This window comes from Kitasatospora sp. NPDC023118 (genome assembly GCF_055560875.1).
Genome location: NZ_JBVHHW010000001.1, coordinates 171908 through 285892, shown reverse-complemented (window position 1 = coordinate 285892; position 113985 = coordinate 171908). Strand labels below are relative to the sequence as shown.

Annotated in this window: 108 protein-coding genes, 1 tRNA gene and 1 pseudogene (2 of these 110 only partly in view); 52 read left to right on the top strand and 58 right to left on the bottom strand. The window is 71.5% G+C overall.

The window, feature by feature from the left end:
- Positions 1–456: the beginning of an MMPL family transporter gene (locus ACZ3UD_RS01270; protein ID WP_465580932.1), read on the bottom strand. Its footprint begins 1746 nt before the window's first position; 456 of the gene's 2202 nt are visible here — the first part of the coding sequence; its start codon is at positions 454–456; its stop codon lies beyond the left edge, outside the window.
- Positions 457–725: 269 nt separating this feature from the next.
- Positions 726–2216: a 30S ribosomal protein S1 gene (gene rpsA, locus ACZ3UD_RS01265; protein WP_218202410.1), complete on the bottom strand. Its 1491-nt coding sequence runs from the start codon at positions 2214–2216 to the stop codon at positions 726–728.
- A 414-nt stretch (positions 2217–2630) separates the two neighbouring features.
- Here rpsA and ACZ3UD_RS01260 point away from each other — a divergent pair, with 414 nt between their 5' ends.
- Entirely contained in the window at positions 2631–3509 is an 879-nt protein-coding gene (locus ACZ3UD_RS01260; protein ID WP_465580929.1) for a class I SAM-dependent methyltransferase, read from the top strand.
- Between the two features lie 5 nt (positions 3510–3514).
- Positions 3515–6028: an ATP-dependent helicase HrpB gene (gene hrpB, locus ACZ3UD_RS01255; RefSeq protein ID WP_465580927.1), complete on the top strand. Its 2514-nt coding sequence runs from the start codon at positions 3515–3517 to the stop codon at positions 6026–6028.
- A gap of 57 nt (positions 6029–6085) precedes the next feature.
- Here hrpB and ACZ3UD_RS01250 read toward each other — a convergent pair whose 3' ends face one another.
- Positions 6086–6220, bottom strand: a complete 135-nt coding sequence (locus ACZ3UD_RS01250; protein ID WP_465580925.1) for a DUF397 domain-containing protein — start codon at positions 6218–6220, stop codon at positions 6086–6088.
- Positions 6183–7133: a helix-turn-helix domain-containing protein gene (locus tag ACZ3UD_RS01245; RefSeq protein WP_465580923.1), complete on the bottom strand. Its 951-nt coding sequence runs from the start codon at positions 7131–7133 to the stop codon at positions 6183–6185. The genes ACZ3UD_RS01250 and ACZ3UD_RS01245 overlap by 38 nt, the downstream gene beginning before the upstream one ends.
- A 157-nt stretch (positions 7134–7290) precedes the next feature.
- On the opposite strand from ACZ3UD_RS01245, the gene ACZ3UD_RS01240 reads away from it, so the two are divergent.
- Together ACZ3UD_RS01240 and ACZ3UD_RS01235 are read left to right on the top strand one after the other, a co-directional pair.
- The gene (locus ACZ3UD_RS01240; protein WP_465580921.1) at positions 7291–7725 is read left to right on the top strand and encodes an ATP-binding protein; all 435 of its coding nucleotides are present in this window, start codon (positions 7291–7293) and stop codon (positions 7723–7725) included.
- Between the two features lie 11 nt (positions 7726–7736).
- Positions 7737–8300, top strand: a complete 564-nt coding sequence (locus ACZ3UD_RS01235) for a hypothetical protein (RefSeq protein ID WP_465580919.1) — start codon at positions 7737–7739, stop codon at positions 8298–8300.
- Between the two features lie 38 nt (positions 8301–8338).
- Here ACZ3UD_RS01235 and ACZ3UD_RS01230 read toward each other — a convergent pair whose 3' ends face one another.
- On the bottom strand, positions 8339–8896 hold the full coding sequence (locus tag ACZ3UD_RS01230) for a hypothetical protein (RefSeq protein ID WP_465580917.1): 558 nt from the start codon (positions 8894–8896) through the stop codon (positions 8339–8341).
- A gap of 298 nt (positions 8897–9194) precedes the next feature.
- Between ACZ3UD_RS01230 and ACZ3UD_RS01225 the strand changes: the two genes are divergently transcribed.
- The 5 genes and pseudogenes from ACZ3UD_RS01225 to ACZ3UD_RS01205 form a co-directional block, all read left to right on the top strand.
- Positions 9195–9368 carry a hypothetical protein gene (locus ACZ3UD_RS01225; protein ID WP_465580915.1) on the top strand — a complete coding sequence of 58 codons (174 nt, stop codon included), beginning with the start codon at positions 9195–9197 and terminating at the stop codon, positions 9366–9368.
- 326 nt (positions 9369–9694) lie between these two features.
- Positions 9695–11890: an MMPL family transporter gene (locus tag ACZ3UD_RS01220; protein WP_465580913.1), complete on the top strand. Its 2196-nt coding sequence runs from the start codon at positions 9695–9697 to the stop codon at positions 11888–11890.
- Between the two features lie 5 nt (positions 11891–11895).
- Entirely contained in the window at positions 11896–13083 is a 1188-nt protein-coding gene (locus ACZ3UD_RS01215; protein ID WP_465580910.1) for a sensor histidine kinase, read from the top strand.
- Between the two features lie 4 nt (positions 13084–13087).
- Complete coding sequence (locus ACZ3UD_RS01210; protein WP_465580908.1) at positions 13088–13738, top strand: response regulator; 651 nt, start codon at positions 13088–13090, stop codon at positions 13736–13738.
- 64 nt (positions 13739–13802) lie between these two features.
- Positions 13803–14498 (top strand): annotated as a pseudogene (locus tag ACZ3UD_RS01205) (SDR family oxidoreductase); the annotation flags it as partial.
- A gap of 755 nt (positions 14499–15253) precedes the next feature.
- Here the strand turns inward: ACZ3UD_RS01205 and ACZ3UD_RS01200 are convergent.
- Both ACZ3UD_RS01200 and polA read right to left on the bottom strand, forming a co-directional pair.
- Positions 15254–15874, bottom strand: coding sequence for a hypothetical protein (locus ACZ3UD_RS01200; RefSeq protein WP_465580906.1), 621 nt, complete (start codon positions 15872–15874; stop codon positions 15254–15256).
- Between the two features lie 105 nt (positions 15875–15979).
- Entirely contained in the window at positions 15980–18664 is a 2685-nt protein-coding gene (gene polA / locus ACZ3UD_RS01195) for a DNA polymerase I (RefSeq protein WP_465581371.1), read from the bottom strand.
- Between the two features lie 245 nt (positions 18665–18909).
- Between polA and ACZ3UD_RS01190 the strand changes: the two genes are divergently transcribed.
- The 6 genes from ACZ3UD_RS01190 (at position 18910) to ACZ3UD_RS01165 (ending at position 25806) form a co-directional block, all read left to right on the top strand.
- Positions 18910–19374, top strand: coding sequence for a PaaI family thioesterase (locus ACZ3UD_RS01190; RefSeq protein WP_380609392.1), 465 nt, complete (start codon positions 18910–18912; stop codon positions 19372–19374).
- A gap of 630 nt (positions 19375–20004) precedes the next feature.
- Complete coding sequence (locus ACZ3UD_RS01185; RefSeq protein ID WP_465580903.1) at positions 20005–21246, top strand: branched-chain amino acid ABC transporter substrate-binding protein; 1242 nt, start codon at positions 20005–20007, stop codon at positions 21244–21246.
- A 144-nt stretch (positions 21247–21390) separates the two neighbouring features.
- Positions 21391–22320: a branched-chain amino acid ABC transporter permease gene (locus tag ACZ3UD_RS01180; RefSeq protein ID WP_465580901.1), complete on the top strand. Its 930-nt coding sequence runs from the start codon at positions 21391–21393 to the stop codon at positions 22318–22320.
- A gap of 5 nt (positions 22321–22325) precedes the next feature.
- The gene (locus tag ACZ3UD_RS01175; RefSeq protein WP_465580899.1) at positions 22326–24260 is read left to right on the top strand and encodes a branched-chain amino acid ABC transporter permease; all 1935 of its coding nucleotides are present in this window, start codon (positions 22326–22328) and stop codon (positions 24258–24260) included.
- Between the two features lie 8 nt (positions 24261–24268).
- Entirely contained in the window at positions 24269–25093 is an 825-nt protein-coding gene (locus ACZ3UD_RS01170) for an ABC transporter ATP-binding protein (protein ID WP_465581369.1), read from the top strand.
- Positions 25090–25806, top strand: a complete 717-nt coding sequence (locus tag ACZ3UD_RS01165) for an ABC transporter ATP-binding protein (protein WP_465580897.1) — start codon at positions 25090–25092, stop codon at positions 25804–25806. Before ACZ3UD_RS01170 ends, ACZ3UD_RS01165 begins: the two co-directional genes overlap by 4 nt.
- 60 nt (positions 25807–25866) lie before the next feature.
- On the opposite strand, the gene ACZ3UD_RS01160 is transcribed toward ACZ3UD_RS01165, so the two are convergent.
- Positions 25867–26523: an ANTAR domain-containing response regulator gene (locus ACZ3UD_RS01160; RefSeq protein WP_380417163.1), complete on the bottom strand. Its 657-nt coding sequence runs from the start codon at positions 26521–26523 to the stop codon at positions 25867–25869.
- A gap of 99 nt (positions 26524–26622) precedes the next feature.
- Here ACZ3UD_RS01160 and ACZ3UD_RS01155 point away from each other — a divergent pair.
- The 3 genes from ACZ3UD_RS01155 to ACZ3UD_RS01145 all read left to right on the top strand — a co-directional run bounded on the left by ACZ3UD_RS01155 (position 26623) and on the right by ACZ3UD_RS01145 (position 28385).
- Positions 26623–26695 (top strand) — tRNA-Leu (locus ACZ3UD_RS01155).
- A gap of 120 nt (positions 26696–26815) precedes the next feature.
- Positions 26816–27604: a helix-turn-helix domain-containing protein gene (locus tag ACZ3UD_RS01150; protein ID WP_465580895.1), complete on the top strand. Its 789-nt coding sequence runs from the start codon at positions 26816–26818 to the stop codon at positions 27602–27604.
- Between the two features lie 7 nt (positions 27605–27611).
- Positions 27612–28385 (top strand): transcriptional regulator, encoded by a 774-nt coding sequence (locus tag ACZ3UD_RS01145; RefSeq protein WP_465580893.1) that lies wholly within the window; start codon positions 27612–27614, stop codon positions 28383–28385.
- A 49-nt stretch (positions 28386–28434) separates the two neighbouring features.
- Here the strand turns inward: ACZ3UD_RS01145 and pyk are convergent, their stop codons facing one another.
- Positions 28435–29865, bottom strand: coding sequence for a pyruvate kinase (pyk, locus tag ACZ3UD_RS01140; RefSeq protein WP_465580891.1), 1431 nt, complete (start codon positions 29863–29865; stop codon positions 28435–28437).
- 292 nt (positions 29866–30157) lie between these two features.
- Here pyk and ACZ3UD_RS01135 point away from each other — a divergent pair, with 292 nt between their 5' ends.
- From ACZ3UD_RS01135 to ACZ3UD_RS01105, 7 genes are all read left to right on the top strand, one after another.
- A complete protein-coding gene (locus ACZ3UD_RS01135; RefSeq protein ID WP_465580889.1) occupies positions 30158–31252 on the top strand; it encodes a substrate-binding domain-containing protein in 1095 nt (364 codons plus the stop codon).
- On the top strand, positions 31249–32895 hold the full coding sequence (locus tag ACZ3UD_RS01130; RefSeq protein ID WP_465580887.1) for an extracellular solute-binding protein: 1647 nt from the start codon (positions 31249–31251) through the stop codon (positions 32893–32895). The genes ACZ3UD_RS01135 and ACZ3UD_RS01130 overlap by 4 nt, the downstream gene beginning before the upstream one ends.
- A complete protein-coding gene (locus ACZ3UD_RS01125) occupies positions 32882–33472 on the top strand; it encodes a hypothetical protein (protein ID WP_465580885.1) in 591 nt (196 codons plus the stop codon). Before ACZ3UD_RS01130 ends, ACZ3UD_RS01125 begins: the two co-directional genes overlap by 14 nt.
- A 290-nt stretch (positions 33473–33762) precedes the next feature.
- Positions 33763–35598: a bifunctional metallophosphatase/5'-nucleotidase gene (locus tag ACZ3UD_RS01120; protein ID WP_465580883.1), complete on the top strand. Its 1836-nt coding sequence runs from the start codon at positions 33763–33765 to the stop codon at positions 35596–35598.
- A gap of 86 nt (positions 35599–35684) precedes the next feature.
- Positions 35685–36245, top strand: coding sequence for a Uma2 family endonuclease (locus ACZ3UD_RS01115; RefSeq protein ID WP_465580881.1), 561 nt, complete (start codon positions 35685–35687; stop codon positions 36243–36245).
- 137 nt (positions 36246–36382) lie between these two features.
- Positions 36383–37309: an NADP-dependent oxidoreductase gene (locus ACZ3UD_RS01110; RefSeq protein ID WP_465580879.1), complete on the top strand. Its 927-nt coding sequence runs from the start codon at positions 36383–36385 to the stop codon at positions 37307–37309.
- Positions 37310–37338: 29 nt separating this feature from the next.
- On the top strand, positions 37339–38274 hold the full coding sequence (locus tag ACZ3UD_RS01105; RefSeq protein WP_465580877.1) for an AraC family transcriptional regulator: 936 nt from the start codon (positions 37339–37341) through the stop codon (positions 38272–38274).
- A gap of 25 nt (positions 38275–38299) precedes the next feature.
- On the opposite strand, the gene ACZ3UD_RS01100 is transcribed toward ACZ3UD_RS01105, so the two are convergent.
- From ACZ3UD_RS01100 to hisI, 19 genes are all read right to left on the bottom strand, one after another.
- On the bottom strand, positions 38300–39757 hold the full coding sequence (locus ACZ3UD_RS01100; RefSeq protein WP_465580875.1) for an aldehyde dehydrogenase family protein: 1458 nt from the start codon (positions 39755–39757) through the stop codon (positions 38300–38302).
- Between the two features lie 146 nt (positions 39758–39903).
- Positions 39904–40776, bottom strand: coding sequence for a helix-turn-helix domain-containing protein (locus ACZ3UD_RS01095; RefSeq protein ID WP_465580873.1), 873 nt, complete (start codon positions 40774–40776; stop codon positions 39904–39906).
- A 339-nt stretch (positions 40777–41115) separates the two neighbouring features.
- On the bottom strand, positions 41116–42576 hold the full coding sequence (locus ACZ3UD_RS01090; protein ID WP_465580871.1) for a glutamate synthase subunit beta: 1461 nt from the start codon (positions 42574–42576) through the stop codon (positions 41116–41118).
- Positions 42569–47197, bottom strand: coding sequence for a glutamate synthase large subunit (gene gltB, locus ACZ3UD_RS01085; RefSeq protein WP_465581367.1), 4629 nt, complete (start codon positions 47195–47197; stop codon positions 42569–42571). Before gltB ends, ACZ3UD_RS01090 begins: the two co-directional genes overlap by 8 nt.
- Before the next feature lie 418 nt (positions 47198–47615).
- A complete protein-coding gene (locus ACZ3UD_RS01080) occupies positions 47616–48350 on the bottom strand; it encodes a VIT1/CCC1 transporter family protein (protein ID WP_465580869.1) in 735 nt (244 codons plus the stop codon).
- Between the two features lie 149 nt (positions 48351–48499).
- The gene (gene lgt / locus ACZ3UD_RS01075; RefSeq protein ID WP_465580867.1) at positions 48500–49516 is read right to left on the bottom strand and encodes a prolipoprotein diacylglyceryl transferase; all 1017 of its coding nucleotides are present in this window, start codon (positions 49514–49516) and stop codon (positions 48500–48502) included.
- A 120-nt stretch (positions 49517–49636) separates the two neighbouring features.
- The gene (locus tag ACZ3UD_RS01070; protein WP_465580865.1) at positions 49637–50500 is read right to left on the bottom strand and encodes a DsbA family protein; all 864 of its coding nucleotides are present in this window, start codon (positions 50498–50500) and stop codon (positions 49637–49639) included.
- 52 nt (positions 50501–50552) lie between these two features.
- Positions 50553–50990 (bottom strand): MauE/DoxX family redox-associated membrane protein, encoded by a 438-nt coding sequence (locus ACZ3UD_RS01065; RefSeq protein ID WP_465580863.1) that lies wholly within the window; start codon positions 50988–50990, stop codon positions 50553–50555.
- Between the two features lie 219 nt (positions 50991–51209).
- Positions 51210–51455 carry a hypothetical protein gene (locus ACZ3UD_RS01060; RefSeq protein WP_465580861.1) on the bottom strand — a complete coding sequence of 82 codons (246 nt, stop codon included), beginning with the start codon at positions 51453–51455 and terminating at the stop codon, positions 51210–51212.
- Between the two features lie 234 nt (positions 51456–51689).
- Positions 51690–52544: a tryptophan synthase subunit alpha gene (gene trpA / locus ACZ3UD_RS01055; RefSeq protein ID WP_465580859.1), complete on the bottom strand. Its 855-nt coding sequence runs from the start codon at positions 52542–52544 to the stop codon at positions 51690–51692.
- Between the two features lie 2 nt (positions 52545–52546).
- The gene (gene trpB / locus ACZ3UD_RS01050; RefSeq protein ID WP_465580856.1) at positions 52547–53797 is read right to left on the bottom strand and encodes a tryptophan synthase subunit beta; all 1251 of its coding nucleotides are present in this window, start codon (positions 53795–53797) and stop codon (positions 52547–52549) included.
- 52 nt (positions 53798–53849) lie between these two features.
- A complete protein-coding gene (trpM, locus tag ACZ3UD_RS01045) occupies positions 53850–53999 on the bottom strand; it encodes a tryptophan biosynthesis modulator TrpM (RefSeq protein WP_355673186.1) in 150 nt (49 codons plus the stop codon).
- A gap of 9 nt (positions 54000–54008) precedes the next feature.
- On the bottom strand, positions 54009–54815 hold the full coding sequence (gene trpC, locus ACZ3UD_RS01040) for an indole-3-glycerol phosphate synthase TrpC (RefSeq protein WP_380609367.1): 807 nt from the start codon (positions 54813–54815) through the stop codon (positions 54009–54011).
- Between the two features lie 213 nt (positions 54816–55028).
- The gene (locus tag ACZ3UD_RS01035) at positions 55029–55469 is read right to left on the bottom strand and encodes a DUF2752 domain-containing protein (RefSeq protein WP_465580853.1); all 441 of its coding nucleotides are present in this window, start codon (positions 55467–55469) and stop codon (positions 55029–55031) included.
- 90 nt (positions 55470–55559) lie between these two features.
- Positions 55560–55832, bottom strand: coding sequence for an HGxxPAAW family protein (locus ACZ3UD_RS01030; protein ID WP_465580851.1), 273 nt, complete (start codon positions 55830–55832; stop codon positions 55560–55562).
- A gap of 138 nt (positions 55833–55970) precedes the next feature.
- Positions 55971–56576 carry a TIGR02234 family membrane protein gene (locus ACZ3UD_RS01025; protein WP_465580849.1) on the bottom strand — a complete coding sequence of 202 codons (606 nt, stop codon included), beginning with the start codon at positions 56574–56576 and terminating at the stop codon, positions 55971–55973.
- Entirely contained in the window at positions 56573–57064 is a 492-nt protein-coding gene (locus ACZ3UD_RS01020; protein WP_465580846.1) for a Uma2 family endonuclease, read from the bottom strand. Before ACZ3UD_RS01020 ends, ACZ3UD_RS01025 begins: the two co-directional genes overlap by 4 nt.
- A gap of 20 nt (positions 57065–57084) precedes the next feature.
- Positions 57085–58608 (bottom strand): anthranilate synthase component I, encoded by a 1524-nt coding sequence (locus tag ACZ3UD_RS01015; RefSeq protein WP_465580844.1) that lies wholly within the window; start codon positions 58606–58608, stop codon positions 57085–57087.
- 40 nt (positions 58609–58648) lie between these two features.
- Positions 58649–59020 carry a phosphoribosyl-AMP cyclohydrolase gene (gene hisI / locus ACZ3UD_RS01010; protein ID WP_350741272.1) on the bottom strand — a complete coding sequence of 124 codons (372 nt, stop codon included), beginning with the start codon at positions 59018–59020 and terminating at the stop codon, positions 58649–58651.
- A gap of 133 nt (positions 59021–59153) precedes the next feature.
- On the opposite strand from hisI, the gene ACZ3UD_RS01005 reads away from it, so the two are divergent.
- Together ACZ3UD_RS01005 and ACZ3UD_RS01000 are read left to right on the top strand one after the other, a co-directional pair.
- Positions 59154–59735, top strand: coding sequence for a hypothetical protein (locus ACZ3UD_RS01005; protein ID WP_465580840.1), 582 nt, complete (start codon positions 59154–59156; stop codon positions 59733–59735).
- Positions 59736–59744: 9 nt separating this feature from the next.
- Positions 59745–60389, top strand: coding sequence for a TIGR03085 family metal-binding protein (locus tag ACZ3UD_RS01000; RefSeq protein ID WP_465580838.1), 645 nt, complete (start codon positions 59745–59747; stop codon positions 60387–60389).
- A gap of 66 nt (positions 60390–60455) precedes the next feature.
- Here ACZ3UD_RS01000 and aspS read toward each other — a convergent pair whose 3' ends face one another.
- From aspS to ACZ3UD_RS00965, 7 genes are all read right to left on the bottom strand, one after another.
- Entirely contained in the window at positions 60456–61766 is a 1311-nt protein-coding gene (gene aspS, locus ACZ3UD_RS00995) for an aspartate--tRNA(Asn) ligase (RefSeq protein ID WP_465580836.1), read from the bottom strand.
- A 375-nt stretch (positions 61767–62141) separates the two neighbouring features.
- Positions 62142–62429 carry a PASTA domain-containing protein gene (locus tag ACZ3UD_RS00990; protein WP_465580834.1) on the bottom strand — a complete coding sequence of 96 codons (288 nt, stop codon included), beginning with the start codon at positions 62427–62429 and terminating at the stop codon, positions 62142–62144.
- A gap of 299 nt (positions 62430–62728) precedes the next feature.
- Complete coding sequence (locus tag ACZ3UD_RS00985; RefSeq protein ID WP_465580831.1) at positions 62729–63868, bottom strand: FG-GAP-like repeat-containing protein; 1140 nt, start codon at positions 63866–63868, stop codon at positions 62729–62731.
- Between the two features lie 68 nt (positions 63869–63936).
- A complete protein-coding gene (locus ACZ3UD_RS00980) occupies positions 63937–66033 on the bottom strand; it encodes a glycoside hydrolase domain-containing protein (RefSeq protein ID WP_465580829.1) in 2097 nt (698 codons plus the stop codon).
- 181 nt (positions 66034–66214) lie between these two features.
- A complete protein-coding gene (locus ACZ3UD_RS00975) occupies positions 66215–67654 on the bottom strand; it encodes a C40 family peptidase (protein WP_465580827.1) in 1440 nt (479 codons plus the stop codon).
- A 103-nt stretch (positions 67655–67757) separates the two neighbouring features.
- Complete coding sequence (locus tag ACZ3UD_RS00970; RefSeq protein ID WP_465580825.1) at positions 67758–68033, bottom strand: hypothetical protein; 276 nt, start codon at positions 68031–68033, stop codon at positions 67758–67760.
- 37 nt (positions 68034–68070) lie between these two features.
- On the bottom strand, positions 68071–68298 hold the full coding sequence (locus ACZ3UD_RS00965) for a hypothetical protein (RefSeq protein ID WP_465580822.1): 228 nt from the start codon (positions 68296–68298) through the stop codon (positions 68071–68073).
- 353 nt (positions 68299–68651) lie between these two features.
- On the opposite strand from ACZ3UD_RS00965, the gene ACZ3UD_RS00960 reads away from it, so the two are divergent.
- A complete protein-coding gene (locus ACZ3UD_RS00960; RefSeq protein WP_465580820.1) occupies positions 68652–69638 on the top strand; it encodes a LuxR C-terminal-related transcriptional regulator in 987 nt (328 codons plus the stop codon).
- Positions 69639–69808: 170 nt separating this feature from the next.
- The gene (locus ACZ3UD_RS00955; protein ID WP_465580817.1) at positions 69809–70588 is read left to right on the top strand and encodes a VOC family protein; all 780 of its coding nucleotides are present in this window, start codon (positions 69809–69811) and stop codon (positions 70586–70588) included.
- 76 nt (positions 70589–70664) lie between these two features.
- On the opposite strand, the gene hisF is transcribed toward ACZ3UD_RS00955, so the two are convergent.
- From hisF to hisD, 8 genes are read right to left on the bottom strand one after another with little or no spacing between them, the layout of a single operon-like run.
- Positions 70665–71435: an imidazole glycerol phosphate synthase subunit HisF gene (gene hisF, locus ACZ3UD_RS00950; RefSeq protein WP_465580815.1), complete on the bottom strand. Its 771-nt coding sequence runs from the start codon at positions 71433–71435 to the stop codon at positions 70665–70667.
- Positions 71432–71878: a RidA family protein gene (locus ACZ3UD_RS00945; protein WP_465580813.1), complete on the bottom strand. Its 447-nt coding sequence runs from the start codon at positions 71876–71878 to the stop codon at positions 71432–71434. Before ACZ3UD_RS00945 ends, hisF begins: the two co-directional genes overlap by 4 nt.
- On the bottom strand, positions 71875–72600 hold the full coding sequence (gene priA, locus ACZ3UD_RS00940) for a bifunctional 1-(5-phosphoribosyl)-5-((5-phosphoribosylamino)methylideneamino)imidazole-4-carboxamide isomerase/phosphoribosylanthranilate isomerase PriA (protein WP_380609355.1): 726 nt from the start codon (positions 72598–72600) through the stop codon (positions 71875–71877). The genes ACZ3UD_RS00945 and priA overlap by 4 nt, the downstream gene beginning before the upstream one ends.
- Before the next feature lie 22 nt (positions 72601–72622).
- Positions 72623–73258, bottom strand: a complete 636-nt coding sequence (gene hisH / locus ACZ3UD_RS00935; RefSeq protein WP_465580811.1) for an imidazole glycerol phosphate synthase subunit HisH — start codon at positions 73256–73258, stop codon at positions 72623–72625.
- Positions 73259–73297: 39 nt separating this feature from the next.
- Positions 73298–73450, bottom strand: coding sequence for a hypothetical protein (locus ACZ3UD_RS00930; RefSeq protein WP_465581390.1), 153 nt, complete (start codon positions 73448–73450; stop codon positions 73298–73300).
- A complete protein-coding gene (hisB, locus tag ACZ3UD_RS00925) occupies positions 73447–74040 on the bottom strand; it encodes an imidazoleglycerol-phosphate dehydratase HisB (RefSeq protein WP_465580809.1) in 594 nt (197 codons plus the stop codon). The genes ACZ3UD_RS00930 and hisB overlap by 4 nt, the downstream gene beginning before the upstream one ends.
- Positions 74041–74046: 6 nt before the next feature.
- The gene (locus ACZ3UD_RS00920) at positions 74047–75138 is read right to left on the bottom strand and encodes a histidinol-phosphate transaminase (protein WP_465580807.1); all 1092 of its coding nucleotides are present in this window, start codon (positions 75136–75138) and stop codon (positions 74047–74049) included.
- An 8-nt stretch (positions 75139–75146) separates the two neighbouring features.
- Positions 75147–76454 carry a histidinol dehydrogenase gene (hisD, locus tag ACZ3UD_RS00915; protein WP_465580804.1) on the bottom strand — a complete coding sequence of 436 codons (1308 nt, stop codon included), beginning with the start codon at positions 76452–76454 and terminating at the stop codon, positions 75147–75149.
- Positions 76455–76545: 91 nt separating this feature from the next.
- On the opposite strand from hisD, the gene ACZ3UD_RS00910 reads away from it, so the two are divergent.
- From ACZ3UD_RS00910 to ybaK, 3 genes are all read left to right on the top strand, one after another.
- A complete protein-coding gene (locus ACZ3UD_RS00910; RefSeq protein ID WP_465580802.1) occupies positions 76546–78123 on the top strand; it encodes an oxidoreductase in 1578 nt (525 codons plus the stop codon).
- Between the two features lie 87 nt (positions 78124–78210).
- On the top strand, positions 78211–78939 hold the full coding sequence (locus ACZ3UD_RS00905) for an LON peptidase substrate-binding domain-containing protein (RefSeq protein ID WP_465580800.1): 729 nt from the start codon (positions 78211–78213) through the stop codon (positions 78937–78939).
- Positions 78940–78955: 16 nt separating this feature from the next.
- Entirely contained in the window at positions 78956–79450 is a 495-nt protein-coding gene (gene ybaK / locus ACZ3UD_RS00900; protein ID WP_465580798.1) for a Cys-tRNA(Pro) deacylase, read from the top strand.
- Positions 79451–79543: 93 nt separating this feature from the next.
- On the opposite strand, the gene ACZ3UD_RS00895 is transcribed toward ybaK, so the two are convergent.
- From ACZ3UD_RS00895 to ACZ3UD_RS00870, 6 genes are all read right to left on the bottom strand, one after another.
- Positions 79544–80281 (bottom strand): hypothetical protein, encoded by a 738-nt coding sequence (locus ACZ3UD_RS00895; protein ID WP_465580796.1) that lies wholly within the window; start codon positions 80279–80281, stop codon positions 79544–79546.
- Between the two features lie 55 nt (positions 80282–80336).
- Positions 80337–81146, bottom strand: coding sequence for an ABC transporter permease (locus tag ACZ3UD_RS00890; RefSeq protein WP_465580794.1), 810 nt, complete (start codon positions 81144–81146; stop codon positions 80337–80339).
- Positions 81143–82141, bottom strand: a complete 999-nt coding sequence (locus tag ACZ3UD_RS00885) for an ABC transporter ATP-binding protein (RefSeq protein WP_465580792.1) — start codon at positions 82139–82141, stop codon at positions 81143–81145. Before ACZ3UD_RS00885 ends, ACZ3UD_RS00890 begins: the two co-directional genes overlap by 4 nt.
- Positions 82142–82231: 90 nt before the next feature.
- On the bottom strand, positions 82232–83518 hold the full coding sequence (locus tag ACZ3UD_RS00880) for an NYN domain-containing protein (protein ID WP_465580790.1): 1287 nt from the start codon (positions 83516–83518) through the stop codon (positions 82232–82234).
- 298 nt (positions 83519–83816) lie between these two features.
- Positions 83817–84863, bottom strand: a complete 1047-nt coding sequence (locus tag ACZ3UD_RS00875; RefSeq protein WP_465580788.1) for an aspartate-semialdehyde dehydrogenase — start codon at positions 84861–84863, stop codon at positions 83817–83819.
- Positions 84864–84994: 131 nt separating this feature from the next.
- The gene (locus tag ACZ3UD_RS00870) at positions 84995–85882 is read right to left on the bottom strand and encodes a dihydrodipicolinate synthase family protein (protein ID WP_465580786.1); all 888 of its coding nucleotides are present in this window, start codon (positions 85880–85882) and stop codon (positions 84995–84997) included.
- Between the two features lie 71 nt (positions 85883–85953).
- Here ACZ3UD_RS00870 and ACZ3UD_RS00865 point away from each other — a divergent pair, with 71 nt between their 5' ends.
- Positions 85954–86841 carry a LysR family transcriptional regulator gene (locus tag ACZ3UD_RS00865; RefSeq protein ID WP_465580784.1) on the top strand — a complete coding sequence of 296 codons (888 nt, stop codon included), beginning with the start codon at positions 85954–85956 and terminating at the stop codon, positions 86839–86841.
- A gap of 67 nt (positions 86842–86908) precedes the next feature.
- On the opposite strand, the gene dnaE is transcribed toward ACZ3UD_RS00865, so the two are convergent.
- From dnaE to ACZ3UD_RS00845, 4 genes are all read right to left on the bottom strand, one after another.
- Complete coding sequence (gene dnaE, locus ACZ3UD_RS00860; RefSeq protein ID WP_465580782.1) at positions 86909–90442, bottom strand: DNA polymerase III subunit alpha; 3534 nt, start codon at positions 90440–90442, stop codon at positions 86909–86911.
- Between the two features lie 154 nt (positions 90443–90596).
- Positions 90597–91814: a hypothetical protein gene (locus tag ACZ3UD_RS00855; RefSeq protein WP_465580780.1), complete on the bottom strand. Its 1218-nt coding sequence runs from the start codon at positions 91812–91814 to the stop codon at positions 90597–90599.
- 156 nt (positions 91815–91970) lie between these two features.
- Positions 91971–92225 (bottom strand): hypothetical protein, encoded by a 255-nt coding sequence (locus ACZ3UD_RS00850; protein ID WP_465580778.1) that lies wholly within the window; start codon positions 92223–92225, stop codon positions 91971–91973.
- Positions 92222–92584 carry an ATP-binding protein gene (locus ACZ3UD_RS00845; protein WP_465580776.1) on the bottom strand — a complete coding sequence of 121 codons (363 nt, stop codon included), beginning with the start codon at positions 92582–92584 and terminating at the stop codon, positions 92222–92224. The genes ACZ3UD_RS00850 and ACZ3UD_RS00845 overlap by 4 nt, the downstream gene beginning before the upstream one ends.
- Before the next feature lie 189 nt (positions 92585–92773).
- On the opposite strand from ACZ3UD_RS00845, the gene ACZ3UD_RS00840 reads away from it, so the two are divergent.
- The 4 genes from ACZ3UD_RS00840 (at position 92774) to ACZ3UD_RS00825 (ending at position 95029) form a co-directional block, all read left to right on the top strand.
- Positions 92774–93622, top strand: coding sequence for a helix-turn-helix domain-containing protein (locus tag ACZ3UD_RS00840; protein WP_465580774.1), 849 nt, complete (start codon positions 92774–92776; stop codon positions 93620–93622).
- Positions 93623–93632: 10 nt separating this feature from the next.
- Positions 93633–93824, top strand: a complete 192-nt coding sequence (locus tag ACZ3UD_RS00835) for a DUF397 domain-containing protein (RefSeq protein WP_465580772.1) — start codon at positions 93633–93635, stop codon at positions 93822–93824.
- A gap of 220 nt (positions 93825–94044) precedes the next feature.
- Positions 94045–94515, top strand: coding sequence for a hypothetical protein (locus ACZ3UD_RS00830; RefSeq protein ID WP_465580770.1), 471 nt, complete (start codon positions 94045–94047; stop codon positions 94513–94515).
- A 166-nt stretch (positions 94516–94681) separates the two neighbouring features.
- On the top strand, positions 94682–95029 hold the full coding sequence (locus ACZ3UD_RS00825) for a VOC family protein (RefSeq protein ID WP_465580767.1): 348 nt from the start codon (positions 94682–94684) through the stop codon (positions 95027–95029).
- Between the two features lie 221 nt (positions 95030–95250).
- Here ACZ3UD_RS00825 and ACZ3UD_RS00820 read toward each other — a convergent pair whose 3' ends face one another.
- Together ACZ3UD_RS00820 and ACZ3UD_RS00815 are read right to left on the bottom strand one after the other, a co-directional pair.
- Positions 95251–95688 carry a nucleoside deaminase gene (locus ACZ3UD_RS00820; RefSeq protein ID WP_465580765.1) on the bottom strand — a complete coding sequence of 146 codons (438 nt, stop codon included), beginning with the start codon at positions 95686–95688 and terminating at the stop codon, positions 95251–95253.
- The gene (locus tag ACZ3UD_RS00815) at positions 95685–96509 is read right to left on the bottom strand and encodes an LLM class flavin-dependent oxidoreductase (RefSeq protein ID WP_465580763.1); all 825 of its coding nucleotides are present in this window, start codon (positions 96507–96509) and stop codon (positions 95685–95687) included. Before ACZ3UD_RS00815 ends, ACZ3UD_RS00820 begins: the two co-directional genes overlap by 4 nt.
- Before the next feature lie 93 nt (positions 96510–96602).
- Here ACZ3UD_RS00815 and ACZ3UD_RS00810 point away from each other — a divergent pair, with 93 nt between their 5' ends.
- Positions 96603–97049 (top strand): Lrp/AsnC family transcriptional regulator, encoded by a 447-nt coding sequence (locus ACZ3UD_RS00810; protein WP_465580761.1) that lies wholly within the window; start codon positions 96603–96605, stop codon positions 97047–97049.
- Between the two features lie 67 nt (positions 97050–97116).
- Here the strand turns inward: ACZ3UD_RS00810 and ACZ3UD_RS00805 are convergent, their stop codons facing one another.
- Together ACZ3UD_RS00805 and ACZ3UD_RS00800 are read right to left on the bottom strand one after the other, a co-directional pair.
- The gene (locus tag ACZ3UD_RS00805) at positions 97117–97695 is read right to left on the bottom strand and encodes a dienelactone hydrolase family protein (protein WP_465580759.1); all 579 of its coding nucleotides are present in this window, start codon (positions 97693–97695) and stop codon (positions 97117–97119) included.
- 160 nt (positions 97696–97855) lie between these two features.
- A complete protein-coding gene (locus tag ACZ3UD_RS00800) occupies positions 97856–98233 on the bottom strand; it encodes an ArsR/SmtB family transcription factor (RefSeq protein ID WP_380609326.1) in 378 nt (125 codons plus the stop codon).
- Between the two features lie 122 nt (positions 98234–98355).
- On the opposite strand from ACZ3UD_RS00800, the gene ACZ3UD_RS00795 reads away from it, so the two are divergent.
- Positions 98356–99636: an MFS transporter gene (locus ACZ3UD_RS00795; RefSeq protein WP_465580756.1), complete on the top strand. Its 1281-nt coding sequence runs from the start codon at positions 98356–98358 to the stop codon at positions 99634–99636.
- A 166-nt stretch (positions 99637–99802) separates the two neighbouring features.
- On the opposite strand, the gene ACZ3UD_RS00790 is transcribed toward ACZ3UD_RS00795, so the two are convergent.
- On the bottom strand, positions 99803–100450 hold the full coding sequence (locus tag ACZ3UD_RS00790; RefSeq protein WP_465580753.1) for a ScbR family autoregulator-binding transcription factor: 648 nt from the start codon (positions 100448–100450) through the stop codon (positions 99803–99805).
- A gap of 234 nt (positions 100451–100684) precedes the next feature.
- Between ACZ3UD_RS00790 and ACZ3UD_RS00785 the strand changes: the two genes are divergently transcribed.
- The 13 genes from ACZ3UD_RS00785 to ppc form a co-directional block, all read left to right on the top strand.
- Positions 100685–101653, top strand: coding sequence for a ScbA/BarX family gamma-butyrolactone biosynthesis protein (locus ACZ3UD_RS00785; RefSeq protein ID WP_465580751.1), 969 nt, complete (start codon positions 100685–100687; stop codon positions 101651–101653).
- 56 nt (positions 101654–101709) lie between these two features.
- On the top strand, positions 101710–102951 hold the full coding sequence (locus tag ACZ3UD_RS00780) for an acyl-CoA dehydrogenase family protein (RefSeq protein ID WP_465580749.1): 1242 nt from the start codon (positions 101710–101712) through the stop codon (positions 102949–102951).
- Positions 102948–103646 carry an HAD family hydrolase gene (locus ACZ3UD_RS00775; protein WP_465580747.1) on the top strand — a complete coding sequence of 233 codons (699 nt, stop codon included), beginning with the start codon at positions 102948–102950 and terminating at the stop codon, positions 103644–103646. Before ACZ3UD_RS00780 ends, ACZ3UD_RS00775 begins: the two co-directional genes overlap by 4 nt.
- An 83-nt stretch (positions 103647–103729) precedes the next feature.
- The gene (locus tag ACZ3UD_RS00770; protein WP_465580745.1) at positions 103730–104383 is read left to right on the top strand and encodes a TetR family transcriptional regulator; all 654 of its coding nucleotides are present in this window, start codon (positions 103730–103732) and stop codon (positions 104381–104383) included.
- Between the two features lie 132 nt (positions 104384–104515).
- Positions 104516–105556: a LysR family transcriptional regulator gene (locus tag ACZ3UD_RS00765; protein ID WP_465580743.1), complete on the top strand. Its 1041-nt coding sequence runs from the start codon at positions 104516–104518 to the stop codon at positions 105554–105556.
- 418 nt (positions 105557–105974) lie between these two features.
- Entirely contained in the window at positions 105975–106964 is a 990-nt protein-coding gene (locus tag ACZ3UD_RS00760; protein WP_465580741.1) for an NAD(P)H-dependent flavin oxidoreductase, read from the top strand.
- A 96-nt stretch (positions 106965–107060) separates the two neighbouring features.
- Positions 107061–107651, top strand: coding sequence for a YciI family protein (locus tag ACZ3UD_RS00755; protein WP_465580739.1), 591 nt, complete (start codon positions 107061–107063; stop codon positions 107649–107651).
- A 112-nt stretch (positions 107652–107763) separates the two neighbouring features.
- Positions 107764–109194, top strand: a complete 1431-nt coding sequence (locus ACZ3UD_RS00750; RefSeq protein ID WP_465580737.1) for an FAD-binding protein — start codon at positions 107764–107766, stop codon at positions 109192–109194.
- 32 nt (positions 109195–109226) lie between these two features.
- Entirely contained in the window at positions 109227–110162 is a 936-nt protein-coding gene (locus ACZ3UD_RS00745) for a beta/alpha barrel domain-containing protein (RefSeq protein WP_465580735.1), read from the top strand.
- The gene (locus tag ACZ3UD_RS00740) at positions 110159–110935 is read left to right on the top strand and encodes an alpha/beta fold hydrolase (RefSeq protein WP_465580732.1); all 777 of its coding nucleotides are present in this window, start codon (positions 110159–110161) and stop codon (positions 110933–110935) included. Before ACZ3UD_RS00745 ends, ACZ3UD_RS00740 begins: the two co-directional genes overlap by 4 nt.
- Positions 110932–112713 (top strand): isocitrate/isopropylmalate family dehydrogenase, encoded by a 1782-nt coding sequence (locus ACZ3UD_RS00735; protein WP_465580730.1) that lies wholly within the window; start codon positions 110932–110934, stop codon positions 112711–112713. The genes ACZ3UD_RS00740 and ACZ3UD_RS00735 overlap by 4 nt, the downstream gene beginning before the upstream one ends.
- Entirely contained in the window at positions 112706–113566 is an 861-nt protein-coding gene (locus ACZ3UD_RS00730) for a DUF6282 family protein (RefSeq protein WP_465580728.1), read from the top strand. The genes ACZ3UD_RS00735 and ACZ3UD_RS00730 overlap by 8 nt, the downstream gene beginning before the upstream one ends.
- A gap of 34 nt (positions 113567–113600) precedes the next feature.
- A protein-coding gene (ppc, locus tag ACZ3UD_RS00725; RefSeq protein WP_465580726.1) for a phosphoenolpyruvate carboxylase crosses the window boundary here: on the top strand, positions 113601–113985 show its beginning. The gene runs 2327 nt beyond the window's last position; 385 of the gene's 2712 nt are visible here — the first part of the coding sequence; the start codon lies at positions 113601–113603; the stop codon falls past the right edge of the window.

The following is a 113985-nucleotide window of genomic DNA, read 5'->3' as shown; positions in this document are numbered from 1 at the left end:
GGCGTCGGTCTGCGCGGAGGTCGAGGTGGCGGCCATCCGTACGGTGACCAGGCTCGCCGTCCCGTCGGCGGCGCGCAGCACGGCGTGGGCCGGGCCGGAGCCGTAGGCGTCCTGCGCGGAGGAGACCCCGGGCAGGGCGGCGATCTCGGTGACGGCCTTCTCGACGGCGGCACGCACGGCCGGGTCACCGACCGGTTTGCCGTCCACCACCGCGGTCACGGTGCCCTTGACCGGATCGGCCGCGGCGACCACGGCGCTGCCCCGGTCCGCTTCGGCGGTGGCGGAGGAGGCTCCCGCCACCGAGCCCTCGAAGACCCGTCCCCCGATCAGGACCCCGACGACCAGGACGACGGCCCAGAGGCCGAGGACCCAGCGGCGGTGACGGAAACAGAACCGGCCGATCGCGGCGAGCCGGCCGCCGACCACTGCGGTGGGGGCGGAGGAGCGGTTGCGCATGAAGGAGCCTTTCGGGCAGCTCCACTCAATGTAGGTGCAACCAGAACTCCGACCTATAGCAGGGCAATGAGCCTCATCTCACACTTCTCTTCACATAAACCACACATAAGTCAAAGCGGAAAACGAAGGGCCGGTGAACAGTCGCCGAAAAACGCCGGCGAAGAGATGGACGGGCGAACAGGCGAACAGGCGCGGAAAAACCAACGGGCCCCACCCGGAAATCCGGGTGGGGCCCGTTGCCTAGCTGTCAGCTAGCGGGGGTGAGAGCCTCAGCTCTGGCCACCGGCCAGCTTCTCGCGCAGGGCGGCCAGGGCCTCGTCGGAGGCCAGGGCGCCGGAGCCCTCGTCGCTGCTGGACGAGTAGGAGCCACCGGCAGCGGCGGCGACGGCGTCGCCACCCTCGGCAGCGGCCTCGGCGTCGGCCTCGCGGCTCTTGATGACCTGGGCCTGGTGCTGCTCGAAGCGGGCCTGCGCCTCGGCGTACTGGCGCTCCCACTCCTCACGCTGCTTCTCGAAGCCGGGCAGCCAGTCGTTCGCCTCGGGGTCGAAGCCCTCCGGGTAGATGTAGTTGCCCTGGTCGTCGTAGGAGGCGGCCATGCCGTACAGGGTCGGGTCGAACTCGACCTCGGCCGGGTTGGCACCCAGGGCCTCGTTGGCCTGCTTCAGCGACAGGCTGATGCGACGGCGCTCGAGGTCGATGTCGATGACCTTGACGAAGATCTCGTCGCCGACCTGGACGACCTGCTCCGGGATCTCGACGTGGCGCTCGGCCAGCTCGGAGATGTGGACCAGACCCTCGATGCCCTCGTCCACGCGGACGAACGCACCGAACGGAACCAGCTTGGTGACCTTACCCGGAACGACCTGGCCGATCTGGTGGGTACGGGCGAACTGCTGCCACGGGTCCTCCTGGGTCGCCTTCAGCGACAGGGAGACGCGCTCGCGGTCCATGTCAACGTCGAGAACCTCGACGGTGACCTCCTGGCCGACCTCGACGACCTCGGACGGGTGGTCGATGTGCTTCCAGGACAGCTCGGAGACGTGCACCAGGCCGTCGACGCCACCCAGGTCCACGAAGGCACCGAAGTTGACGATCGAGGAGACGACGCCGGAGCGCACCTGGCCCTTCTGCAGGGTGGTGAGGAAGGTCTGGCGGACCTCGCTCTGGGTCTGCTCCAGCCAGGCACGGCGGGACAGGACCACGTTGTTGCGGTTCTTGTCCAGCTCGATGATCTTGGCCTCGAGCTCCTTGCCCACGTAGGGCTGGAGGTCGCGGACGCGACGCATCTCGACAAGCGAGGCCGGGAGGAAGCCGCGGAGGCCGATGTCGAGGATGAGACCACCCTTGACGACCTCGATGACGGTACCGGTGACGATGCCGTCCTCTTCCTTGATCTTCTCGATCGTGCCCCAGGCACGCTCGTACTGAGCGCGCTTCTTGGACAGGATGAGACGACCCTCCTTGTCCTCCTTCTGGAGAACCAGGGCCTCGATGTTGTCACCGACGGCGACGACCTCGTGCGGGTCAACGTCGTGCTTGATCGAGAGCTCGCGGGACGGGATGACGCCCTCGGTCTTGTAACCGATGTCGAGGAGGACCTCGTCACGGTCGACCTTCACGATGACGCCCTCGACGATGTCGCCATCGTTGAAGTACTTGATGGTCTCGTCGATGGCGGCGAGGAAGGCCTCCGCGTCGCCGATGTCGTTGACCGCGACCTGCGGGGTGGTGCTGAGCGAGGAGTCGGTGGGGCTCGTCATTAGGAAAAGGGCTCCGGTACGGACATGAAAGTCGTAGGTAATGCCACGCGGAGGGCCCGTATCGCTCCCACCGAAAGCCGGACAGCCAAGAACACGGCACACCGGGAGATCTCGTCCAACGAGAACCGGCGTCCGTCTTGCGACCGTGGGGTCTTCGACAGATGCGAGCGCGACCTGCTCCGTCCGAGGCGCGCAGGCCCGCAGCGCAACTTGTAGCATACGGGGACGGCCAGGCACGGTCAACGCCAAGAGAGGCAAGACGGTGGAGCCCGGTATGGATCAGGCCATATCCTCCGATTGCGCACCTCGCGGTGGCGCTCGAAGGGGCCCTTCCCCGGATGCCACCGCCAGGATCCGGACCCTGCACGGGGCCGGTTCGCGGCAGCGGCGCTTCCGCATTTCATACCCTACGCGATGGGCATTGTCACCGTGGCCACCACCCCCCAGTCGAACCTGCACGATCTTGACACCTCCCCCACAGGGGCCGAGGAGGAGGACGGCGACGACGCGGTGCGGCGCTCGGCCGGCGTCGGGGAGAGCAGCCGGGCCAGCCGGCACTGGTGGGACCGCAACGCCGACGAGTACCAGGACGAGCACGGCGAGTTCCTCGGCGACGACCGCTTCACCTGGTGCCCCGAAGGCCTGGACGAGGCCGACGCCCGACTGCTCGGCGAGGTCTCGGGCAAGGACGTGCTGGAGATCGGCGCCGGCGCCGCCCAGTGCTCCCGCTGGCTGGCCGCCTGGGGAGCCCGCCCGGTCGCCCTGGACATCTCCTACCGCCAGCTCCAGCACTCCCGCCGGATCGACCTCGGCCGCGGCGCCGAGCCCGTCCCGGTCGTCCAGGCCGACGCCGCCGTCCTGCCCTTCGCCGACGCCTCCTTCGACCTCGCCTGCTCCGCCTACGGCGCCGTACCGTTCAGCGCCGACACCGACCGGCTGATGCGCGAGGTGCACCGGGTGCTGCGGCCCGGCGGGCGCTGGGTGTTCTCGGTGACGCACCCGATCCGCTGGGCCTTCCCGGACGAGCCCGGCGTCGAGGGCCTCACCGCGATGTCCTCCTACTTCGACCGCACCCCGTACGTCGAGCAGGACGAGCAGGGCCGCGCCACCTACGTCGAGCACCACCGCACCCTGGGCGACCGGGTCCGCGAACTCGTCGGCGCCGGCTTCCGGTTGATCGACCTGGTCGAGCCGGAGTGGCCGGCCGACCTGGAACAGGAGTGGGGCGGCTGGTCCCCGCTGCGCGGACGGCTGATCCCGGGCACGGCGATCTTCGTCACCGAGCGGGGCTGAGCCTGTTGCACCCGGCCTGGCGCGACCTGCCCGTCCGCACCGCCCTGCCCGCCCTGCACGACGCACTGGAGGAGCACGGCACCGCCGTCCTCGCCGCCCCGCCCGGCACCGGCAAGACGACGCTGGTACCGCTCGCCCTGGCCGGACTGCTCTCAGACGGCCGCCCGGTGCGGCGCGTGCTGGTCGCCGAACCGCGCCGACTCGCCGTCCGGGCCGCCGCCCGGCGGATGGCCTGGCTGCTCGGCGAGACCGTCGGCGGCCGGGTCGGCTACACCGTGCGCGGCGAGCGTCGCATCGGCCCGGAGACCGTCGTCGAGGTGGTCACCACCGGCGTGCTGCTGCAACGGCTGCAGCGCGACCAGGAGCTGCCCGGGGTCGACGTCGTCGTCCTGGACGAGTGCCACGAACGGCACCTGGACGCCGACACGGCGCTCGCCTTCCTGCTGGACGTCCGCGCCGCGCTGCGGCCCGAACTGCGGCTGGTCTGCGCCTCGGCCACCTCCGACACCGCGGCCTGGGCCGAACTCCTCGGCGGCGCACCGGTGGTGGAGGCGCACGGGGTGTCCCACCCGGTCGGCGTCGTGTGGGCGCCGCCACCGCGCGCCGTCCGGCCCGCGCACGGCACCCGGGTCGACCCGGCGCTGCTCGACCACGTCGCCGCCGTGATCCGCCGGGCACTCGCCGAGCGCGACGGCGACGTCCTCTGCTTCCTCCCCGGCGTCGGCGAAATCGCCCGCGTCGCCGGGCAGTTGGACGTCTCGCCAGTGGACGTCCTCCAACTGCACGGCCGCGCCCCACAGTCCGTCCAGGACGCCGCCCTCACCCCGTCCTCTTCGCGGCGGGTCGTGCTCGCCACCGCTGTCGCCGAGTCCTCCCTCACCGTGCCCGGCGTCCGGGTCGTGGTCGACGCCGGACTCGCCCGCGAACCCCGCACCGACCACGCCCGCGGCCTCGCCGGACTGGTCACCGTCCGCGCCTCGCTCGCCGCCGCCCGCCAACGCGCCGGGCGAGCAGGGCGCGAGGCTCCCGGCATCGTCTACCGCTGCTGGCACGAGGCCGAGGACGCCCGCGCCGCCCGCTTCCCCACCCCCGAGATCGCCCTCGCCGACCTCACTTCGTTTGCTCTCCAGGCCGCCTGCTGGGGCGACCCGGACGCCACCGGCCTCGCCCTGCCCGACGCCCCGCCCGCCGGGGCGATGGCCGCCGCCCGGCAGACCCTCCAGGCCCTCGGCGCCGTCGACCCCGACGGCCGGGCGACGCCGCGCGGCGTCCGCCTCGCCCGTACCGGCCTGCACCCCCGGCTCGCGCGCGCCCTGGTCGACGGCGCCCCGGCCGTCGGCGCCCGCCGGGCAGCGGAAGTCGTCGCTCTGCTCTCCGAGGAACCGCCACGCGCCCTCGGCGACGACCTCGGCGCGGTCTGGCGTCTGGTCCGCTCCAGCAACGACCCCTACGCCGGCCGCTGGCGCGACGAAGTCCGCCGCCTCCTGCGCGCCGCCTCCGACGAACCCGCCACCCAGCTCCCCGACGCCACCGCTGTCGGCCTCGTCGTCGCCCTCGCCTTCCCCGAACGCATCGCCCGCGCCCGGGTCGAGCGGCCCGCCCCCGGCGAGCGCAGCCCGTACCTGATGGCCTCCGGCACGGCTGCCGAACTCGCCCCCGACACCCGGCTCGGCGCCCTCCCCTGGCTCGCCGTCGCAGTCGCCGACCGCCCGGCGAGCTCGCACTCCGCCCGCATCCTGCACGCTGCGGCGCTGGACGAGGACACCGCCCTTCAGGCCGCTGCCCCGCTGCTCACCACCCGCGAGGAAGTCCACTGGGACACCCGGCGAGGTGAAGTCGTCTCCCGCCAGGTCGACTCCCTCGGCGCCATCGAACTCGCCGAGAAGCCCCTCGACCGCCCCGACCCTTTGCTCGTCCGCGCCGCCCTGCTCGAAGGCCTCACCCGCGAGGGCGTCAGTACCCTGCTGACCTGGCCCTCCCCCGGCCTACGCGAACGCCTCGCCTTCCTGTACGCCACGATCGGCGCCCCCTGGCCGGACGTCTCCGACGCCGCGCTCCTCGAACGCGCCGACGAGTGGCTGGAGCCCGAACTCTCCCGCGCCCGCCGTCGCGCCGACCTCGCGAGGATCGACACCACGGCGGCGCTGCAACGCTTGCTGCCTTGGGCCACCGGCGAGGCGGGCCGCCTGGACGAACTCGCCCCCGAGCGCATCACCGTCCCCAGCGGCTCGAAAATCCGCGTCGACTACACCACCGAACGCCCAGTCCTGGCCGTCAAGTTGCAAGAACTCTTCGGCTGGACCACCACCCCCACCGTGGCCGCCGGGAGAATCCCACTCACCATCCACCTCCTCTCCCCCGCCGGCCGCCCCGCCGCCGTCACCGGTGATCTGGCGTCCTTCTGGCGCAACGGCTACCACGCCGTCCGCGCCGATCTGAGGGGTCGCTACCCCCGCCACCCCTGGCCAGAAGACCCCACCACGGCCGCACCCACTCGCCGCACCAACACCCGGAAGTAGCAGCAGAAGACCCACTACTCATCCGCGAGTAGTGGGGTCTCGGGCAGTCCAGACGCGTCAGACGTCGCCGAACTCGCAGGAGCGGACGGCAGTCACGAACGACTGCCATGCATCCGCCGGGAAGACGAGCGCAGGGCCGTTGGGGTCCTTGGAGTCACGCACGGGGACGAGGCCAGGGAATCCGGGGGCCACCTCGATGCACTCGCCCGCGTTGTCCCCGCTGTAGCTGCTCTTCCGCCACAACGCCCCGCTCAGCTCGGCGTTCTGCATATCGATATTCCTCCATCGCTTCGGCGATAAGGGCGTGGGAGTCGTCCATCGAGAGTACAGCTCCTCGAACGAGATCGAAGTCCCGGCGGCTCTCCTGCACGACCGCAGGGGCGTCGCTGAAGTGCCCTCGGTACAGGCTCTCCGAGTAGACCCACTCCTTCCCATCTGGCATCTCAAGCAGCACCACGGACGTGCTCGGCAACTTCCGGGCCCTGAACGCGAACGGTGCCACCTGAATGACCACGTTCGTCCGCTCTCCCACAGAGAGAAGGTGCTCCATCTGCCTTCTCATGACGCCTGGCCCGCCGATAACGCTTCGGATCGCGCTCTCGTGGAGGATCACGATCATTGACGGTCCATCATCGGCAAGGAAGCGGTCCTGCCGACTCAGCCGAGCCGCCACCCTTTCGGCAAGCCACTGCGGGTTGTTCCGGGCATCGCCGAGGCGGAAGATCTCGTAGGCGTACTCCTCGCTTTGCAGCAAACCATTGATCCGCATGTACTGGAGCACCCGGGCCGCCACAGCTTCCTCTTCCAGTTCGACGTACTTCTGGAACCAGTCCGGGTGCTCGATATCCGCATGCCAGTCCACCCGCTCCCACAGGCGCACCAACAGGCCCCCCATGGCGAGCAATTCGTCGGCCCTCTCCACCGTGTCCCGATCCATGGGCCGCTTGCCGCCCTCATACCGGGTAATCACCGTTCGGTGGCAGTGCAGCCGTCTGGCCAAGTCCTCCTGCTTGAGGCCGGCCTGCTCGCGCGCGAAGCGGAGCGCTTCACCGAACATCACCGTCGGGCTGGATGTGAGCCCGTTCTCCAGTCGCCGATGTGACATCCCAACTCCCCTCAGGTGCTGCGGATCTCCGCACCCCGATTTGGTCGTCACCGTAGCCCCAACGGCCGATCATTGATACCGGAACGCGATCTTTTGCGTGCATAGCGTGACAGCGCGCTCCCTTCGCACGCCCCCTATCCCCCTCCGAGGTACCCCCATGCTCGTTTCCCGCCGCCCCCGCACGTTCGCCGCGCGCCTCGACTCCCGCCCGGACTCGACGCCCCTCGCGCGCCACCTCCTCCGCGCCTACCTCGCCGCCCTCCCCTCCGGCGACCGCTACACCGACGTCGCCGAACTCCTCCTCGGCGAGCTGTTCGCCAACGCCGTCCAGCACTCCGACGCGCCGGCCGACCGCCTCATCGAGATCCGCTTCGCCCTCACCAACGGCCTGCTCCGCATCGAGGTCCACGACGCGGGCAACGGTCGCCCCTCCCTCCGCCCCACCTCCCCCGACGACGAGCACGGGCGCGGCCTCTTCCTCGTCAACGAGCTTGCCGCGCGCTGGGGTTGCTGCCCCCGAGCGGGCGGGATCGGAAAGTTCGTCTGGGCCCTCATCGCCCCCGCCCCCGTCGCCGTCCTCGCCGTCGCCTGAACAGGAACCCCATGCGACTCGCCCTCACCGCCCGCCACCTGTTCGACACCGGCTCCACCCCCGCCGAGGCCTATGCCTCCCTCGCCCGCCGGACCCGCGAACCCCTGCGCTCGGCCCGCGCCGTCTGCGCGGCCCTCGCGATCCCGGCCGCCGAGGCCACCCGCCGCCTCAACGACTGCTACGACGCCCTCCTCGCCAACCCCCGCCCCGACTCCGAGGCCGACACCGGCGAACTCCTCGAAGCCCTCGGCGTCTTCGACGTCCCCAAGATCCTCGACGCCCACGACCTCGCCATCGTCGACCTCTTCCTCACCGCCATCGACGCCATGGGCGGCATCCGCGCCGGCCACCAGCACGGCCTCGCCCGCTGGTTCACCACCGGCAACCTCACCGCCGCCTACCTCTCCCTCGCCGCCGCCCACCCCCTTCCCCGCACCGGCGACCCCACCACCTACTGGACCACCCTCGTCACCGCCGGCGAACTCCTCTCCACCACCCCCTCCCCCGACACTCGCATCAAGCCCGCCCTCACCCACTGCCGCACCCGAGCAGCAGCCCGCGCCACCACCCCGTAAGCACAGGAAGTCGGCCCGCCCGAACCCCACAGGAGCCCTCAGGACAGCGGCTGCCCGCCACGGCCCGTCCGGGTGACACCACGCGGTGAGAACGTCATCGGGCCGATCCAGCCACGGCGGACCAGGGCGACCTGGGAGGGCAGCGGCATCACCGGGTCGAGGGCCCGCCCCCGTGACCAGTTCTCGAAGAGACCCTGAGTGGTCTCGACGGCGGACACCACCATGGTCACCTGGTGGTTCCCTTCGTCCCAGGTGTTCCACAGCGCCCATCCCTCCGGCCGGGCCTCGACACCGAGACGCGCGCACGCTTCCTCGAAGTCCTCGGCCATTCCTGCCGGCATGGCCCCGGGCTTCAACACGGTCGCACCGACGAGCCTGACCAACGGGCGGTCCTCCTCCACGCAGCCGTCGCCCTGGAAGTGGTAGCTCCGCACGACGCGGGCGAGAGCGTTGACGCTGCGCTGCAGCGGTGTCGCGTCATCCGGATCCGGCGCGAACGAGAGCCAGTCCTCGTTGGAGGCCTCGACCGTGACGCGGTGGGCGAGACGCTCGATCTCCCGGAGGTAGTCCAGGTCGCTCAGCTCAGGTGAGGTCATGGCGCGCAGTGTGGCATCCGGGCCCTCCGCTCGGACACGCGTTTTCGTCCCCCGGCACTCTCACCCCCGCCAGAACCACTCGCCGGCCCCCGTCCGGGCTCCGAAGCCGACACCGGCGAACCCGCGGCCATCCCTGGAGTGTCGGCGGTACAGCCGTTCGCGCGACCCGGCCCGCGCGGCGCCCGGTCGTTTCGGGGCAGGTTGCGAGGTCAGCGACCCGGGTCCTCCGAGGCCCCGGGAAACCTCCCGTGCAACAGCCACTCATTCGGAGCAGCCTGCCCCCACCACGGAGAACCCCATGCGCCTCGCCCCGCGCTCCGCCGCGCTCGCTGCCGCCGCGCTGTCCATCACCGCACTGGCCGGCCCGGCACCTGCCGCCGCCCCCGTCCCCGCCGCCGTCTGCGGCCCCGGCGACGGGCGGTACCAGCTCGTCCCGATCCTCTCCGGTGTCAAGGCACTCCTCATCCACTGAGGCGCCGCCGCCCCACCGGCACCATGCACAGGAAGTCGGCCCCTCCGACTTCCTGTGCAGCACTACTCGCGGTGGGGTGGTGGTCACGCTGGTCGGAGATGGGGTACGGGCATTCCAGAGCAGAAGCGCCGTGCTGTTCAAGGCAGTTGGACGAGGGATCCGTCCGGCGACCGGCCCCTCCCGCGCACCGCCCCGATCGACGTTCTCCCAGCTCAGCCCCTCGCTTCCGACGGCTCCGCCCCGCGCGCCGTCCACCGACTGGTGGACGGCAGGTTCAACCGGCCGGGCGTGTCGGGTTCGGCCCCCGGCCGACCAGGATCTCGGGTATGAGTCAACTCCCTGTGCGGATAGCCCGATGGAGCGCCCGGCACGCGTGGCGCGCGGTCGCCGGCTGGTTCGCGTTCGTCATCCTCTGCCTCGGCACCGGCATCGCGGTCGGCTCCCACCAGGCCACCACCGAGGACTACCGGGTCGGTGAGGCGGGGCGGGCCGAGGCGATGGCGAGCGCGGGCGGCCTGCAGCAGCGGCCGACCGAGCAGATCATCATCCACGCCAGGTCCGGGCCGCTGGACACCGCCGCCGCCGCTTCGGCGGCGCAGGACCTCACCGACCGGATGCGGAAGCTCCCCGAGGTGGACAGCGTGGCAGCCCCGGTCCGCTCCAGGGACGGCCAGGTCGTCAGGGTCGCGGTGGTCCTCAACGGTCCCGAGCTGGACGGGAAGAAGAACGTCGTGCCGCTCCTCGCCCAGACGGCGAAGGTCCGCGATGCCCACCCGAACCTCGTCGTGGAGGAGACCGGCTCGCCCTCCATCAGCAAGGGCGTCAACGACCAGCGCGGGAAGGACCTCGCGCTCTCCGAGCGCATCACCCTGCCGGTCACGCTCGTCACCCTGCTGATCGTCTTCGGATCGGTGGTCATGGCCGGTGTGCCGCTGCTGCTCGCGCTGTCCTCGATCACCGCCGCCCTGGGGCTGTCGATGATCGCGTCCCATGTCCTGCCCGACCCCGGTGTCGGGACCAACATGATCCTGCTCATCGGCCTGGCGGTGGGCGTCGACTACACGCTCTTCTACCTCAAGCGCGAACGCGAGGAACGGGCCCGCGCCGGGGGGCGGCTCAGTTCCGAGGCCCTGGTGGAGCTGGCGGCGGCGACCGCGGGCCGGGCCATCGTGGTCTCCGGTCTCGCCGTGATCGTCTCCACCGCGACCCTGTACCTGGCCACGGACGTCATCTTCTCCTCGCTGGCGACGGGCACGATCCTGGTCGTGGCGGTCGCCGTGGCCAGCTCCCTGACCGCGCTTCCCGCGCTCCTGGTGAAGATCGGCCACCACACCGAGCTGCGTGCGGCCCGCGGCAAGCCGGTCCGCACGAAGCGGGCCGAGGCCGAGACGGGCCGGGTGTTCGGTGCCCTGCTGAGGCCCGCGCGACGGCACCCCGCCCGCACGCTGTGCGTGTCGGTGCTGGTCATGCTCGCCCTGGCGGCACCCGCGCTCGGCCTCAAGCTCGTCGACCCGGGCAAGGACACCTTCTCCCGCGACATCCCGGCCATGCAGGCCTACGACCGGCTGAACGCGGCCTTCCCGGAACTGCTGGTGAATCACGTGGTCGTCGCCCGCTCCACACCGGACCGAGCGGCCGAGGTGCAGCACGCCCTGGCGGACCTCGGCCGACGGGCACAGGCCGACCCGCTGTTCGCCGGGGACGCCGAGCCGACGGTGCGCACCTCGCCCGACGGCCGGGTCAGTGTGCTGGAGCTGGCCGTCCCGTTCCCCGCGCCCTCCCCCGAGGCGATCGCGTCACTCGACCACATCCGCAAGGAGTACCTGCCCGCCACCGCCGGCAGGCTGCCCGGCGTGGAGACGGCAGTGACCGGTGACGTGGCCCGAGGCCGCGACTACGTGGACCACGAGAACGGCAAACTGCCGCTGGTCATCGGGTTCCTGCTACTGGCGACCTTCGTGATGACCGTGTGGGCGTTCCGCTCCGTCGTCATCGGCCTGATCGGCGTCGCTCTCAACCTGCTGTCCGCCGGGGCCTCGCTCGGCCTGCTGGTCGTGTTCTTCCAGGGGACGTGGGCCCAGGACCTCCTGGCCTTCCACTCCCTCGGTGCCATCGCGTCCCGGGTACCGCTGTTCCTCTTCGTGATCCTCTTCGGCCTGTCGATGGACTACCAGGTGTTCGTGGTCAGCCGGATACAGGAAGCCATGCGCAACGGGATGTCGGCCCGCGAGGCGGTACTGGACGGCATCAGCCGGTCGGCCAAGGTGGTGACCAGCGCGGCCATCGTGATGGTGACGGTGTTCGGTGCCTTCGTCGCGCTGCACCTCACCGAGATGAAGCAGATGGGGTTCTGCCTGGCGGTGGCCGTGCTGCTGGACGCCGTCGTCATCCGGCTCATGGTCCTGCCGTCGCTCCTGCTGCTCCTCGGCGAGCGGGCATGGTGGCCGCTTCGCCCGGCCCGTCCAGCACGACGGGCGCATGCCGCCGCCCCCCGTCCCGGAGTGCCGCAGGACATAGGCTGACGATCATGATTCAACGGCCGCAGCCGGGCGACCGGTTCCGCATATGGATCCTCCGCCGGTGGTACGCAGTCTCCTGGGTGCTCCTGGGCGCGTGTCCCCCGGTCATCTCCGAGCTGAACCACGGCAGGGCGACGAGGTACTGGTCGTTGGCGCTGCTCGCACTGATCGCCCTCGGCTACGCGACCGTGGCGGCCTTCCCCCGCAATCCCGTGCTGCGGCCCCACGCCTTCCTGGGCGTACTCGCCCTCGCCCTGGGCGCGCTGTCCCTCCTGCGTGGCGACGGCGCCGCACTGTTCATCGTGTCGCTCCCCCAGTTCTGGCTCTTCGCCAGGAGCCCGCGGCACTCGATCGCCTACAGCGGCGCCGCCGCCGCGGCCACCGTCGCCGGCATCGTCCGGCACCAGAGCCGGCACATGGAGGACTTCTCCACCGGCAACATCGTCTTCACCCTGATCGGCTACACGGCGGGCGTGCTGCTCGGACTGGGGGTGGTCCGGATCGTCGAGCAGAGCGACGAGCGCGCCCGCCACCTCGCCGCCGAACTGGCGAGCGCCCAACAGCGCCTGGCCGAGGCCCACCGGCTCCAAGGCGCCACGCAGGAGCGTGAGCGGCTCGCGCGGGAGATCCACGACACCCTCGCCCAGGGCTTCGCCTCCATCATCGTGCTGGCGGAGGCGGCCCGCGCCGGCCTCGACACCGACCCCGGCAGGACCTCCCGGCAACTGCTCTCGATCGAGAACACCGCACGCGAGAACTTCGCCGAGGCGCGAGTGCTCGTCGGCTCCGCCCCGCAGAGCGGTTCCGCCCTCGGCTCGATCGCCGGGACCCTGCGTCGGACCCTGGACCGGTTCGCCGAGGACACCGGGCTCACCGTCACCGCGGACCTACCGGACGTCGAGTGCGACCAGCCGACCCGGATCGCGCTCCTGCGCTGCACCCAGGAGTCCCTGGCCAACGTCCGCAAACACGCGGCCGCCTCCACGGTGGAGATCGTCCTCACTCCGTCCCCGTACGGCGTCGAACTGGAAATCACCGACGACGGCAGGGGCTTCGTGGTGGAGCACTCCCACGGCTTCGGACTCAACGGCATGCGCAACCGCCTCGCCGAACTCGGTGGCGAACTCACCGTCACCAGCTCGCTCGGCGAGGGCACCCGTATCCTCGCAGCGATTCCCACGACCAGTCAGGTATGACGACATGACAGCTCGAACAGAACCGGCCGGACTCCGCATCATCGTGGTCGACGACCACACGGTCATGCGCGCCGGAGTCGTCGCCCTGCTGGCCTCGGAACCCACCATCGACATCGTCGGCGAGGGCGGCGACGGCCGCGCGGCCGTCGAACTCGTCGAGCTCCTGAAGCCGGACGTGGCACTGATCGACCTGCGGATGCCGGTCCTCGACGGGGCGAGTGCCACCGCCGAGATCGTCAGACGCCACCCGGGCACCCGGGTGCTGATCCTGACCACGTACGACACCGACGCGGAGATAGAACGTGCAGTCGAAGCCGGCGCGATCGGCTACCTGCTCAAGGACACCACGCGCGACCAGCTCGTCGACGCCATCCGATCCGCGTCCCGCGGCGAGACCGTCCTGGCCCCGAGGGTCGCGGAGCGGCTGGTCGCCCGCATGCGGCAGCCCGCGCCGGTGGCTCTGACCACGCGGGAGGTGGACGTGCTGCGCGCGGTCGCCGACGGGCTGTCCAACGTGGAGATCGGCCGGCGGCTGGTCATCGCGGAGGCCACGGTGAAGACCCATCTGCTGCGGGTCTTCGCCAAGCTCGACGTCAGCGACCGCACCCACGCAGTGGTCGTGGCTCTCGAACGCGGGCTGCTGGACAGACGTTAGCCAACCCCTCGAGTGACACGTCATCGGCGGCGTGCCGCCCGATCCACCGACCAGAAGTACCGACATGAGATTCGACGACCACCGAGTGGTCATCACCGCCGCCGGCCGGGACTTCGGGCGCACCCTGGCCATACGTCTCGCGGACCTCGGCGCCGAGGTCTTCCTCTCCGCGCGCACCCTCGCCGCCGCGGAGCGGGTCCGGGACGAGATTCGCGCCCGCGGGCACCAGCGCGTCCACGCCTTCGCCTGCGACCTGACGGACCCCGCCTCGATCCGCGGCTTCGCCGCCGAAGTCGGCCGGCACACCGACCACGTCGACGTGTTGATCAACAACGGCTCCCGCTACCTCGAAGGCCCGGACCTCCTCTCCGCCTCCGATGAGGACGTCGTCGACACCATCGCCTCCGGCGCCACCGGCACCGTCCTGACCGTGAAGAACTTCCTCCCATTCCTGCTCAACTCGGCCAAGCCGGACGTGGTGACCATGGTCTCCGCCTGCGGAACGGCGGGGCATCACCGCTCGGACGCGCACGACGCCTTCTACGCGGCGAAGAGCGCCCAGGCAGGGTTCGTCGATATCCTCTCCAAGCGCCTGCGGCCCCAGGGAGTTCGGGTGATCTCCCTCTACCCGCCCGACTTCGACAACCCCGACCCCCTCGCCGAGGAGTGGGAGAGCACACCGCGCGGGGCCGAGGACGCCCTCACCGCACAGTCCCTCGTCCAGTGCATCCTCTTCGCGGTCTCCCAGCCCCGCGACTGTGATCGCGACGCAGCCCGGGTAGTCCGGTGCCGCGAAGCATTCGGCGAGCGCGTCGAAGATGTCGAGCGGGTGGCCTCCGTGCGCCGCGACCCGCTCGCTGAGTCGACGCGGTCGGCTCAGTCCGCCAGCCGCTGCCGGCACTCGTCGAGCGCCTCAGCCACCGTTCCGCGCTCGTCGCCGTCCGCCGGATCCAGGAGTTCACCGGCGGCGATCAGGGCCGCCCAGAACTCCGCCGGCCGCCCACGGCCGGTCCGCGGACCGGACCGCGCGAGCGACCGGAAGACCTGCGCCAACTCGCCCTTGACGAACCGGCGCTGGAGGTTGAGGTAGTGGCCACTCCCGAGGCCGCCCTGGGCGCGCAACGCCGCCCGCAGATGCCCGGCGATCACCTGCTCCCGGTCGTCGAGGCGCTTCGGGACGTCGAACACCCCGATCGTCTCCAGGACTTCGCCGTACAGCTCCTCCTCACCCGGCCGGGACTCAGACGCCAGCTCCGGCTCACTGCCCAACCGCCGTCGCAGCTCCGTCTCCTCGATCCCCAGCGCCAGCCCGACGGCGGACGCGGCGTCCGCCCATCGCGGCACCCGCGCGGCCAACTCCCCGCAGACCACGCCCGGCGCGGCCCCCGACCGCAGCCGCTCCCGGGCCTCCGTCACCAAGGCCGAACCACTGTCCACCACGCAACCCCACCCCTTCGCCACCTGCTGCGGACCCGCCTCGCACGCCGAAGCCCGGGGCCCGTCGAAGTCCCTGCGTCAGTGCGCGGAACCCGGCGTGAACGTCGGGTCCGGGCGGCGCGGGACCGGGATACCGGTCTGCACCGAGCCGCAGACCATGACCTGCCCGGCGCCGCGTGGGTAGCAGTCGCCCGAGCCGGGTCGCGGCTCGGTCCGGCAGTTGGTGCAGGGCACCGGGGCGATGTCGTGCGGGTCCTGCCCGGCCGGCGCGGCCGGGGCCTTGGGCTTCCCGGCCGCAGCGGCGCCCTGCGACTTGGCGGAAGGGGCCGCAGGGGCGTCCGCGCCCTTCGCGCCAGGCTTCCGGCGCGCCATCGGGGGGCTGCTCTCCGTTGAGTCCGCCGCGGGCTCCCCGGGCACCGGGACCGGTTCCGCCGTCGCGGACGGGCTCGGCGACGACGGCACCTCGGTCGGCGTCGACGTCGCCGTCGCACTAACGGTCGCCGTCGGCACCACCCCCGCCGTCGGACTCACCGCCGCGCTCGGCGTACCCGCCCCTGCCGGCGCCGCCGCCCCGCCCCCGCCGGACAGCGCCCACACCGACCCACCCACCAACAGCAGCGCCACCAGCGCGGCCGGGACCACCAGCCGGGCCTGCAGGAACCTCCGCCCCACCGCCGCGCCTTCGTCCGTCTCAGCCATCGCCACTCCCCCCGGCCCACCGCCGCGCCCCCTGCGCGACGAACGGCCAGATCGTAGCGGCGGGCCCGGACACTCCACGTGTCCGGGCCCGTCAGCGGCGCCGCGTCAGTGCGCGGCGGCCTCCCAGTTGGCGCCGATGCCGACGGAGACGTCCAGCGGGGCGCGCAGCGGGTAGGCGCCGGCCATCTGCTCGCGGACGACGGCCTCGACCTGCGCGCGCTCGCCCGGGGCCAGCTCCAGGACGATTTCGTCGTGGACCTGGAGCAGCATCCGGCTGGTGAGTCCGGCGGCGCGCAGGGCCTCGTCCACCCGGAGCATGGCGATCTTGACGATGTCGGCGGCCGAGCCCTGGATCGGGGCGTTGAGGGCCATCCGCTCGGCCATCTCACGGCGCTGGCGGTTGTCGCTGTTGAGGTCCGGCAGGTAGCGGCGACGGCCGAGCAGGGTCTCGGTGTAGCCGGTCGCGCGGGCCTCCTCGACGACCCGGTGCAGGTAGTCGCGCACGCCGCCGAAGCGCTCGAAGTAGGTGTCCATCAGGCCCTGGGCCTCGGCCGGCTTGATGCCGAGCTGCTGCGAGAGCCCGTACGCGGACAGGCCGTACGCCAGGCCGTAGGACATCGCCTTGATCTTGCGGCGCATCTCGGCGTCGACTGCGGCGCCGGGGACCTCGAAGACCTGGGAGGCGACGGTGGTGTGCAGGTCCTCGCCGGAGGCGAAGGCCTCGATCAGCGCCTCGTCCTCGGACAGGTGCGCCATGATCCGCAGTTCGATCTGCGAGTAGTCGGCGGTGAGCAGCGACTCGTAGCCCTCGCCGACGATGAAGGCCCGGCGGATCGCGCGGCCCTCCTCGGTGCGGACCGGGATGTTCTGCAGGTTCGGGTCCTGCGAGGAGAGCCGGCCGGTGGCGGCGACCATCTGGTTGAAGGTGGTGTGGATCCGGCCCTTGGGCGAGACCGTCTTGAGCAGGCCCTCGACGGTGGTGCGCAGCTTGGCCTGGTCGCGGTGGCGCAGCAGGATGACCGGCAGCTCGTTGTCGGTCTGGGTGGCGAGCCAGGTGAGCGCGTCGGCGTCGGTGGTGTAGCCGGTCTTGATCTTCTTGGTCTTCGGGAGGGCGAGTTCGCCGAAGAGGATCTCCTGGAGCTGCTTGGGCGAGCCGAGGTTGAACTCGCGCCCGGCGGCGGCGTGCGCCTCCTCGACGCAGCGCTGGATCTCGGCGGCGAACTGCGACTCCAGCCGGGTGAGCCATTCGCGGTCGGCGGCGATGCCGTAGCGCTCCATGCGGGCGAGCAGGGCTGCGATGGGCAGTTCCATGTCGCGCATCAGCTCGACGGCGCCGACCTCGGCGAGGCGAGTGTCGAAGAGCGCGGCGAGGTCGAGTACGGCGCGGGCCTGGAGCATCAGCGCCTGGGCGTGCGCGGCCGGGTCCTCCTCCGGTGCGTCGAAGGCGAGTTGGCCGCTCTCGGCGGCGGGGGCCGGGGTGAGCGAGCGGGCCAGGTACTCCTCGGCGAGCACCTCCAGCGTGAAGGTGCGGCGGCCGGGCTTCTCCAGGTAGGCGGCGAGCGCGGTGTCGGCGACGACCCCGGCGATGGTCCAGCCGCGCTCGGCGAAGGCCCGCATGACCTGCTTGGCGATGTGCAGGGCCTTGGGGGCGGCCGGGTCGGCGAGCCAGGCGGCGAAGGCCCGCTCGTCCTCCTCGGCGAGCAGCGCCGGGTCGAACCAGGCGGCCGACTCCCCTGCGGCGAGGGCGACTTCGGTGACCTCGCCGGTGCCGAGCGCCCACTGGTAGACGGCGGCCAGGGCGACGGCGGTCTTGCCGTCACAGGCGTGCTCGCGCAGCCAGCCGGCCAGCGTGCCCGGGTCGGTGAGCAGTTCGCCGTCGACCTCGACGCCGGGGGCGAGTTCGGCGGCCTCCTCCTCGCCGACGGCCGGGTCGATGCCGTAGACGCGGTCGCGGAAGTTGGCGTTGCGGAACTCCAGCGACTCCATCAGGGTGCCGACGGCGGCCTTGTCGAAGGGCTGGCGGGCCAGGTCGGCGACGCCCAGCGGGAGTTCGACGTCGCGGACCAGCTCGGTGAGCACCCGGTTGCGCTTGACCGAGTCGAGGTTGTCGCGCAGCTTCTCGCCGATCTTGCCCTTCACCTCGTCGGCGCGGGAGACGAGTTCGTCGAAGGAGCCGAACTGGTTGACCCACTTGGCGGCGGTCTTCTCGCCGACGCCGGGGATGCCGGGCAGGTTGTCGGACGGGTCGCCGCGCAGGGCCGCGAGGTCGGGGTACTGGCGCGGGGTGACGCCGTACTTCTCGGCCACCTTCTCCGGGGTGAAGCGGGTGAGCTCGGAGACGCCCTTGGTGGGGTAGAGCACGGTGACGCGGTCGGTGACCAGCTGGAGCGAGTCGCGGTCGCCGGTGACGATGTCGACGTCGTAACCGGCCGCCTCGGCGGCGGTGGCCAGGGTGGCGATGATGTCGTCGGCCTCGAAGCCCTCGACGGTGAGCCGGGGGATGTTCATGGCGTCGAGCAGTTCGCCGATCAGGCCGACCTGGCTGCGGAACTCGTCCGGAGTCTTGGCGCGGTTGGCCTTGTAGTCGGGGAACTCGACGGAGCGGAAGGTCTGCCGGGAGAGGTCGAAGGCGACGGCGAGGTGGGTGGGCGCCTCGTCCCGGACGGTGTTGGCGAGCATCGAGGCGAAGCCGTAGACCGCGTTGGTGGGCTGCCCGGTGGCGGTGTTGAAGTTCTCCACGGGCAGGGCGTAGAAGGCCCGGTAGGCCATCGAGTGCCCGTCGAGCAGCATCAGCCGGGGCCGGGGGCCGGCCCCAGCGCCACCCGTCGCGCCCTTGTCCGTACTCTGCGTAGCCACGTCAACGTCCGTTCCTGCCGATTCCACTACCGGCCACCGATCCTATGGCCCGGCACCGACAAAAGGGGCACCGGCGAAAGCCGCGCCGGGCGGGTGGCACGGGCGCTACCGGCGAGTAGGACGGTCGTACGATCACAGGCAGCACGACGACGTGACCCCCGAGCGGCAGGAGTTCCCCCATGACCGACGCGGCCCCCGACACCGCCCCCGTCCTGAAGGTCCCGCAGGACGTGCTGGACCACTTCGCCAAGCTCGGCGTGAGCCCGGAGACCTTCTCCGGCGGCCACCTCGGCGAGAAGCTCGGCATCCGGATCGTCGAGGCCTCCGGCGACCGCGTGGTCGGCACCATGCCGGTGGAGGGCAACCAGCAGCCGTACGGGCTGCTGCACGGCGGTGCCTCGGCGGCGCTGGCCGAGACGCTGGGCTCGATCGGCGCGATGCTGCACGCGGGCCCGGGCCGGTACGCGGTGGGCGTGGACCTCAACGCCACCCATCACCGCTCGGCCACCTCCGGCCTGGTCACCGGGGTGGCGACGGCGGTGTTCAAGGGCCGCACCGCCGCCACCTACGAGATCGCGATCACCGACGACACCGGCAAGCGGATCACCAGCTGCCGACTGACCTGCATGCTGCGCGATCTTTAGCCCCGTCAGGGTCCTGAAGCGAAGTCCTGAAGCGCCAAGAACCGACAAGAACCGTACGGCTGCCAACAGTTGTGACCGGGGTGACTTCAAGCCCCTTTTCCGCCCCCTTGTTTGACCTTCCATCGCCCTGGGCAGGCGTTGGTCCGGACAAGGGGGCGGTGGCATGTCCGGGGGCGATCGACACGATCCCCACACCTGTAACGCTGCGTAACAAGTAGGAAATCCAAGAAAACGGCGGCTCCGAGGCCTCCGGGCGCCCTGGACCCTCTTCGCCGCACACCCCTTGTCCGAAATCCGGACGCGCACGGTCGAAAGCAGCGCACCGAACACGAGTGTCCGATTATCGGCGATGCCAGCTGCAACCCTTATTTCTGGCCCTTACATCGCTCTACCAGCGGGTAAGCGCCCGGCAGTTCAGGGTCGGTCGAGCCAGAACGACCACATGCTGAGACAATTGCTCCGTGTGCTCATAACAAGAGAATCACAGCCTGCTCACACCACTGCCCGAGCCGCCCAACGACGCCTAGAGTCACGGCCAGTCACCGCGCCATCCGGAATGGGCCAGGCCCTCCGCGCACCCCGGCTCCCGCCACTCAGGCGCGGGCGCCTCCTGAACCGAAGGGGACCCTCGTGCGTCATCGTTCAGCAGTTGTCGTGAGCATTGCCGTGATCGGCGCCCTCAGCCTCACCGCCTGCGGCTCCCGCGGTGCGAAGTCCGGCGACGGCGCCGGCAGCAAGGACAACAGCGCCTCCACCACCGTCGTCATCGGCGTCGACGCCCCCCTCACCGGCGACCTCTCCGCCCTCGGCCTCGGCATCCGCAACTCCGTGGACCTCGCGGTCAAGAAGGCGAACGAGACCAACGAGGTCCCCGGCGTCAAGTTCGAGATCAAGGCCCTGGACGACACCGGCAAGCCCGCCCCCGGCCAGCAGAACGCCACCCAGCTGGTCGCCGACGACAAGGTCCTCGGCGTCGTCGGCCCGCTCAACTCCAGCGTCGCGCAGTCGATGCAGCAGATCTTCGACGACAAGAACCTGGTCGAGATCTCCCCCGCCAATACCGGCGTCGCCCTCAGCCAGGGCGAGAAGTGGGCCAGCGGCGAGAAGAAGCGCCCCTTCAAGTCCTACTTCCGCACCGCCACCACCGACGCCGTCCAGGGCCCCTTCGCCGCCCAGTTCCTCTACAACGACGCCAAGAAGACCAAGGTCTTCCTGATCGACGACCAGAAGACCTACGGCGCCGGCCTCGCCGCCACCTTCAAGGGCGAGTTCACCAAGCTCGGAGGCACCCTGGCCGGCGAGGAGCACGTCAACCCCGACGACCGCGACTTCGCCGCCATCGTCACCAAGGTCAAGAGCTCCGGCGCCGACGCCGTCTACTACGGCGGCGAGTACCCCGCGGCCGGCCCGCTCTCCCTCCAGCTCAAGGAAGCCGGCGTCAACATCCCGCTGATGGGCGGCGACGGCATCCAGAGCGCCGACTTCATCAAGCTCAACCCCAAGAGCCAGGGCGACTTCGCCACCGCCGTCGGCCTGCCCGTCGAATCCCTCGACACCGCCAAGAAGTTCATCGCCGACTACAAGGCGGCCGCCTACAAGGACGCCTACGAGACCTACGGCGGCTACTCCTACGACAGCGCCTGGGCCATCATCCAGGCCGTCAAGAACGTCGTGAAGGACAAGGGCAAGCTCCCCACCGGCGCCGACGCCCGCACCGCCGTCCGCGACGCCGTCCAGCAGGTCTCCTTCGACGGCGTCACCGGCAAGGTCTCCTTCGACGAGTTCGGCGACACCACCAACAAGCAGCTCACCGTCTACACCGTCAAGGACGGCAAGTGGGCCGTGGAGAAGTCCGGCACCTTCAGCGGCTGACGGCCCTCAGAGGCTGACGACCCTCAGGAGACCAGCCCCTCAGGAACAGCTCCACCAGCGCGCGGGGGCGCCACGAGTGCCCCCGCGCGCCCCCACATCCACCACCCACGCGGACACCCCCGAACGCACTACGGAGGCCCAGCGGTGCACGACCTACCGCAGCAGCTGGCCAACGGCCTGATCCTCGGCGCCCTCTACGGGCTCGTCGCGATCGGCTACACGATGGTCTACGGCATCGTCCAGCTCATCAACTTCGCCCACGGCGAGATCGTCATGGTCGGCGGCTTCGGCGCCCTGACCGCCTACCTCGCCCTCCCCGGCGGCACCACCATGTGGCTGGCCCTACCACTCATGCTGATCGCCGGCATCCTGGTCTCCACCCTCACCGCCGTCGCCGCCGAGCGCTTCGCCTACCGGCCACTGCGCAACGCCCCCCGGCTCGCCCCACTGATCACCGCGATCGGGCTGTCCATCTTCCTCCAGCAGCTCGTCTTCTCCTTCTACCCCGACGCCAAGAAGGCCCGGGTCTTCCCCAAGATCCCCGGCGACCCCTTCAACCTCGGCTCCGTCACCATCCAGCGCAGCGACCTCTTCCTGATCATCGCCGCCCCGCTGTGCATGCTCGCCCTCGGCTGGTTCGTCACCCGCACCCGCTCCGGCCGCGCCATGCAGGCCACCAGCCAGGACCCGGACACCGCCAAGCTGATGGGCATCGACACCGACCGCATCATCGTGCTGGCCTTCGCCATCGGCGCCGCCTTCGCCGCCGTAGCCGCCGTCGCCTACGGACTGCGCAGCGGCCAGGTCGACTTCCGGATGGGCTTCATCCTCGGCCTCAAGGCCTTCACCGCCGCCGTCCTCGGCGGCATCGGCAACATCTACGGCGCCATGCTCGGCGGCATCGCCCTCGGCCTCGCCGAAGCCCTCGCCACCGGCTACATCCAGCACCTGCCCGGCATGGACCTCTTCGGAGGCGGCGCCTGGAAGGACGTCTGGGCCTTCGTACTCCTCATCCTCGTGCTCCTCGTCCGGCCACAGGGCCTGCTCGGCGAGCGCGTCGCGGACAGGGCGTGACCACCATGACCACCACCAGCACCGAAACCACCACGGTCATCCCCCTGCCGGCCCGCGCCGCCGCGGCCCTCACCGGCCTCGGCGCCCTCGCCGTCGCCGCCTCCGCCGCCATGTCCTGGACCTGGACCAGCGACTTCCCCGGCGACCTCACCTACTTCGGCTCCCCGGCCGGCCTCCAATGGCTCGCGATCATCGCCGGCGTCCTCACCCTGCTGCTGCTCCTCGCCGGCCAGGGCGTCCCCGGCCTGCGCTGGGCAGCCCCCGCCCGCAGCAACAACGCCGTCCTGTACGCCGCCACCGGCGCCCTGGCCGTCGCCGCCTACTCCGTCGCCGCCATCTCCGTCGAACTCGGCGGCCTCGCCAACCTCGAACCCGGCGGCTGGGTCCTCGCCGCCGGCGGCCTGATCACCGTCCTCGGCGCCCTCGGTCTCCCGCTCGACCGCCGAACCCACGTCCCCGTGCGCATCCTCGACAAGCGGCTCTTCCTGCTCGTCCCGGCCGCCCCCATCGGCTGGTTCGCCGCCCACGCCATCCCCGCCGACCAGCCCGTCGCCCCGGTGATGACCGCCCTGTCCGGCGCCCTCGCCATCGCCACCGGCGCCGTCCTGCTCCTCCAGCTCGGCCACCTCGCCAACAGCGGACTGCGCCTGGGCAAGATCGAGCGCCCGCTCGACGCCCCCCGCCAACTCCCCTCCTGGGTCGAGGTCCTGATCATCGTCCTGGCCTTCGGACTCGGCCTGTACGCGATCACCTTCGGCATCGACACCGAGTACGGCGAACTCTTCACCGGCTACCTGCTGCTGGCCGGCTTCGTGGTCGCCGCGCTCGGCAAGTCCGGCCTGCTCGCCCGACTGCGCGCCCTGACCGTCAAGCACCGCCCCGTCACCACCGGCGCCGCCTTCGCCGCCGCGGCCAGCTTCCCGTTCACCCAGAGCAGCGACCAGTACACCTCCGTCGCCACCAACATCCTGATCTTCGCCACCGTCGCCCTCGGCCTCAACATCGTCGTCGGCCTGGCCGGTCTGCTCGACCTCGGGTACGTCGCCTTCCTCGGCGTCGGCGCCTACGCCGCCGCCCTGGTCTCCGGCTCCCCCGCCTCACCCATCCACGTCCAGTTCCCGTTCTGGGCCGCGATGCTCACCGGCGCCGTCGTCTCCATGGTCTTCGGCGTCCTGATCGGCGCCCCCACCCTGCGGCTGCGCGGCGACTACCTCGCCATCGTCACCCTCGGCTTCGGCGAGATCTTCCGCATCACCATGCTCAACCTCAACGGCACCACCGGCCCCAAGATCACCAATGGCTCCAACGGCATCCCCCGCATCCCCGACCTGGAGATCCTCGGCTTCGACCTCGGCAAGACCCATACCGTCGCCGGCATCGAACTCGGCCGCTTCTCCAACTACTACCTGCTGATGCTGCTCGTCACCGCCCTGGTCGTGCTGGTCTTCGCCCGGGTCGGCAACTCCCGCATCGGCCGCGCCTGGGTCGCCATCCGCGAGGACGAGACCGCCGCCGAAGCCATGGGCATCAACGGCTTCCGCCTCAAACTGCTCGCCTTCGCCATGGGCGCCTGCCTCGCCGGCCTCGCCGGCACCGTCCAGGCCCACGTCAGCTACACCGTCACCCCCGACCAGTACACCTTCGCCGAAGCCCTGCCGCCCAACTCCGCCTTCCTCCTCGCCGCCGTCATCCTCGGCGGCATGGGCACCATCAGCGGCCCGCTGGCCGGCGCCACCCTCCTCTTCCTCATCCCGAAGAAGCTCGAATTCCTCTCCGACTACCAGCTCCTCGCCTTCGGCGCCGCCCTCATCATCCTGATGCGCGTCCGCCCCGAAGGCCTCATCCCCAACCGGCGCAGGCAGCTGGAATTCCACGAGGCCGCCATCCCGGCCCAGCCCACCGGCGACGACGCCACCGCACTCACCAAGGCAGGGGCGTGACCACCCCGATGACCACCGCAACGCCACTGCTCGACGTCACCGGCGTCACCATGCGCTTCGGCGGCCTCACCGCCGTCAACGACGTCTCCCTCACCGTCGGCGAGGGAGAGATCATCGGCCTCATCGGCCCCAACGGCGCCGGCAAGACCACCTTCTTCAACTGCCTCACCGGCCTCTACGTCCCCACCGAGGGCACCGTCCGCTACCGCGGCACCCAACTGCCCCCCAAACCCCACCTCGTCACCCAGGCCGGCATCGCCCGCACCTTCCAGAACATCCGGCTCTTCGCCAACATGACCGTCCTGGAGAACGTCCTCGTCGGCCGCCACACCCGCACCAAGGAAGGCATCTTCGCCGCCATCCTCCGCGGCCCCCGCTACCACCGCGCCGAGGCCGAGAGCCGCGAGAAGGCCATGGAACTCCTCGCCTTCACCGGCCTCGCCGACAAGGCCGACCACCTCGCTCGCAACCTGCCCTACGGCGAGCAGCGCAAGCTGGAGATCGCCCGTGCCCTCGCCTCCGACCCCGGGCTGCTCCTGCTCGACGAACCCACCGCGGGCATGAACCCCCAGGAGACCCGGGCCGCCGAAGAACTCGTCTTCGCCATCCGCGACAAGGGCATCTCGATCCTCGTCATCGAGCACGACATGCGCTTCATCTTCAACCTCTGCGACCGGACCGCCGTCCTGGTCCAGGGCCAGAAGATCGTCGAAGGCGACCGCGAGACCGTCCAGAACGACGAACGCGTCATCACCGCCTACCTCGGCGCCCCGCTCGAAGACACGAGTGTCTCGGAGACCGCTACGGAGACCGCTACGGAGACCGACCAGTGACCGCACTCCTCGAAGTCCAGGACCTCCGCGTCGCCTACGGCAAGATCGAGGCCGTCAAGGGCATCAGCTTCACCGTCAACCAGGGCGAGGTCACCACCCTCATCGGCACCAACGGCGCCGGCAAGACCACCACCCTGCGCACCCTCTCCGGCCTGCTCAAGCCCACCGCCGGCCGGATCGCCTTCGACGGCCAGGACCTCTCGACCGTCCCCGCCCACAAGATCGTCGCCCTCGGCCTGGCCCACTCCCCCGAGGGCCGGCACATCTTCCCCCGCATGACCATCGAGGAGAACCTCCTCCTCGGCGCCTTCCTGCGCTCCGACACGGCCGGCATCGCCGCCGACGTGGAACGGGCCTACGGCCTCTTCCCCATCCTCGGCGAACGCCGCAAGCAGGCCGCGGGAACGCTGTCGGGCGGCGAGCAGCAGATGCTCGCCATGGGCCGGGCCTTGATGTCCCAGCCCAAGCTGCTCATGCTCGACGAGCCCTCGATGGGTCTTTCGCCGCTGATGATGCAGAAGATCATGTCCACCATCGTCGAGCTCAAGGCAAGCGGTACGACCATCCTCCTGGTCGAGCAGAACGCCCAGGCGGCGTTGTCGCTCTCCGACCGCGGCTACGTCATGGAAACCGGCCGCATCGTCCTCTCCGGGACGGGAGCCGACCTCCTGCACGACGAGTCCGTCCGCAAGGCCTACCTCGGCGAGGACTGAGCCGCTTTACGCAAGAAGGGCCCGGCGGACGCATCCGCCGGGCCCTTCCTCATGTCCGTACTACTCGGACTTGCCCTCTTCCGCCTTCTTGCGGTCCTGGGCCTCGCCCTCCTCGATGACCGCCTCGGCCACCGCCGCCATCGTCATCCGCCGGTCCATCGAGGTCTTCTGGATCCACCGGAACGCGGCAGGCTCGTTCAGCCCGAACTTCGTCTGCAGCACACCCTTCGCCCGGTCCACCAGCTTCCGGGTCTCCAGCCGCTGGGTGAGATCCCCGATCTCCTTCTCCAGCGCCCGCATCTCGGTGTACCGCGACACCGCCATCTCGATCGCCGGCACGAGGTCCGACTTCGAGAACGGCTTCACGATGTACGCCATCGCGCCCGCGTCCCGCGCCCGGTCCACCAGCTCCCGCTGCGAGAACGCGGTCAGCATCAGAACCGGCGCCAGGTGCCTCTCGTGGATCTGCTCGGCCGCGGAGAGCCCGTCCAGGACCGGCATCTTCACATCGAAGATCGCCAGATCCGGCTTCAGCTCCTCCACGAGCCGCACCGCCGTCTCCCCGTCCCCCGCCTCGCCGACGACGGTGTACCCCTCCTCTTCGAGCATCTCCTTCAGATCGAGGCGGATCAGCGCCTCGTCCTCGGCGATCACAATCCGGGTGATCTGGGGCGAATCGGTCTCAAGCGGCTGTGCCTGCTCGTCGGCGGTGCTCACTGCGCTCCTAGTTCCGGCGGGTACTGCATGCACGAGGGTACCTAGACACGGTATGTTTGAACTCGCAGGGTCGGGGCGGCAACCTTCGAAACTGTGGGCGCCCCGGTAGCCCAGCGGAAGAGGCAATGGTCTCAAACACCATACAGCGTGGGTTCGAATCCCACCCGGGGTACTTTTCCTTCAATTCCAAAGCCAGTTAGGTCAACCTAACAGTTGGCGATCTTCATTAGTTCGGATGAAGACAACGCCGTTTGGCCCGCGCGTTCGGCGCAGGGTGCTCAAGATCACCCGTATGGCAGTTCGATCCATTCGCGAAGAGGCCGTCCATCTCCTCCGCCGAGGTGTTGCCAACGCCGAGATTGCCCGGCGCCTCGGTGTCCCGAAGGGCACAGTCGCCTGGTGGAAGCACCGGGACCTCGCCAAGCGCAGCAAGCTTCCCGGCCGCAAGCGCTCCACGTGTAGCCACTGCTACGGCGATCAGATGAACCGTCCTGCGTACGCCTATCTCCTGGGCCTCTACCTCGGTGACGGCCACATCCTGATGCCGGACGACTACTGTCGGACCCAGACTCTCCATATCACCTGCGATGACAAGTGGCCGGGGGTCATGGACGCCGTCGAGGAAGCGATGCGGCTGGTCTTCCCGAGGAACAAGCCCTGCCGAGTCCGGCGGAGCGGCTGCCACAACGTCAAGCTCTACTCGAACCACCTGACCTGTCACTTCCCCCAGCACGCCCCCGGCAAGAAGCACGAGCGCACCATAGCTTTGGAGCCCTGGCAGCGGGAGATCGTGGACGCCCACCCCTGGGAGTTCCTGCGTGGCCTCATCCACTCCGACGGCTGCCGCATCACCAACTGGACGGTCCGTACAGTCGGCGGCGTGAAGAAGCGTTACGAGTACCCGAGGTACTTCTTCACCAACACCTCGACCGACATCATCGGCCTCTTCACCGCCACCCTCGACGCCGTCGGAGTCGAATGGAAGGCCTCGATCCCCCGCCCAACCGGCCAGGTCAACATCTCCATCGCCCGCAAGGACTCCGTCGCCCTGATGGACACCCACATCGGCCCCAAGCACTGACAGCGCCATGTACGACACGGCGACACGCCAGCCCGCGCTCGACCTCCACACATCCGGGCTGACCTTCAGCCAAGTCAGCCGCGCGACCGGCATCTCCCGCTTCGCGATCCGCGAGTGGGTATCCGGTGCCGTCCCCAGTCCGCGCATGACCGCCGAATGCCCGGTCCGCGACGGCCGGCTCGACCCGTCGCGCCCGCGTGCCGACTACGCCTATCTGCTCGGCCTCTACCTAGGCGACGGCTGCATCAGCGAGGGCCGCCGCAAGGTCTACGCCCTGCGCATCGCCTGTTGCGACGGCTGGCCCGGTCTCATCGACGAGTGTGAGCGGGCAGTCTCCGCCGTCATGCCGCACAACAAGGTCCTGCGCGTCCACGCGCCCGGCTGTACCAGCGTCGTCAGCACCAGCAAGCACTGGCCCTGCCTCTTCCCCCAGCACGGCCCCGGCCCGAAGCACCTACGGTCAATCGCCCTCGCGCCCTGGCAGCAGGAGATCGTGAACGCCTTCCCCTGGCAGTTCCTGCGCGGCCTCGTACACTCCGATGGCTGCCGCATCACCAACTGGGCGACCCGCACGGTTGGTGGCGTCACGAAGCGCTACGAGTACCCGCGTTACTTCTTCACGAACACGTCGACCGACATCATCGGCCTCTTCACCGCCACCCTCGACGCCGTCGGCGTCCAGTGGAAGCCCGCCTCCCGGTCCAACGGCGCTACGAACGTCTCCATCGCCTGCAAGGACTCCGTCGCGCTCATGGACGCCCACATCGGCCCCAAATACTGACAGCGGCGCGGCCCTCCCCCTGGAAGGGCCGCGCCGCCCGAAGGCCCGGTCAGGCGTCCAGCGTCCCCACGTGGTGAACGCGGACGAGGTTGGTGGAGCCGGCCAGGCCAGGGGGCGAACCGGCCGTGATGACGACGATGTCGCCCTTCTGGCAGCGGCCGAGCGACAACAGCGCCGCGTCGACCTGTTCGACCATCTGGTCCGTCGTCGGGGCGAACGGGCCGAGGAAGGTCTCGACGCCCCAGGTGAGGGCGAGTTGGCTCCGCACAGCGGGCTCGTAGGTGAAGGCGAGCACCGGGATCGGCGAGCGGTAGCGGGTCAGGCGGCGGGCGGTGTCGCCGGACTGGGTGAAGGCGATCAGATACTTCGCGTGCAGGAAGTCACCGATCTCGGCGGCCGCGCGGGCGACGGCGCCGCCCTGGGTCCGCGGCTTGCTGCCGGCGGTCAGCGGGGACAGGCCGGCCGCCAGGATGTCGTTCTCGGCGGCCTCGATGATGCGGCCCATGGTCTTGACCGTCTCGACCGGGTACTTGCCCACCGAGGTCTCCCCGGAGAGCATCACCGCGTCCGTCCCGTCCAACACCGCGTTGGCGACGTCCGAGGCCTCCGCACGCGTCGGCCGGGAGGCGTTGATCATCGAGTCGAGCATCTGGGTCGCCACGATGACCGGCTTGGCGTTGCGCCGGGCCAGTTTGATGGCGCGCTTCTGGACGAGCGGGACCTGTTCGAGGGGCATCTCCACGCCCAGGTCGCCGCGGGCCACCATGATGCCGTCGAAGGCGTCCACGATGGAGTCCAGGTTCTCGACCGCCTGGGGCTTCTCGATCTTGGCGATGACCGGGACGCACCGCCCTTCCTCGGCCATCACCCGGTGCACGTCCTCGATGTCGCGCCCGCTCCGGACGAAGGAGAGCGCGATCAGGTCGGCTCCGGCGCGCAGCCCCCACCGCAGGTCGGCGACGTCCTTGTCGCTGAGTGCGGGGACGGAGACGGCGACGCCGGGGAGGTTGAGGCCCTTGTGGTCGGAGACGAGTCCGCCTTCGATGACGAGGCAGCGCACCTGGGGCCCGTCGACGGCGACGACTTCGAGGGCGACGCGGCCGTCGTCGACGAGGATGCGTTCGCCGCGGCTGACGTCGCCGGAGAGTCCGGCGTAGGTGGTGCCGCAGATGTCCTTGTCCCCCACGACGCCCTTGTCGGTGGAGATGGTGAACTCGTCGCCGCGTTCGAGAAGTACCGGCCCGTGGGCGAAGGTGTCGAGCCGGATCTTCGGGCCTTGAAGGTCGACGAGGACGCCGACGCTCCGGCCGGTCTCGTCGGCGGCCTTGCGGACGCGGCGGTAGCGTTCCTCGTGTTCGGCGTGGGAGCCGTGGCTGAGGTTGAATCGGGCGATGTCCATCCCGGCGTCGACCAGGGACTTGATCCGGTCGTACGAGTCGGTGGCGGGCCCGAGGGTGCAGACGATTTTTGCTCGGCGCATACTGCTGAGGGTAGGCATTACCGGCGCGTAACCGCGACGCGGGCCCGGACTACGGGATGACCTTTGGCGTAAGGCGAGTTGAACAATCTGACACACCCTCGGACCGGTGTGCGACGGCCGTACGGACACCGCCCCCGGATCTCCCTCCGGATCCTCCGCCGATGCGATTCCGTGAAGCGGTGTTCACCCCCGGTTCACCGTCCCGTCCGTCCGCGCTCCCCGCCCGGCGGGACGCTCGTCACCCCCGGGTGACCACCCGGATGACGGAGCGGACGAGGGGGAGGCGCTCGGTATGAGACGCGCTCTGGGGGTGCTCGCGGCCTTAGCGCTGCTGGGCGGGGTGACGTACGCACTGATCCCGGACGACAAGGGGGACCCGAAGAAGCTGGTCACGGTCACCGGGCTGATCGGTTCGGAGAAGCGCGCCTTCTTCGAAAGCCCGGAGGTGAAGTCCGAGTTGGCCAAGCGGGGTCTGGAGGTGCACGCCGACTCGACCGGCTCCTGGACGATGAGCGAGCAGGCGAAGAGCAGCTCCAGCCTGGACTTCGCCTTCCCGGCGAGCACCGCCCCGGCCCGCGAGATCCAGCGCAACTGGGGGCAGCAGGACTCCCCGCTGGTGCCGTTCTACTCACCGCTGGTGGTGGTGGCGCACGCACCGGTGGCGAAGATCCTCAAGGACAACAACCTGGCCGCGCAGGACGAGAGTTCGAAGGTCTGGACCTTCAAGATGGACGAGTACGTCAACGACCTCAAGGCGAACCGCAAGTGGCAGGACCTGGCGGGCACCCAGGGCCACGGCGATCTGACCGGCCCGGTCTTCGTCACGACCACCGACCCGGAGAGCTCCTCCTCCGGTGCGCTGTACATCGCCCTGCTGTCGTACGTCCTGAACAACCACCAGGTGGTCTCGGACGACGCGGGCGTCGACGCCTCCCGGTCGGTGCTGCACCAGGCGACCGCGATGCAGGGCGGCCAGAAGAGCAGCAGCGACGAGCCGTTCCGGGACTTCCAGGCGGGCGTCGGCAATCCGTTGTTGTTCGGGTACGAGTCCCAGGTCGCCGCGATGACGGCGCAGGGCCAGCCGACCGATGACACGGTGGTGATGTACCCGGACACCACGGTCTACTCCGACCACACCATCATCGCCCGCACCGACAACGGCCGGAAGCTCGCCGCCCTGCTCCAGGACGACGACACGCTGCGCACCCTGGAGGCCAGGTTCGGCTTCCGCCCGCAGGCCCGCCCCGGCGCCTTCGCCGAGCTGGTGCAGGGCAAGCAGCCGGTCTTCGCCCAGGACCTGAACGCGGCGAGGGTGAAGCAGTCGCCCGTGCCGTCGCTGGACAACCTGCTCAAGCTGACCGCTGCGGCGAAGGGGAACCCGAAGTGAACGTCCGGTTGAAGCACCGCGGTTGGGCCGCGGCCGCGCTGGCGGCCGTGCTCGCGGCGGCCTCCGCCTGCACCTCCTCCAGCCCCAGGCCCGGTCCCGGCCCCACCCCCGACCTGACCGCCCGTCCCGGGGTGCTGCGCATCCTGGCGGGCAGTGAACTGCAGGACCTGCAGCCGGTCCTGGACGACGCCAGGAAGGCCACCGGGGTGACGGTGCAGTTCGCCTGGACGGGCACCCTGGACGGCGCGGACGCGGTCTCCTCGGGGCGGGCGGACGGCAAGTACGACGCGGTCTGGTTCCCGTCCAACCAGTACCTGCGGCTGGACCCGGCCGGGAGGTCCAAGGTGCTGTCGGAGACCCCGGTGATGGTCTCCCCGGTGGCCGTCGGGGTGCGCTCCTCGGTGCTGGGCGACCTGGGCTGGGGTGACGGTTCGAAGGTCACCTGGGCGCAGATCGGCGACGCGGCCTCGGCCGGGAAGCTGTCGTACGGAATGTCCGACCCGTCGCGTTCCAACTCCGGCTTCTCCACCCTGGTCGCGGTGGCGGCGGCGTTCTCCGGCGCGGGGGCGGCGCTCACCGAGGAGGACGTACAGAAGGCGACCCCGCAGCTGAAGCAGTTCTTCAAGGGCCAGAAGCTGACCTCCGGCTCCTCCGGCTGGCTGGCGCAGGCGTACACCAAGGCCGAGCCCGGCAAGGTCGGCGCCCTGGTCAACTACGAGTCGGTGCTGCTGTCGCTGAACAAGACGCTGCCGCCCGACCAGAGGCTCACCGTGGTGCGTCCGCAGGACGGCGTGGTCTCGGCGGACTACCCGCTGTCGCTGCTGTCCTCGAGCGCGCAGAGCGAGCGCGAGTCCTTCCAGAAGCTGACCTCCTACCTGCTGGAGCCGGAGGTGCAGCAGCGCATCTCGGAGCTGACGCTGCGCCGCCCGGTGACGGCGGGCACCGCCCCGGCCGCCGGGCTGCCCACCGACCGCCGCCGCGAGCTGCCGTTCCCGGGCACCCGGGCGGTGGCGGACGGCCTGCTGGCCTCGTACCAGAACGAGCTGCGCCGCCCGTCGCGGACGGTGTACGTGCTGGACACCTCGGGTTCGATGGAGGGCTCGCGGCTGAACGCGCTGAAGGCGGCGCTGAGCCGGCTGACCGGGACGGACGACACCCGCGGGGTGCGCCGCTTCCGGGACCGCGAGGAGGTGACGCTGATCTCCTTCGCCTCCCAGGTGAAGTGGACGAAGACGCACGCCGTCCCGGCCTCCGGCGGCCAGCCGGGTCCGGAGGCGGAGCTGGCGTCGATCAACGCGGACGTGCAGTCGCTGTCGGCCTCGGGCGGGACCGCGCTGTACGACTCGCTGGAGCAGGCGTACCGGGTGATCGAGCGCCAGCAGCAGGAGGCGAACGACGACCGGTTCACCTCGATCGTGCTGATGACCGACGGGGAGAGCAACGAGGGCGCCACGGACGGCGACTTCAAGCGCTTCCACGACGGGCTGCCGGCCGCCGAGAAGTCGATCCCGGTGTTCCCGATCAAGTTCGGCGAGGCGGCGGTCAGTCAGCTGCAGGGGGTCGCGGACATCAGCGGCGGCAAGCTGTTCGACGGTGGCGGCTCGCTGGACGGGGTGTTCGAGGAGATCCGTGGCTACCAGTGACGGGTTCGGCCGGCAGGCCCTGCGGTACCTGGAGTCGGCCCGGAACCTGGTCGGCTGCGCGGGCGGCGCCATCGGCCTGGGGCTGCACTTCGCCGGGCTGGGCGGGGCCTGGTGGCCCGGGGTGGTGGCCGGGCTGTACGGGGTCGGCGCGCTGCTGACCCCGGGCCCGACGCCCCCGCCCGACAAGCCCGTGGTGCCGCCGAAGCCGGTCGTGCCGCCGAGGCCGACGGGGTCGGTGCGGGTGCCCGGGCGCGGGCCGGATCCGACCGGCCGGGGGCCGGAACCGTCCGGCCCGGCCCCGCGGGAACGGGCACCCGACCCCGAGCTGGAGGCGCTGGCCGGCTACTTGAGCACCGTCCCGTTGCCCGCCTCCGCCGGGGTCGACGCCCTGCTGGCGGCGTTGCGCGAGGCGGGCCCCGGGCCGGTGGCGGACCGGATCGTCCGGCACCGCCTGCCGGTCGCGGTGGACGGGTACCTGCGGGCGCGAACCTGGCTGCCCTGGGCGGGCCCGGACGCGCCGGACCCGGCGACGGAACTCGGCCGCGAGGTGAAACAGCTCTCCGCCGACCTCGGCTGACTCGGGGTCCGGTTGGCCGGGTTTCAGCCAATCGGACCCCGAGTAGCCCGATTTCGACCGTCCCGACCCCATACCGCCCCCCTTCTCCGCCCACCTCGGTCACGAACGAGTCGCCAAGATCTCACCTGTTGGAAACGTCGGGGGGCTATCCAGCGGCGGGGCCCGCACGGCAGACTTCTACGCGCGTTCCTCTACGCGCGTCCACCGCATCCGCGCCCGCGCGCCACGCACGCCGCACGTAACCAAAGTTGACGGTCCATCGCCGTCGTTCCCACTCGGGAGAGTCGTCCATGTCCCTGAACCGCCGTGACTTCGTCACCCGGTCCGCAGCCACCGCCGCCGGCGCCGCCCTGGCCGGCGGAACCGTCGTCGCCGCCGCCCCCGCCGCCGCGGCCGCCGAGCCGGACACGGCGGCCGCCAAGGGCGACAAGCGCCGGCCCCGTCGCCAGGCCTTCACCGTCATGGGCACCACCGACCTGCACGGCCGGGTGCTCAACTGGGACTACTTCACCGACGCCGAGTACGTCGACAAGGCCCACAACGCGGTCGGTCTCGCCAAGATCTCCACCCTGGCCAACCAGGTCCGCGAGGAGAAGGGCTGGGACCGCTGCCTGCTGATCGACTCGGGTGACATCATCCAGGGCACCCAGCTGACCTACTACTACGCCCGGATCGAGCCGATCGCCACCGACGGCGACAACGTGCCGGACCACCCGATGGCCGTCGCCATGAACCTCATGGGCTACGACGCCGCCGCGCTCGGCAACCACGAGTTCAACTACGGCATCCCGACCGTGAAGGCCTTCGAGGACCAGCTGGAGTTCCCGCTGCTGGGCGCCAACGCGCTGCACGCGAAGAACGAGAAGCCGGCCTTCAAGCCGTACGTGATCAAGGAGGTGTGGCTGGACGAGGACACCCCGCTGAAGGTCGGCATCCTCGGCCTGACCAACCCGGGCATCGCGATCTGGGACAAGGCCAACGTCAGCGGCAAGATGGTCTTCCCGGGCATCGTGGAGACCGCCGCCAAGTACGTGCCCCGGATGAAGGCGGCCGGCGCGGACGTCATCGTCGTCTCCGCCCACTCCGGCATCGACGAGCCGACCACCTACGGCGACCAGCTGCCCTGGCCCGAGGACGCCTCCGGCGAGATGGCCGAGACGGTCGCGGACATCGACGCGGTGCTGGTGGGCCACACCCACAAGGAGGTCGCGCAGCGCCTCATCGTCAACAAGAAGACCGGCAAGACGGTCGTGCTCTCCGAGCCGCTGTGCTGGGGCCAGCGCCTGAGCTGCTTCGACTTCGAGGTCGAGTTCGTCGACGGCCACTGGAAGGTCGCCTCGGTCTCCTCCCGGGTGCTGAACTCCAACACCGTGCCGGAGAACCCGGAGATCTCGGACGCGATCGTCGGGCAGCACAAGAAGGTCGTGGCGTACGTCAACCAGAACATCGGCACCAGCAGGATCGAGCTGTCGATCGCCGAGGCCCGGTTCAAGGCCACCCCGATCATCGACCTGATCGGCAGGGTCCAGGCGGACGCCGTCAAGACCGCGTTGGCGGGCGGGCAGTACGCCAACCTCCCGGTCCTGGCCCAGGCCGCCCCGTTCAACCGCACCGCGCTGATCCCGTCCGGCCAGGTCAAGCTGCGCGACGCCGCCGGCCTGTACATCTACGAGAACACCCTGGAGGCCCGCATCCTGACGGGCGCACAGCTCAAGGACTACCTGGAGTTCTCGGCGAAGTTCTACTACCAGCTCGCCCCGGGCGCCCCGGTCGACAAGGACGCCATGACCGGCGCCGAGACCACTCCGGACTACAACTACGACTCGATCTACGGCCTGAGCTACGACATCGACATCGCCCAGCCCAAGGGCCAGCGGATCGTCAACCTCAGCTACCAGGGCAAGCCGATCGACCCGGCCGCCCAGTTCGTGCTCGCCGTCAACAACTACCGCGCCAACGGCGGCGGCAACTTCCCGCACGTCGCCAACGCCAAGGCGGTCTGGTCGAACTCCGACGAGATCCGCAACACGATGATCGCCTGGGTCAAGGCCAAGGGCGTCATCGACCCCGCCGACTTCTTCACCAACTCCTGGCGCCTGGTCCGCGCCGGCCAGCCGGTGTTCTAGTCGCACCTTTTGTGAGGGCCGTCGGCGCGGGACCGCTCGTCCCGCGCCGACGGCCTTCGAGTCGTTCGCGGTGAAAGAATGGCGCCATGAGCGAGTTCCAGATCCCCGAGCGCCACGCGCGACTGCTGGCGTACGCGCAGAGCCTGACGCCTCCGAACGGGTGGAAGATCGAGATCTCGGGCGACGAGATCATCATGATGGCCGGGCCTTCCGTGATCCATCAGCGCAACCTCCTGCTGATCCGCAGGCAGTTCGAGGCACACGAACCTGCTGACATGATGCCGAGCGAGAACACCGACCTCGCCTCGCCGAACGTGGGCAAGCTGCGCAACCCCGACCTCACCTACATCCCGCTGGAGTCGGGCGGCAACCAGGTCCCGGCCGAGCAGGCGGCCATCGCGGTGGAGGTCGTCTCCCCGTCGAACCCGGAGAACGACCTGGTCGGCAAGGTCCGCGACTACCCGCTGATGGACATCCCGCTGTACCTCCTGATCGACCCGCGCGAGGGCGACATCACGCTCTACTCCGAGCCCTCGCCCAGCGGCTACCACCAGCAATGGAACGGCAAGTTCGGCGACCGGGTGCCGATCCCGGACCCCTTCGACTTCGAGCTCACCACCGACGGCCTCGTCCGCTACCCGGCCTGATCCACTCGCCCGGAGAGACGATCGGACATCTGGCGAAGACTTGAGGATATTCATCCGCTCACTCGATCTCCCTATGGTTGAGCACATCACGAACGGCCCCACGGGGGGCCGGTGTTGACCGGACAAGGGAGAGTTCGATGCGTGCGGTGGTCCAGACGGAGTTCGGCGGTCCCGAGGTGCTGCGGCTGGTCGAGGTGGAGCGACCGAAGCCGTTGAGCGGCGAGGTGCTGGTGCGGGTGCGGGCCGCCGGGGTGAACCCGGTGGACGTGGCGGTGCGGGCGGGGGCGTTCCCGCTGCTGGGCGAGCCGCCGTTCACCGTGGGCTGGGACATCTCCGGGGTGGTCGAGGAGGCCGGGCCGGGCGCCCGCTACCGGGTCGGCGAGGAGGTCTACGGCATGCCGTTCTTCCCGCGCTCCGCCGGCGGGTACGCCGAGTACGTGGCCGCGCCCTCCCGTCAACTGGCCCGCAAGCCCGCCTCCCTGGACCACACCCAGGCCGCCGCGCTGCCGCTGGCCGCGCTGACCGCCTGGCAGGGCCTGGTGGATCTGGCGAAGGTCGGCGAGGGCGACCGGGTGCTGATCCACCGGGCGGCCGGCGGCGTCGGCCACCTCGCCGTGCAGATCGCCAAGGCCCGTGGCGCGTACGTGATCGCGCTGGCCAGCGAGCCCAAGCACGCCTTCCTGAAGGAGCTCGGCGCCGACGAGGTGATCGACTACCGCACCACCGACTACACCGAGGCGGTCAAGGACGTCGACATCGTCTTCGACTCCTCCTCCGAGGGCACCCGCGCCCTGGAGGTGCTCAAGCCGGGCGGGACCCTCGTCACCATCATGGAGCACTGGAACCAGGAGCTCGCCGCCGCGATCGAGGCCGCCGGACGGCGCTTCGCGGGCGTCTCCGTCGAGCCCGACTACGCCTCGCTGGAGGCGATCGCCGCCCTGGTGGACGAGGGCCTGATCCGCCCGCACGTCGCCGAGGCCCTCCCGCTCACCGAGGCCGGCCGGGCGCACGAGCTGGTCGGCTCCGGTACCGTCCAGGGCAAGGTCGTCCTCACCGTCGACTGAACTCCCACACGCGGCGAGAGGGGCGGGCGTTGGACATCCTGACCGAGGCACTGGGTTCGATGCGCACGGCGCACCCCGCGTCCGTGCGCACCGACGGCCGGGCGCCCTGGGCCCTGCGTCTGCCCCCGGTGGTCGGGGCAGGTTTCCACGTGGTGCTGTACGGCACGTGTTGGCTGGTCCCGGTGGACCCGGCCGTCGGCGGCGAGCCCGTCCCGCTCAGCCCGGGGGACGTGGTGTTCCTGCGGGACGGCCGGGGCCACGTGCTGGCCGACCACCCGGACACCCCGCCGGTGGACGCCGAGGCCTGCCGGGTCGAGAGCGGTTCGCCGATCGGCACCCTGTCGCTGGGCGGTGACGGCGCCCGCACCAGCCTGCTGTGCGGCAACTACCACCTGGACCAGGGCCGCCCGCACCCGGTGGTCCGCCAGCTGCCGGCCCTGATCCACCTGCCGACCCGGCACGGCCGCCCTCCCGAACTGGCCGCCGCGGTCCAGCTGTTGGGCGCCGAGCTGGAGAACCCGCGGATCGGCTCGACCGGGATCGTCCCGGCGCTGATCGACGCGCTGCTGCTGTACATCCTGCGGGCCTGGTTCGAGGACCAGCCCGCCGCGACGGCCGCCGGCTGGGCGGCGGCGCTGCGGGACTCCGCCGTCGCGCCCGCCCTGACGGCGATCCACGAGGCCCCGGCGACCCCGTGGACGGTGGAGTCCCTGGCGGACCGGGCGGGCCTGTCCCGGGCCGCCTTCGCCCGCCGGTTCACCTCGATGGTGGGTGAGCCGCCGATGGCATACCTGACGCGCTGGCGGATGACCACCGCCGCCCGGCTGCTGCGCGAGTCGGAGGCGCCGCTGACGTCGGTGGCGGCGCAGACCGGGTACGGCTCGGAGTACGCCTTCGCGAAGGCCTTCAAGCGGGAGTTCGGCCAGGCCCCCGGCGGCTACCGCCGGGAGGCCCGCGCCGCGTAGCGCACCCGTCTCAGAACCGGACGCCCTAGAACGGGAACGGCGCCTGCCCGTGCTGCACCGAGATCCACTTCACCGTGGTGAAGGCGTCCACCGTGGACTCCCCGTTGAGCCGCCCGACGCCGGAGTTCTTCTCGCCGCCGAAGGGCACTCCCGGCTCGTCCGCGATGGTCCCGCCGTTGACGTGGATCATGCCGGTCTCGATCCGCTGGGCGACCCGCACACCGCGCTCGGGGTCCGCGGTGTGCACCGCGCCGCTGAGCCCGAAGGGCGTGTGGTTGGCCAGCCGGACGGCCTCGTCCTCGCCGTCGAAGGGCACCAGCAGCACGACCGGGCCGAAGAGTTCGCGCTGCAGGATGGGCGCGTCCTCGGCCAGGTCGGTGAGCACGGTCGGCGCCATCAGACTTCCGGTCGTGTTCCCGCGCAGCAGCGCGGTGGCGCCGCCGGCGATGGCCTGGTCGACCTGGCTGGTGATCGCGTCGGCCTGGACGGAGTTGATCAGCGGGCCGATGTGGGTGGCGGGGTCCTTGGGGTCGCCGACGGTCAGCGTGGCGATCTTGGCGACGAACTTCTCGGTGAACTCGGCCAGCACGGCACGGTCGACGAGCACCCGGTTGGCGGCCATGCAGACCTGGCCCTGGTGGACGAAGCGGCTGAACACGGCCGCGTCCACGGCGTAGTCGAGGTCGGCGTCGTCCAGCACGATCAGCGCGCTGTTGCCGCCGAGTTCCAGCACCGACCGCTTGAAGTGGGCGGCGGCCACGGTGGCGACGTGCCGGCCGACCTGGTCGGAGCCGGTGAAGGAGATCACCTTGGGCACCGGGTGCTCGATGAAGCTGTCGCCGATCTCGGCGATGTCGGTGATCACCACGTTCAGCAGACCGGGCGGCAGGCCCGCGTCCTCGAAGATCCTCGCGATCAGGGAGCCGCCGACCACCGGGGTCTCCTGGTGCGGCTTGAGCACCACGCCGTTGCCGAGTGCGAGCGCCGGGGCGACGGCCTTGAGAGCCAGGAACAGGGGGAAGTTGAACGGGCTGATCACGCCGACCACGCCGACCGGCAGCCGGTAGAGCCGGTTCTCCTTGCCGGGGACGGGCGAGGGCAGCAGCCGGCCCTCCGAGGCCACCGACAGGTGCAGGCACTCGCGCAGCGTGTCCTTGACGAGGGACAGCTCGAAGCCCGCCTTCAGCGCGGTACCGCCGAGCTCGGCCGTGATCGCCCGGACGATCTGCCCCTCGCGCTCCTCGAACAGCCGCAGCGCGCGCTCGAAGACCAGTCGGCGCTGGTACGGGCTGGTGGCGGCCCAGGCGCGCTGGGCGCGATCGGCGGCGCGGTAAGCCCGGTCGACCTCGGCGACGGTGGCGACGGTGATGGTGGCCAGCTTGTCGCCGGTGTAGGGGTCGACGTCGACGATGTCCCAGGAGCCGCTGCCGCTGCACCATTCGCCGTCGATGTACTGCAGCGCCAACTCGGAGAAGTACGACATCTGATCCGTTCCTGATTCCGTAGTCGAATATCAGCAGCCCCGGCCTTTCGGCCGGAAAGGTCCGTAACGGTGTCACCCCAGAGAAACGGCAACAGTGGTCAACACTCTCTCGTGCCGACCTGAGGGGTCATCATCGTACTGACGTGTCACAGCTCTTGGCGTACGGAACGCAGAAGATCGCGGGTCTGTTCGGGGCTGAGGCCCTCGGCCTGGAGCCCCTCCATCGCCTGGCGGTACGAGGCGACCTCGGCGGGCTTGTCCACGTAGAGCGCGGTGGTGAACTGCTCCAGGTAGACCACGTCGGTGAGTTCGGCCTCGGCGAAGCCCAGCACGCTGAAGGCGCCGCTCTCGGCGGCCAGCCCGGCGGTGCCGAGCGCCAGCACCTGAAGGTGCACGTGGGGCAGTTCGGAGAGTTCGAGCAGCCGGTCGAGCTGGCTCCGCATCAGCCCGGGGCCGCCCCAGGGGCGGCGCAGCGCGGCCTCGTCCAGGACGGCGAGTATCCGGGGCGGGTGCTCGGCGGTGAGCAGGTCCTGGCGCTTGAGGCGGACCTCGACCCGGCGTTCGATGTCCTCGGCGGAGACGCCGTGGCCCTGGCAGCCGGCGGTGATCACGGCGCGGGCGTAGTCGGCGGTCTGGAGCAGCCCGTGGACGAACTGGACCTCGTAGCTGCGGATCTCGGTGGCGGCCTCCTCCAGTCCCAGGTAGTTCTGGAACCAGGCGGGCAGCACGTCGCCGTACTCGTGCCACCAGGAGCTGGCGTTGGCCTCCCGGACGAGTCCGAGGACGGTGGCGCGTTCCTGTTCGGCCTCGACGCCGTACAGGGTGAGCAGGTCGGCGACGTCGCGCTCCTTGAAGCCGACCCGGCCGAGTTCCATCCGGCTGATCTTCGACTCGGAGGCGCGGATCGAGTAGCCGGCCTCCTCGCGGCTGACGCCTCTGGACTCGCGGAGCTTGCGCAGCTGGGTGCCGAGCAGCAGACGCCGTACGGTGGCGCCCCCGCCTGCCTGAGTCGTGCCCATCGAAGTCAACCTCCGCACTCGCGCAGCCCCCCGGCCGTCGGCGGCAGTCTGCCACCTGGCACCGACGAGCAACAGCCCGTCCCGGGAGGCATTCCGGCCGCTGTGCGAAGGCTGGGAGAAAGCTGTGAGCCGGCCCTCGGTGCACGGACGAAAGCGCAGGTGAAAGCCGGGTGAGAACTCGCCCAAGGGAGCCCGGGGAACGCGACGGCGCCCGCCCTCCAACTGGTCGGGGAAGAGAGCAGGCGCCAGGAGACCGCGTTGGCCCGGCGACGCTGGCGGGGGCAGCGGGTTGAGCTCCCGGCGATGCGGCGCCGGGGGTTCAGGGGGCCGGTCGGACCGTCAGACCACCAGAGGGCGGTCCGTGGGTCGGATCGGGGCGGGAAGCGGGGTCTTGCCGCCCAGGTACTTGTCCACCGCGGCAGCGGCCGAGCGGCCCTCCGCGATGGCCCAGACGATCAGCGACTGGCCTCGGCCGGCGTCTCCGCAGACGTACACGCCATCGACATTGGTGGCGAACCGGCCGTCGCGGGCAATGTTACCGCGCGCGTCGAGGTCCACGCCGAGCTGCTCGACCAGGCCGTTCCTCACGTCCGTCCCGGTGAAGCCCATGGCCAGGGTGACCAGCTGGGCGGGGATGACCCGCTCGGTGCCCGGGACGGGCTCGAACCGGCCGTCCTTGAACTCGACCTCGACCAGGTGCAGTTCCTGGACGTTGCCGTGCTCGTCGCCGGTGAAGTGGGTGGTGTTCACGGAGTAGATCCGCTCGCCGCCCTCCTCGTGCGCGGAGGTGACCTTGTAGGTCATCGGCATGGTGGGCCACGGCTGGTGGCCGGGGCGCTCGTCGCCGGGCCGCGGCATGATCTCCAGCTGGGTCACCGAGAGGGCGCCCTGCCGGTGGGCGGTGCCGACGCAGTCCGCGCCGGTGTCGCCGCCGCCGATCACGACCACGTGCTTGCCCTTGGCGCTGATCGGCGACTCGACGAGGTCGCCCTCCTGCACCTTGTTGGCCAGCGGCAGGTACTCCATGGCCTGGTGGACGCCCTTGAGCTCGCGTCCGGGCACCGGCAGGTCGCGCGCCGTGGTGGCGCCGGCGGCGACCACGACGGCGTCGAAGCGCTCGCGCAGCTGCTGCCCGGTGATGTCGTCGCCGACGTGCACGCCGGTGCGGAAGCGGGTGCCCTCCGCCCGCATCTGCTCGATGCGGCGGTTGATGTGGCGCTTCTCCATCTTGAACTCGGGGATGCCGTAGCGCAGCAGCCCGCCGATGCGGTCGGCGCGCTCGTACACCACCACGGTGTGGCCGGCCCGGGTGAGCTGCTGGGCGGCGGCCAGGCCGGCCGGGCCGGAGCCGATGACGGCGACGGTCTTGCCGGAGAGCCGCTCCGGGATCTGCGGGGTGACCCCGCCGCGGTCCCAGGCCTTGTCGATGATGGTGACCTCGACGTTCTTGATGGTCACCGCGTCCTGGTTGATGCCGAGCACGCAGGCCGACTCGCAGGGCGCCGGGCACAGCCGCCCGGTGAACTCCGGGAAGTTGTTGGTGGCGTGCAGGCGCTCGATGGCGCCGGTCCAGTCGTCCCGGTAGGCCAGGTCGTTCCACTCGGGGATGAGGTTCCCGAGCGGGCAGCCGTTGTGGCAGAACGGGATGCCGCAGTCCATGCAGCGGCCGGCCTGCTTGCCGATGATGGGAAGGAGGCTGCGTTCGACGTAGACCTCGTTCCAGTCGCGGATACGAACGTCCACAGGCCGTCGCTCGGCCAGCTTCTTACCCGTGGTCAGGAAGCCCTTGGGGTCAGCCATGTGCCGCCTCCATCATCTTGCGAGTGGTCTCGGCCTCGGAGAGGCCATCGCGCTCAGCGGCGTCCTTGGCGGCGAGCACTGCCTTGTAGTCGGTCGGCATGATCTTGGAGAAGCGGGAGACCCCGCTGCCCCAGTCGGCCAGGAGTTCGGCGGCGACGGTGGAGCCGGTCTCCTCGTAGTGCTGCTGCACGGTCTCGCGCAGCCACTCACGGTCGGCGGCGGTGGGGGCCTCGATGCCCACCATGCCGTCGTTGACGTTGGCGGGGCGCAGGTCGAGGACGTACGCGATGCCGCCGGACATGCCTGCCGCGAGGTTGCGTCCGGTCTCGCCGAGGATGACGACCCGGCCGCCGGTCATGTACTCCAGGCCGTGGTCGCCCACGCCCTCGACGACCAGCGTGGCGCCGGAGTTGCGGACGGCGAAGCGCTCGCCGGCCTTGCCGCGCAGGTGGATCCGGCCCGAGGTGGCGCCGTAGCCGATGGTGTTGCCGGCGATCACGTGGTTCTGGGCGTCGTTGCCGATGGCCGCGGCCTCGCGCGCCGGTCGGACGACGACCACACCACCCGAAAGTCCCTTGCCGACGTAGTCGTTGGCGTCGCCCTCCAGCCGCAGGGTGATCCCCTTCGGCACGAAGGCGCCGAAGGACTGCCCGGCGGAGCCCGTGAAGGTGACGTCGATGGTCCCCTCCGGCAGACCCTCGCCGCGGTACCGCTTGGTCACCTCGTGGCCGAGCATGGTGCCGACGGTGCGGTTGACGTTGCGGATCGGCAGCTGGATGCGGACGGACTCGCCGCGCTCCAGGGCGTCCTCGGCGAGCTCGATCAGCTGGTTGTCCAGCGCCTTGTCGAGCGCGTGGTCCTGGGTGGTCGTGCGGTGCCGGGCGGCGCCTTCGGGCAGCGTCGGCACGTGGAACAGCGGGGCCAGGTCGAGCCCGGCGGCCTTCCAGTGGTCGATCGCGGCCTGGGCGTTGATGTGCTCGGCGTGGCCGACGGCCTCCTCGATCGAGCGGAAGCCCAGCGAGGCCAGGATCTCCCGGACCTCCTCGGCGATGAACTCGAAGAAGTTGACCACGAATTCGGGCTTGCCGGAGAACCGCTCGCGCAGCACCGGGTTCTGGGTGGCGACGCCGACCGGGCAGGTGTCCAGGTGGCAGACGCGCATCATGATGCAGCCGGAGACGACCAGCGGGGCGGTCGCGAAGCCGAACTCCTCGGCTCCGAGCAGCGCGGCGATCACGACGTCACGGCCGGTCTTCAGCTGGCCGTCGGTCTGGACGACGATGCGGTCGCGCAGCCCGTTCAGCAGCAGGGTCTGCTGGGTCTCGGCGAGGCCGAGCTCCCAGGGGCCGCCGGCGTGCTTCAGCGAGGTGAGCGGCGAAGCACCCGTGCCGCCGTCGTGCCCCGACACCAGGACGACATCGGCGTGCGCCTTCGACACACCCGCCGCGACCGTCCCGACGCCGACCTCGGAGACCAGCTTCACGTGGATGCGGGCCGCCGGGTTGGCGTTCTTGAGGTCGTGGATCAGCTGCGCCAGGTCCTCGATCGAGTAGATGTCGTGGTGCGGCGGCGGCGAGATCAGGCCGACACCCGGGGTGGAGTGCCGGGTCCTGGCGACCCACGGGTAGACCTTGTGGCCGGGCAGCTGGCCGCCCTCGCCGGGCTTGGCGCCCTGGGCCATCTTGATCTGGATGTCGTCCGCGTTGACCAGGTACTCGGAGGTGACGCCGAACCGGCCGGAGGCGACCTGCTTGATCGCCGAGCGGCGCTCGGGGTCGTACAGGCGGTCCGGGTCCTCGCCGCCCTCACCGGTGTTGGACTTGCCGCCGAGGCGGTTCATCGCGATGGCGAGGGTCTCGTGCGCCTCGCGGGAGATCGAGCCGTACGACATGGCGCCGGTGGAGAAGCGCTTGACGATCTCGGAGACCGGCTCGACCTCCTCGACCGGGATGGGCTCCCGGCCGAGGCCGTCCAGCTGGAACAGGCCGCGCAGCGTCATCAGGCGGGCGGACTGCTCGTTCACCCGGTCCGTGTACTGCTTGAAGATGTCGTACCGGCGGTTGCGGGTGGAGTGCTGCAGCCGGAAGACGGTGTCCGGGTCGAACAGGTGCGGCTCGCCCTCGCGGCGCCACTGGTACTCGCCGCCGATCTCCAGCGCGCGGTGCGCGGCCGGGATGCCGGAGGCCGGGTACGCCTTGGCGTGCCGGGCGGCGGTCTCCTTGGCGATCTCGTCCAGGCCGATGCCGCCGAGCTTGGTGGTGGTGCCGGCGAAGTAGCCGTCGACCAGCTCCTGGGAGAGGCCGATGGCCTCGAAGACCTGGGCGCCGCGGTAGGAGGCGACGGTGGAGATGCCCATCTTGGACATCACCTTGAGCACGCCCTTGCCGAGCGCCTTGATCAGGTTCTTGATCGCCTTCTCGGCCTCGACGCCCTGGATGAAGACGTTCTGGGCGACGAGGTCCTCGACCGACTCCATGGCCAGGTACGGGTTGACCGCACCGGCGCCGTAGCCGATCAGCAGCGCGACGTGGTGCACCTCGCGGACGTCGCCGGCCTCGACCAGCAGCGACACCTGGGTGCGCTGCTTGGTGCGGATCAGGTGGTGGTGGATGGCCGAGGTGAGCAGCAGCGAGGGGATCGGGGCGTGCTCGGCGTCGGAGTGCCGGTCGGAGAGCACGATGATCCGGGCGCCGTCGGCGATCGCGGCGTCGGCCTCGGCGGCGATCTCGGCCAGGCGCTCGGCCAGGCCCTCGCCGCCGGTGGCGACCTTGTAGAGGCCGGACAGCGTGACGGCCTTGAGGCCGGGCTGGTCGCCGTCGGCGTTGATGTGGACCAGCTTGGCCAGCTCGTCGTTGTCGATCACCGGGAAGGTGATGCCGACCGAGCGGCAGGAGGCGGCCTCGGCGGTCAGCAGGTTGCCCTCGGGGCCGAGGTTGGACAGCAGCGAGGTGACGAGCTCCTCGCGGATGGCGTCCAGCGGCGGGTTGGTGACCTGCGCGAAGAGCTGCACGAAGTAGTCGAACAGCAGGCGCGGCTTCTCGCTGAGCGCGGCGATCGGCGAGTCGGTGCCCATCGAGCCGAGCGCCTCGGCGCCGGTCCTGGCCATCGGCGCGAGGATGACGCGCAGCTCCTCCTCGGTGTAGCCGAAGGTCTGCTGGCGGCGGGTGACGGAGGCGTGGGTGTGGGCGATGTGCTCGCGCTCGGGGAGCTTGGCGAGCTGGATCTGCCCGCCGGTGACCCACTCCTCGTAGGGGTGCTCGGCGGCCAGACCGGCCTTGATCTCCTCGTCCGGGACGATCCGGTTCTCGTTGAGGCAGACCAGGAACATCTTGCCGGGCTGCAGGCGGCCCTTCTGGACCACCTTCTGCTGGTCGATGTCGAGGACGCCGACCTCGGAGGAGAGCACGACCAGGCCGTCCTCGGTGACCCAGTAACGGGCCGGGCGCAGGCCGTTGCGGTCGAGCACGGCGCCGATCCGGGTGCCGTCGGTGAAGGTGACGCAGGCCGGGCCGTCCCAGGGCTCCATCAGGTTGGAGTGGTACTGGTAGAACGCGCGGCGGGCCGGGTCCATGGTGGCGTGGTTCTCCCACGCCTCCGGGATCATCATCAGCACCGAGTGCGGCAGCGAGCGGCCGCCGAGGTGGAGCAGCTCCAGGACCTCGTCGAAGGAAGCCGAGTCGGAGTGGTCCGGGGTGCAGATCGGGAAGATCCGCTCCAGACCCTGCCCGTTCTTGTTGGCCGGAATGAGATCGGTCGCGAGCTGGGACTCGCGGGCGCGCATCCAGTTGCGGTTGCCCTTGACCGTGTTGATCTCGCCGTTGTGCGCGACGAAGCGGTACGGGTGGGCGAGCGGCCAGCTCGGGAAGGTGTTGGTGGAGAACCGCGAGTGCACCAGGCCGATGGCGGACGCGTAGGCGCGGTCCGACAGGTCGGGGAAGAAGGGCTCCAGCTGTCCGGTGGTCAGCATGCCCTTGTAGACGATGGTGCGGGCGGACAGCGAGGGGAAGTAGACCCCGGCCTCGCGCTCGGCGCGCTTGCGGACCACGAAGGCGATCCGGTCCAGCTCGACGCCGGCCAGGCCGTCCTTCCCGAGGCTCTGTCCAACAGGCGCTGACGCGAGAAAGACCTGCCGGAAGCGCGGCATCACGCTGCGCGCGGTGGCGCCGAGCAGGTCCGGGGTGACCGGCACGTCGCGCCAGCCCAGAACCGTCAGGCCTTCCTCCGCCGCGATCGCCTCGATCTGCCCGACGGCGGCGGCGTCAGCGGCATCCTCATCCGGCAGGAAGGCGATGCCGACGGCGTAGGAGCCGGCCGCCGGGAGCTCGAAGGAGACCTTGCCCCGCAGGAAGGCGTCCGGGATCTGGGTCAGGATGCCCGCGCCGTCACCGGAGTCCGGCTCGGCGCCGGTGGCGCCGCGGTGCTCCAGGTTGCGCAGGACGTTCAGTGCCTGCTCGACGATGGTGTGGTCGGCGATGCCGGTCAGCGTGGCGACGAAACCGACGCCGCAGGCGTCGTGCTCGTTTCGCGGGTCGTACAGGCCCTGAGCAGCAGGTCGCGCATCCGGCACGAGCGCGTAGGGCTGGCGGGCGGCGCCGGCCTGAGGCTCGTTGGCGGAGTGCATGGATGCAGGCAGCATCGGCTCTCCCGTCGTCGTCTTTCGGCAAGTTGGTGCAAGTAGGGACGACGTTGGCCCTGATGCGGTGGTGCGGTCGTGCAAGTTACATGATGCCCAGAATCCCGAAAAGCGGAATATCCCGTCCACATCGCGGACGGATGCGCAGGTCAAGGGGGGCGAAAGGAAGGACGTGCCACAGTGCGCGTCCCGACGATTGTGCCCAACCACACCGGCCTGAAACAGGGGCGAAATCCGATCGCCACACAAGCCGATCATGAGCTCCTGGGAATCCATCCCGAGGACCCCTCCGACGGATGCGAATCCGCGGCTCCGAGACCCGGATGATGAGACGATGCCGGGCACCGCACGACGCCCATGTGTGAAACGTCACGCACTGCCCGGCATAATCATGCAGACCGCAGGATCACCCCACATGTCCGCCGATCAGCCAGCCGAGCAGGTACGTCACCCCGGCCGCGGCCCCGCCCAGCACCAGCTGCCGCAGTCCGCTGAACCACCAACTGCGCGCCGTCACCCGGGCCACCACCGCACCGCAGGCGAACAGGCCGACCGCGGCGAGCAGCAGCGCGGGCAGCAGCGAGGTCGCCCCCAGCAGGTACGGCAGCAGCGGCAGCAGCGCGCCGAGCGCGAAGCACAGGAACGACGAGCCCGCCGCGACCAGCGGCGAGGGCAGGTCGTTGGGGTCGATGCCCAGCTCCTCGCGGGCGTGGATCTCCAGCGCCAGCTCCGGATCGTGGGACAGCTGCCGGGCCACCTCGTGGGCGAGCTCCGGGTCCACCCCGCGCGAGACGTACAGCTGCGCCAGCTCGGCCAGCTCGCCGTGCGGGTTGCGGCTCAGCTCCAGCCGCTCGGCCTCGATCTCGGCCTGCACCAGCTCCCGCTGGGAGGCCACCGAGGTGTACTCCCCCGCCGCCATCGAGCAGGCGCCGGCCGCCAGGCCGGCCAGCCCGGTCAGGATCACCGTGCCGTTGGACGCGGCTCCGCCGACCACGCCGGTCATCAGCGCGAAGTTGGACACCAGGCCGTCCACGGCCCCGAACACCGCGGGCCGCAGCCAGCCGCCGTTGACGTCCCGGTGGTGGTCGGCGGCGGGTATCCGCGGGTGGGCGGGCTCGGCTTCCAAAATGGTCGCGCTCACGGTCTCGTTCCCCTCGTCCTACGTTCGTCTCCCCATGAACGTAGCCCGCTTGACCTGGGCATTTCCAGCAAGATAAGGCTTCCCGAACGATGCTGAGGCTGCCCTTCGCAGGTCTCGCGAAGGGCAGCCTCAGTCAGGGAAGTGCCTGCTCAGATCGGGTTCCTGGCGTCCTTGCCGGACTTCTCGGCCTGCTCGGCCTGCTCGGCCTGCTCGGCAACCGAGGCAACCGGCTCCGCGTCCGCCTCCCCGTCCACGATCCGGGACGGCTTCTCCCCGTCCACCTTCTCGCTCGGCTTCTCGCCCTCCGCCTTCTCCTCGGCCTGCTCCGCCACCTCGTGCGCCGCCGGGTCGATGCTCGCCGGGTCCTCGCGCCCGGGCCGCTTCTTCCCGACAATCACGAAGTACGCCACGGCGCCGATGAACACCACGATCGACGTCCAGTCGTTGAGCCGCAGGCCGAAGTAGACGTGCGCCTCGTCGATCCGCAGCCACTCGGTCCAGAACCGGCCCACCGTGTACGCGGCCACGTACAGCGCGAAGGCCCGGCCGTGCCCCAGCTTCCAGCGCCGGTCCGCCCAGATCACCAGCAGCGCGACGGCCACGTCCCAGATCGACTCGTACAGGAAGGTCGGGTGGTAGACGCCGCTCACGACCTCGCCGTTGGGCAGCGTCTTGTGGATCTCCAGGCCCCACGGCAAGGTGGTCGCCCGCCCGTACAGCTCCTGGTTGAAGTAGTTGCCCCAGCGGCCCATCGCCTGCGCGAGCGCGATGCCCGGCGCGATGGCGTCGGCGTACGCGGGCAGCGGCACGCCCCGGCGGCGGCAGCCGATCCAGGCGCCGACCGCGCCCAGCGCGACCGCACCCCAGATCCCGAGGCCGCCCTCCCAGATCTTGAGGGCGTTCCAGGGGTCCTTCCCCTCGCCGAAGTACAGCTGGTGGTCGGTGATCACGTGGTACAGCCGGCCGCCGACCAGGCCGAACGGCACGGCCCAGACGGCGATGTCGCCGACGGTGTGCTTGGCACCGCCCCGGGCGACCCAGCGCTTGCTGCCGAGCCAGACGGCGGCGACGACACCGAGGATGATGCAGAAGGCGTAGGCGCGCAGCGGGATCGGTCCGAGGTAGAGGACGCCCCGCGACGGGCTGGGAATGTAGGCGATATCCATGGCAGTTCCGACGCTACAGGGTCCGACGCCCCGGTCGGACACCCCCGGGGTCACGGAAACCGAACAACGCGCCGCCGCCCCCTCCGGACGGGGAGCGGGCGGCGGCGCCGCTGGGGCGGCTCAGCCGGCCGCGGGCGACGGGTTGTTCGCCTCCGAAGCGGCGCTGGTCGGCGCCGGGGTCTGCCCGTGCGAGCCCGCCGTGCCGAGCTGTTTGCCCTGGTTCGCGGCGTCCACCCACTTCACCAGATTGGCCGGGGTGATCTCCTCGTTGCCGTTCTTCGGGTAGATCGGCTGGCCGTTGAGCAGCACGGTCGGCGTCGACTTGTAGCTGGACTTGTCGAAGTCCTGCTGCACCGCGGACACCCAGCCGCCGAACTTGTTGTCGTTGACGCAGGCCTGGAACTCCGGCGTGTCCAGGCCGTCGACCTGCTTGGCCAGGTTCAGCAGGACGGCCTTGTTGCCGAAGGCGTCGTTGGTCTCGTCCGGCTGGTTGCGGTACATCACGTCGTGGAAGTCCCGGAAGTGCCCGGCGTCCTGGGCGCAGGCGAGCGCGTTGGCGCCGTTCTTGGAGCCCTTGCCGGGCAGGGCCCGGTCGATGAACGACACGATGTGGGCGTTGGTGTAGATCTTCCCGGCGTCCTCGAGCTGGTCGATGGTCGAGGAGAACTCGCGTTCGAAGATGCCGCACGCGGGGCAACGCGGGTCCTCGTACACCGTGAGGACCGACGGGGCGTTGCTCGCACCGACCGGGACGACCAGGTTCTTGTCTCCGATGGTGCCGGCCGGGGCGGCGGTCGGGGTCTCGGGCTTGGAGCGCTCGTTCTGCACCACGACGCCGGCGATCACGGCGGCGGCGATCACCACCAGCACGGCCCCGCCCACCATCAGCTTCTTCCTGCGCTTGGAGGAGGCCTGATCGGCCGCCCGCTGCGCCAGCATCCGCTCGCGGGCGGTGCGCTTGCCTTCTCGGTTCTTCTCGCTCATTGCCTTGACATCCACGGTCGGGGAGCCTTCGTCGGGTGCGGGGGACGGGGGGTCAGCTGGCCAGCCAGCCGTCGGCCGAGAGCCGGGTGCGGGGCCGCCACAACAGCCACCCGACCAGCAGCAGGAACCCGGTGTCGCGCAGGATCTCCTGCAGGTACTCGGTCTGCGAGGCGTCGACGTGCCCGCCGCCGCCGAAGCAGCCGCAGTCGATCGAGATGCCGCGTGCCCAGGCCGAGGCGATCCCGGCGATGAAGGTGAGCAGCAGCAACGCGGAGACCCCGGCGACCAGCCGGACGCCGAGGCCGGTCACCAGCAGCAGCGCGAGCGCCAGCTCCAGGAAGGGCAGCCCGTAGCCGATCGGCTTGACCAGGCTCTCGGGCAGGATCTCGTACGCGCGGACGGCCTGGGCCGCCTCCGCCGGATCGGCGATCTTCGCCAGCCCGGCCCACCCCCACACCACCGCCAGACCGAGCCGCGCGGCGGTGCCCAACCACTCACTCCAGGCCGGCACCGGCCGCCGCGCCGCCGGCGCGGGCGCCGAGTCACCGGGCTGCGCTGCCAGGCCGGCCATCAGGGAACCCCTCTCGGGAAACTCGTTCACTTCCTGATGAACCGTAAGGGATGAAGGGCGGTTCCTCCGTTTTCACGAATTACGCCGCATGAGTGACACAACATGACGTTCTGTCCGAATACGGCGAACGCCCGTACGTCAGCGGCAGCCCGGCATCCGCCCCGGGTCGAACAGCTCCAGCCGCCCCTCGCGCGGCGCCCGGGCCGCCCGCTCGGCCGCGTCCCACCGCGCCGCCTCCGCACAGGCGACCGCCTCCCGCTCCGCCCGCTCGGCCCCCCGCTTGGCCAGCGCATGCCCCACCGCGGTGTGCGCCCCGACGGCCGCGCCCAGAGCCAGCGCGGCGGCCGCCGCCCGCAGCAACACGGCCCGATGAAGACCAGCCACAGACTCACCCCTTCGCTCGCCCGGCAACCCCCGCGCACCTCGTTCGTGCACTCGTCCCTCCACTCAACGCCGGTCAACCCCCACTGGTGCGTGTCGCCCCCGCTCTTCACCCGTTCGGGGCCGCCCCCACGCTGACGCCTCCCCCGAACCGCCGACGCCCCGCACCCACCCAACCCACGAACACCAACGGCCCGCCACCCCCCGAAGGGATGGCAGGCCGTCAGCCAACCGTTCCTACCGCGCGTCAGCGCCCCCGCGCCGAACCCCCGCCGCCAGCTCGCCCGCGAGCCCCCGCACCGCGTCCAGCGCCGCCGCCTCGTCCTCCCCCGCCTCCAGGATCCGCTGGACGAAGGCCGACCCCACGATCACCCCGTCCGCGAACCGGGCGACCTCCGCCGCCTGCTCGGCGTTGGAGACCCCGAGCCCGACGCAGACCGGCAGGTCCGTCGTGGCCCGGGTGCGGGCGACCAGGTCCTCGGCCAGTGAACCGACCGCCGACCGGGTCCCGGTCACCCCCATCACGGCGGCCGCGTACACGAAGCCGCTGCCCGCCGCGGTGACCTCGGCCAGCCGGACGTCCTTGCTGCTGGGTGCGACCACGAACACGGTGTCCAGCCCGTGCTCGTCCGCCGCCTTGCGCCACTCCTCGGACTCCTCCACCGGCAGGTCCGGCAGGATGCAGCCCGCCCCGCCCGCCGCGGCCAGGTCGGCGGCGAAGCGCGCCACGCCGTAGCGGTCGACCGGGTTCCAGTACGTCATCACCAGCACCGCCGCCTCGGGGTGCGCGGCGGCGACCTCCTGGACGGTACGCAGCACGTCCTTGATCCGCACACCACCCCGCAGCGCGATGTCGTCCGCGGTCTGGATCACCGCGCCGTCCAGGACCGGGTCCGAGTGCGGCAGGCCGACCTCGACCACGTCGCAGCCGCCCTCGATCAGCGCGTTGACCGCCCGGATGCCGCCGTCGACGGTCGGGAAGCCGGCCGGCAGGTAGCCGATCAGCACGGCGCGGTCCTCGGCCCTGGCGGCCGCCAGACGGCCGCTGAGCTTGCTGGCACTGGGCTTGCTGGCACTGGGCTTGCTCGCCATGGTCACTTACCCCCATCGGCCGCGTCGCCGGCCGCCTCGTCGTACAGCCCGAAGTACTGGGCCGCGGTGTGCATGTCCTTGTCGCCGCGCCCGGAGAGCGAGACCAGGATGGTGGCCTCCGGTCCGAGCTCGCGGCCCAGCTCCAGGGCCCCGGCGAGCGCGTGGGCGCTCTCGATGGCCGGGATGATGCCCTCGGTACGGGACAGCAGCCGCAGCGCCTGCATCGCGGCGTTATCCGTCACCGGCCGGTACTCGGCCCGCCCGGTGTCCTTCAGCCACGCGTGCTCCGGCCCGACGCCCGGGTAGTCCAGGCCCGCCGAGATGGAGTGCGACTCGATGGTCTGCCCGTCCTCGTCCTGCAGGACGTACGTACGGGAGCCGTGCAGCACACCCGGGTCGCCCTTGGTGAGGGTGGCCGCGTGCTTGGGGGTGTCGGCACCCTCGCCGGCCGCCTCGCAGCCGATCAGCCGCACGCCGGCGTCCGGGATGAACTCGTGGAAGATCCCCATCGCGTTGGAGCCGCCCCCGACGCAGGCGACCACCGCGTCGGGCAGCCGCCCGGTGCGGTCGAGGACCTGCTGCCGCGCCTCCACGCCGATGACCCGGTGGAAGTCGCGGACCATCATCGGGAAGGGGTGCGGCCCGGCGACGGTCCCGAACAGGTAGTGGGTGGAGTCGACGTTCGCGACCCAGTCCCGGAAGGCCTCGTTGATGGCGTCCTTCAGCGTCCGGCTGCCGGACTTGACGGCCACCACCTCGGCGCCGAGCATCCGCATCCGGGCGACGTTGAGCGCCTGGCGCTGGGTGTCGACCTCGCCCATGTAGATGGTGCATTCGAAGCCGAACAGCGCGCAGGCGGTGGCGGTGGCCACGCCGTGCTGGCCGGCACCGGTCTCGGCGATGATCCGGGTCTTGCCCATCCGCCTGGTGAGCAGCGCCTGGCCCAGCACGTTGTTGATCTTGTGCGAGCCGGTGTGGTTGAGGTCCTCGCGCTTGAGCAGGATGCGCGCGCCGCCCGCCTCGGCGGAGAAGCGGTGCACGTCGGTCAGCGGGCTCGGGCGGCCGGTGTAGTCCTTGAGCAGCGCGTCGAGTTCGGCGGTGAAGGCCGGATCGGCCTTGGCCTTCTCGTACTCCTCGGCGACCTGCTCGACCGCGGCGACCAGAGCCTCGGGGATGAAGCGGCCGCCGTACGCGCCGAAGTAGCCGCGGGCGTCCGGCACCTGGGCACCGGGCAGGTAGTCCTTCTCGGACATGGTGGATTCCCTCGGGGAGATGTGGATGACTGTGACGTCTGATCGGCCGGCTTCAGCCGAGCGTCACGCGCCATCGCCGCCCCGGCACCTGCCCCGGCTCGCAACCGATCACGTACCGCACCCGGCGCCCCAGCACCCGGCGTGCGGGCGCGCGGCAGCCGCGCGGGCGGCAACCTGGGGCGAGTCGGGTGGCGATCTTCATCGGGCTGTGTCAGTCCTTGTGCCGGACGGCGGGGTGGGTCCCGGCCGCGACCAGGTCGGCCACCGCGGCACGCGGGTCCTTGCCGGTCACCAGGGACTCGCCGACCAGCACGGCGTCGGCGCCAAGGTTGGCGTAGTTGATCACGTCGAGCGGGCCGCGCACACCGGACTCGGCGACCCGGACGATGCCGGCCGGGATGGCGTGCGAGACGTTCTCGAAGGTGTTGCGGTCCACCTCAAGGGTCTTGAGGTTGCGGGCGTTGACGCCGATGATCCGCGCCCCGGCGTCCGCCGCGCGCTTGATCTCCTCCTCGTCGTGCACCTCGACCAGCGGCGTGAGGCCGATCGACTCGGCGCGCTCGATCAGCGACACCAGGGCCGGCTGGTCGAGGGCGGCGACGATCAGCAGGGCGAGGTCGGCGCCGTGCGCGCGGGCCTCCCACAGCTGGTAGGCGGTGACGATGAAGTCCTTGCGCAGCACCGGGGTGTCCACCGCGGCGCGGACGGCGTCCAGGTCGGCCAGCGACCCGCCGAAGCGGCGCTGCTCGGTCAGCACGCTGATCGCGGCGGCACCGCCGGCCGCGTAGTCGCGCGCCAGGGCGGCCGGATCGGCGATCGCTGCCAGTGCGCCCTTGGACGGGCTGGAGCGCTTCACCTCGCAGATCACCCGGACCCCGTCGCCCTTCAGGGCGGCGACGCCGTCCTTGGCCTCCGGGGCCTTGGCCGCCAACGCCTTCAGCTCGTCCAGGGAGACCCGGGCCTGCCGCTCGGCGAGGTCCTCACGGACCCCTTCGATGATCGAGTCGAGCACACTCACTCAGGAGCCCCCATCGTTTCTGCCAGTTCGCTCATCTGAGCCGGACGGGCTGCGGCCCATCCGCTCTTCGATGGTATCGGCACCCACTCGTCCGCCGCGCATCCGCCCGAACCGCGTCTCGCGGAACGGGACGCTCCCTCCGGCGGCCGTCGGCTTCCTCCCCGCCGGCCCTACGTCCCAGCTCAGACCGGCCGCGGTGCCGGAGGTCCCCGCTCAGACCAGCTGCGGTGCCAGCCCCGCCCCGACCGGGAGGTTGCGCACCACCGTGAACACCAGCACCAGCAGGAGGATCAGCGCCCAGCGCCGGACCCCGACCGAGACCCTCAGCGACGGCCCGCCGGTCAGCGCGGCCCAGCCCCAGCGCAGCCAGAGCACCGCCAGGACGCCGAACAGCAGCACGGCCACGGCGTTGTCGTGCAGGGCTCCGGTGAGGTCCCCGTGGGCCAGCGCGTGGACACAGCGCAGGCCCCCGCAGCCGGGGCACCACCAGCCGGTGGCGGCCAGGAAGGGGCAGTCGGGGTAGTGCCCGCGGGCGTTCGGGTCCACCACGGCGACGTACCCGGCGGGAATGGCCACCGCCGCCAACGCGGCCAGCGGCGGGCCCAGCCGGCGCAGAACGGGCGGCGGGGCGGGGGCGGTGGGGGCGGCGTTCACGCCCCGATTGTGCCCGCGCCGGGCCCGGACAGAACGAAACGGCGGGCGTGGCGCGCCCGCCGTTCGGTTGTGCGAAAGGAGTACCTGTCGTCAGGCGGCGACGGCACGGGCCTCCAGGGCCGCCTTCCGGGCCGCGCTCTGCTCCTCGACCGACTTGTACACGTTGGGGCTCGGCTGCTTGCCCATGCCGGCCATCGACATGGCCTTGCCGATGATGCCGCCGACCAGGACGACCGCCAGACCGGCCCCGACCAGCAGCGGCGACGGCAGGATCATCGCGACACCCGCGATGGCGAAGCCGACGAAGGAGATGACGACGCCGGTCCAGGCGGCGGGGTTGTGGCCGTGTGCTGCTGCTGCCATCGATGGTGCTCCTAGGCTCTCGGGGCCCAGCCGGGCCTGCGGGGCCGCCGGCGGGTTGACGGGTTCCATTGTGCCGGGCCGCACACGGGCGGCCCAAAGCGGGTGGCGGGTCTATCGCGTCACACGTGCCGCTCGGACTCAGACGGCGGTGGGGTCCTCGCCGCGGTCCAGGGCCTTCCACAGGTCACCCGGCGTATCGGCCTTCACCGGGGCCTTGCGGGTGGGCGCCTCGTAGCGGCTGCCCATGGCCGGCCAGCCGCGGCCGTAGCGCAGGGTGATCAGCCCGGCCAGGGCCAGCAGCAGCCCGCCGGCCAGGGCGACCCAGGGCCAGGCGCTGTGCGAGACCTCGGTGGCCGTCGAGCCGGCCAGCGCCAGCTTGCCGGAGGCGGCGGAGTCCAGCGCGGCGGTGTCCGAGGCCCCGGCCACCGAGGCGGCGGCCGCGCCGAGCCCGGCCAGCAGGGTCAGCGTGCCGACCGCGAGCCGGCCGACGCCGCGCACCGCGAACACCGCGACGGCCGCGGCCAGGCCCACCAGGGCCAGCCCGCCGGGCAGTTCGGAGATCCTGCCGCCGGTGACGGACACGTCCAGGGTGCCGGCCCGGCCCTCGGCCCAGTCCCGCCCGGCCGCGGTCAGCACCAGCACGGCGCTCAGCACGGTCAGCAGCAGCATCACACCGAGGGTGCGGCGGCCGGCCGTGGAGGTGGCGGGAGCGGCGGGGGCAGGGGTCTGGTCTGCAGCGGTCACCCGTCCACTATCCCCCGGCCGACGCCGGGGTCCGTACCCGGGGTCGGGAACTCGTCCGTCCGCAGCACCACCGTCCGGCCGCCGAGCGGCAGGAACAGGTCGTTGCCGAACGGCACCCGTTCGGCCTCCCGGTACACCCCGCCCGGATCCGGCGCGGTGTGCACGGTGCAGACGGCGGCGGCCGGGTCGACCACCACGTACAGCGGCACACCGCTCTGCGCGCAGGCCCGCGCCCAGGCGTGGTCCCGGCCGGGGTGCGCGACCTCCAGCACCGCCGCCACGTCGGCGGCGCCGTACCGGCCCCGAGCGCCGCGGCCGGCCCCGGGGTCGAGCACCGCGAGGTCCGGGGCGATCGGGCCGGACGCGGCCGGGAAGTCGACCACCACGCCGGAGAGCACCCGGCCGGGGCCGACCAGCTGCTCCCCGAACTGCACGGCGGCGCCGAACACGACCTCCCAGCGCAGCTCGTCGTACGGCACCTCGGGCATCCCGGCCGCCTCCTCACGCCTCAGGACAGTTCCGGCCTCCGCAGCGTATTGGCGGTGGCGACGGCCCGCAGCACGGCGGCCGCCTTGTTGCGGCACTCGGTGTCCTCACCGTGCGGGTCGGAGTCGGCCACCACGCCCGCGCCCGCCTGCACGTACGCGGTGCCGTCGCGCAGCACCGCGGTGCGGATCGCGATCGCGGTGTCCGAGTCCCCGGCGAAGTCCAGGTAGCCGACGCAGCCGCCGTACAGGCCGCGCCGGGTGGGCTCCAGCTCCTCGATGATCCGCATCGCCCGGGGCTTGGGCGCGCCGGAGAGGGTGCCGGCCGGGAAGCAGGCGGTCAGCACGTCGAAGGCGGTCCGCCCGGGGGCGACCTTGCCGGTGACGGTGGAGACGATGTGCATCACGTGGCTGTAGCGCTCGATCTGCATGAAGTCGACCACCTCGACGCTGCCCGGCTCGCAGACCCGCCCGAGGTCGTTGCGGCCGAGGTCGACCAGCATCAGGTGCTCGGCCCGCTCCTTGGGGTCGGCAAGCAGCTCGGCGGCCAGCGCCGCGTCCTCGTGCGGGGTGGCACCGCGGTGCCGGGTGCCGGCGATCGGGTGCAGCATCGCCTCGCCGTCGGTGACCTTGACCAGCGCCTCCGGGCTGGAGCCGACCACGTCGAAGCCGCCCTCGGCGCCGCCGTCCGGCCCGGGGAAGCGGAACAGGTACATGTACGGGCTGGGGTTGGTGGTGCGCAGAACGCGGTAGACGTCCAGCGCGGAGGCCGGGCAGGGCGCCTCGAAGCGCTGCGAGGGCACGACCTGGAAGGCCTCGCCGGCCCGGATCCGCTCCTTGACCTCCTCCACTGCCGCCCGGTACGGCGCCCCGCCGAACGGCGAGTGCACCTCGCCGGGGCCGGCCGGGGTGAAGGTGGCCAGGCCCGGGTCGACCGGCTTGAGCAGGTCGGCCTCCATCGCGTCCAGCCGGGCCACCGCGTCCGCGTAGGCCTCGTCCACGCCGCTGGCCAGGTCGTTGTGGTTGACGGCGTTGGCGATCAGCAGCACCGTGCCGTCGGCGTGGTCGAGCACCGCCAGATCGGTGGCCAGCAGCATGGTCAGCTCGGGCAGCTTGAGGTCGTCCGGGTTGAGGTCGGGCAGCTTCTCCAGCCGGCGGACGACGTCGTAGCCCAGATAGCCGACCAGGCCGCCGGTCAGCGGCGGCAGGCCGTCGTCGGCGTGCCGCGGGGTGTGCAGCGCCTCCAGGGCGGCGCGCAGCACCTGCAGCGGGTCGCCGGTGGTCGGGATGCCGACCGGCGGGGTGCCGAGCCAGCGGGCGTCGCCGTCCTCGGCGACGGTCAGCGCGGCGGCGCTGCGCACGCCGACGAAGGAGTAGCGCGACCAGCTGCGGCCCTGCTCGGCGGACTCCAGCAGGAAGGTGCCGGGCCGCTCCTCGGCGAGGCTGCGGTAGAGGCCGATCGGGGTGAGGCCGTCCGCGAGGAGCCTGCGGGTGACCGGGATCACCCGGGTGTCGACGGCGAGCTTGCGGAAGGCTTCGAGGTCCATGCGGGGCGGCACCTTCTGGAGTTGTGGACGGGGGTGGGGGTCAGGCGAGCGGGAGCACGTCGGCGTCGAAGCAGGTGCGGTCGCCGGTGTGGCAGGCCGCGCCGGTCTGGTCGACCTTCACCAGCAGGGTGTCGCCGTCGCAGTCGAGCGCCACCGACTTGACCGCCTGCACGTGGCCGGAGGTGTCGCCCTTGACCCAGTACTCGCGGCGGCTGCGGCTCCAGTAGGTGCAGCGGCCGGTGGTGAGGGTGCGGTGCAGCGCCTCGTCGTCCATCCAGCCGAGCATCAGCACCTCACCGGTGTCGTACTGCTGCGCGATGGCCGGGAGCAGGCCGTCCTCGGTGCGCTTGAGGCGGGCGGCGATCGCGGGGTCGAGGGCGGTGGTGCCGGGGGCGGCGGGTGTGGTGGACATGGGGCCATTGTGTCAGCCCGTCCGGCGACCCCGGCGGTCCGTCCGGGGGGCGAACGGTTCGGGGGCGGTCCGTTCGGGGGCAGTTCCGCCAACCGCCTGCCGGGCGTGGCCCCGGTGGGCCATCCTCGTGGCCATGACCTCTGCGCAGCAGCCGCCCGCAGCCACCGCCTCCCGTCCGTCCCGGGGCCTGGTGATCGCCGTCGTCGCCGTCCTGGCCGTGCTGCTCGCGGTGGTGGCCACCGTGCTGCTCTGGCCGGAGGACAAGAAGCCGGCCACCGCGCCGCCCCCGCCCTCGGCGACCCCGACGCCGACTCCGACACCGCCCCCCACCCCGACGCCCACCCCCACCAGGCCGCACCCCCCTTACGCCTACTTCCCGGTGGGCACCTGCTTCGACCACCCCCAACTCAGCCCGGTGATCACCCACGCCGAGGAACGCCCCTGCACCGGCGAGCACGACGGCGAGGTCATCGCCAACCTCAAACTCGCCGACGGCCTGAGCGGCGAGATCCCCATCGCCCTCGCCATGCGCGACGGCTGCAAGGACGCCGAAACCGCCGCCAAGGCCCGCCAGGCCGACGGGAAGACCTACTACCCCCGCCAGTTCGGCCCCGCCATGGCCAACTACCAACAGGGCTGGCGCGACTACACCTGCACCCTGACCGCCGGAAACAAGCAGGGCGGCCCGAAGCTGACCGGGCCGCTCCACCCATAGGCTGACACCATGTCGAACCACGCCCTCGCCGAACGTCACCGTCTCGCCGAACTCCTCACCGCCGCCGGGCCGGACGCCCCCACCCTCTGCGCCGGATGGACCACCCGGGACCTCGCCGCCCACCTGGTCATCCGGGAGCGCCGCGCCGACGCGGCGGCCGGCATCCGGGTCGGCGCCCTGGCCGGCTGGACCCAGCGGGTGCAGGACGGCTACGCCGAGCGTCCGTACGAGGAACTGGTACGACTCTTCCGCGCCGGGCCTCCGCTGTTCTCCCTCTTCGCCCTGCCCGGCGCCGACGAAGCGGCCAACACCATCGAGTACTTCGTCCACGCCGAGGACGTCGCCCGGGCTGGGGACGACTGGACCGCCCAGCCCGTCCCGCCCGGCCGCGCCGAGGCCCTGTGGCGACGCCTCCCGATGATCGCCCGCCTCGAAGCGGGCCGCCGCTCCCCCGTCCGCCTCACCCTCAGCCACCCCGACGGCCGATCCCTCACCGTCGGCCCGGCCGGCGCCCCCACCGTCCACCTCACCGGCGACCCGGGCGAACTCGTCCTCTTCACCTACGGCCGCGGCGCCCGCACCACCCTCACGGTCGACGGCGCCCCGGACGCCGTCGAGGCCCTCCGCCACGTCCTGCCCCTGCCGCCGAAATAGATCCGAAGACGGCGTCCCACGACACGGGGGTTCCTGCCCGTGCCGTGGGACGCGGCCACAACCGGGTTACGGAGTAAGCCGGTTCGGCCCGCGGAACAGGAAGGTCGCCTCGCGGATCGAGGGCAGGCCGAGCATGGCCATCAGCACCCGGCCGAGGCCCATGCCGAGGCCCCCGTGCGGCGGGCACCCGTACCGGAACGCGTTGAGGTAGTCCTGCATCGGCTCCGTGCTCATGCCCTTCTCGGCGGCCTGCTTGAGCAGCACGTCGTACCGGTGCTCGCGCTGCGCGCCGGTGGTGACCTCCAGGCCCTTCCACAGCAGGTCGAAGCTCAAGGTCACACGTGAGTCATCGGCAGGCCGCATGTGGTAGAAGGGCCGGATACCGACCGGGTAGTGCGTGATGAACACGAACTCGTGCCCGGTGGCCTCCTTGATGTGGGCCGAGACACCCCGCTCACCCTCCGGGTCCAGGTCTTCCTTGACCCCTGCCGGGTCCCAGCCGCCCTTGCGCAGGATCTCCTGCGCCTCGGCCATGGTGATGCGGGGAAACGGCGTCGTGGGCACGGTGACCTCGACGCCGAAGTGCTCGGCGATCGCCTCGCCGTGCAGGTCGGCGACCTCGGCGATCGCGTGGGCGAGCATCTGCTCCTCGAACGCCATCACGTCCTCGACCCCGTCGATCCAGGCCAGCTCCACGTCGACGCCGGTGAACTCGGTGGCGTGCCGGGCGGTGAACGACGGTTCGGCGCGGAAGACCGGCCCGATCTCGAAGACCTTGTCGACGCCGGCCGCGATCGCCATCTGCTTGAAGAACTGCGGCGACTGCGCCAGGTAGGCGCTGCGGCCGAAGTAGCCGAGCTCGAAGACCTCCGCGCCGGACTCCGAGGCGGTGCCCATGAGCTTGGGGGTGTGCATCTCGGTGGCCCCCTGCGCGTAGGCGTACTCCCGCAGGCCCTGTTCGAGGGTGGTCTGCACCGCGAACACCAGCTGGGTGGCGGGACGGCGGCGCACGTCCAGGAAGCGCCAGTCCAACCGCTGCTCCAGGCCGGTGCGGCCGTCGATCGGCAACGGCGTAGCGGCCGGGTTCAGGACCTCGACCGCCTCGGGGACGATCTCCAGGCCGCCGAGCTTGACCTGGGCCGCGTCGACGACGCGGCCGGTGATCCTCACGGCGGACTCGGATGTGAGGGCTTCGAGCCGGGCCTCCAGTGGCCCGTCGTCACGCTTGTGGGTCACCTGCACCAGGCCGGTGCCGTCCCGCACGATGACGAACTGCATCGCGCGCTGCAGGCGCAGGGTGTGCACCCAGCCGCAGACGGAGACGGTCCGGCCGACGTGTTCCCGCAGGTCGGAGACACGGACGCGGCTGTGGATCATTGAGGTCCTCCGAAGGACATCGTCATGATCCCTTGGGAGTGCGGGCGAGAAGGGCAACTCGCGGTACCACCGCACTTTCGCCGCCACGCAGTGGCGGCCTCGTTCGGGCCTGGTGACGGGGGCCGGCCGGCGGGGCATTGGACCACCGTTCGGGGCCGTTCCTCCCCGCGCTCGGGAGGGTCTTCGCCTCGGGGCGCGAGACCGCCTTCCCAGCTTCCGGCGGCTCTCTCTGCTCGCGTGATCCCTGGCTACTCGTCTCCGTCGACGCGTTGCCCAGCAGGATACGAAGCGGGTGGCGGCAACGGCAACCAAGAAACCCGCGCGGTGGCGGGGCCCACCGGTGGTGCCGGTGGGCCCCGCAGCCGGGTCGGCCGGTCAGCCCTTGGGGCGGCCCTTGGAGATGAACAGCTGGACCGTCTCGTTCGCCGCCACGGTACGCCCGGCCTGCGGCTCGGAGTTGATGACGGACCCGGCGGGCACCTTCCAGTCGGTGAGCTCGTGGACCTCGTAGCGCAGCCCGGCCGCGTCCAGCAGTCGGGTGGCGGCGTCCCGGGACAGGACGGTGAGCGAGGGCACGGTCACCGTCGCGGTGCCGGACGCGGGCGGGTCTGCGGGGGAAGGGGCGCCCTCGGTCGCCGTCGGCCCGCCGACGGGCGCCGACACCGGGGCCGAGGCCGATGCCGAGATGGACGCGGACCCGGAAGCGGAGGCGGAAGCGGGCACCGACTGGACGGCCGGGGCCGGCCCGGTCCCCGACGGGCGGTCCCCGCCACCCGTCGATCCTCCCGCCGTCACTTCCACCCCCATGACGGCCGCCGGCCGCGCCCTGCTGCACGACCACCGCGGAAGTGGCGCGGCTCACGCCCGCCGGTGCCCTGCCACCCCACCGCCGGCGGTCGACGACGGCGGGCCCGCCGGCCGGGGAGATCCCTGACCGACGGGCCCGCCGTCCGACCTTCGGCCTACCAGCCGCCGGTGCCGATCTCGGTGCGGGAGCTCAGCCCCTTGCCGGTGCCCTTGTAGAGGTAGAGCTTTCCGGTCTCACCGGGCGCGGACTCCACCGCCGCCAGGTCACCGATGCCGTCACCGGTGAAGTCCGCCCCCGCGTAGTCGGAGATCCCGTTCCAGCCACCGGAACCGATCTCCACCCGGTCGCCCAGGCCGTGGCCGTTGCCCGGGTACAGCCACAACTTCCCCGTGGACGTCTCGGTCGCCACCAGGTCGTCCTTGCCGTCCTTGTTCATGTCACCAGGGCTGACGATCTTGTTCATCCCGTTCCAACCACCGGAACCGATCTCCACCCGGTCACCCAGGGACCCGCTGCGGCCGGGATACAGCCACAGCTTCCCGGTCGAGTTCTCGGTCGCCACGACATCGGCGACGCCGTCGCCGTTGAAGTCGCCCACCGCGGTGTTGTTCATGCCGTTCCAGCCGCCGCTGCCGAGCTCGATCCGGCCTTCGATGCCGTGGCCGTTGCCCGGGTACAGCCAGAGCTTGCCGGTCGACTTCTCGGTCGCGACGATGTCGTCCCCGCCGTCACCGTTCAGGTCACCGGCCGCCAGGTTGCTCATCCCGTTCCAACCACCGGAACCGATCTCCACCCGGCTGCCCAGCGTGCCCGACCCCGTCCCCGGGTACAGCCACAGCTTCCCCGTCGACACCTCCACCGCCACCAGGTCCTTCTTGCCGTCACCGTTGAAGTCACCGGCCGTCAGGTTCGTCATCCCCGGGTCCGACGGGCCTGCCGGGTACGGGTCCGCATGGTCGGTCGAGAGTCCGGTGCCGGGGCTGCATCCCCATGCGCCGGCTCCCTGGTCGGCGAGGATCTTCTCGGCGATCAGGATCTGTTCCTTCTTGGTCGCCTGGTGCGGATAGGCCGCGTACTGGGTGCCGCCGTAGTGCCGCCAGTTGTCCTCGGATATCTGGAGGCCGCCGTAGTAGCCGTTGCCGGTGTTGATGGACCAGTTGCCGCTGCTCTCGCAGGCGGCCACCTTGTCCCAGGTGCTGACCGACGCGGCATCGGCCGTGCCGGCGAGGCCGAGGGGTGCGAGGCTCAGCACGAAGACGGCCAGGCTCCTGCGCATGCGGGTGTGTGCGGACATGGGTGTTCTCCCCCTGGAATCGGTGTTGGCTGACGTTCGTTCAGTACTGCTTCGTTGCGTTCGACGGCTCACCAGCCGCCGGTGCCGATCTCGGTGCGGGAGCTCAGACCGTTGCCGGTGCCCTTGTAGAGGTAGAGCTTTCCGGTCTCACCGGGCGCGGACTCCACCGCCGCCAGGTCACCGATGCCGTCACCGGTGAAGTCCGCCCCCGCGTAGTCGGAGATCCCGTTCCAGCCACCGGAACCGATCTCCACCCGGTCACCCAGACCACGACCCGTCCCCGGGTACAGCCACAACTTCCCCGTGGACGTCTCGGTCGCCACCAGGTCGTCCTTGCCGTCCTTGTTCATGTCACCAGGGCTGACGATCTTGTTCATCCCGTTCCAGCCACCGGTACCGATCTCCACCCGGCTGCCCAGCCCGCCCGACCCCGTCCCCGGGTACAGCCACAGCTTCCCGGTCGAGTTCTCACTCGCCACCAGGTCCTTCTTGCCGTCACCGTTGAAGTCGCCCACCGCGGAGTTGTTCATCCCGTTCCAGCCACCGGAACCGATCTCCACCCGGTCACCCAGACCACGACCCGTCCCCGGGTACAGCCACAGCTTCCCCGTCGACTTCTCGGTCGCCACGATGTCGTCCTTGCCGTCACCGTTCAGATCACCGGCCGCCAGGTTGCTCATCCCGTTCCAACCACCGGAACCGATCTCCACCCGGCTGCCCAGCGCGCCCGACCCCGTCCCCGGGTACAGCCACAGCTTCCCCGTCGACACCTCCACCGCCACCAGGTCCTTCTTGCCGTCACCGTTGAAGTCACCGGCCGTCAGGTTCGTCATCCCCGGGTCGTCCACCGAGGCCTTGGCGGCGACGTCGACGTAGTTCCGGTCGATGTTGATGGAGGTGCCGCCGTACGACTCCGTGACGTCGCCGGCGTACTGGTGGACGCGCTGGTGGTTGGACCAGTACCCCGCCGGGATGTAACTGTCGTCGGTGTCCGCGGCGTTGTTCCAGTTCGCCGCCCAGGCCACGTCGGGGCGGTCGAAGCCGGACGAGTTGTACACGGCGACCATGTCCTTGATCCCGCTCGACGAGGAACTGTAGACGCCGGAGCGGAAGTTGAGCTCGTGAAGTCGACTGGTCCAGCCCGACAGGTAGTTCAGCACGTTGGTGCGGTAGCCGGAGGAGTAGGCCTCCATGTCGACGTAGAGCACCGTGCCGTTGGTGAAGCCCAGGCCCTGGGCCAGGTTGACCGCGGCTTCCGCCGCCGCCCGGCCCTGGCCCTCGGCGTCCGAGGAGGAGATCCCCGCGGCCTGGGTGCCCGCGTAGATGGGCAGCAGGTGCCAGCCCGCACCGCTCTGCTGCGCGACCCACGACGCGGTGAGGTTGTTCTGCGCGCAGACCCGGGTCGGACCGCCGATGTAGATGCCCACGCCCCGGTAGGGCGAGGAGGCCCAGTCCGACATCGCGCCGGACGAAGGGGCGGCGCAGGCGTCGAACGCCTTGCCGGTGTAGCCGGTGCTCGGCGTCGCCGACGAGGCCTCCGACGCCGCGGCGGGCGCGGCGGGCGCGGCCAGGGCGCCCGGTGCGGCCTTCGGTGACTGCGGCACCGGTACCGGGGCCGCGGTGGCGCCGCCCTCGATCGCCGCGGATGCGAGGATGCGCTGCACCGCGGCGGCGGACGAGGCGACGTGGCTCGCCGTCACGTAGACGCCGGCGCCCTCGAAGGCCACCCGTGCCTCCTGGCCGACGCTGTCCGGCAGGGACGGGACGCCGCGTCCGGCGGGCACCGCGACGGTGGTGAGGTCGGCCCGCTCGGCGGCACCGGCGAAGGTCTCGACGACCAGCGCGTCCGCCTTCTCCCCGATCAGGTGGGTCGGACAGTTCTGGTCCGCGCCGGGGTGGCCGAGGTAGACGGTGTTCCGGTCCAGCCGGACGCAGGTGTCGGGAGCCTGAGCCAGGTCGACCACCGACCAGCTCGACGGCACCTGGAGCGAAAGCCCTTGGTACGTCACAGTCTTGACGTTCTGACCGACAGCGGAAGGATCAGCCGCCGGCCCGGCGACGACGGGCTCGGCCGCCTGGGCGGCCGGGCTCAGCGGCAGGGCGGCGGTGAGGGCGCCGGCCGCCACGACGAGCGAGGCGACGCCCCTCAGACGATGGTGGTTCACGGATCTCCAAGCAGACGGGCACGGCGGAGCCGCCCGGGGACGGATCCGGGCAGGGCGGCACGCAGCGGGGGGAAAGGCGAACGAGGGAAAGGGGGGTGGGCGGGGTGGGCCCGCACGGTGGTCGCGGGCCCACCCGGTTGCGGCGGCCGACCGGGCGAGGTCGGCGGAGCCCCTACGCGGTCTACCAGCCGCCGGTGCCGATCTCGGTGCGGGAGCTCAGACCGTTGCCGGTGCCCTTGTACAGGTAGAGCTTTCCGGTCTCACCGGGCGCGGACTCCACCGCCGCCAGGTCACCGATGCCGTCACCGGTGAAGTCCGCCCCCGCGTAGTCGGAGATCCCGTTCCAGCCACCGGAACCGATCTCCACCCGGTCACCCAGGCCGTGGCCGTTGCCCGGGTACAGCCACAGCTTCCCCGTGGACGTCTCGGTCGCCACCAGGTCGTCCTTGCCGTCCTTGTTCATGTCACCAGGGCTGACGATCTTGTTCATCCCGTTCCAGCCACCGGAACCGATCTCCACCCGGCTGCCCAGCCCGCCCGACCCCGTCCCCGGGTACAGCCACAGCTTCCCGGTCGAGTTCTCACTCGCCACCAGGTCCTTCTTGCCGTCACCGTTGAAGTCACCCACCGCGGAGTTGTTCATCCCGTTCCAGCCACCGGAACCGATCTCCACCCGGTCACCCAGACCACGACCCGTCCCCGGGTACAGCCACAACTTCCCCGTCGACTTCTCGGTCGCCACGATGTCGTCCTTGCCGTCACCGTTCAGATCACCGGCCGCCAGGTTGCTCATCCCGTTCCAACCACCGGAACCGATCTCCACCCGGCTGCCCAGCGCGCCCGACCCCGTCCCCGGGTACAGCCACAGCTTCCCCGTCGACACCTCCACCGCCACCAGGTCCTTCTTGCCGTCACCGTTGAAGTCACCGGCCGTCAGGTTCGTCATCCCCGGGTCCGACGGGCCGTCCTCGCGGATGGACTTGTTGCGGACCGGCACGAAGGTGCCGTAGCCGGGGTAGTACGGGTAGGGGATCTCGCGGTAGTGGACGCCGCTGCCGGTGAACTCGTAGCCCATGTAGTGGTCGGAGTCGGTCCACTTCTCGAACAGCACCACATGGCCGCTGGCCCCGCTGTTGTCGTTGAGCAGCGCGTCGCCGGCCTTGAGGTCGCCCTTGCTGATCCCCTCGGTGACGCCCTGCGGGCCGAAGGTGTCGGTGGTCAGCGAGTCACCGAGCTTCCAGGCCATCGAGACGTAGCCGGAGCAGTCGGTGCGGTACCCGTTGTGCGAGCCGGTCCAGCTGTAGTCGAGGCCGATGCCGACCCAGGTCTTGGCGCGCTGGATCGCCTCGCTCCGGGTGACCGCGGGGGCCAGCACCGAGGCGGCGGCGGACGAGCCGTCAGCGGAGGGCGCCTGGAAGGATCCTGCGCCCTTGCCGGCGCCGACCGGCTGGCCGGCGCCGCCGTACTCGCCGCCCGCGACCGCGGTGGCGGTCGTGGGGGCGGTCGTGGGGGCGGGTTCGGCGGCGAACGCGGCGCCGCCCTGGACGAGCAGCCCGAGCGACAGCGAGCCGGCCAGGCCGAGGGCGACGGCGGACGTGCGGAGATAGGCCTTGCGGGACATGAGAACTCCTGGAAAGGGCATTCGGAGGACCGGTGCGGCGAAGAGCGCCCGGATCACCGGAAGAGGGAGCGCCGGAGGAACTCCGGCAGGATGTGGACGGCCGTCAGCCGGCGACGGAGATGCGCCAGGACCGGAAGACCGGAGACCGCGAGATGGCGGCGGAACAGATGGCCAGCGAATGGGCGGGGGCGTTGTCGCCGCTTCCGCCGCTGGTGAAGATGATGAGGTCGATGGAGTCCTGACGGACTCTCGACTGGACGTGCTCCAGGCCGCCGCAGGGATCGGCGTGGGCCCAGAGCACGTCCTTGAGGACATGGGCGTCGGCCCCGGTGGGCGGACGCGGGTCGGGGCTCGTCAGGGTGAGACGGACAATGTGCATCGGGCTCGGTCCGCGTGGCCGACGCCGACGGCAGCGGTCACTTCTTGTTGTCCCAGCTGATGCTGCCCGGGTCGCCCAGGCCGGGCTTGCCGGTCCCGCTCGGGGTGGGGGCGCCCGGGGTGGGCACGCCCGCGCCGGGGTCGCTCGCCGCGGACACGCCCGCCACGGTGACCGGTGCGGCGGCGGCGGTGACGGCCGGCAGAGCGAGCGTGGCCACCACTGCCGCAGCCGCGAGAACACCGGAAACGCGAGCGGAGATCCGCATGGAGAACAACCCCCTGGTTGATGGTCGATCGGTTCGTCGAACGGGCGACGGCTGCTTCCCGTCTCCCACCGGCCCGGGGCTCGGCGCCCCTGCGGCTCGGTGATCCCTATCCTGCAAGCCCGACCGGCGCTCCGGAAGGCCTTCCCCGAGGCACCATCAGGCCTGGCACCATCGCGCCACCCCAGCCCCGGCTCTCCACTGCCGCCTCAGCGGTCCGGGCCCGCCACCGCCACCGCACCGGCCCCACCGACGGTCCGTCAGCTCTCCTTGCACACACGTGTGCGAACTGTGAGAATCACGCGAGCGGCCTTGACGTTGCCGGGCCGCCCGCATCGCCGTGACCGGGGGGAATCGTGCTCGAAGTACTCGGACTGGACCCGACGGCGGAAGCCGTCTACACCGCCCTGCTGGTCGAGCCCGGCTGCGGGGTCACCGACCTCTGCCGCCGGCTCGGCCTCTCCGAGACCACCGTTAGGGAAGCCCTCGACCAACTCGCGGACCTGACGCTGCTGCGGCCCTCCCAGGAGGTTTCCGGCGCGCTGCGCCCGGTCAGCCCGGCGGTCGGCCTGGAGGCCGTCCTCCGCCGCCAGGAGGACGACCTCGCCCGCCGCCAGCAGGAGCTGGCCGCCAGCAAGGCGGCCGTGGCCCGGGCCGTCGCCGCCTACGCGGACCTGGTGCCCAACACCGCCTCGGACGCCACCGAGCGCCTGGTCGGGATGGACGCGATCCAGGCCAAGCTCGAGATGCTGGCGCGCGGCCTCCGGGAGGAGTTCCTCGCCGCGATCTCGGGCGGGGCGCAGTCCCAGGCCAGCATGGACGCCGCCCGCCCGCTCGACCAGGACGCCCTGGAGCGCGGCGTCGCCATGCGGACGCTCTACCAGGACAGCGTCCGCAACGACCAGGCCACCCACGCGTACGCCCAGTGGCTCACCGAGCTCGGCGGCCAGGTGCGGACGGCGCCCCTGCTGCCGCCCCGGCTGCTGGTCTTCGACCGGCGCACCGCCGTCGTCCCGATCGACCCGACGCGGACCAGGCTCGGGGCGCTCTGCACCAGCGAGCCCGGTCTGGTGGCCTCCTTGGTCGCCCTGTTCGAACAGGCCTGGTCCACCGCCGTGCCGCTCGGCGCCGACCAGCCCACCCATCACGACACCGGCCTCACCCCGTCCGAACGCGACCTGCTCCGCCTGCTCGGGACGGGCCTGACCGACGAGGCTGCCGGCAAGCGGCTCGGCATCTCGCTGCGCACCGTGCGCCGCCAGATGTCCGCCCTGATGGAGCGGCTCGATGCCGCCAGTCGCTTCGAGGCCGGCCTCAAGGCGGCGCAGCGCGGCTGGCTGTAGCCGCGCCCGGCCGCGCCCCGCAGCCCAGCCGACCGATAGCCCAGCCGACCGGCCGCGCCCCGGCTGCGGATGTCAGTACCCGGGTGCAGACTCGCAGGTGGCCGGGGAGGGGGCGTGCGCGCGCCCGACGGAACCGCCCCGGTCACTCTCCGTCGAAGGGGCACCACCTCATGCTCACCACCGACTTCCCCACCGGCTCGCCCTGCTGGATCGACCTCGGCACCCCGGACATCCCGGCCACCGCCGCGTTCTACGGCAAGGTCTTCGGTTGGACGTTCCAGGAGGTTCCCGACACGGGCGGTTACGGGTTCCTCCAGTCGGGCGGAAAGACCGTCGGCGCGCTCGGCAACCTCGACGCGGGCGCCCGGTCCGCCTGGACGACGTACTTCCGCACCGCCGACGTGGACGCGACGGTCAAGGCGGCCGAGCAGTCCGGTGCCACGGTCCGGGTCCCGCCGATGGACGTCATGCAGGAGGGCCGGTTCGCCGCGCTGACCGATCCGCAGGGCTCCGAGTTCGCGGTCTGGCAGGCCGGGAACACGGTCGGCCTGGACGCCGTGTCCGAGGACAACACGCTGGTCTGGTCCGAGCTGCACACCAAGGACCAGGACGGCGGTTTCTCCTTCTACCACGGCCTGTTCGGCTGGCGGGTGGAGAACTTCGAGCCGTCCCCGGGGATGAGCTACCGGGTGATCTCCACCGCCGAGGGCGACCAGCAGCAGACGAGCTTCGGTGGCATCGCCCCGACGATGCAGCCGGACCAGCCGTCCGCCTGGACGCCGTACTTCGCCGCCAACGACGTGGACGCGCTGATCGTCAAGGCGACGGCGGCCGGCGGCACCGTGCTGATGCCGGCCGAGGACGTGGAGAACGTCGGCCGGATCGCCTGGCTGGCGGACCCGAACGGCGCCCCGTTCGCCCTGATCAAGGGCGAACCGCGCGAGTCGTGAACAACCACGCGGGTCGTGAACACGCGTGAGGGCCCGCCGCACACCGGCGACGGGCCCTCACGCACGACAGCACAGGTCACCGGACGGGGTGCCCGGCCTCCCGCAGCGCGTTCTTGACCTCGCCGATCCGCAGGTCCCCGAAGTGGAACACGCTGGCCGCCAGCACCGCGTCCGCGCCCGCCTCCACGGCCGGCGCGAAGTCGGCGAGCTTGCCGGCCCCGCCGGAGGCGATGACGGGCACCGAGACGGCCTTGCGCACCGCCCGGATCATCTCCAGGTCGTAGCCGTCCTTGGTGCCGTCCGCGTCCATGGAGTTGAGCAGGATCTCGCCCGCCCCCAACTCGGCGGCGCGGCCCGCCCATTCGACGGCGTCCAGGCCGGCGCCCTGGCGCCCGCCGTGGGTGGTGACCTCGTAACCCGAAGCGGTCTCCGTACCCTCAGGGCAGCGCCGGGCGTCCACCGAGAGCACCAGCACCTGCCGCCCGAACCGCTGGGCGATCTCGCGGATGAGCTCCGGCCGGGCGATGGCCGCGGTGTTGACGCCGACCTTGTCGGCGCCGGCCCGCAGCAGCTTGTTGACGTCCTCGACGGCGCGGATGCCGCCGCCGACAGTGAGCGGGATGAACACCTGCTCGGCGGTGCGGCGGACCACGTCGTAGGTGGTCTCCCGGTCGCCGGAGGAGGCGGTGATGTCGAGGAAGGTCAGCTCGTCGGCGCCTTCGGCGTCGTAGAGCTTGGCCATCTCGACCGGGTCGCCGGCGTCGCGCAGGTTCTGGAAGTTGACGCCCTTGACCACCCGCCCGGCGTCCACGTCCAGGCAGGGGATGACTCGTACTGCGAGGGTCACGGCTGTTTGCCTTCCAGGGTCTTTGCCAGCCCGGCACGGTACGCGTCGATCTCGACCTCGACCAGCATCCGGGAGTCGATCAGCCCCTCGACCACCACCATGGTGGCCACCGGGCGGGCGGCGTCGAAGAGTTCGCGGTGGGCGCGGCCCACTTCCTCGGCGTCGCGGACGTGGGTGATGAACATCCGGGTGCGGACCACGTCGTCCGCGGTCAGACCGTACGCGGCCAGGGCCGAGAGCCCGACGCCGAACGCGGCGAGGGTCTGCCGGTACGGGTCGCCCTCGTGCTCGATCCGGCCGTCCACCAAGGCGGTGGAGCCGGCCACGTACACGTGGTCACCCGCGGCGACCGCCCGGGAGTAGCCGAACTCCTCCTCCCAGGGGGAGAAGCCGCCGACCCGGCCGCGTACGACCTGACCGCGTACGATCCGACCATCCGTCATCCTGAAACCGCCTCCAGGGCCTCTTCGAGGGTGAACTTCTGCTCGTAGAGTGCCTTGCCCACGATGGCGCCCTCGACACCCTCGCCGACGAGCGTGGCGATGGCGCGCAGGTCGTCCAGCGAGGAGACGCCGCCGGAGGCGACCACCGGGCGGTCGGTGGCGGCGCAGACGTCGCGCAGCAGCTGCAGGTTGGGGCCGGTCAGGGTGCCGTCGCGGTTGACGTCGGTGACGACGTAGCGGGCGCAGCCCTCCTGGTTGAGCCGCTCCAGCACGTCGAAGAGCTGGCCGCCGTCGCGGGTCCAGCCGCGGCCGCGCAGGGTGGTGCCGACCACGTCGAGGCCGACGGCGATCTTGTCGCCGTGCTCGGCGATGGCCTTGGCGACCCACTCGGGGGCCTCCAGGGCGGCGGTGCCGAGGTTGACCCGGGTACAGCCGGTGGCGAGGGCGCGGGCGAGCGACTCGTCGTCGCGGATGCCGCCGGACAGCTCGACCTTGATGTCCAGCTGGCCGGTGACCTCGCGCAGCAGCTCGTAGTTGCTGCCCGTCCCAAAAGCAGCATCCAGGTCGACCAGGTGCAGCCACTCGGCGCCGGCGTTCTGCCAGGCGAGGGCGGCGGCCAGCGGCTCGCCGAAGGAGGTCTCGGTGCCGGAGGCGCCCTTGACCAGGCGGACGGCCTGGCCGTCCCGGACGTCAACGGCGGGAAGCAGTTCGAGGCGGCTCATCAGTTACACAACTCTCAGACGGTCAGAGGGTGTTGACCCAGTTGGTCAGCAGGGCGGCGCCGGCGTCGCCGGACTTCTCGGGGTGGAACTGGGTGGCCCACAGCGGGCCGTTCTCGATCGCGGCGACGAACGGCTGGCCGTGCGTGGCCCAGGTGACCAGCGGCGGGTTGATCCGCGCGCTGTGGGTCTCCAGCTCCCAGCGCCGCACCCCGTAGGAGTGCACGAAGTAGAAGCGGGTCTGCGGGTCCAGGCCGGCGAACATCCGGCTGCCCTCGGGCACGTCCACGGTGTTCCAGCCCATGTGCGGGACGACCGGGGCGTCCAGCGGCTCGACGGTGCCCGGCCACTCGTCGCAGCCGGCCGTCTCCACGCCGTGCTCGACCCCCTTCTCGAAGAGGATCTGCATGCCGACGCAGATGCCCATGACCGGGCGGCCCCCGGCGAGCCGGCGGCCGATGATCCAGTCCCCGCGGACCGACTTCAGCCCGCGCATGCAGGCCTCGAAGGCTCCCACGCCGGGGACGAGCAGGCCGTCCGCGGCCATCGCGGTGTCGTAGTCGGAGCTGACCGTGACGTTCGCCCCGGTCCGCTCCAGAGCGCGCTGCGCGGAGCGCAGGTTGCCGGAGCCGTAGTCGAGGACGACGACGTTCTTGCCCATGTGTTCAGGTGTCCAGTCTCTCGGCGGCGGGCGGCGGGTCTACAGGCGCATGAGGCCGGAGGCCAGGCACATCACGGAGCCGAAGGCCAGCACCAGAATGACGCCCTTCGACTGCTTCTGCTTCCAGAAGGAGATCACCCCGCCGGCCAGGAAGAGGCCGACGAAGATGAGGATCATCGCGGTGTTGTTCACAGCGCACCCTTGGTCGAGGGGAGGATTCCGGCCGCGCGCGGGTCCCGCTCGGCGGCGTAGCGCAGCGCCCGGGCCAGCGCCTTGAACTGGCACTCCACGATGTGGTGCGCGTTGCGCCCGTACGGGACGTGCACGTGCAGCGCGATCCGGGCCTGGGCCACGAAGGACTCCAGTATGTGCCGGGTCATCGTGGTGTCGTAGCTGCCGATCATCGGCGCCATGCCCTCGGGCTCGGTGTGCACCAGGTAGGGCCGGCCGGAGAGGTCCACGGTGACCTGGGCGAGGGACTCGTCCAGCGGCACCGTGCAGTTGCCGAAGCGGTAGATGCCGACCTTGTCGCCGAGCGCCTGCTTGAAGGCGGCGCCGAGCGCGAGGGCGGTGTCCTCGATGGTGTGGTGGGTGTCGATGTGCAGGTCGCCGTCGGTCTTGACGGTGAGGTCGAACAGACCGTGCCGGCCGAGCTGGTCGAGCATGTGGTCGTAGAACCCGACGCCCGTCGAGATGTCGGTCTTGCCGGTGCCGTCGAGGTCTATCTCGACCAGGACGGAGGTCTCCTTGGTGGTGCGCTCGACGCGTCCGATGCGGGACATACGGGGTTACAGCTCCTTGATCACAGTGCGGACGGCGTCCAGGAAGGCGTCGTTCTCGGCGGGCGTACCGGCGGTGACGCGCAGCCACCCGGGGACGCCGTTGTCACGGACCAGGACACCCTGGTCGAGGATGGCCTGCCAGACGGCGTGGGTGTCGGCGAAGCGGCCGAACTGGACGAAGTTGGCGTCCGAGTCGGTCACCTCCAGACCCATCGCCCGCAGCGCGTCGACCAGCCGGTCGCGCTCCTCCTTGAGCCGCCCGACGTAGCCGAGCAGGGTGTCGGTGTGCTCCAGGCAGGCCAGCGCGGTGGCCTGGGTGACGGCCGACAGGTGGTACGGCAGGCGCACCAGCTGGACGGCGTCGACCACCGCCCGGTCGGCGGCCAGGTAGCCCAGGCGCAGGCCGGCGGCGCCGAAGGCCTTGGACATGGTGCGGCTGACCACCAGGTTGGGGCGGCCCTCGATCAGCGGCAGCAGCGAGGCGCGGTGCGAGAACTCGACGTACGCCTCGTCCACCACCACCAGGCTGGGCCGGGCGGCCTGCGCGGCCTCGTAGAGCCGCAGCACGGTGTCGGCCGACACCGCCGTCCCGGTCGGGTTGTTCGGCGAGCAGATGAACACCACGTTCGGCCGGTGCTCGGCGATGGCGGCGAGCGCGGCGTCCACGTCGATGGTGAAGTCGTCGCCCCGCGGACCGGAGATCCAGGCGGTGCCGGTGCCCCGGGAGATCAGCGCGTGCATCGAGTACGAGGGCTCGAAGCCCAGCGCGCTGCGGCCGGGGCCGCCGAAGGTCTGCAGCAGCTGCTGGAGCACCTCGTTGGAGCCGTTGGCGGCCCAGACCTGCTCGCGCGCGACCGGGTGGCCGGTGGTGCGGGTCAGGTAGGCGGCCAGGCCCTCGCGCAGCTCGACCGCGTCCCGGTCGGGGTAACGGTTGAGGTTGCGGGCGGCCTCGGCGACCCGCTCGGCGATCCGGGCCACCAGCTCCTCGGGGAGCTGGTACGGGTTCTCGTTGGTGTTCAACTGGACGGGTACGTCCAACTGCGGTGCGCCGTACGGGGACTGGCCGCGCAGCTCGTCCCGGATGGGGAGATCGTCCATACGAATGGTCACGCGCCCGGTACCGTCCACTCGAAGCGAGCCTTGATCGCGTCCCCGTGCCCGGGGAGGTCCTCGGCGTTGGCCAGGTTGACCACGTGGGCGGCGACGTCCGCCAGCGCGTCCCGGTCGTACTCGACGACCTGGACGCCGCGCAGGAACGTCTGCACCGACAGCCCGGAGGAGTGGCAGGCGCAGCCTCCGGTCGGCAGCACGTGGTTGGAGCCGGCCGCGTAGTCGCCCAGCGAGACCGGGGTCCAGCGGCCGATGAAGATCGCGCCGGCGTTGACCACCTTGGCCGCGACCGCGTGCGGGTCGCGGGTCTGGATCTCCAGGTGCTCGGCCGCGTAGGCGTTGACCACGGCGAGGCCCTGGGTCAGGTCGTCGACCAGGATGATGCCGGACTGCCGGCCGCCGAGCGCCTCGGCGACCCGCTCGCTGTGCTTGGTCTTCGCGACCTGTACGGCGAGCTCGGCCTCGACCGCGTCGGCCAGCGCCGGGGAGTCGGTGACCAGCACCGAGCCGGAGGTCGGGCCGTGCTCGGCCTGGCTGATCAGGTCGGCGGCCACGTCGCCGGGCAGCGCGCTGTCGTCGGCGAGGACGGCGATCTCGGTCGGGCCGGCCTCGGAGTCGATGCCGATCCGGCCGGCGAACAGCCGCTTGGCGGCGGCCACGTAGATGTTGCCGGGGCCGGTGACCATGTCGACCGGGGCGCACTCCTCGGTGCCCAGGGCGAACATCGCCACCGCCTGGGCGCCGCCGACCGAGTAGACCTCGTCGACGCCGAGCAGCGCGCAGGCCGCCAGGATGGTCGGGTGGACCCGGCCCCCGAACTCCTTCTGCGGCGGGGAGGTGACCGCGATGCCCTGGACGCCCGCCTCCTGGGCCGGCACCACGTTCATCACCACGGAGGACGGGTAGACCGCCAGCCCGCCCGGCACGTACAGGCCGACCCGCTCGACCGGCACCCAGCGCTGGGTGACCGTGCCGCCCGGCACCACCTGGGTGGTGTGCCCGGTGCGGCGCTGGTCCGCGTGCACGGCCCGGGCGCGGCGGATGGACTCCTCCAGCGCGGCCCGCACCTTCGGGTCCAGCGTCTCCAGGGCCTCGGTGAGCTGCTCGGCCGGGACACGGGTCGACTCCAGCCGGACGCCGTCGAAGCGCTCGGTGATCTCGATCAGCGCCGCGACCCCGCGATGGCGCACGTCCTCGGCGATCGGCCGTACCTTCTCCAGTGCGGCCGCCACGTCGAACTCGGCACGGGGCAGCAGGTCACGCGGGTCGTCGAGCGAGCCGCGGAGGTCGATTCGAGAGATCACGCCACCCAGTGTAAGGAGTGGCCGGAACCGCTGGTCCCGCATTTCAGTCCGTGATACGAAAGGCGAGACGACCGGGGGGACGGGGTAAACCATGGCGGATCGCGCTCCAGAGGGCTGGACCGACACCGAGCGGGAACTCTGGGAGGCCTTCCGCCAAGGGGATGTATTCGACCGCCGAAGTGGCCAATCCGACATCGACGACCCCTTCGGGGACACCCCGTGGGGGCCCGGGCGGACGGTCAGCGCGGAGGCGCTCGCCCACCTGCTGCTGGCCGGCCCGGAGGCGGCGCCCGGGCGGGTCGCCTCGCTGCGGATGAGCGGGGTGACGGTCACCGGCGCGCTCAACCTGGCCGGCGGCCGGATCCAGCAGTACGTCGAGCTGCACGGCTGCCGCTTCGAGCACAAGGTCCTGATCTCGGAGGCCGAGGCCAGCACCATCCGCATGGTCGACTGCCTGGTCCCCCGGATCGAGGCGTCCCGGCTGTCCACCACCGGCGACCTCCACCTGGCCCGCTGCCGGGTCCCGGAAGGCATCCGGCTCACCGACGCCAAGATCGGCACCGACCTGCTGCTCAACCTGGCGGTGATCGGCTGCGACCGCTTCGGCCGGGCGCTGTCCGCCGACGGGATGACCGTCCACCAGGACTTCGAGGCCGAACGCATCGAGGTCCGGGGCGAGTTGAGCATCCGGACGGCCCGAATAGGCGGCCGGCTCTCGCTGCGCGGCGCCCAGCTGCACGCCGACCCGCAGAACGGCGTCTGCCTGAACGCCGTGCGGATCGTCGTCGGCCACACCCTCTACCTGACCAGCTCCTCCGACGACGGCTGGTTCGGCTCGCGCAGCTACTACGGCTCCGGGTACGGCCAGAACCCGCAACCCGGCTCCGCCAGCACCCCCTTCCGCGCCCACGGCCAGGTCCGGCTGTCCGACGCCCGCTTCGAGGCCGCCTGCCTGATCTCCGGCGAGTTCCACCTGGAGGGTGACGACGAGCTGTCGCTGCGCCGCATCCACACCCCCGAGCTGCGCTTCACCTGCCGGATCCGCCCCACCGGCACCGTCTCGCTCTCCCGCGCCCGGGTCGGCAACCTGGTCGACGTCCCGGAGGCCTGGCCGCGCGGCAAGCACCTGGGGCTGACCGGCTTCGTCTACGAGAACCTGCGCCCGGTGCGGCCCTTCACCGTCCAGCAGCGGATCGCCTGGCTGGAGGGCTCCTCGGTGGACTTCCAGCCGGAGTCCTACGAGCAGCTCGCCGCCGCCCTGCGCCGCGACGGCGCCGACGACGACGCCCGTGAGGTGCTGTACGCCAAGCAGCGCCGCCGCCGCCAGACCCTGCCGCTGCCCGCCCGGATCTGGGGCCGGGTCCAGGACGTCACCGTCGGTTACGGCTACCGTCCCGGCCGGGCGGGCCTGTGGCTGCTGCTCGCCTGGGCGCTCGGCAGCGTGTGGTTCGCCACCCACCCGCTGGATCCGCTCAAGGCCGACGAGCGCCCGCACTGGAGCCCGGTGCTGTACACCCTCAACCAGCTGCTGCCGATCGTCGACCTCAACCAGGGCGCCTGGAACCCCGGCGGGATCTCCCAGTGGATCTCCGCCGGGCTGGTGGTGATCGGCTGGCTGCTCGCCTCCACCGTGGTGGCGGGCGCCACCCGGCTGCTCCAGCGGGGCTGACACTGTGGACGGCGTCGAACGGCCCGACACGGTGGCTGGCGTTAACCGCGCGACAAGGCCCGGGCCCGGGGAACTACGCTGTCCGCCGTGACAGAACGGCTGCCGCTCTTCCCGCTGAACACCGTGCTCTACCCGGGCCTCGTGCTGCCCCTGAACGTCTTCGAGGAGCGCTACCGCCGTCTCGTCGCCGACCTGCTCGAACAGCCCGAGGACGCGCCGCGCCGTTTCGGCGTGCTCGCCATCAAGGACGGCCGCGAGGTCGCCCCGGTCCGACCCGAGGAGGGCCCGGCCGGCCCGCTCGACGGCCTGGGCACCGTCACCGGCGACCCGCTGGAGGCGCTGTTCCACGTCGGCTGCGTCGCCGACGTCTCCTCCGCCCAGAAGCAGTCCGACGGCCGCTACGAGCTGCTGGTCACCGGCACCACCCGGTTCTGGCTGCGCTCGGTGGACGTCACCGGTCCGTACCTGACCGGCGAGATCGAGCCGATCGAGGAGCAGTCCGGCGAGGGCTCCGGCGCCCTGGCCTCCGAGGTCGAGCGGGCGTTCCGGGTCTACCAGAAACGCCTGGCCGGGGCGAAGGAGGCCACCACCACGGGCCGCCCGCAGCTACCCGACGACCCGCAGGTGCTCTCCTACCTGGTGGCCGCCGCCTCGGTGTTCGAGACCCCGGTCAAGCAGCGGCTGCTCGCCTGCCCCGACACCGCCCAGCGGCTGCGCACCGAACTCGACCTGCTGCGCCGTGAGAGCGCCGTCCTCAGCTGGCTGCCCTCGCTCCCCGCGGTCGACCTCACCCGCCAGTCCTTCAGCCCCAACTGACGTAAGGCACCCCCGCATGGCCAAGAAGCCCAGGAAGGGCGGCCAGGGCACCCCGGCCACCGTCGCCCTGGAGACCGCCGCCGTCGCCTTCACCGTCCACGCCTACGAGCACGACCCGGCCGCCGCCTCCTACGGCGGCGAGGCCGCCGAGGCCCTGGGCGTCGCCCCCGAGCGGGTCTACAAGACCCTGGTCGCCGACGTGGACGGCACCCTCACCGTCGGCGTGGTCCCGGTCGCCGGCCAGCTCGACCTCAAGGCCCTGGCCGCCGCCGTCGGCGGCAAGCGCGCCGCCATGGCCGACCCGGCCGCCGCCGAGCGCAGCAGCGGCTACGTCCTCGGCGGCATCTCCCCGCTCGGCCAGCGCCGCCCGCTGCGCACGGTGATCGACGCCAGCGCCCTCGGCCACCCCACCGTCTACGTCTCGGCGGGCAGGCGGGGCCTGGAGGTCGAGCTGGCCCCCGCCGACCTGATCGCCCTCACCAACGCCCACACGGCCGCCATCGCCCGCTGAGGGCCCGGGAAACGGCACGAGGCGGAAGGCCCGGCCCGTACCGGACCGCCGGCCTTCCGCCTCGCCCGGGAACTCAGCCCTGCGGAGAGGACCTCAGCCCTGCCCGCGCTCCCGCGCGGCCGCGTCCGCCGGAGCCGCGTCCGCCGGGGGAACCGCGGGGGGAGTCTCAGGGGCCCCGTACGTCCCCGCCGGAGCCCCCCAGTACGGCGGCGGATCCTCCTCCCGCTTGCCGAACGCCGCGGACAGCGCCAGTAGCACCACCATCGCCGCCATCGGCCACACCAGCAGCGCCCCCAGCGCCCCCAGGTCGATGCTCGCGTCGAAGTGCCCGCCGTTGCCGACCCGCCGGGCCTCCGCGATCAGGTTGTCGCTGGGCCCGAGCCAGCGTCCGATCTGCCAGGCGCCGATCGACCCGAGCAGTCCGCCGATGGTGAGCCCCAGCGCGACCGCGATGCCGCCGCCGCGCTTGCGGGTCACCAGGAAGGCCCCGAGCGCCGTCACGATCCCGGCGCCCAGCGCGATCAGCACGAACACCGCGTCGGCGCCCGCCCGCTGCTCGCCCTCGGGGTCCGCGTAGAGGATCCGGTCGCCGTCCACCAGCAGCGGCACCTTCGGCGCCAGCCAGACCCACAGCCCGGCCATCGCCAGTCCGACCAGCAGGCAGACGACCACGACGCCCGCCCCGATCCGCACCTCCGGCAGTAGCCGCCGCCCCACCGAGGGAGCGGGCGCGTCCTGCGCCGGGGGCGGCGCGAACGGGTCGGGCACGGCACCCGGCTCCGCCTCCACGTCGGCGCGGGCGGGATCCGGAGGTGTGTTCGGTACGGTCACAGGCCCCATCGTTTCACGACCGCCGCCCGAACGGCCCCACCGCCCGGGCATCGGCCTACCGCGCGACCGCCCGCCGGTACGCCCAGGTGGCCAGCGCCAGCGACACCACGCCGACCGCCGCGCAGACCCCCAGGTCCGCCGCGGCCATCGCCCAGTCCGGGTCCGGCGCGAAGGTCCGGGCGAAGGCCTCCACCCCGTACGTCGAGGGCAGCAGATCCCGCAGCCACAGCACCGGCTGCGGCAGGTGGTCCACCGGCAGCACGCCCAGCAGCAGGGCCGCCGACATGCCGAGCTGCCCCAGCATCGTCGCGATCTCCTGGCGCGGCGCCAGCAGCCCGCAGGCCGCGCCCAGGCCGGACAGCGCGGCCCCGGCCAGCGGCACGACCGCCAGCAGCACCCACAGCTGCCCGAGCGGCAGCCCGAACATCACCGCGCCGATGCCCGCGGTGACCAGCGTCCCCGGCAGGGTGAACGAGGCGTACGCGCCGGCCGCGCCGAGCACCACCGAGGCGGCCGGCACCGGCAGCGTCCCGTAGTGGTCCAGGCCCCCGGTGGCCCGCAGCTTCCCGAAGTACTGGGCGAGCAGGTTGAGCGCGACGAACGCCACCACCAGCACGCTCGACCCGGCGACCACCGACCGCGCCGCCGAGGTCTGCCCGGCCTCCACGACGCCCCGCATCATCACCAGGATGCCGACGGACTGGAAGGTCGCCACGAACAGCAGCGGGATCCGCGCCACCTTGGCCCGGGCGAGCTGCGCCCGGTACACCGCGGCGAGCGAGGGCAGCAGCCGGGCGGCGGGGGCGAGCGGGGCGGGCCCGGCCGTCGACCGGTCGGTCCGCGGGGGCACCGAGAGCAGCGTCACTTGGCGAGTCCTCCGTGGCGGCCGCCCAGCTTGAGGTAGGCGTCCTCAAGGCTCGGGGTGGCGAGGGTGAAGTCGTCGAGCGCCGCGAAGGCCGGGCCGGTGGTGACGGCGGCGACCAGCTCGCGGGCCTGCTCGGGGGTGGTGCGGACGGTCCAGCGGCGCCCGGTGCGCTCGGCCCGTTCGGCCAGCGCGGCGACGGCGGGGACGCCGAGCGGCGCCTCGTCCCGCCAGACCAGGTCGAGCCGGACGTCGCCGTCCACCAGCGCCTTGAGCCCGCCGGGCGTGTCGCAGGCGATCACCCGGCCCTCGTCGACCACGGCGACCCGGTCGAGCACGGTCTCCGCCTCGATCACGTTGTGGGTGACCAGCAGCACCGTCGTCCCGCGCTCGGCGCGGCGCCGGTCCACGGCCGACCACACGGCCCGCCGGGCGACCGGGTCCATGCCCGTGGTCGGCTCGTCCAGCACGAGCAGCGGCCGCTCCCCCACCAGGGTGGCCGCGAAGCAGGCGAGCCTGCGCTGCCCGCCGGAGAGCTTGGCCAGCGGCCGCGAGGCGATCGACTCCAGCCCGAGTTCGGTGAGCACCTCCGCCGTCTCGGCGCGGGCCTGCGCCCGGCCGAGCCCGCGCAGCCGCCCGGTGGTCTCGGCGGCCAGCACCACGGTCAGCTCGTCCAGCGCGGTGGACTCCTGCCCGAGGTAGCCGAGCAGCCGCGCCGCCCGCTCGGGGTGCCGCACGATGTCGTGGCCGAGCAGTTCGACCGATCCGGAGTCCGGGCGCAGCAGCCCGGTGAGCTGGCGCACGAGCGTGGACTTCCCGGCCCCGTTCGGTCCGAGCAGCCCGAAGATCTCGCCCTGCCGGACGGTCAGGCTGATCCCGTCGTTGGCCCGGACCTCGGCGGCGGCGGTGCCGCGCCCGGTGCGGTAGGTGCGGACCAGGTCGCGTACGGCGACGCACGGCGAGGTGTCCTGGGGTGCTCGCCCGGCCGTCTCTTTCACGACCGGAGACTCTACGCGCTCACACGGGCGAACCGGACAAGGGGGCCTGATCGCCGGAAACCACCGGTTCGGCTCGCTCCCGCACCGCCCTCAGTCGTCCACGACCATGGAGCCGCCGGGCACCCGGGCCGCGAGCTCCTTCCAGAAGCCCGCCCGGATGGCGTAGCGGTCGTGCTCGTCGATCTGGTCGTCCTTGTGCGCGAGCAGCCCGAAGCGGGCGGCGTAACGCAGCAGCTCGCCGTCGACCCGGTGCGGGATGCGCGGGTAGTCGGGCCAGAGCAGGGTGAGCCGTTCGAGGTCGCCGAGCCGGTCGCTCCAGCGCCGGGCGAAGACCTGCCCGACTTCGTGGGCATCGCCGCCGATCGAGGTGATGTCCTCCTCCCGGTCGGCCCAGCGCTGCTCGGCGGTGGTCAGCTGGGCCAGGGTCGGCAGGCTGTCCCCGGCGGTGACGGACGGCTCCGGTGCGGGCCGGTCCACCCAGCCCCGGTCGGAGGACCACCGCAGCACCGGCCCGCCCGCCGCGTGCCCGGCGGCGGTGCCGTTGGCGTGTCCGTTGGCGGTGCCGTTGGCGTGCCCGTTGGCCGCCGGGGTGGTCGGCGCGACGGCGGAGACCCGTCCGGCGAGGTCCTTGGGGGTGGGTACCACCCGCAGTGCCGCGGCCGGCTGCGACCCCCCGTTCGCGGCGGGTGCCTCGGGCTCCGGGGCTGCGGCGGCGGGCCGGGCGCCCGGCGGCACCACGGTCGGCAGCGAGGCGGGCGGGGCGGCCAGGATCTTGGCGATCTCCTGCCGGGCGCCGCCGGCCTCGGGCGCGGGGAACACGCTGGAGCTGTCCCGCGGCGAGAAGGACCCCTCGATCCACTCGCGGTCCAGCACCCGCCGCTCGTCGGCCTCGCCGACCAGGTCCTCGGACTGGTTGAAGTCCCCGTCGGCGGCCTGCAGCGCCCACAGGTGCACGGCCACCCCGTGCTCCTTGGCGGTCATCATCCCGGGCAGCAGGTCCCCGTCGCCGGTGATCAGTACGACGTCCGCGCAGGCCCGGTTGCGGGCGAGTTCGGAGAGTTCGGCGTGCATCGCGGCGTCGACGCCCTTCTGCACCCAGCGCCCCTCGGCCCGGGTGAGGGCGCCCAGCCGTACGGTGACCCTGGGCAGGACGCGCAGCCGCCGGTGCTCGGGCATGGGGCGGCGGTCGGGAGCCGCGTCGAACCAGTAGATCCGCAGCAGGGGCAGCCCGGTCTCGGCCTCGGCGCGCTCGCGCAGGGCGCTGATCAGCGCGGTGTGGTTCACGGTGACTTTCGAGCGGGAAGGGTCACCGGCGAGCAGGCTGGCGGCGGCGCCCAGCAGGTATCCGGCGTCCACCAGGACGACACAGCGGTCCATCCGCGCACCTCTTTCCGCTCGCCCTCGAAGGTCAGTCAGGGTGGGCGGTCCGCCCGTCGTCCGCGCGTGGTGGGGTGAGGGGCCCCCGTGACCGCCCGATCGTTGGGTCACCTTTTCCCCTTGGTTCGCGCCCCGAACCTCGGCAGATGTCCCGGTCCCGCAACAGCCGCCCCAATGAGTCGCAAAGAAACACGAAGGCGGGCCCCGTTCAACGACGGGGCCCGCCAAACGTCACGGACGGCTGATCCGGTCAGCCCTCGGGCTCGGCCGGGTGCCGGCCCTGGAGCTCGGCCGGGTGTCAGCCCTTGAGCTCCGCGGCGACCAGCTCGGCCAGCTGGACGGCGTTGAGCGCGGCGCCCTTGCGCAGGTTGTCGTTGGAGACGAACAGCGACAGGCCGTTCTCCACGGTCTCGTCCACCCGGATGCGGCCGACGTAGCTCGGGTCCCGGCCGGCCGCCTGCAGCGGGGTCGGGATCTCGGACAGCTCGACGCCGGGGGCACCGGTGAGCAGCTCGACGGCGCGCTCGGTGCTGATCGGGCGCTCGAAGCGGGCGTTGATCTGCAGCGAGTGGCCGGAGAAGACCGGCACGCGCACGCAGGTGCCGGAGACCTTCAGAGCAGGAATGCCGAGGATCTTGCGGCTCTCGTGGCGGAGCTTCTGCTCCTCGTCGGTCTCGTTGGAGCCGTCCTCCACGATGGAGCCGGCCAGCGGCACCACGTTGAAGGCGATCGGCCGCCGGTAGACCTTGGGCTCGGGGAACTCGACGGCGCCGCCGTCGTGGGCGAGCGCGGCGGCGCCGTCCACGACCTTGGCGGCCTGGTCCCGCAGCTCGGCGACGCCGGCCACGCCGCTGCCGGAGACGGCCTGGTAGGTGGAGACGACGAGGGCGGCGAGTCCGGCCTCCTCGTGCAGCGGGCGCAGCACGGGCATGGCGGCCATGGTGGTGCAGTTCGGGTTGGCGATGATGCCCTTGGGGCGGTCGGCGATGGCCTCGGGGTTGACCTCGGAGACGACCAGCGGGACCTCGGGGTCACGGCGCCAGGCGGAGGAGTTGTCGATGACGACGGCACCGGCCGCGGCCACCTTGGGGGCCAGGGCCTTGGAGGTGGAACCGCCGGCCGAGAAGATCACGATGTCCAGGCCGGTGTAGTCGGCCGTGGCAGCGTCCTCGACGGTGACCTCGGTGCCCTGCCAGGGCAGCGTGCGCCCGGCCGAGCGCGCCGAGGCGAACAGCCGCAGCTGCTCCACCGGGCCGATTCCACCGGGAAGTCCAGCGCGCTCCGCCAGGATCTCGCGGACCACGCCGCCGACCTGGCCGGTGGCCCCGACAATGCCGATCTTCATTCCGACTACTCCTCTGAATGGTGCTGTCTACAGCCGCACTCTGCCCATCATGCCTTGCCACGGGCGTCGAACGACCTGCCATTTCACGGTATGAGAGGGGCCACGGTGGGAGAGGTGGCCCGGACAGCCGACTACTGGTCCAGACCATTCGCCAGCTCAAGCGCGGCCGCGACCTCCGCCCCGCCCGCCGGCAGCAGCGGCAGCCGGACGTCCGGGGTCGGGATCCGGCCCTGGGCGTGCAGCACGCCCTTGGTCACCGTCGGGTTGGGCGCGGTGAACGCGGACAGCGCCAGAGCGGTCAGCCGGTGCCCGAGCGCCCGGGCCCGCTCGACGTCCCCGGCCCGCCAGGCCTCGTGCAGTTCGACGAAGCGGGCGGTCGCCAGGTGCGCGGAGGCGAGGATGCCGCCGGCCGCGCCGATCGCCAGCATCGGCGCCAGGAAGGCGTCCTCCCCGGTGAGGAACGCGAAGCCCTCGGGGGTGTCGGCGAGCAGTTCGGCGGCCGTCCGGTCCAGCCCGCCGGTCGCGTACTTGACGCCCACCACGCCCTCGATCGCGGCCAGTTCGCGCAGCGCGGCGGTGGAGAGCTGCTGCCCGGTGCGGTACGGGATGTGGTAGACGACCAGCGGCAGCGGGCTGCTCGCGGCCAGCGCCCGGAAGTGCGCGAGCGTCCCGGCCTCGCCCGCCCGGACGAAGGACGGCGTGGTCACCAGCGCCGCCGCCCGCGGCACCCGCGCGGCGAGCGCGGCCAGCGCCTCGCCGACGGCCCGGGTGTCGCCGCCGGAGGCGCCGACGATCAGCTGCGCCCCGCGCGCCGCGCAGGCGGCCGCGGCGACGTCCACCACCGCGTCCCGCTCCTCGGCGGTCAGCGCGGCGGGCTCGCCGGTGGTGCCGAGCGCGACCAGCCCGGCCGCCCCGGCGTCCAGGACCTCGTACGCGAGCTTCTCCAGCGCGTCGAGGGCGACCGAACCGTCGGCGGCGAAGGGGGTGATCAGGGGGACGTGGATGCCCTTGAGTTCCATACCGACGATCCTGCGGCCGCGGATAGCGCAGGTCCAGTTCACATTTCCGACGCTTCTCGTAAGCTGAGCCGATGCTCGATGTCCGACGCCTGCGCCTGCTGCGCGAACTCGCCCACCTCGGCACCATCGCCGCCGTCGCCGAGGCGCTGTCCTTCAGCGCTTCGGCGGTGTCCCAGCAGCTGTCCGTCCTGGAGAAGGAGGCGGGCGTCCCGCTGCTGGAGCGCACCGGGCGGCGGGTCACCCTCACCCCGGCCGGCCGCAACCTGGTCCGCCACGCCGAGTCCGTACTCGCCCTGCTGGAGCAGGCGGGCGCCGAACTCGCCCACGCCAAGCGGGGACTGGCCGGCCCACTGCGGATCGGCACCTATCCCTCCGCGGCCCGCGCGATCATCCCCGCGGTGCTCGCCGAGCTGGCCTCCTGGCACCCGGGGCTGGAGCCGATGGTCACCGAGGTCGACCCGGCGGCCGTCGGCGCGGCTCTGCGCGCGGGCGAGCTGGACGTCGCGCTGGTCCACGAGTACGACCTCGTCCCGACCGACCCGGAGCCGGGCCTCGCGGTCACCCGTCCGGTCTTCACCGAGCCGATGTACCTGGCCGCCCGCACCCCGGCCACGGTCGCCGAGCAGCGCGGCGCGCCCTGGATCATGTCCCCGCCCGGCACGCTGTGCCACACCATGGCCGTCCGCGCCTGCGAGGCGGCGGGCTTCGCGCCCCGGATCCGGCACCAGATCGACGACTTCACCACGGTGCTGGCGCTCGTGGCCGCCGGCCAGGGCGTCGCCCTGGTCCCCCACCTGGGCACGGCCCAGCAGCCGCCGGGGGTCGTCCTCACCCGCTTGCCGATGTACCGCCGCACCCGGGCCGCGTTCCGCGCGGGTGCGGGCTCCCACCCGGCCATCTCGGCCTTCGTCTCGGCGCTGCACACGGCGGTGCCGCCGGGGCTGGGCAGCGGGTCCTGAGGCTTGCCGAGTACGCGAAAGGCCCGGGGCGCTCAACCACGTGAGCACCCCGGGCCCGGTTCCCGCGCTAGACCGCCAGGCAGCTCGGCCCGAGCAGCTGCTTCAGGTCCCCGAACAGCGCCGGGTCCGACTTCACCCGGTGCCGGTCCAGCCGCAGCACCGTCGTCTTGTTGCGGCTCTCCAGCCGCACCCGCACCTCGGTGGTGCCCCGGTGGCTGCCGAGCACCTCGCCGAGCCGGGCCACCAGCGGCGGGGTGACCTTCCCGCTCGGGATGTTGATGGTGATCGGCGCCTCCGCGTGGGCGTTCGACAGGTCCGGGACGGAGAGCTCCATGCCCATCAGCCGCGGCACGTCCTCCCGCTTGTCCAGCTTGCCGCGGACGAACACCACGGCGTCCTCGACCAGTTGGGAGGAGACCAGCTGGTAGCTCGCCGGGAAGAACATGCAGTCGATCGAGCCCGCCAGGTCCTCGACGGTGGCGATCGCCCAGGCGTTGCCCTGCTTGGTCATCTTCCGCTGGAGGCCCGAGATGATGCCGCCGATGGTGACGATCGTCCCGTCCGGCCGCTCCGCGAGGTCCGCGACCGCGCAGTCCGCCTTGTCGGCGAGCACGTGCTCGATGCCGTGCAGCGGGTGCGAGGAGACGTACAGGCCGAGCATCTCCCGCTCCTGGGTGAGCAGGAAGGACTTCTCCCACTCCTCCTCGGAGAACACGACGTCCAGCCCGAAGCTCGGCTCGTCCGAGGTCGCGTCGCCGCCGAAGAGGTCGAACTGTCCCTCGGCCTCCTTGCGCTTCACGCCGACCACGTTGTCGATCATCGGCTCGAACTGCGCGCTCAGGCCCTTGCGGGTGTGCCCGAGCGAGTCGAAGGCGCCCGCCTTGATCAGCGATTCGACGGTCCGCTTGTTGCAGACCACCGACTCCACCTTGTCCAGGAAGTCGGGGAAGGAGCTGAACTTCCCCTTGGTCTTCCTCGTCCGGATCATCGAATCGACCACCGGCCCACCGACGTTGCGGATGGCGGTGAGGCCGAAGCGGACCGTGTCGTCACCATGCGGGGTGAAGTCCGAGTCCGACTCGTTGACGTCCGGCGGCAGGACGTTGATGCCCATCTTGCGGCACTCGTTGAGGTAGACCGCCGACTTGTCCTTGTCGTCCTTGACGGAGGTGAGCAGGCCGGACATGTACTCGGCCGGGTAGTTGGCCTTGAGGTAGGCCGTCCAGTACGAGACCAGCCCGTACCCGGCGGTGTGCGCTTTGTTGAACGCGTAGCCGGAGAAGGGGACGAGGACGTCCCACACCGCCTGGATGGCCGCGTCGGAGTAGCCGCGCTCGCGGCAGCCCTTCTGGAAGGGGACGAACTCCGCCTCCAGGATCTCCTTCTTCTTCTTGCCCATGGCACGGCGCAGCAGGTCCGCCTGGCCGAGCGAGTAGCCGGCGAGGATCTGCGCGGCCTTCTGCACCTGCTCCTGGTAGACGATCAGGCCGTACGTCGGGCGGAGCACCTCCTCCAGAGGCTTCTCCAGCTCCGGGTGGATCGGGGTGATCTCCTGCTGCCCGTTCTTGCGCAGCGCGTAGTTGGTGTGGGAGTTGACGCCCATCGGGCCGGGGCGGTACAGCGCCAGCACGGCCGAGATGTCTTCGAAGTTGTCGGGCTTCATCAGGCGCAGCAGCGAGCGCATCGGCCCGCCGTCGAGCTGGAAGACGCCGAGCGTGTCACCGCGGGCGAGGAGTTCGTAGGTCGGCTTGTCGTCCAGGGGCAGATCAAGCAGGTTGATCTTGATGCCCTTGTTCTTCTCGATCGCCTTGACGGCGTCGTCCATGATCGTCAGGTTGCGCAGGCCGAGGAAGTCCATCTTGAGAAGGCCGAGGCCCTCACAAGTCGGGTAGTCGAACTGCGTGATGGTGACGCCGTCGGTGTGCCGGGTCCACACCGGGATGTGGTCGGTCAGCGGCTCGGCGGACATGATGACGCCGGCCGCGTGCACGCCGGGCTGGCGGATCAGACCCTCGATGCCGCGCGCGGTGTCGATGACCTTCTTCACGTCCGGGTCGGTCTCGTACAGCCCGCGGATCTCGCCCGCCTCGCCGTAGCGCGGGTGGGAGCTGTCGGTGATGCCGGACAGCGGGATGCCCTTGCCCATGACGTCCGGCGGCATCGCCTTGGTGATCCGGTCGCCCATCGCGTACGGGTAGCCGAGGACTCGGGAGGAGTCCTTGATGGCGGCCTTCGCCTTGATGGTGCCGTACGTGACGATCATGGCGACCTTGTCGGATCCCCACTTCTCCGTCACGTAGCGGATCACGTCACCGCGCCGACGCTCGTCGAAGTCGATGTCGACATCGGGCATGGAGATGCGCTCAGGGTTGAGGAAGCGCTCGAAGATCAGGCCGTGCGGGATGGGGTCGAGGTCGGTGATGCCCATCGCGTACGCGACCAGCGAACCGGCCGCCGAACCACGGCCGGGGCCCACCGCGATGCCCTGGCTCTTGGCCCACATGATGAAGTCGGCGACCACGAGGAAGTACGCCGGGAACCCCATCTGGATGATGGTGTCCATCTCGTACTCGGCGAGCTTCCTGTGCTCCTCGTCGTACCCGCCCGGGAAGCGCCAGTCCATGCCCTCCCAGACCTTGGACCTGAAGAAGTCCGCCTCGGACTCGAAGCCCTCCGGGATCGGGAAGCGGGGCATCAGGTTCTTGAACTTGAACATGCCCTCGGTGTCGACCCGGGAGGCGACGAGGAGCTGGCTGTTGCGGCAGCCCTCCTGCCAGGCGTCCGAGGAGTCCAGCGCGTACATCTCGGCGGCGGACTTGATGTAGTAGCCGGTGCCGTCGAAGCGGAAGCGGTCCGGGTCGGAGAGGTTCTTGCCGGTCTGGACGCAGAGGAGGAGGTCGTGGGCGCCGGCGTCGGCCTCGGTGGTGTAGTGCGAGTCGTTGGTGACGACCGGGGGGATGTTCAGCTTCTTGCTGATCTCCAGCAGCCCGTCGCGGACCCGCTTCTCGATGTCGAGGCCGTGGTCCATCAGCTCCAGGAAGTAGTTCTCCTTGCCGAAGATGTCCTGGTAGTCGGCGGCGGACTTCACGGCCTCGTCGAACTGGCCGAGCCGCAGGCGGGTCTGCACCTCACCGGACGGGCAGCCGGTGGTCGCCATCAGACCGCCGGACAGCTCGGAGATCAGCTCCTTGTCCATCCGGGGCCACTTCACCAGCCAGCCCTCGGCGTAGGACCGCGAGGTCAGCTTGAAGAGGTTGTGCAGGCCCTCCTTGTTCCGGGCCCAGATGGTCTTGTGGGTGTACGCGCCGGACGCGGAGACGTCGTCCTTCTTCTGGTGCGGCTGGCCCCACAGGACGCGCTTGGTGTTCGAGCGGGACTCGGGCGCGACGTACGCCTCGATGCCGATCACGGGGGTGATCCCGGCGGCGGTCGCCTGCTTGTGGAACTCGGCGGCGCCGTACATGTTGCCGTGGTCGGTCATCGCGACATGGGTCTGGCCCAGCCGCTCGACCTCCTTGAACATCTGCTTCAGCCGGGCGGCACCGTCCAGCATCGAGTACTCGGTGTGGACGTGCAGATGCGCGAACGGCTGGTCGCTCAAGGCGGGGCCTCCGGAGGCTCTGGTGCTGGTCTGGTGGGCCGGCGAACGTGCAGGTCACAGGGGCGCCTCTGGAAATGGAGGTGGCCTGGAAATGGATGTGGCCCGGAACACCTCTCGGGGTCCGGACCATCACTCACACGTTCACGCGTCTACTCTAGCCCGCCCCGCCCCGGGCCAGTCGCACCGCGGCGGCCTCCCGGACCGCCGTTTCCTCCATCGGATCGTCTCGCAGGTAGGCCAGACGGGCGCTCACCTCGGGCCGTTCCGGAGCGTGCTCGATCCCCAACAGTCGGGCATCGGATTCGCAGTCCCAGAGCGACTCGGTGAACGCCTCGGCCGTCCCGGCCGACCCGATCGCCGCCAGGGCCTCCAGGTACGCGGGGCGCTCGTGCGAGTGCGGGGTGTGGAGCCAGAAGCGGCGCAGCAGCGAGGCCGCCTCCCCCGCCTCCGGCCCGAACCGGGCCAGCCCACGGGCGGTGTACATCGGCCCGCACCAGACCCGCTCCACCCAGTCCCGTTCCAGCTCGGCCAGCAGCACGGGAAGGTCCCCCTTCCCGCCGTACCGCTCCAGCACGTTGTGCCCGAGCTGCGCCAGCCAGCGCGTGTCGGAGGCGGCCCAGTCCCGCCCGGCCGGCATCGCCAGGGCACCGAGCTTCCAGACCGCCCGCCCCAGCGACGTCAGGGCGTACCTGCCGTCCGCTCTCCCGAGCAAGGGCACCAGCGCAACCAGGCCCGGCTCCGGCTCACGTTGTGCCAGCCGCGTCAGCGCGGCAATCTTGCGAATCTCCGGCTCCCCCGGGTCGGCGAGCAGCTCCAGCAGCTCCGCGCTGGTCAGCCCCTCCGTCGGCGCCGGCTTCTCGGCCGGAGGCTTCGGCACCTGCCCACGCAGACCCCAGAGCATCCAGGGGAACTCCCACGGCGCCGGATCCTCCACGCCCTCCTGCAGGCGTGCCGCCGCGACGCCTTCGAGGTCGTCCCACCACTCACGGGGCCAGCGGGCGGCCAGCGACTGCAGGACGTCCACCCAGCGCTCGCCGTCCCGGACGTACGCCCGCAGCGCGTCCCGGGCCTCGGGCGAGCCGCCGAGCGCCAGCAGCTCCAGCACCCTGGTCGCCCGTGCGCAGGTGTGCTCGTCTCCGGCGAGCATGTCGGTCACGGGCTGGAGCGGCAGCTCCAGGTCCCGGATCAGCCGAGCGAGATAGAGGTGCCGCTCGTCGACCACCGAGTCCCGGCGCCACTCCCGGCGGATGCAGGCGTACACCAGCTCGGCGGCCGACGGCGGATCCTCCGCCGCCATCAACGCCCCCAGCCCCCGGCCGCGCTGCAGGAGGCCGAGGAGGGTGTTCGCCGGTGCGTAGTGGTCGGTGCGCATGGGGTCCATCGTGCCCGCCGGCCCCCGGCGCACGGGCGGCGGGGGCCGGCGGGGGTCAGGCGTCCTCGTCCGGAGGGGTCGCGCGGAGGGCGGTGATCACGCCCAGGGCGACGGTCGCGAACGCGAGGGCGAGGAGGGCGGCGAACGCCGCCCCGATCAGGAATCGCACGGGCGGTCTCGCTCGGCGTCGAGGAGCAGGGTGAGGAGGTTGAGCAGGGTCGAGACCGGCGCCGTGTTGAACCGGACGAGGACCCGCCCGTCGAGCGTGCGGTCCGTCGAGGCAGACGGCCAGACCAGCCCGAACTTCTTGCCGCGCTCGTGGAGTTCACCGAGGAGAGCGAGGACGTGCTCGTCCCGGTAGCCCCGGATGCGCGGATCCGTCGGCGTCATCGGCCGGCGTCGGCGCTTCACGCGACGGAGTCCAGCTCGAACCAGACCAGTTTGCCCCTTTCCTGGAGGTCGACGCCCCAGCGGTGCGTGAGCCCCTCCACGAGCTGAAGCCCCCGGCCCGACTCCGCGAGGAGGCCGGGCATGCACCGCTCCGGCATGGTCGGGCTCTCATCCGCGACGGCCACCCGGAGCGTGCGGTGGATGGCGAGGATCTGGACGACCGGCGCGGGGGTGGCGCCATGCCGCCAGGCGTTCACGAGGAGCTCGACGAGCGCGAGCTCCCCGTCGGCGATCACGGAGGGCGGGTACCCGACCCGCCCCATGGCGTCCCGGAGGGACTGCCGGGAGATGGCGAGCGAGGGCGTGTTGATGTGACGCATGGGAGAGCTCCCGAGATGCGAAGAAGTGGCGTGACAACAGCCAGACTTGACGATCCATCGGATCGCGTGACGTCGACCATACCGCAGTCGACGTCACATGTGATTCCAACCCGGACGGGTTCACCCTCAAGTGGACCCCGCGCACAGCAGCGCGGCAGACTTGGAGGCACCTCGGCAAGGAAGGAAGCGATGCCGCCACGAATCAACCCGACGCTCCGTCAACGCCGGATCGGTGCTGAGCTTCGGAAGATGCGCGAGGCCGCCGGCCTGTCGACCAACACCCTGAGCAGAGATCTCGGCATCGACAGGACTCAGGTCAGCCAGATAGAGGCGGCCAAGGTCGGTGTGAGCCCCGAGCGGCTCCGTTCCTTCGCCGCCGCCTGCAAGTGCATGAACGAGCCCCTGATCGAAGCCCTGGAGTCCATGGTTCAGGATCGGTCCAAGGGCTGGTGGGAGGAGTATCGCGGCACCATCCCGGACGGCTTCCTCGAAATCGCCGAGTTGGAGAAGGCCGCGACCAGCCTGGCACTGTGGGTCGTCACCCACATGCCAGGCCCCTGCCAGACCATCAGTTATGCCTCGTCCACTTTCGGCCGCCTGATCCCTCCGCTACCTCGCCACGAGTTGGAGGCTCGCACCGCATTCAGGATGCAGCGCAAAGCCGACCTGCGCCGCACTCAGAAGCCGATCACCTGCTTCATCTACGAGTCCGTGCTGTGGACCCGCTTCGGAGGCACCTCGATCCTCCGGGAACAGCTCGACTCGCTCATCGAGGATTCCGAACAACCCTGGATGACCATCCGAGTTGTACCGTTCGATATCGATACCTTCCCTGGCGCCGTCGAGAATCTTGTGTATGCGTCCGGAATGGTGCCAGAGCTTGACACCATCGAGGTCGAATCATCCCGCGGGTCCATACACCTGGATGCCGCCAGCGAGCTAGCCAGCTATCGATCCATCTTCAAGCGCACTGAATCAATGGCGCTGAGTGAGAGCGATTCCCGCGACCTGATCCGCAAGATCGCAAGAAACCTTTGAAAGGCCCAACATGACCAGCAGCGAATGGCAGAAGTCGTCCTTCAGCGGTAACGGTAACGACTGCGTGGAGGTTCGCACGGCGGACGGAGCGGTCGAACTCCGCGAGTCCGACGAGGGCCACCTCATCCTCCGCACCACCCCCACCACCTTCGCCGCCCTCCTCCACGGCATCAAAGCCGGCGAATTCGACCACCACGCATAACACCCCAACCTTCGCGGCCCCTCGCACGTTCGCGCGAGGGGCCGCAACTGCTCGTCCGGGAACTACCGGGGCCGGGGCGACGTCCGCCCGGGACCACGCCCGGGTGGCCCCCGCGCGCTCCCCCGAGTGCGGGTACGACTAGGAGTTGTCCGGTAGGAGTTGTCCGGTCGATCACTGTTCGCCAGTGCCGGTTGTCTGCACGGCCCCATAGCCTGCGCTCATGACCACCGAGGAGTACCTTTCTGCGATTGACACGTTGCTCGCACAGCCGTTCCCGGAGGCGAGCTTCGTCGACGTCACCGGCTGCGGTGGCCCAGAGCACCGTGTGCGTGTCCTGCGGGTGAGTCGAGACTTCTGGGATGACGATGACGGGCAGGCTTGGGTTGAGGCCGAGGCCGATCTGCGCGCTTGCCTCGACGCCCTGGTCGCAGGCCTGACGACGCGCTGGGGTGATCCGTTCGTTGTGGACCTCAGGCCGTATCTCAGTGCCGGCTGTGAGGGCGAGGTGGTTCCCGAGCCGCTCGACTTCCTCAGCCAACAGGCCATAAGCATGCAGGTGTGGTCACTGCGGGATCGCGGTCGTTGGCTCGCGCTCGCAATCGGCCAGGCCGACAAGGAACTGCCTCTCGAACTGCTTGCCGCGGTCGGCCGCGCCTCCGCACTCGACCTGAACGCGGGTAACCGGTCATGAGCGGAGCCAAAGGATGACAGCTGCGGCTGTGACAGTCCCGAGGAACACCTAGCCGCGCTTGTCATACCGGGTGGCCACCGCGCGGAAGTTCTGCGTGCGGTGGCGGATGTGCCGTAGTACTCCTGGGAGTTCCAGAGACACGTCTGTTCTCACTTGGAGTCGCCCCATGTCCGTCCGTCGCGTCGTGCCCAACATCCAGTCAGAGGCTGCGCAGGAGAGCCGGGAGTTCTACGGCCTGCTGGGATTCGAGGAGGTCATGAACCACGGCTGGATCATGACACTCGCCTCCCCGTCCAGTCCGGCGGCGCAGGTCAGCATCATGGCCAGCGACAAGACGGCACCGCTCACCCCCGACATGAGCGTGGAGGTGGACGACGTGGATGCGGCCTATGCGGTCATGCAGGAGAGCGGTGCGGAGATCGTCTACCCCTTGCAGGACGAGGAGTGGGGAGTGCGGCGGTTCTTCGTCCGCGACCCCAACGGCCGCGTGGTCAACGTGCTGGGCCACCACTGACGCCTCTACCGCGCCACCGGGACGGTGCTGGTCACAGCCACTCGTTGAGGACTGCGACCAGCACCGTCGCCTCGTAGCGAACCGCGAGCTTGTCATACCTCGTGGCCACGGCCCGGTGGCGCTTGAGACGCATCAACGGTGGCCGAGCCCACTGCGGCCGGGAGCAGACCGGCGGAGCGCCAACTCCCGCCCCGCCGATTCCGATCCGGTAGTCGTACGGCTCAACTCCGCCGGTAGTACGTCTCGATCGGCCCGCGTGCCTCCTCGAACAGCGCCGGACCGTCCTGCGGCACCACCGGCCAGGCGCCCGACTCCGGGTTGAGCTCGACGAGTTGCTCGGTCGCCAGCGCGTACACCACCCGCCCGAGCCCGGAGCGGACGATCGCGCCCGCGCACATGCCGCAGGGCTGACAGCTGGTGTACATGGTCGTACCGGCGGCCTCCTCCGGGGTCAGCTCCCGGGCGGCCCAGCGGGCGAGCTTGAGTTCTGGGTGCGCGGTGATGTCGTCGTCCCGCCGGACGGTGTTGTGGGCCTCGGCCAGGACCGTCCCGTCCGATCCGGCCAGCAGCGAGCCGTACGGCGCGTCGCCCAGTTCGACCGCCCGGGCCGCGACGGCGATCGCGCGCCGCAGCAGCGCCTCGTCGGCAACCGTGATCATGACTGTGCCTCCCCTTGGACCTTCCAGTGTTCCGAAACCGTCGTCAGAGCCTGCCACGCCTGGTCGTACCGACGGGTCTCCTCCGGGTCCCCGTGGTACGGGTCCAGCACCACGGCCTCGGCGCCCAGCTCGCGCAGCTCCGCGAGGTCGCCCATCACCTGCGCCAAGTCGCCGACCCCGGCCAGCCGTTCGGGGTCGTCCACCGGCGCGTCCGTCAAGCGCAGCGCGATCCGCGGCGCGAACCCCGGCAGCTCGTGCTCCGCCAGCACCGAGCGCATCCGCGCGATCGGCAGCCGCAGCGGGTGCCAGGCGTCGCCGAACTTCACCGCCCGACGGAGCGCCGCCTCGCTGTGCCCTCCGATCCAGACCGGCGGCGCGGCGGCGCCCTGCCCCTGCCAGGCCTCCCGGATCGCCCCCAGGTACTCGTCCGTCAGCCGCCCCCGCGCGGCGAACGGCACCCCGAGCGCGTCGAACTCCTGCCGTGCCCAGCCGACTCCGACGCCGAGCACGAACTGCCCGCCGCTGAGCCGGCACAGGCTGTCCGCCATCCGCGCCACCAGCAGCGGGTGACGGTACGGCAGCACCAGCACCGTCGTCCCGATCCTCAGCCGTCCGTCGGTCACCCCCGTCAGCCACGACAGGGTCGTGAACGGGTCGTAGAACGGCTCCGGGTAGCGCTCGGCCACGTCCGCGGTCACGGCCACGTGGTCCGACACCATCAGCAGGTCGAACCCGAGGTCCTCCATCACCACCGCCCAGGCGTGCAGCACGCCGGGGTCGGTGCCCGGTCCGAAATTCGGTACGTTGACGCCAAGTTGCATGCCCCGAGGCTATTCCCGGGCACACCCCGCCCGGAACAAGATCCTCCCGGTGATCACTGCCGTTCGCCGCGAATCTCCCGGTAATATCGCCCGGTGACCGCGAACCTCGACGACACCGACTGGGCGATCATCGACCAGCTCCAGCAGGAGGCCCGGATCTCCCTCAGCGAGCTGGGCCGCCGGGTCAGCCTCAGCCCCTCCGCCACCACCGAACGGGTGAGGAACCTGGAGTCGCTGGGCGTCATCACCGGCTACCACGCCACCGTCGACCTGGCCAAGGTCGGCTACCCGGTGCTCGCCGTCGTCCGGCTAAAGTACCCGGGCAACCGCCACCAGCCGCTGCACCGCGTGCTCGCCGACCGCCGCGAGATCCTGGAGTGCCTGCGCACCACCGGCGACGACTGCTACACCCTGAAGGTGGCCGCGACCTCCATGGAACACCTGGAGACCCTCGTCGACGAGCTCGCCGGCTTCGGCAGCACCACCACCAGCGTCGTCTACAGCCAGACCCTCCCCCGCCGCGGCCCCGCGCGGCCCTGAACCCCGGGCCGGCCGGAGTGGGACGTCGGACCGGCCGACTTCCCGCTCCGGCCGACCCGACGCCGGATCAGTCCTCCAGGTCCGCGAGGAAGTCCACCGCCGCCGCCCAGGCGCGCTCGGCGGCCTCCTCGTCGTAGTCGGGCAGCTCCGGGTCGGTGAACAGGTGCCCGGCGCCCTGGTAGCGGTGCACCTCGACCTCCGCGCCCGCGCGCCGCATCCGCAGGTACCAGGCGTTCAGCCAGTCCTCCGGCTCGTACGGGTCCGGGTCGGCCATGTGCAGCTGGACGGGGATCGAGGTCGCCGCGTCCTCCCGCAGGTCGGAGGTGCCGTGCAGGAGCAGCAGGCCGCGCGCCTTCTCGTCCGCGAGGGCCAGGTTCTGCGCGATCGCGCCGCCGAGCGAGAAGCCGGCGTACACCAGCCCGCCCTCGGAGAGCGGGGCGACGGCGGTGACCGCTCGCTTCAGCAGTTCGTCGCTGCCGCCGATCTCCTCCTGGTAGGCGCGCGAGGCCTCGGGGTCGTCGAAGGTCCGCCCCTCGAACAGGTCCGGGGTGTGCACGGTGTGCCCGGCGGCGCGCAGCCGGTCGGCGGCGGCGTGCACGGCCGGGCGCAGGCCGTGGGCGGAGTGGAAGAGGACGATCTGGGCCACGGTTCGGGGTCCTTCACCAGACGAAATCAGGGGTACCCGCCCATGATCCCCCATTCCCACCGACCCGCCCGGTCGCACGGCCCGACGGCCCGACGGCCCCCGACGGCCCGACGGCCCGACGGCCCCCGGCGGCCCTACGCCGCCGGGGGCCGAGTGCCGGTCAGGCCTGCGGGGTCCAGGCCGCGACCAGGTCGAGCAGCCCGGGGAACCGGGCATTGAGGTCGTCCACCCGCACGTGGCTGCGGCGCTCCAGCCCGTACTGGCGCTGGCGCGTCACCCCCGCCTCACGCAGCGCCTTGAAGTGGTGCGTGAGCGAGGACTTGGGACGGTCGAAGCCGAACCATCCGCAGGAGTGGTCGAAGTCCTCGGACTCCAGCAGGAGTTTACGGACGATGGTCAGCCGCAGCGGGTCGCTGAGCGCGCCCATCACGTTCTCCAGGCGCAGCTCCTCGACGGCCGGCTCGGCGAGCGGTTCGGGCAGGTCGGACGGCTCCGGAAGCACCTTGAAGACGGGTGCGTCGGCCGTGGTCGTGGTCATAGGCAGCTCCTCAACTCCTCATAACCCGGTTCCTATGCTGTACGACTTTCATCGTACTGCATGCTAAGTTCGACTCGACTCGTACTGCTGGAGAGCCAACAGTCAGACCGGGAGGAACCGTCATGTCCGAGACCAGGACCGCACCCGTCCAGGCCGTCGAGGAGGTGCAGCGCACCGCCAAGGCCGCCACCACCGCCACCCCCGCCGCCACTGCCAAGCCCGCTGCCCCGCTGTGGTGGGTGTGGCTGGCCGCCTGGCCGGTCACCGCCGTCTTCGTCCTCTCGAACGCGGCCACGCCGCTGTACGTGCTGTGGCAGCACGACATCGGCTTCTCCAAGGGCACCCTGACCGTGGTGTTCGCGTTCTACATCGTCGGCCTGATCGGCTCGCTGCTGGTCTCCGGCGTGGTCTCGGACCGGGTCGGCCGCAAGCCCGTCCTGCTCCCGGCACTGGCACTCGGACTCGCCGCCTGCCTGATCTTCGGAACGGCCACCAGCGTCGCCGCGCTGATCGTGGCGCGACTGTTCACCGGCATCGCGGTCGGCGCGGTCGTCTCGGCCGGCATGGCCGCGGTCACCGACGTCGCCGGGCCCGAGCGCAAGCGGATCGCCGCCCTGCTCGCCTCCTGCGCGATGGTCTTCGGCGCCGGCCTCGGCCCGCTGCTCGCCGGTGTGCTCTCCGAGCTGGCCCCCGGGCCGACGGTCACCGTGTTCATCGTCGAGGCCGTGGTCCTGGCCAGCGCCGTCCTGGTCGTCCTGCGGATGCCGGTGCGCCGCCCCGAGAACCGCGGCAAGGGCGCCTGGATCCGGGTGCCCGGTGTCCCCAGCGGCAACGGCCGTCAGCTCGCCCTCGGCATCGCGGTCTTCGCCCCCGGCATCACCGCCACCTCGTTCGTGCTCTCGCTCGGCCCGTCGCTGCTCTCCGGCCTGCTCGGCACCACCAACCGGATCGTCGCCGGCGCCATGGCCTTCGTGATGTTCCTCGCCGCCACCGGCGTGCAGTTCGCCGTCCAGAAGCTGCGCCGCCGCACCATCCTGACGGCCGGCGCGGTGAGCACCATGCTGAGCATGGTCGCGCTGATCATCGCCGTGCACTCCGAGGCGGTCGCGGTCCTCGTCATCGCCGCGCTGCTGGCCGGCGCCGGCCAGGGCATGGGCCAGCTCGGCGGCCTGTCGCTGCTCAACTCCACCGTCGCGCCGCAGCGGCTCGCCGAGGCCAACGCCGCCCTCAACGTGGGCGGTTACATCCCGGCCGGCATCCTGCCCGTCTCGGCCGGCTACCTCAGCGACGCGGTGGGCCTGACCAACGGCGCCACGATCTTCGGCGCCGTGCTGACCGCCATCGCGGTGATCGGCGGCCAGGTGGTCCTGTCCACCAAGCGCAACGTGACCGACCCGGCCTGACCGGCCCGTACGAGACAGCACGCCCTCCCGGGGGACGGTGCACCGGCTGCCCAGCCGTGCACCGTCCCCCGGGCGTCTGCCGTTTCCGGCCGACGGACGCCCACCGCGTCCACGGTGGGCGGACGTCCGCCGTTCACGGCAGAGGGGCTTTGCGGGCGGAGCCGGCTCACTCCGTCCGCAAAGCCCGGAACAAGAGACCGCTCAGATCCCGCCAACGCGCTACCACGTCGGCCCGTCCACTGAGAACGTCGGAGACATGCTGCGAACCGAAGAACGCGGACACCAGCGAGCGCGCCGCGTGCCCCGGCACGACGTCGGCGCGCAGCTCGCCCGTCTCCTGGGCGGAGGTCAGCAGCGACTCCAGCAGGGAGACCCAGTCCACGTACGGGGTGGGCAACTCGGCGTCGATCTGCGGCCGTTCGATCTGCAGCCGGGCGCCGGCCTGGACGATCACGTCGTCCTGGAACGCGACGGCCGCCCGGTCCAGCATCCGGGCGGCGGTCTCCAGCGGGCCGACCTCCTCCCGGGCGACCTCATCGAGCAGTTTCGGCCAACGTGCGTAGTGCTCCTCCACGATCGCCACGGCCAGGGCTTCCTTGGTCGGGTAGTGGAAGTACACGGCGCCCTTGGTCATCTCGACCCGGTCGGCGACGTCCTTGACCGATGTCTGGCGGAAGCCCCGCTCGGTGAACAGCTCGGCGGCCCCCATCAGGACCCGCTGCCGGGTCCTGGCAGAACGCTCCTGTTTGGGGTCGGAACCCCTCCGAACTGGGGTTTTGGGTGGGGCGAAGGCGATGGCTTGCGGCTCCGGCATGTAGGGAATTCTCCGTCGTCGGTCGGCAGGGCGCCGTGTCGGGTGGACAGGGTGTCGCGGGTCGATCGTGTTCGGTCGTGTTCGATGACAAAAAACTTACCCCTCAAGATTCCTTCCTGAAGGTATATTTCTCGGCGTCGCCACGTGCCGCGTCGGGACGATACCGGCGCATGGGCTGGCACGGCGAGCCAGGAGGGGGATCTGCACATGCATGTCATGCCTGGACTTGAACTGATGACCGGCCGTCCGGGGCCGGAGCACCACTGGAAGACCATGGAGTTCGAGCGCCGCGTCCCGCGGACGTCCGTCCACAAGGCGGCCGACGCGGAAGTCCTGCTCACGGACGTGCAGCGGCTCGGCCCCGACCGATTCGCGGTCGCCGCCCGCTGGGACCGCGACCACTACCTCGCCCACCACGGCGGCCCCGCGGCCGACCCGGTGATGCTGGCGGAGACCACCCGCCAGACCGCCATCCACCTGTCCCACCGCTTCCTCGACATCCCGTACGGCATGCCGTTCGTGCTGAGCGAGGCCTCCGTCGACCTGGCCGGAACGCTCCCCCCGGTGGGGCCGGAGCACCTCTCCGTCGGGCTCGACGTCATCTGCCGCGGCCCCGCCGAGGGCGCCCGGCGCCTGCGCCTGGAGCTGGAGGCCGACGTCCTGGTCCGCCACCGCGTGATCGGTAGAACCCGGCTGCACTGGGAGCCGATGGAGCCCAGCCGCTACGCCATGCTGCGCCGGCGTGGCGGCGGCGAGCCCCTGCTGTCGCCGCTGCCCGAGCCGCCCCGGATCCCGCTGTCGCCGGCCACCGTCGGCCAGTTCGCCGAGCGGGACGTGCTGATCGCCGCCGACCCGATGCGGGCCAACGCCTGGTGGCTGCGACTGGACCCGGACCACCCGGTGCTGTTCGACCACGAGTCCGACCACGTGCCGGGCATGGCGCTGGTCGAGGCGTTCCGGCAGGCCGGCCGGGTCGCCGCAGCGGACCGACGGCCGGGCGCGAGCGGCGTGACACTGCTCACGGTGAGGTTCACGGCCTTCGGCGAGCTGGACGCGCCCGTGGCGATCACCGCCGAGCCGACCGGCCTCGGCCGCGGCGTCTTCACCCTGCGCGCCCACCAGGGCGAGCGGGAACTCGCCCACGCCACGGTCCGCTGCGGCGTGGCCGAGCCCGCCCGCACCCTCCTGGGGGCGGCGTGCTGACCACCCTCGGGACCACTTCCCGGGCCACTTCCCGGGCCACTCGCCCGGCGACCCGAGTGGCCGCCCAAGGGGCCGTCCATGCGCTCACCGACCTGACCACCCCCCGGACCACCTCCCGGGCGACCCAAGGGGCCACCGACCTGACCACCCCGCTGACCACCGACCTGCCGGCCGCCGCCGAATCGCTGGACGGCCGGAACACCACCGGCCCCCGGGCGGCGTTCAGCCTGCTCACCAAGCTCGCGCTGCACGACGCCCCCACCGCCGAGGAGCAGCGCGGGCTCACCCCGCAGGTCGCCGCCGCCCTGGTCGACGCGGGCTTCCCGCGCCACTTCGTCCCGTCCCGGTGGGGCGGCACGGCCGGGAGCTTCGCCGGGCTGCTCGCCGACGCCTCGACCGTCGCGCAGGCCTGCGCCGCCACCGGCTGGTGCGCCGCGCTGTTCGCGGCGCACGGCCGGCTCGCCGCCTACCTGCCGGAGCAGGGGCAGCGCGACCTGTGGGCGCAGGGCCCGGACGTCCGGATCGCCGCCTCGATCGTCCCGCCGCAGGGCCGTGCCACCGAGGTGGCCGGCGGCTGGCGGCTGGACGGCGAGTGGCGCACGGCCAGCGGGGTCGACCACGCGGAGTGGGTGCTGCTGGCCTCCTGGACCTTGGGGCCGGACGGTCTCCGGGAGCACCGGATCTTCGCCGTGCCGCGCGCCGAGCTGACCGTCCTCGACACCTGGGACCCGGTCGGCCTGCGGGGCAGCGGCAGCAACAGCGTGGCGGGCGACGGCATCGTCGTCCCCGAGCACCGCTCGTTCACCCTGAGCGCGCTGCTGAGCCCGCTGCCCGACGCGGCGCGCTGCCACCGGGTCCCCTACCCGATGGTCGCCGGGCTGATCTTCGCGGCGCCGGTGCTCGGGGCGGCCCGGGCGGCGCTGCGAGCCTGGACGGACGAATGCGGGCCGACCGCGCCGGGCAAGCCCGGCCGGAGCCTGCTACTGGCCGCCACATCCACGCGGATCCACGCGGCGGGCTTGCTGCTGGAGTGCGCCGCCGACCGTGCGGACCGCGGCGCGGTCACCCCGCTCTCGGTGGCCGAGAACCGCCGGGACGCGGCCACCGCGGCCGCGATGTGCCGGGAGGCGGTGGACGAGCTCTTCCACGCCTCGGGCATGCGCGGCCAGTCCTCGGACAGCCGGGTGCAGCGCGCCTGGCGGGACGTCACGACTGCCGCCGGGCACGGCGCCCTGGACCTCGAAACGGCGGCCGGGGCGTACGCGGAAGCGGCCCTGGCGAGCCGGGACGGGCGGTGACGGCACCGGCTCCGCGGGTACGCCCCGCGCTCGCCTTCTTCGACGTGGACGAGACCGTGATCGCCGAGAAGAGCCCGGTCGCGTTCTGGCGGTACTGGCAGGGCCGGCACCCCGGCCGGGTCGCCGCCGGCCTCCCGGACCTGTCGTCCGAGGTCGCGGCGACCCCCGACCGGGAGGCGCTGAACCGCCGGTACTACCGGCGCTACGCGGGCGTACCGCTGGCCGAGCTGGAGGCGGCCGGGCGGAGCTGGTACGAGGAGTACCGCCGCGGCGCTTCGGCCTTCGTGCTGCCCGCCCTCGCCGCCGTCGCCGAACACCGGGCCGCGGGCCGCGCGGTCGTGCTGGTCTCGGGCTCGATGCGCCCTCTCCTCGCCGCGCTGGCCGAGGAGTTGGGCGCGGCCCTGGTCTGCACCGAGCTACTGGCGGACGCCGACGGAGTGTTGACCGGCGAGGTGCTGCGTCCGATGATCGGGCAGGCCAAGGCCGAGGCCGCGGTCCGGCTGATGCGCGAGCACGGCGCCGACCCGGCCGACTGCTTCGCGTACGGGGACCACGAGAGCGATCTCGCCCTGCTGCGCGCGGTGGGGCGGCCGGTGGTGGTGGGGGACTCCCCGCTGCTGAACGAGGAAGCGGAACGCTCCGGCTGGCCGGTGACCCCGGCCCGCCGGGGCCCGTTGGAGGCGGGACACGCATGATCAGCTCGGCGGACCGGAAGGTTGAGACAACATTCCGTCCCGATGGTATGTATGTGCTCTCGCTCATCATGGAGGGTACGAACGTGGCGAAACAGGAACGGGCGCGACGCACACGGGAGAAGGTTCTGACGGCTGCGGCCGAGGTCTTCGCCGGGCAGGGCTACAGCAGCACCACGCTGAACGCGGTGGCCGAGCGCATCGGGATGACCAAGGGCGCGCTGTACGGGCACTTCCCCTCGAAGAGGTCGCTGGCCGGGGCTCTGATCAACGAGTCCCGGCACACCTGGGCGAGTCTGCGGGCCGAGCACGACGCCCCGGGCACCGACCCGGGGGCCGTCCTCGAACGCGTCGTGGTGGGTTTCGCCGGCCGGCTGCAGTCGGACGTGCGGCTGCGGGCCGCGCTCCGGCTCGCCGCCGAATGCCCGAACCTGGCACAGTCGCTCTCCGGCGTCCTCGTCGATATACACAACGCCCTGACGGAACTGGTCCGCCGAGCCCAACGCGGCAATGGCTTCCCCGGCTACTCGCCGCAGCTCGTCGCCGCCCTGCTGATGATCGTGATGTACGGGCTGCTGAACGCTCCCGCCGGGTGCGCCGAGATCGCGGGCGCACCCGGCGGGCAGCCGCTGTGGCGCCTGCTGTTCACGGCGCTGACCGGGAAGGGAGGGCTGGACTCCGCATGCCCGGAGGACGGTTCGGAGACAGGCCCCGCCTCGGGCCCTGTTTCCGGCCCGTAAAAAATACCTTCTGGAACGAATTCTTGTGTCATGCTGCACCGTGGGCCCCGACCCGCTCGGGGCCCACCAGGCGCACAACCCCTGCGCGGGGCAGGGGCGACACCGCTTGGTACGACGCTTTGGAGGAAGCGGATGAGCGTGCTGGACGAGTGGACGGGCCGACGCACCTCGGCACACGTGGGCCCCGACGCACCCGGACCGGATCCGGCCGACGACGTCCTGCTCCGCGCGATGGCCGACGCCCGGGACGTCGACGATTTCGACATGCGACACCTTCGGTATTTCCTGACCGTGGTCCGCGCCGGCACCGTCTCGGCCGCCGCCCAGGAACTCCGGATTTCCCAGCCGAGCCTCAGCCAGCAAATTCGACGGCTGGAACAGAGAATCGGTGCGGCGCTGTTCATCCGAAGTTCCCGCGGTGTTGAACTGACCGCCGGCGGCCGGGCATTCCTCCGGGAAATCCAGGGAATTCCCGGCCAGCTCCGCTCGGCCATCGCCGCCGTCGCCCCGGCGCCGCAGGTGTGGCCCGTCGGGGTGTGCGGCGGAGTTCCGGCCGAGGTCCTGATCGAGGTCCAGAACGGCCTTTCCGGGCGCCGTATCCACAACGGCCACCAGGCCGCCCACCAGCCCGGCGCGAAGCTGCGGATGCGCTCGGTGGACGCCGCCGACCAGGGCGAGCTGCTGCGGCACGGCGAGATCTCCTTCGGCATCGTGCGCCTGCCCATCCCGGTGCCGCACGTGGTCTGCGCCGTGGTCCGGGACGAGCCGCTCGGCGTCGTCATGGCCCGCGAGCACCCACTCGCCACCCGGCCCGAGCTGACCCTGCGGGACCTCTCCCGGCAGCGCCTGCTCTGGTACGACGAGGGCTGCGCGCCCGGGTTCGCCGAGTCCGTACCCGCGCACCTGGCCCGGCTCGGCTGGAACACCGTGCTGCACCCGGCCGACCAGGACCAGCCCGCGCTATTCCTGCACGCCCTGCGCACCACCGCGGACCTGGTCGCCCTGCGCCCGCGGCGCGCCGTGGAGCGCGAGCCGCACCTGGTGTGGCGGCCACTGCCGACCCCCAGACCGCCGCGCGAGCGCCTCGCCGTCACCGCAGTGCGGGGCAGCCACACCGCGCGCGTCCTGCAGGAGGTGTCCGCCGAGCGCGGCTGGCTGTTCCTCGCCGAGTAATCCCCCCCCCGCCGGTCCGGCGCGCGCACCGCGCCGGACCGGCCCCTTGGCCGGCGTGTGATCCGGGTCTCCCCCTACCCGGATCACACGCCTTTTCGCGTTTCCGTCAACCCCCCGCTGTCCAGCCGGTATAGCACCGCCTTATGGCGGTCACACGGTTTACGTCTTGGACGCCGTTCGAATCCCCCGGCTAATGTCCTCACCAGAGCGCAGCACCGAGCAGTACCGGGCAATGAAGCCCAGTACGAAGCAGCTCAGTACAGCTCAGTACAACGCGGGCCCCCTTCCGAAACGGTTCCGATCCGTGGAATACCCCGCCCCCCCGCCGCGCGGAATTCAGCGTCGAATTCGCCGCGCCACCCGTCCTCCTCGGCCCGTCGGGCCGGGCCAGACAAACGAACCGGACCAAGGGAGCATCGTGATCTCGACCAAGCTGACGGAACTGCTCGGCATCGACCACCCGGTCGTCTGCGCCCCGATGGGCGGAGTGACCGGCGGCCGACTCGCCGGCGCCGTGACGGCGGCGGGCGGCCTCGGCCTCGTCGGCGTCAGCTACGGCGACCCGGCGTTCATCGACGAACACCTGCCGCAGGCCGCCGAGACCGGCGGCGTCTGGGGCGTCGGGTGCGTCATGTTCACCTTCGACGAGCGGCCCGGCCTGTGGGACAAGGTGCTCGGCTACGCCCCGCCGGTCGTCGAGCTCTCCTTCGGCAGCGCCACCCAGGTGCAGAAGTACGTGGCCTCCGCGACCGAGGCCGGCTCCAAGGTCGTCGTCCAGGTGCACGACCCCGCCCAGGCCGCCATCGCCCTGCGGGCCGGGGCCCATGTGATCGTCGCCCAGGGCGCCGAGGCCGGCGGCCACCACGCCTCCCGCGCCACCCTGCCCCTGATCCCGGCCGTCCTGGACGTCACCCGGGGCCGGGTGCCGGTGGTCGCGGCGGGCGGCTTCGCGGACGGCCGCGGCCTCGCGGCGGCCCTCGCGCTCGGCGCCGACGGCGTGATGATGGGCACCCGCTTCGCCGCGACCGAGGAGTCGATGGCCTCCCCCGGCTTCAGGTCCCACCTGGTCTCCGCGAGCACCGCGGACACCGTCAACACCCGTTCCTTCGACGTCGTGCGCGGCATCCCGTGGGACCAGGTCTACACCGCCCGCGCCGTCGTCAACGACTTCACCCGCACCTGGACCGGCCGGGACGCCGAACTGGCCTCCCGCCGGGGCGAGATCGAGCCCGCGTGGAACGCCGCCGTTGCCCGCGACGACACCACCCAGCGCGCCATGCTCGTCGGCGAGAACCTCGACCAGATCCAGGACATCCAGCCCGCCGCCCAGGTCGTCCACGGCGTCGTGGCCGACGCGGAGCGGATCCTCTCCGGGCTCTCCCGGCACCTCGGCGCCCCCACCGCCTGAGCCCGCCGCCCTCCCCCGTACCCCCGCCGGGCCCGCACCCGGCACCTCCCCCACACCCCCAACCACCGGATCCGTCCACACAACCCGGAGAACCCGTTGATCCACGTACTGACCCTCACCTACCTGACCCCGCGTGAGACCGTCCTCGCCCACATGGCCGAGCACAAGGCCTGGCTGCGCGAGCACGGCGACCAGGGCCGCATCCTGCTCAGCGGCCCCCGCCCCGACGGCGGCGCCGTCATCATCACCGCCGACCTCGACGACATCCAGGTGCGCGAGCTCATCGAGAGCGACCCCTGGCACAAGCTGGGCATCGCCTCCTACGCCCAGCTCTCCTTCGAGGGCCGCAACGCGAGCCCCGGCGTGATCACCTCCCCGGTGCAGGACGACGGCGTCCTGCTGATCAACGTGGCCACCACCGACGACGCGGCCGCCAGCGTGGACGCGCTCGCCTCGGCCGTCGACCACGTCGCCGCCACCGCCGACGGCTTCCGCGGCTCCCGCCTGCTGACCAGCGTCGACGGCGACGCCATGGTCAACTTCGCGGCCTGGTCGAGCCAGGCGGAGTTCGACGCGATCTTCCAGGACGAGGAGTTCATGCGCCGCTACCAGGCCTTCGCCGAGACCACCACCGGCGCCAAGTTCCGGCTCTACCGCACCAGTCGGGTCATCACGCCCAACCGCTGACCCCGTACCAGCCCGCGCGGACTCCCGGGAGAACCCTCAGGCGAGCCGCGAGGACCCCGCAGGAACCCCCCAGCAAATCCCGAACCTTCCACCCCACTTGGAGGAGAAGCACATGTCCGACGCGAACACCAAGGCCCAGTACGACCTCATCGTCATCGGCTTCGGCGCCGCCGGCCTGTCCGCCGCGCTGTCCTACGCCGAGGCCACCGAGGGCCGCGAGACCCCGGCGAAGATCGCGATCCTGGAGCGCTCCAGCGAGGAGGAGCGCGGCGGCGCCACCCGCTGGACCGGCGCGTTCCTGCGGATCAACGAGGACAAGCAGCTGGACACCGACTGGGCCGAGCACGTCAGCCGGGTCTCCGGCGGCCTCGCCGACATCGAGTACTGCCGCACCGTCGAGCGCGAGACCAAGCAGACCCTGGAGTTCGTCGAGAAGCACGGCGTCGAGATCGCCTTCGAGCACTTCCCGCTGCCGCACACCTTCGCCGCCGGCCAGCCGTCCATGGCCAAGCCGGCCAGCCCCCGCGGCGGTGGCGCCTCGATCGTCGAGCACCTGGGCTCCGCCCTGGAGAACGACCCGCGCGTCGACATCCGTTACCGGACCGAGGCGCTGCGCCTGACCATCACCGAGGACGGCACCGTCGACGGCGTCCTGGTCCGCGGCACCGACGGCCGCACCCAGCGGCTCACCGGCCGCGCCGTCGTACTGGCCTGCGGCGGCTTCCAGGGCAACCCGGAGATGCTCACCCGCTACGTCGGCGAGAAGGCCTGTGACCTGCCGCTGATCGCCCCCGGCATCACCAACAACCGCGGCGACGCGCTGCGGATGGCCCTGGAGCTGGGCGCCGACACCGCCGGCCAGTTCGACGGCATCCACGCCGAGCCCGTCGACACCCGTACCAACAAGGCCGACTCGGTCCTGTACGGCTTCGCCACCGGCATCTTCGTCAACCGCAAGATGGAGCGCTTCTTCGACGAGGGCCGCGACACCTGGGACAACACCTTCGAGCACGTCGGCTACGAGATCTGGAAGAACCAGGACCAGGAGGCGTACTGGATCGCCGACGCCAAGACGCTGGCCATCCCCGGCATCATGACCTCGCTGCTCAGCGACGTGCCGCCGGAGCAGGCCGACAGCCTGGAGGAGCTGGCCGGCAAGCTCGGCATCGACGCCGAGGCGCTGGAGAAGACCGTCGCCGAGTTCAACGCGGCCGTCGGCCCCGGCGAGTTCGACCCGACCCGGATGGACGGCAAGGCCACCGTCGGCATCGAGCCGAAGAAGTCCAACTGGGCCACCCCGCTGGACACCGCGCCGTTCATCGGCGTCCCGGTGACCTCCGCCATCTGCTTCACCTACGGCGGCATCCGCACCGACATGGACGGCCGGGTCGTCACCCCCTCCGGCACCGCCATCCCCGGCCTGTACGCGGCGGGCGAGGCCACCGGCCTCTTCTACCACGCCTACCCGCCGGCGACCTCGGTCCTGCGCTCGCTGATCTTCGGCCGGCTCGCCGCGCACCACGCCGCCGCCCAGCAGGCCTGATCCACCCCCAATCCACTGCACCTGGAGGAACCGTGAGCATCGTCAACATCGACGTCACCCTCCGTGACGGCGGTTACCGCAACGGCTTCAACTTCCCCCTGGAATACGCGCTGAGGCACGCCAAGCTCAGCGTCGAGGCGGGCTTCGACTGGGTCGAGATCGCCTACCGCAAGGGCTCGCTGGTGCCGATCCCGAACCTCGGGCTCACCGGCCGCGGCGACGACGAGTTCATCGCCGCCGTCGCCCAGGAGGTCGGCCCGGACCGGGTCGCGATGATCCTGCACCCGAAGAACATCACCGAGCAGGACCTGCCCGCGATGTACGCCGCCGGCGCCCGCCTGGTCCGCATCATCCTGCCGTCCAAGGGCTACGAGAAGGGCCTGGAGTACATACGCCAGGCCAAGGAGATCGGGTACACCGTCGGCGTCAACTTCGCCCGAATAAGCCAGTGGTCGGGCCGCGGCATCGTCGAGGTGGCCACCGCCGCCACCGACGCCGGCGCGGAGTTCGTCTACCTGGCCGACTCCAACGGCAGCCTCTCCCCGGTGGACACCACCGACCTCACCACCCTGACCAAGTCGGTCACCGGCGGCCCGGTCGGCCTGCACGCCCACAACAACCTGGGCCTCGCCCTGTCCAACGCGATCAGCGCGGTCGCCGCCGGCGCCACCTGGATGGACTCCTCGATCCAGGGCATGGGCAAGGGCCCGGGCAACCTGATCGCCGAGCAGTGGCTGGCGCACCTCGACCGCACCGACGCCGAGGCCTCCGCCCGCCTCCACCTGGGCCACGCCCTGGAGTTGGCGGAGCTGCTGCTCGCCACCGTCCCGGAGGGCACCCCCTCCCTCCCGCTGCCGGACCTGGTCCTGGGCCGCTACGACCTGCCGGTCGAGCACCGCAAGGACGTGGTGGGCGGCAGCCACCACGAGGGCATCGCCACCGCGCGCACCCTCGCCACCGTCCGGTGACCACCACCGGACGCACTGTGCCGGCGGCGGTCTTCGGACCGGAGACCGCCGCCGGCGCGGCACACGCCCTCGTCCTCGCCCCCGTCACCCCCCGCTGGGACGGCGGAGCCTTCTTCACCCCCGTCACCCGGGCGCTGGCCGAGGCCGGCCTGCGGGTGACGGTGGTGGACACCCTCTCCGCCTGGGACGAGGAGATCGACTCGCTGGCCGCCCTCGCCGCCCGCTGGCGCCGACTCCTCACCCGGTACGGCCCGGTGGACCTGCTCTGCGGGAACGCCCTCGGCGGAGCGGTGGCCCAGGCCCTGCTCCCCGGCCTCGCCCCGCACACCGCGGCGCTGCTCGTCTCGGGCCCGGCCCGCAGCGACACCGTCCTGGAGGCCAGGCTCACCGAGATCGCCGACCTGGCCGCCACCGGCCGCTCCGGCGAGGCCCTGGCCCTGCTCAACCGGCGCGTCCAGCCGCACGACCGCCGTTTCGAACCGGGGGCCGACACCCCCGAACCGCACGACCCGCAGGCCGGGCGCCGCCTCGCCGCCGGGATGCGGATGCTGTGCGGCATCGACCTGACCGACGCGGTGCGCGCCCACCCCGGCCCGCTGCTGCAGATCGTCGGCGGTCACTCCCAGCTGGTCGGCCACCGCCACACCGCGGCAGCCGACCACCACCGGGTGCACGTCATCCCGGGGGCCGGCATGCGCCCCCACTTCGAACGCACCGCAGAGGTGTCCGCCCTGGTCGGCACCTTCCTGCGGGAGAAGGGACTCAGCACATGAAGAGCGTCGCGGTACTCCCCGGCGACGGCATCGGACCGGAAGTCACCTCCGCGGCCCTCGACGTCGTGGACAAGCTCGGCCTCCGGCTCGACCTGCGCTTCGGCGAGATCGGCTGGGAGTGCTGGCGCCAGGAGGGCAACCCGGTCCCCCAGCGGACCTGGAAGCTGCTGGAGGAGACCGACACCTGCCTGCTCGGCGCCATCACCAGCAAGCCGCTGCGCGAGGCCGAGGCCGAACTGCCCGCCGAACTGCGCGGCACCGGGCTCACCTTCGTCTCCCCGGTCATCCAGCTGCGCCAGCGACTGAGCCTGTACGCCAACATCCGCCCGGTCATCGACCTGGTCGACGGCCGCTTCGACTTCACGGTGATCCGCGAGAACACCGAGGGCCTGTACGCCGGCTACGACTTCCACGGCCTGGACGACGCGCTCTGGAACGTGGTCCGCGACCACCCCAACGCCCAGGCCTCCGGCCCGGATTCGAGCAGCGTCACCCTGCGGCTGCAGACCCGGTTCGGCATGGACCGGCTGCTGCGCTACGGCTTCGAGTACGCCCGCTCGCACGGCTACGACCGGCTCACCCTGGTCGACAAGCCCAACGTGCTGCGCCACAGCAGCAACCACCTGCGCGAGCGCCTGGAACTGATCGCCGGCGAGTACCCGGAGATCGAGACCGAGATCCTCAACGTCGACGCGATCGCCCTGTGGCTGGTCCGCCGGCCCGAGCGCTTCGGCGTGCTGGTCGCCGAGAACATGTTCGGCGACATCCTCTCCGACCTCGGCGCCGGCGTCATGGGCGGCCTCGGCCTCGCCCCCAGCGGCAACATCGGCGACCACGGCAGCTACTTCGAGCCGGTGCACGGCAGCGCCCCCGGCATGGCCGGGCGGAACCGCGCCAACCCGATGGCGATGGTGCTCACCGTGGCCCAGATGCTCGACCACCTGGGCCTGCCCGTCCCCGGCGGCGAACTCCGGGCTGCCGTCCGCGCGGTCGCCAAGCGGCGCACCACCGTCACGTACGACATGGGCGGCACCAGCGGCACCCGCGAGGTCGCCCTGGCGGTCGCCGAGGAGCTCACCGCGGACGAGTCCCCCGAGTCCCCCGAGGACATCGTGGACCGGCTCGCCCGCCTCGACACCGCCTCCGTCTCCGACGCGCTGGACAGCCTCGGCGTCGGCGGCGTGCTGGCCGGCATCGCCCCCCGGGTGCCCGGCACCCGCGCCGCAGGCCGCGCCTTCACCGTCACCTACCAGCCCGTCGACAGCACCGCGGAGGGCTTCCGTAACGCCGCCAACTACCTGGACGACGTGCCCGAGGGCTCCTTCGTGGTGGTCGACAACGCCGGCGACACCAGCTGCACCAACTGGGGCTCGCTGCTGACCAGGCTGGCCCAGCGCCGCGGCGTGCGCGGCACCGCCCTGCACGGCTCGGCCCGCGACATCGCCGAGATCCGCGCCGCCGGGTACCCGCTGTTCAGCACCGGCGCCACCATGGTCAGCGGCAAGAACCGGGTGGAACTCGCCGCCACCGGCCGGGACGTCGTCATCGGCGGGGTCACCGTACGGCCCGGCGACATCGTCGTCGCCGACGACAACGGTGCCCTGGTGGTCCCCGCCGGACACGCCGCCGAGGTCGCCGAGCGGGCCGAGCGCGTCGAGCGGACCGAAAGCGCCATCGCCGAGGCCGTCGACGCCGGCCTGCGGCTCGACGAGGCCCGCCGCCGGTACGGCTACGCCAATCCCTGGGACGACGGCGGCGCCCAGCAGTCCCATGCGTGACCCGGCGGGGAGCGTGGTGGTGGACCTCCACTACCACGCCGGCCCCGACCTCTACCGCCGCCGCCTCACCTCCCTCGGCGCGGGCCGGGCCTACCAGGACGTCGGCGGGTGGGTGGTGCTCAAGAGTCACCTCAGCTCCACCGCCGCGCGCGCCTGGGAGGCCCGCCAGGAGGGGCTCCCGGTCTCCGGCACCCTCGTCCTCAACGAGCTGGCCGGCGGCGTCCGGCCCCGGGCCGTGGAGCAGGCGGTCTACGCCCACGGCCCGGACAGCCCGGCCCGCCTGGTCGTCCACCTGCCCACCCTGGTCGGCCACACCCACTGCTCACCGCTGCGCCGCACCCCGTTCCATCCCCTGCTCGACCCCGAACGGTGGCGGACCCGCCCGGTCCTCGACGACGACGGCCGGCTGTGCCGGGACGTGCGCGAGGTGCTCCGGGCGGCCCGCGACCTGCCGGTCGCGGTGGCCACCGGGCACAGCGACCGGGAGGCGGTGCTGCGCATCGTGGACGAGGCGGTCCGGCTCGACCTGCCGCGGCTGCTCCTCACCCACGCGACCCACCCCATGTCGGGCTTCACCCCCGACAACCTGACCGACCTGTCCCAGGTGCCCGGCCTGTACGTCGAGATCACCGCGCTGACCCTGTTGCTGGGCCACCGCGACGCCGGGCACCTGAGCGAGCTGGTGCACGCCCACCCCCGGGTGCTGTTCAGCTCCGACCTCGGACAGCCCGACCAGCCGGACGTGAAGGAATGGCTGGACCTGAGCGCGCAGTGGTTCCGGGCCGCCGGCCTGACGAATCGGGAGATCCGGGCCATCACCTGGGCCAACCCGGTGAACCTGCTGACGCCGTGAACGGACCTTCAACACTCCCCGATCAGGAGCAGTCATGAACGCCCGTACCGACCATGCCGCGCTGCACGCGGACCTCCGACACCTCGCGGACCTGCTCGACGAGACCCTGGTCCGTCAGGAGGGCCCCGAGCTGCTCGGCCTGGTCGAGCAGGTCCGCCTGCTCAGCCGCACCGACGGAGAGGCCACCGCCGAACTGCTGCGCGGCATCGGGCCGGCGACCGCGGCCAACCTGGTCCGCGCCCTCGCCACCTATTTCCACCTGGCCAACGTCGCCGAACAGGTGCACCGCGGCCGCGAACTGCGCGCCGTCCGGGAACGGGCCGGCGCCGCCCTCGCCCGCGTCGTGCAGCAGGCGGCGAGGGAGGCGCCGGAGGCCCTGACCCGGGCGGTCGAGCACCTGAACGTCCGCCCGGTCTTCA

Bases quoted from the DNA above. Each gene is read 5' to 3' on its own strand.
- gltB (WP_465581367.1), bottom strand. From the start codon at position 47,197: ATGCACTCCGCCAACGAGCCTCAGGCCGGCGCCGCCCGCCAGCCCTAC.
- ACZ3UD_RS01225 (WP_465580915.1), top strand. From the start codon at position 9,195: ATGCGCCTCGCCCCGCGCTCCGCCGCGCTCGCTGCCGCCGCGCTGTCC.
- ACZ3UD_RS00855 (WP_465580780.1), bottom strand. From the start codon at position 91,814: ATGCGCACCGACCACTACGCACCGGCGAACACCCTCCTCGGCCTCCTG.
- ACZ3UD_RS00835 (WP_465580772.1), top strand. From the start codon at position 93,633: ATGACCAGCAGCGAATGGCAGAAGTCGTCCTTCAGCGGTAACGGTAAC.
- ACZ3UD_RS00945 (WP_465580813.1), bottom strand. From the start codon at position 71,878: ATGACGGATGGTCGGATCGTACGCGGTCAGGTCGTACGCGGCCGGGTC.
- aspS (WP_465580836.1), bottom strand. From the start codon at position 61,766: ATGATCCACAGCCGCGTCCGTGTCTCCGACCTGCGGGAACACGTCGGC.
- ACZ3UD_RS01135 (WP_465580889.1), top strand. From the start codon at position 30,158: ATGAGACGCGCTCTGGGGGTGCTCGCGGCCTTAGCGCTGCTGGGCGGG.
- ACZ3UD_RS00840 (WP_465580774.1), top strand. From the start codon at position 92,774: ATGCCGCCACGAATCAACCCGACGCTCCGTCAACGCCGGATCGGTGCT.
- ACZ3UD_RS00955 (WP_465580817.1), top strand. From the start codon at position 69,809: ATGCTCACCACCGACTTCCCCACCGGCTCGCCCTGCTGGATCGACCTC.
- ACZ3UD_RS01020 (WP_465580846.1), bottom strand. From the start codon at position 57,064: ATGCCCGAGGTGCCGTACGACGAGCTGCGCTGGGAGGTCGTGTTCGGC.
- ACZ3UD_RS01100 (WP_465580875.1), bottom strand. From the start codon at position 39,757: ATGTCGTACTTCTCCGAGTTGGCGCTGCAGTACATCGACGGCGAATGG.
- ACZ3UD_RS00910 (WP_465580802.1), top strand. From the start codon at position 76,546: ATGGCGGATCGCGCTCCAGAGGGCTGGACCGACACCGAGCGGGAACTC.
- ACZ3UD_RS01200 (WP_465580906.1), bottom strand. From the start codon at position 15,874: ATGGCTGAGACGGACGAAGGCGCGGCGGTGGGGCGGAGGTTCCTGCAG.
- ACZ3UD_RS00790 (WP_465580753.1), bottom strand. From the start codon at position 100,450: ATGCCGGAGCCGCAAGCCATCGCCTTCGCCCCACCCAAAACCCCAGTT.
- ACZ3UD_RS01170 (WP_465581369.1), top strand. From the start codon at position 24,269: ATGACCACCGCAACGCCACTGCTCGACGTCACCGGCGTCACCATGCGC.
- pyk (WP_465580891.1), bottom strand. From the start codon at position 29,865: ATGCGCCGAGCAAAAATCGTCTGCACCCTCGGGCCCGCCACCGACTCG.
- ACZ3UD_RS01190 (WP_380609392.1), top strand. From the start codon at position 18,910: ATGACCGACGCGGCCCCCGACACCGCCCCCGTCCTGAAGGTCCCGCAG.
- ACZ3UD_RS01150 (WP_465580895.1), top strand. From the start codon at position 26,816: ATGGCAGTTCGATCCATTCGCGAAGAGGCCGTCCATCTCCTCCGCCGA.
- ACZ3UD_RS01235 (WP_465580919.1), top strand. From the start codon at position 7,737: ATGCGACTCGCCCTCACCGCCCGCCACCTGTTCGACACCGGCTCCACC.
- ACZ3UD_RS01220 (WP_465580913.1), top strand. From the start codon at position 9,695: ATGAGTCAACTCCCTGTGCGGATAGCCCGATGGAGCGCCCGGCACGCG.
- rpsA (WP_218202410.1), bottom strand. From the start codon at position 2,216: ATGACGAGCCCCACCGACTCCTCGCTCAGCACCACCCCGCAGGTCGCG.
- ACZ3UD_RS01000 (WP_465580838.1), top strand. From the start codon at position 59,745: ATGTCGAACCACGCCCTCGCCGAACGTCACCGTCTCGCCGAACTCCTC.
- ACZ3UD_RS00965 (WP_465580822.1), bottom strand. From the start codon at position 68,298: ATGCGGATCTCCGCTCGCGTTTCCGGTGTTCTCGCGGCTGCGGCAGTG.
- ACZ3UD_RS00985 (WP_465580831.1), bottom strand. From the start codon at position 63,868: ATGTCCGCACACACCCGCATGCGCAGGAGCCTGGCCGTCTTCGTGCTG.
- ACZ3UD_RS01070 (WP_465580865.1), bottom strand. From the start codon at position 50,500: ATGAGCGAGAAGAACCGAGAAGGCAAGCGCACCGCCCGCGAGCGGATG.
- ACZ3UD_RS00845 (WP_465580776.1), bottom strand. From the start codon at position 92,584: ATGCGTCACATCAACACGCCCTCGCTCGCCATCTCCCGGCAGTCCCTC.
- ACZ3UD_RS01230 (WP_465580917.1), bottom strand. From the start codon at position 8,896: ATGACCTCACCTGAGCTGAGCGACCTGGACTACCTCCGGGAGATCGAG.
- ACZ3UD_RS01115 (WP_465580881.1), top strand. From the start codon at position 35,685: ATGAGCGAGTTCCAGATCCCCGAGCGCCACGCGCGACTGCTGGCGTAC.
- ACZ3UD_RS00920 (WP_465580807.1), bottom strand. From the start codon at position 75,138: ATGGACGATCTCCCCATCCGGGACGAGCTGCGCGGCCAGTCCCCGTAC.
- ACZ3UD_RS00820 (WP_465580765.1), bottom strand. From the start codon at position 95,688: ATGATCACGGTTGCCGACGAGGCGCTGCTGCGGCGCGCGATCGCCGTC.
- polA (WP_465581371.1), bottom strand. From the start codon at position 18,664: ATGCTGCTCGACGGGCACTCGATGGCCTACCGGGCCTTCTACGCCCTG.
- ACZ3UD_RS01120 (WP_465580883.1), top strand. From the start codon at position 33,763: ATGTCCCTGAACCGCCGTGACTTCGTCACCCGGTCCGCAGCCACCGCC.
- ACZ3UD_RS00970 (WP_465580825.1), bottom strand. From the start codon at position 68,033: ATGCACATTGTCCGTCTCACCCTGACGAGCCCCGACCCGCGTCCGCCC.
- ACZ3UD_RS01175 (WP_465580899.1), top strand. From the start codon at position 22,326: ATGACCACCACCAGCACCGAAACCACCACGGTCATCCCCCTGCCGGCC.
- ACZ3UD_RS01245 (WP_465580923.1), bottom strand. From the start codon at position 7,133: ATGTCACATCGGCGACTGGAGAACGGGCTCACATCCAGCCCGACGGTG.
- ACZ3UD_RS00800 (WP_380609326.1), bottom strand. From the start codon at position 98,233: ATGACCACGACCACGGCCGACGCACCCGTCTTCAAGGTGCTTCCGGAG.
- ACZ3UD_RS00735 (WP_465580730.1), top strand. From the start codon at position 110,932: ATGAAGAGCGTCGCGGTACTCCCCGGCGACGGCATCGGACCGGAAGTC.
- trpM (WP_355673186.1), bottom strand. From the start codon at position 53,999: ATGAAGATCGCCACCCGACTCGCCCCAGGTTGCCGCCCGCGCGGCTGC.
- priA (WP_380609355.1), bottom strand. From the start codon at position 72,600: ATGAGCCGCCTCGAACTGCTTCCCGCCGTTGACGTCCGGGACGGCCAG.
- ACZ3UD_RS00795 (WP_465580756.1), top strand. From the start codon at position 98,356: ATGTCCGAGACCAGGACCGCACCCGTCCAGGCCGTCGAGGAGGTGCAG.
- ACZ3UD_RS00880 (WP_465580790.1), bottom strand. From the start codon at position 83,518: ATGGACCGCTGTGTCGTCCTGGTGGACGCCGGATACCTGCTGGGCGCC.
- hisI (WP_350741272.1), bottom strand. From the start codon at position 59,020: ATGTCCACCACACCCGCCGCCCCCGGCACCACCGCCCTCGACCCCGCG.
- ACZ3UD_RS00750 (WP_465580737.1), top strand. From the start codon at position 107,764: ATGTCCGACGCGAACACCAAGGCCCAGTACGACCTCATCGTCATCGGC.
- ACZ3UD_RS00765 (WP_465580743.1), top strand. From the start codon at position 104,516: ATGAGCGTGCTGGACGAGTGGACGGGCCGACGCACCTCGGCACACGTG.
- ACZ3UD_RS01005 (WP_465580840.1), top strand. From the start codon at position 59,154: ATGACCTCTGCGCAGCAGCCGCCCGCAGCCACCGCCTCCCGTCCGTCC.
- ACZ3UD_RS00825 (WP_465580767.1), top strand. From the start codon at position 94,682: ATGTCCGTCCGTCGCGTCGTGCCCAACATCCAGTCAGAGGCTGCGCAG.
- ACZ3UD_RS01260 (WP_465580929.1), top strand. From the start codon at position 2,631: ATGGGCATTGTCACCGTGGCCACCACCCCCCAGTCGAACCTGCACGAT.
- ACZ3UD_RS01145 (WP_465580893.1), top strand. From the start codon at position 27,612: ATGTACGACACGGCGACACGCCAGCCCGCGCTCGACCTCCACACATCC.
- ACZ3UD_RS00870 (WP_465580786.1), bottom strand. From the start codon at position 85,882: ATGGAACTCAAGGGCATCCACGTCCCCCTGATCACCCCCTTCGCCGCC.
- ACZ3UD_RS01095 (WP_465580873.1), bottom strand. From the start codon at position 40,776: ATGGGCACGACTCAGGCAGGCGGGGGCGCCACCGTACGGCGTCTGCTG.
- ybaK (WP_465580798.1), top strand. From the start codon at position 78,956: ATGGCCAAGAAGCCCAGGAAGGGCGGCCAGGGCACCCCGGCCACCGTC.
- lgt (WP_465580867.1), bottom strand. From the start codon at position 49,516: ATGGATATCGCCTACATTCCCAGCCCGTCGCGGGGCGTCCTCTACCTC.
- ACZ3UD_RS01015 (WP_465580844.1), bottom strand. From the start codon at position 58,608: ATGGACCTCGAAGCCTTCCGCAAGCTCGCCGTCGACACCCGGGTGATC.
- ACZ3UD_RS01090 (WP_465580871.1), bottom strand. From the start codon at position 42,576: ATGGCTGACCCCAAGGGCTTCCTGACCACGGGTAAGAAGCTGGCCGAG.
- ACZ3UD_RS01110 (WP_465580879.1), top strand. From the start codon at position 36,383: ATGCGTGCGGTGGTCCAGACGGAGTTCGGCGGTCCCGAGGTGCTGCGG.
- ACZ3UD_RS00815 (WP_465580763.1), bottom strand. From the start codon at position 96,509: ATGCAACTTGGCGTCAACGTACCGAATTTCGGACCGGGCACCGACCCC.
- ACZ3UD_RS01030 (WP_465580851.1), bottom strand. From the start codon at position 55,832: ATGGCAGCAGCAGCACACGGCCACAACCCCGCCGCCTGGACCGGCGTC.
- ACZ3UD_RS00830 (WP_465580770.1), top strand. From the start codon at position 94,045: ATGACCACCGAGGAGTACCTTTCTGCGATTGACACGTTGCTCGCACAG.
- ACZ3UD_RS00875 (WP_465580788.1), bottom strand. From the start codon at position 84,863: ATGAAGATCGGCATTGTCGGGGCCACCGGCCAGGTCGGCGGCGTGGTC.
- ACZ3UD_RS01240 (WP_465580921.1), top strand. From the start codon at position 7,291: ATGCTCGTTTCCCGCCGCCCCCGCACGTTCGCCGCGCGCCTCGACTCC.
- ACZ3UD_RS00975 (WP_465580827.1), bottom strand. From the start codon at position 67,654: ATGTCCCGCAAGGCCTATCTCCGCACGTCCGCCGTCGCCCTCGGCCTG.
- ACZ3UD_RS00785 (WP_465580751.1), top strand. From the start codon at position 100,685: ATGACCGGCCGTCCGGGGCCGGAGCACCACTGGAAGACCATGGAGTTC.
- ACZ3UD_RS01210 (WP_465580908.1), top strand. From the start codon at position 13,088: ATGACAGCTCGAACAGAACCGGCCGGACTCCGCATCATCGTGGTCGAC.
- trpB (WP_465580856.1), bottom strand. From the start codon at position 53,797: ATGTCCGAGAAGGACTACCTGCCCGGTGCCCAGGTGCCGGACGCCCGC.
- ACZ3UD_RS00865 (WP_465580784.1), top strand. From the start codon at position 85,954: ATGCTCGATGTCCGACGCCTGCGCCTGCTGCGCGAACTCGCCCACCTC.
- hisB (WP_465580809.1), bottom strand. From the start codon at position 74,040: ATGTCCCGCATCGGACGCGTCGAGCGCACCACCAAGGAGACCTCCGTC.
- ACZ3UD_RS00730 (WP_465580728.1), top strand. From the start codon at position 112,706: ATGCGTGACCCGGCGGGGAGCGTGGTGGTGGACCTCCACTACCACGCC.
- trpA (WP_465580859.1), bottom strand. From the start codon at position 52,544: ATGGCGAGCAAGCCCAGTGCCAGCAAGCCCAGTGCCAGCAAGCTCAGC.
- hisH (WP_465580811.1), bottom strand. From the start codon at position 73,258: ATGGGCAAGAACGTCGTCGTCCTCGACTACGGCTCCGGCAACCTGCGC.
- ACZ3UD_RS01215 (WP_465580910.1), top strand. From the start codon at position 11,896: ATGATTCAACGGCCGCAGCCGGGCGACCGGTTCCGCATATGGATCCTC.